The sequence below is a fragment of the Streptomyces sp. NPDC021225 genome (genome assembly GCF_044332865.1).
Taxonomy (GTDB): domain Bacteria; phylum Actinomycetota; class Actinomycetes; order Streptomycetales; family Streptomycetaceae; genus Streptomyces.
This window is the reverse complement of the sequence record NZ_JBIRPV010000014.1, coordinates 1-115,343: the sequence shown is the minus strand read 5'-3', so window position 1 is coordinate 115,343 and position 115,343 is coordinate 1. Positions and strand designations below refer to the sequence as shown.

Annotated in this window: 96 protein-coding genes, 3 tRNA genes, 1 other RNA gene and 2 pseudogenes (1 of these 102 running past the window's edge); 42 read left to right on the top strand and 60 right to left on the bottom strand. The window is 70.1% G+C overall.

Annotation, left to right across the window (positions count from 1 at the left end):
- The 4 genes in view from ACH4S9_RS39650 to ACH4S9_RS39635 are tightly spaced (each overlapping or abutting the next) and all read left to right on the top strand, a layout consistent with a single transcriptional unit that may run on beyond the window.
- On the top strand, positions 1-170 hold the 3' end of the coding sequence (locus ACH4S9_RS39650) for a hypothetical protein (protein ID WP_398376592.1). Its footprint begins 274 nt before the window's first position; only the last 170 of its 444 coding nucleotides appear in the window; its start codon lies beyond the left edge, outside the window; the stop codon is at positions 168-170.
- The gene (locus ACH4S9_RS39645) at positions 154-774 is read left to right on the top strand and encodes a hypothetical protein (RefSeq protein ID WP_398376591.1); all 621 of its coding nucleotides are present in this window, start codon (positions 154-156) and stop codon (positions 772-774) included. Before ACH4S9_RS39650 ends, ACH4S9_RS39645 begins: the two co-directional genes overlap by 17 nt.
- Entirely contained in the window at positions 771-3,407 is a 2,637-nt protein-coding gene (locus ACH4S9_RS39640; RefSeq protein ID WP_398376589.1) for an Hsp70 family protein, read from the top strand. The genes ACH4S9_RS39645 and ACH4S9_RS39640 overlap by 4 nt, the downstream gene beginning before the upstream one ends.
- Positions 3,404-3,862 (top strand): tetratricopeptide repeat protein, encoded by a 459-nt coding sequence (locus ACH4S9_RS39635; protein WP_398376587.1) that lies wholly within the window; start codon positions 3,404-3,406, stop codon positions 3,860-3,862. The genes ACH4S9_RS39640 and ACH4S9_RS39635 overlap by 4 nt, the downstream gene beginning before the upstream one ends.
- Here the strand turns inward: ACH4S9_RS39635 and ACH4S9_RS39630 are convergent.
- The 13 genes from ACH4S9_RS39630 to bldG all read right to left on the bottom strand — a co-directional run bounded on the left by ACH4S9_RS39630 (position 3,834) and on the right by bldG (position 23,155).
- Positions 3,834-5,894, bottom strand: a complete 2,061-nt coding sequence (locus ACH4S9_RS39630) for a CHAT domain-containing protein (protein WP_398376585.1) — start codon at positions 5,892-5,894, stop codon at positions 3,834-3,836. The two genes, ACH4S9_RS39635 and ACH4S9_RS39630, sit on opposite strands and share 29 nt — an antisense overlap.
- Positions 5,895-5,904: 10 nt before the next feature.
- A complete protein-coding gene (locus tag ACH4S9_RS39625; RefSeq protein WP_398376583.1) occupies positions 5,905-6,324 on the bottom strand; it encodes a hypothetical protein in 420 nt (139 codons plus the stop codon).
- Positions 6,325-6,831: 507 nt separating this feature from the next.
- A tRNA-Thr gene (locus ACH4S9_RS39620) sits at positions 6,832-6,905 on the bottom strand.
- 118 nt (positions 6,906-7,023) lie between these two features.
- Entirely contained in the window at positions 7,024-8,568 is a 1,545-nt protein-coding gene (locus ACH4S9_RS39615) for an alpha/beta hydrolase (protein WP_385345682.1), read from the bottom strand.
- A gap of 118 nt (positions 8,569-8,686) precedes the next feature.
- Positions 8,687-9,925, bottom strand: a complete 1,239-nt coding sequence (locus tag ACH4S9_RS39610; RefSeq protein ID WP_398376582.1) for a DNA polymerase III subunit delta' — start codon at positions 9,923-9,925, stop codon at positions 8,687-8,689.
- A 104-nt stretch (positions 9,926-10,029) separates the two neighbouring features.
- Entirely contained in the window at positions 10,030-13,308 is a 3,279-nt protein-coding gene (tmk, locus tag ACH4S9_RS39605; RefSeq protein WP_398376581.1) for a dTMP kinase, read from the bottom strand.
- A 164-nt stretch (positions 13,309-13,472) separates the two neighbouring features.
- The gene (topA, locus tag ACH4S9_RS39600; RefSeq protein WP_361186835.1) at positions 13,473-16,352 is read right to left on the bottom strand and encodes a type I DNA topoisomerase; all 2,880 of its coding nucleotides are present in this window, start codon (positions 16,350-16,352) and stop codon (positions 13,473-13,475) included.
- A gap of 211 nt (positions 16,353-16,563) precedes the next feature.
- Positions 16,564-16,761 (bottom strand): hypothetical protein, encoded by a 198-nt coding sequence (locus ACH4S9_RS39595; RefSeq protein ID WP_311727079.1) that lies wholly within the window; start codon positions 16,759-16,761, stop codon positions 16,564-16,566.
- A 152-nt stretch (positions 16,762-16,913) separates the two neighbouring features.
- Positions 16,914-18,512 carry a methyltransferase gene (locus tag ACH4S9_RS39590; protein WP_311727078.1) on the bottom strand — a complete coding sequence of 533 codons (1,599 nt, stop codon included), beginning with the start codon at positions 18,510-18,512 and terminating at the stop codon, positions 16,914-16,916.
- 78 nt (positions 18,513-18,590) lie between these two features.
- Positions 18,591-19,163, bottom strand: coding sequence for a small secreted protein (locus ACH4S9_RS39585; protein WP_398376578.1), 573 nt, complete (start codon positions 19,161-19,163; stop codon positions 18,591-18,593).
- Between the two features lie 269 nt (positions 19,164-19,432).
- Positions 19,433-21,877 carry a sodium-translocating pyrophosphatase gene (locus ACH4S9_RS39580; RefSeq protein WP_385345673.1) on the bottom strand — a complete coding sequence of 815 codons (2,445 nt, stop codon included), beginning with the start codon at positions 21,875-21,877 and terminating at the stop codon, positions 19,433-19,435.
- A 415-nt stretch (positions 21,878-22,292) separates the two neighbouring features.
- A complete protein-coding gene (locus ACH4S9_RS39575) occupies positions 22,293-22,727 on the bottom strand; it encodes an ATP-binding protein (protein ID WP_311727075.1) in 435 nt (144 codons plus the stop codon).
- An 86-nt stretch (positions 22,728-22,813) separates the two neighbouring features.
- Positions 22,814-23,155, bottom strand: coding sequence for an anti-sigma factor antagonist BldG (gene bldG / locus ACH4S9_RS39570; RefSeq protein ID WP_144382955.1), 342 nt, complete (start codon positions 23,153-23,155; stop codon positions 22,814-22,816).
- Positions 23,156-23,209: 54 nt separating this feature from the next.
- On the opposite strand from bldG, the gene ACH4S9_RS39565 reads away from it, so the two are divergent.
- The gene (locus tag ACH4S9_RS39565) at positions 23,210-25,678 is read left to right on the top strand and encodes a DEAD/DEAH box helicase (RefSeq protein WP_398376575.1); all 2,469 of its coding nucleotides are present in this window, start codon (positions 23,210-23,212) and stop codon (positions 25,676-25,678) included.
- Between the two features lie 77 nt (positions 25,679-25,755).
- On the opposite strand, the gene ACH4S9_RS39560 is transcribed toward ACH4S9_RS39565, so the two are convergent.
- From ACH4S9_RS39560 to ssd, 7 genes are all read right to left on the bottom strand, one after another.
- Positions 25,756-26,118, bottom strand: a complete 363-nt coding sequence (locus ACH4S9_RS39560) for an Rv3654c family TadE-like protein (RefSeq protein ID WP_311727073.1) — start codon at positions 26,116-26,118, stop codon at positions 25,756-25,758.
- Positions 26,115-26,573, bottom strand: a complete 459-nt coding sequence (locus ACH4S9_RS39555; protein WP_311727072.1) for a TadE family type IV pilus minor pilin — start codon at positions 26,571-26,573, stop codon at positions 26,115-26,117. Before ACH4S9_RS39555 ends, ACH4S9_RS39560 begins: the two co-directional genes overlap by 4 nt.
- Positions 26,560-26,757, bottom strand: coding sequence for a DUF4244 domain-containing protein (locus ACH4S9_RS39550; protein WP_311727071.1), 198 nt, complete (start codon positions 26,755-26,757; stop codon positions 26,560-26,562). The genes ACH4S9_RS39555 and ACH4S9_RS39550 overlap by 14 nt, the downstream gene beginning before the upstream one ends.
- Positions 26,758-26,899: 142 nt before the next feature.
- Positions 26,900-27,709: a type II secretion system F family protein gene (locus ACH4S9_RS39545; protein ID WP_311727070.1), complete on the bottom strand. Its 810-nt coding sequence runs from the start codon at positions 27,707-27,709 to the stop codon at positions 26,900-26,902.
- Entirely contained in the window at positions 27,699-28,628 is a 930-nt protein-coding gene (locus ACH4S9_RS39540) for a type II secretion system F family protein (RefSeq protein ID WP_398376571.1), read from the bottom strand. The genes ACH4S9_RS39545 and ACH4S9_RS39540 overlap by 11 nt, the downstream gene beginning before the upstream one ends.
- Positions 28,625-29,821 (bottom strand): TadA family conjugal transfer-associated ATPase, encoded by a 1,197-nt coding sequence (locus ACH4S9_RS39535; RefSeq protein ID WP_311727068.1) that lies wholly within the window; start codon positions 29,819-29,821, stop codon positions 28,625-28,627. The genes ACH4S9_RS39540 and ACH4S9_RS39535 overlap by 4 nt, the downstream gene beginning before the upstream one ends.
- On the bottom strand, positions 29,818-30,930 hold the full coding sequence (gene ssd, locus ACH4S9_RS39530; RefSeq protein WP_385345665.1) for a septum site-determining protein Ssd: 1,113 nt from the start codon (positions 30,928-30,930) through the stop codon (positions 29,818-29,820). The genes ACH4S9_RS39535 and ssd overlap by 4 nt, the downstream gene beginning before the upstream one ends.
- 455 nt (positions 30,931-31,385) lie before the next feature.
- On the opposite strand from ssd, the gene ACH4S9_RS39525 reads away from it, so the two are divergent.
- Positions 31,386-32,222, top strand: coding sequence for an HAD family hydrolase (locus ACH4S9_RS39525; protein WP_311727223.1), 837 nt, complete (start codon positions 31,386-31,388; stop codon positions 32,220-32,222).
- A gap of 346 nt (positions 32,223-32,568) precedes the next feature.
- Here the strand turns inward: ACH4S9_RS39525 and ACH4S9_RS39520 are convergent, their stop codons facing one another.
- Positions 32,569-33,390: an oxidoreductase gene (locus tag ACH4S9_RS39520; RefSeq protein WP_311727066.1), complete on the bottom strand. Its 822-nt coding sequence runs from the start codon at positions 33,388-33,390 to the stop codon at positions 32,569-32,571.
- A 110-nt stretch (positions 33,391-33,500) separates the two neighbouring features.
- Between ACH4S9_RS39520 and ACH4S9_RS39515 the strand changes: the two genes are divergently transcribed.
- Positions 33,501-34,505, top strand: coding sequence for an ATP-binding protein (locus tag ACH4S9_RS39515; protein WP_361186851.1), 1,005 nt, complete (start codon positions 33,501-33,503; stop codon positions 34,503-34,505).
- Here ACH4S9_RS39515 and ACH4S9_RS39510 read toward each other — a convergent pair.
- Positions 34,486-35,739, bottom strand: coding sequence for a hypothetical protein (locus ACH4S9_RS39510; protein WP_385345712.1), 1,254 nt, complete (start codon positions 35,737-35,739; stop codon positions 34,486-34,488). The two genes, ACH4S9_RS39515 and ACH4S9_RS39510, sit on opposite strands and share 20 nt — an antisense overlap.
- 406 nt (positions 35,740-36,145) lie before the next feature.
- Between ACH4S9_RS39510 and ACH4S9_RS39505 the strand changes: the two genes are divergently transcribed.
- The 6 genes from ACH4S9_RS39505 to ACH4S9_RS39480 all read left to right on the top strand — a co-directional run bounded on the left by ACH4S9_RS39505 (position 36,146) and on the right by ACH4S9_RS39480 (position 44,169).
- Positions 36,146-38,680 (top strand): bifunctional SulP family inorganic anion transporter/carbonic anhydrase, encoded by a 2,535-nt coding sequence (locus tag ACH4S9_RS39505; RefSeq protein ID WP_398376567.1) that lies wholly within the window; start codon positions 36,146-36,148, stop codon positions 38,678-38,680.
- Between the two features lie 105 nt (positions 38,681-38,785).
- Entirely contained in the window at positions 38,786-40,747 is a 1,962-nt protein-coding gene (acs, locus tag ACH4S9_RS39500; RefSeq protein WP_398376565.1) for an acetate--CoA ligase, read from the top strand.
- A gap of 190 nt (positions 40,748-40,937) precedes the next feature.
- Entirely contained in the window at positions 40,938-42,329 is a 1,392-nt protein-coding gene (gene nhaA, locus ACH4S9_RS39495; protein WP_311727062.1) for a Na+/H+ antiporter NhaA, read from the top strand.
- A gap of 120 nt (positions 42,330-42,449) precedes the next feature.
- Positions 42,450-42,911, top strand: coding sequence for a phage holin family protein (locus ACH4S9_RS39490; protein WP_311727061.1), 462 nt, complete (start codon positions 42,450-42,452; stop codon positions 42,909-42,911).
- On the top strand, positions 42,908-43,834 hold the full coding sequence (locus ACH4S9_RS39485; RefSeq protein ID WP_358843901.1) for an alpha/beta hydrolase: 927 nt from the start codon (positions 42,908-42,910) through the stop codon (positions 43,832-43,834). Before ACH4S9_RS39490 ends, ACH4S9_RS39485 begins: the two co-directional genes overlap by 4 nt.
- 128 nt (positions 43,835-43,962) lie before the next feature.
- On the top strand, positions 43,963-44,169 hold the full coding sequence (locus ACH4S9_RS39480; RefSeq protein WP_311727059.1) for a hypothetical protein: 207 nt from the start codon (positions 43,963-43,965) through the stop codon (positions 44,167-44,169).
- A gap of 66 nt (positions 44,170-44,235) precedes the next feature.
- Here the strand turns inward: ACH4S9_RS39480 and ACH4S9_RS39475 are convergent, their stop codons facing one another.
- The 3 genes from ACH4S9_RS39475 to nth are packed head-to-tail and all read right to left on the bottom strand — an operon-like array spanning position 44,236 to position 47,087.
- The gene (locus ACH4S9_RS39475; RefSeq protein WP_311727058.1) at positions 44,236-45,435 is read right to left on the bottom strand and encodes a MarP family serine protease; all 1,200 of its coding nucleotides are present in this window, start codon (positions 45,433-45,435) and stop codon (positions 44,236-44,238) included.
- 12 nt (positions 45,436-45,447) lie between these two features.
- A complete protein-coding gene (locus tag ACH4S9_RS39470; RefSeq protein ID WP_311727221.1) occupies positions 45,448-46,074 on the bottom strand; it encodes a CoA pyrophosphatase in 627 nt (208 codons plus the stop codon).
- A gap of 56 nt (positions 46,075-46,130) precedes the next feature.
- Positions 46,131-47,087, bottom strand: a complete 957-nt coding sequence (nth, locus tag ACH4S9_RS39465; RefSeq protein ID WP_398376562.1) for an endonuclease III — start codon at positions 47,085-47,087, stop codon at positions 46,131-46,133.
- Between the two features lie 248 nt (positions 47,088-47,335).
- Here nth and ACH4S9_RS39460 point away from each other — a divergent pair, with 248 nt between their 5' ends.
- Positions 47,336-48,010, top strand: a complete 675-nt coding sequence (locus ACH4S9_RS39460; RefSeq protein WP_003981529.1) for a Crp/Fnr family transcriptional regulator — start codon at positions 47,336-47,338, stop codon at positions 48,008-48,010.
- A gap of 108 nt (positions 48,011-48,118) precedes the next feature.
- Here the strand turns inward: ACH4S9_RS39460 and ACH4S9_RS39455 are convergent, their stop codons facing one another.
- From ACH4S9_RS39455 to ACH4S9_RS39445, 3 genes are read right to left on the bottom strand one after another with little or no spacing between them, the layout of a single operon-like run.
- Positions 48,119-48,949, bottom strand: coding sequence for an MBL fold metallo-hydrolase (locus tag ACH4S9_RS39455; protein ID WP_311727055.1), 831 nt, complete (start codon positions 48,947-48,949; stop codon positions 48,119-48,121).
- Entirely contained in the window at positions 48,946-49,836 is an 891-nt protein-coding gene (locus ACH4S9_RS39450; RefSeq protein ID WP_385345656.1) for an NUDIX hydrolase, read from the bottom strand. Before ACH4S9_RS39450 ends, ACH4S9_RS39455 begins: the two co-directional genes overlap by 4 nt.
- A gap of 60 nt (positions 49,837-49,896) precedes the next feature.
- A complete protein-coding gene (locus tag ACH4S9_RS39445) occupies positions 49,897-51,255 on the bottom strand; it encodes an RICIN domain-containing protein (protein WP_398376559.1) in 1,359 nt (452 codons plus the stop codon).
- Positions 51,256-51,533: 278 nt separating this feature from the next.
- On the opposite strand from ACH4S9_RS39445, the gene ACH4S9_RS39440 reads away from it, so the two are divergent.
- Positions 51,534-52,328: a VOC family protein gene (locus ACH4S9_RS39440; RefSeq protein ID WP_358843905.1), complete on the top strand. Its 795-nt coding sequence runs from the start codon at positions 51,534-51,536 to the stop codon at positions 52,326-52,328.
- 130 nt (positions 52,329-52,458) lie between these two features.
- On the opposite strand, the gene ACH4S9_RS39435 is transcribed toward ACH4S9_RS39440, so the two are convergent.
- Both ACH4S9_RS39435 and ACH4S9_RS39430 read right to left on the bottom strand, forming a co-directional pair.
- Positions 52,459-52,923: a RidA family protein gene (locus tag ACH4S9_RS39435; protein ID WP_311727050.1), complete on the bottom strand. Its 465-nt coding sequence runs from the start codon at positions 52,921-52,923 to the stop codon at positions 52,459-52,461.
- Positions 52,920-53,081, bottom strand: a complete 162-nt coding sequence (locus ACH4S9_RS39430; protein ID WP_014178397.1) for a DUF4177 domain-containing protein — start codon at positions 53,079-53,081, stop codon at positions 52,920-52,922. The genes ACH4S9_RS39435 and ACH4S9_RS39430 overlap by 4 nt, the downstream gene beginning before the upstream one ends.
- 71 nt (positions 53,082-53,152) lie before the next feature.
- On the opposite strand from ACH4S9_RS39430, the gene ACH4S9_RS39425 reads away from it, so the two are divergent.
- Both ACH4S9_RS39425 and ACH4S9_RS39420 read left to right on the top strand, forming a co-directional pair.
- Positions 53,153-54,130, top strand: a complete 978-nt coding sequence (locus ACH4S9_RS39425) for an ArsA-related P-loop ATPase (RefSeq protein ID WP_385345647.1) — start codon at positions 53,153-53,155, stop codon at positions 54,128-54,130.
- Positions 54,131-54,290: 160 nt separating this feature from the next.
- Positions 54,291-55,745: an ArsA family ATPase gene (locus ACH4S9_RS39420; protein WP_398376556.1), complete on the top strand. Its 1,455-nt coding sequence runs from the start codon at positions 54,291-54,293 to the stop codon at positions 55,743-55,745.
- A 164-nt stretch (positions 55,746-55,909) separates the two neighbouring features.
- Here ACH4S9_RS39420 and ACH4S9_RS39415 read toward each other — a convergent pair whose 3' ends face one another.
- Entirely contained in the window at positions 55,910-56,245 is a 336-nt protein-coding gene (locus tag ACH4S9_RS39415; protein ID WP_043487364.1) for a WhiB family transcriptional regulator, read from the bottom strand.
- A 385-nt stretch (positions 56,246-56,630) separates the two neighbouring features.
- Between ACH4S9_RS39415 and ACH4S9_RS39410 the strand changes: the two genes are divergently transcribed.
- A complete protein-coding gene (locus ACH4S9_RS39410; protein ID WP_398376553.1) occupies positions 56,631-58,901 on the top strand; it encodes a transglycosylase domain-containing protein in 2,271 nt (756 codons plus the stop codon).
- Positions 58,902-58,990: 89 nt separating this feature from the next.
- On the opposite strand, the gene ACH4S9_RS39405 is transcribed toward ACH4S9_RS39410, so the two are convergent.
- Complete coding sequence (locus ACH4S9_RS39405) at positions 58,991-59,461, bottom strand: GatB/YqeY domain-containing protein (RefSeq protein WP_352131842.1); 471 nt, start codon at positions 59,459-59,461, stop codon at positions 58,991-58,993.
- Between the two features lie 77 nt (positions 59,462-59,538).
- Between ACH4S9_RS39405 and ACH4S9_RS39400 the strand changes: the two genes are divergently transcribed.
- Together ACH4S9_RS39400 and ACH4S9_RS39395 are read left to right on the top strand one after the other, a co-directional pair.
- Positions 59,539-60,468 carry a metallophosphoesterase gene (locus tag ACH4S9_RS39400; RefSeq protein WP_311727044.1) on the top strand — a complete coding sequence of 310 codons (930 nt, stop codon included), beginning with the start codon at positions 59,539-59,541 and terminating at the stop codon, positions 60,466-60,468.
- Positions 60,469-60,586: 118 nt separating this feature from the next.
- Positions 60,587-60,660 (top strand) — tRNA-Pro (locus tag ACH4S9_RS39395).
- A gap of 75 nt (positions 60,661-60,735) precedes the next feature.
- On the opposite strand, the gene ACH4S9_RS39390 is transcribed toward ACH4S9_RS39395, so the two are convergent.
- The 7 genes from ACH4S9_RS39390 to ACH4S9_RS39360 all read right to left on the bottom strand — a co-directional run bounded on the left by ACH4S9_RS39390 (position 60,736) and on the right by ACH4S9_RS39360 (position 66,511).
- Entirely contained in the window at positions 60,736-61,998 is a 1,263-nt protein-coding gene (locus tag ACH4S9_RS39390) for a tyrosine-type recombinase/integrase (protein ID WP_398376550.1), read from the bottom strand.
- Positions 61,995-62,204 carry an excisionase family DNA-binding protein gene (locus ACH4S9_RS39385; protein ID WP_398376548.1) on the bottom strand — a complete coding sequence of 70 codons (210 nt, stop codon included), beginning with the start codon at positions 62,202-62,204 and terminating at the stop codon, positions 61,995-61,997. The genes ACH4S9_RS39390 and ACH4S9_RS39385 overlap by 4 nt, the downstream gene beginning before the upstream one ends.
- 70 nt (positions 62,205-62,274) lie before the next feature.
- Positions 62,275-63,723, bottom strand: a complete 1,449-nt coding sequence (locus ACH4S9_RS39380) for a replication initiator (protein WP_398376545.1) — start codon at positions 63,721-63,723, stop codon at positions 62,275-62,277.
- Positions 63,724-63,860: 137 nt separating this feature from the next.
- Complete coding sequence (locus ACH4S9_RS39375; RefSeq protein WP_398376543.1) at positions 63,861-64,547, bottom strand: DUF2637 domain-containing protein; 687 nt, start codon at positions 64,545-64,547, stop codon at positions 63,861-63,863.
- A gap of 46 nt (positions 64,548-64,593) precedes the next feature.
- Positions 64,594-65,976 (bottom strand): cell division protein FtsK, encoded by a 1,383-nt coding sequence (locus ACH4S9_RS39370; protein WP_398376541.1) that lies wholly within the window; start codon positions 65,974-65,976, stop codon positions 64,594-64,596.
- A gap of 2 nt (positions 65,977-65,978) precedes the next feature.
- A complete protein-coding gene (locus tag ACH4S9_RS39365; RefSeq protein WP_398376539.1) occupies positions 65,979-66,176 on the bottom strand; it encodes a hypothetical protein in 198 nt (65 codons plus the stop codon).
- On the bottom strand, positions 66,173-66,511 hold the full coding sequence (locus tag ACH4S9_RS39360; RefSeq protein ID WP_398376537.1) for a hypothetical protein: 339 nt from the start codon (positions 66,509-66,511) through the stop codon (positions 66,173-66,175). The genes ACH4S9_RS39365 and ACH4S9_RS39360 overlap by 4 nt, the downstream gene beginning before the upstream one ends.
- A 169-nt stretch (positions 66,512-66,680) precedes the next feature.
- Between ACH4S9_RS39360 and ACH4S9_RS39355 the strand changes: the two genes are divergently transcribed.
- Positions 66,681-67,172, top strand: coding sequence for a GntR family transcriptional regulator (locus ACH4S9_RS39355; protein WP_398376535.1), 492 nt, complete (start codon positions 66,681-66,683; stop codon positions 67,170-67,172).
- A 1,548-nt stretch (positions 67,173-68,720) separates the two neighbouring features.
- On the opposite strand, the gene ACH4S9_RS39350 is transcribed toward ACH4S9_RS39355, so the two are convergent.
- Positions 68,721-69,146, bottom strand: coding sequence for a DUF6415 family natural product biosynthesis protein (locus ACH4S9_RS39350; protein ID WP_398376533.1), 426 nt, complete (start codon positions 69,144-69,146; stop codon positions 68,721-68,723).
- A gap of 659 nt (positions 69,147-69,805) precedes the next feature.
- Between ACH4S9_RS39350 and ACH4S9_RS39345 the strand changes: the two genes are divergently transcribed.
- A complete protein-coding gene (locus ACH4S9_RS39345; protein WP_398376531.1) occupies positions 69,806-70,630 on the top strand; it encodes a transcriptional regulator in 825 nt (274 codons plus the stop codon).
- On the opposite strand, the gene ACH4S9_RS39340 is transcribed toward ACH4S9_RS39345, so the two are convergent.
- Positions 70,611-71,270, bottom strand: coding sequence for an HAD family hydrolase (locus ACH4S9_RS39340; protein ID WP_398376529.1), 660 nt, complete (start codon positions 71,268-71,270; stop codon positions 70,611-70,613). The two genes, ACH4S9_RS39345 and ACH4S9_RS39340, sit on opposite strands and share 20 nt — an antisense overlap.
- A 1,069-nt stretch (positions 71,271-72,339) precedes the next feature.
- Between ACH4S9_RS39340 and ACH4S9_RS39335 the strand changes: the two genes are divergently transcribed.
- The 5 genes from ACH4S9_RS39335 (at position 72,340) to ACH4S9_RS39315 (ending at position 78,829) form a co-directional block, all read left to right on the top strand.
- Positions 72,340-72,828, top strand: coding sequence for a hypothetical protein (locus ACH4S9_RS39335; RefSeq protein ID WP_398376527.1), 489 nt, complete (start codon positions 72,340-72,342; stop codon positions 72,826-72,828).
- A gap of 799 nt (positions 72,829-73,627) precedes the next feature.
- On the top strand, positions 73,628-74,011 hold the full coding sequence (locus tag ACH4S9_RS39330; RefSeq protein WP_398376525.1) for a hypothetical protein: 384 nt from the start codon (positions 73,628-73,630) through the stop codon (positions 74,009-74,011).
- A 318-nt stretch (positions 74,012-74,329) separates the two neighbouring features.
- Positions 74,330-76,492: a PrsW family intramembrane metalloprotease gene (locus tag ACH4S9_RS39325; RefSeq protein ID WP_398376523.1), complete on the top strand. Its 2,163-nt coding sequence runs from the start codon at positions 74,330-74,332 to the stop codon at positions 76,490-76,492.
- An 8-nt stretch (positions 76,493-76,500) separates the two neighbouring features.
- Positions 76,501-77,001, top strand: a complete 501-nt coding sequence (locus ACH4S9_RS39320) for a hypothetical protein (protein ID WP_398376521.1) — start codon at positions 76,501-76,503, stop codon at positions 76,999-77,001.
- A 178-nt stretch (positions 77,002-77,179) separates the two neighbouring features.
- A complete protein-coding gene (locus tag ACH4S9_RS39315; RefSeq protein ID WP_398376519.1) occupies positions 77,180-78,829 on the top strand; it encodes a PE-PGRS family protein in 1,650 nt (549 codons plus the stop codon).
- Here the strand turns inward: ACH4S9_RS39315 and ACH4S9_RS39310 are convergent.
- Positions 78,759-79,601: a PE-PGRS family protein gene (locus tag ACH4S9_RS39310; protein ID WP_398376517.1), complete on the bottom strand. Its 843-nt coding sequence runs from the start codon at positions 79,599-79,601 to the stop codon at positions 78,759-78,761. The genes ACH4S9_RS39315 and ACH4S9_RS39310 overlap by 71 nt on opposite strands.
- A 149-nt stretch (positions 79,602-79,750) precedes the next feature.
- Positions 79,751-80,296: pseudogene (locus ACH4S9_RS39305) on the bottom strand (LacI family transcriptional regulator); the annotation flags it as partial.
- 72 nt (positions 80,297-80,368) lie between these two features.
- On the opposite strand from ACH4S9_RS39305, the gene ACH4S9_RS39300 reads away from it, so the two are divergent.
- On the top strand, positions 80,369-82,072 hold the full coding sequence (locus ACH4S9_RS39300) for a relaxase/mobilization nuclease domain-containing protein (RefSeq protein WP_398376514.1): 1,704 nt from the start codon (positions 80,369-80,371) through the stop codon (positions 82,070-82,072).
- A 49-nt stretch (positions 82,073-82,121) separates the two neighbouring features.
- On the opposite strand, the gene ACH4S9_RS39295 is transcribed toward ACH4S9_RS39300, so the two are convergent.
- Together ACH4S9_RS39295 and ACH4S9_RS39290 are read right to left on the bottom strand one after the other, a co-directional pair.
- Positions 82,122-83,318, bottom strand: coding sequence for a helix-turn-helix domain-containing protein (locus tag ACH4S9_RS39295; protein ID WP_398376512.1), 1,197 nt, complete (start codon positions 83,316-83,318; stop codon positions 82,122-82,124).
- A gap of 6 nt (positions 83,319-83,324) precedes the next feature.
- Complete coding sequence (locus tag ACH4S9_RS39290) at positions 83,325-83,792, bottom strand: NUDIX domain-containing protein (protein WP_398376510.1); 468 nt, start codon at positions 83,790-83,792, stop codon at positions 83,325-83,327.
- A 167-nt stretch (positions 83,793-83,959) separates the two neighbouring features.
- Between ACH4S9_RS39290 and ACH4S9_RS39285 the strand changes: the two genes are divergently transcribed.
- The 7 genes from ACH4S9_RS39285 (at position 83,960) to ACH4S9_RS39255 (ending at position 92,015) form a co-directional block, all read left to right on the top strand.
- The gene (locus ACH4S9_RS39285) at positions 83,960-84,766 is read left to right on the top strand and encodes a TauD/TfdA family dioxygenase (RefSeq protein ID WP_398376507.1); all 807 of its coding nucleotides are present in this window, start codon (positions 83,960-83,962) and stop codon (positions 84,764-84,766) included.
- Positions 84,763-84,981, top strand: coding sequence for a hypothetical protein (locus ACH4S9_RS39280; RefSeq protein ID WP_398376505.1), 219 nt, complete (start codon positions 84,763-84,765; stop codon positions 84,979-84,981). Before ACH4S9_RS39285 ends, ACH4S9_RS39280 begins: the two co-directional genes overlap by 4 nt.
- Positions 84,982-85,307: 326 nt before the next feature.
- Positions 85,308-86,510 carry a methyltransferase, FxLD system gene (gene fxlM, locus ACH4S9_RS39275; RefSeq protein ID WP_398376503.1) on the top strand — a complete coding sequence of 401 codons (1,203 nt, stop codon included), beginning with the start codon at positions 85,308-85,310 and terminating at the stop codon, positions 86,508-86,510.
- 61 nt (positions 86,511-86,571) lie between these two features.
- Entirely contained in the window at positions 86,572-86,760 is a 189-nt protein-coding gene (locus ACH4S9_RS39270) for an FxLD family lanthipeptide (RefSeq protein WP_398376500.1), read from the top strand.
- Between the two features lie 70 nt (positions 86,761-86,830).
- Positions 86,831-89,869, top strand: a complete 3,039-nt coding sequence (locus tag ACH4S9_RS39265; RefSeq protein WP_398376498.1) for a lantibiotic dehydratase — start codon at positions 86,831-86,833, stop codon at positions 89,867-89,869.
- Entirely contained in the window at positions 89,866-91,005 is a 1,140-nt protein-coding gene (locus tag ACH4S9_RS39260; RefSeq protein ID WP_398376496.1) for a lanthionine synthetase C family protein, read from the top strand. The genes ACH4S9_RS39265 and ACH4S9_RS39260 overlap by 4 nt, the downstream gene beginning before the upstream one ends.
- Before the next feature lie 32 nt (positions 91,006-91,037).
- Positions 91,038-92,015 carry a thiopeptide-type bacteriocin biosynthesis protein gene (locus ACH4S9_RS39255; RefSeq protein ID WP_398376494.1) on the top strand — a complete coding sequence of 326 codons (978 nt, stop codon included), beginning with the start codon at positions 91,038-91,040 and terminating at the stop codon, positions 92,013-92,015.
- A 2,371-nt stretch (positions 92,016-94,386) separates the two neighbouring features.
- On the opposite strand, the gene ACH4S9_RS39250 is transcribed toward ACH4S9_RS39255, so the two are convergent.
- The gene (locus ACH4S9_RS39250; RefSeq protein ID WP_398376492.1) at positions 94,387-95,064 is read right to left on the bottom strand and encodes a hypothetical protein; all 678 of its coding nucleotides are present in this window, start codon (positions 95,062-95,064) and stop codon (positions 94,387-94,389) included.
- 753 nt (positions 95,065-95,817) lie between these two features.
- Between ACH4S9_RS39250 and ACH4S9_RS39245 the strand changes: the two genes are divergently transcribed.
- The 4 genes from ACH4S9_RS39245 to ACH4S9_RS39230 all read left to right on the top strand — a co-directional run bounded on the left by ACH4S9_RS39245 (position 95,818) and on the right by ACH4S9_RS39230 (position 98,472).
- A complete protein-coding gene (locus ACH4S9_RS39245; protein WP_398376490.1) occupies positions 95,818-96,534 on the top strand; it encodes a hypothetical protein in 717 nt (238 codons plus the stop codon).
- 90 nt (positions 96,535-96,624) lie between these two features.
- A complete protein-coding gene (locus ACH4S9_RS39240; protein ID WP_398376488.1) occupies positions 96,625-96,834 on the top strand; it encodes a hypothetical protein in 210 nt (69 codons plus the stop codon).
- A 677-nt stretch (positions 96,835-97,511) separates the two neighbouring features.
- On the top strand, positions 97,512-98,237 hold the full coding sequence (locus ACH4S9_RS39235; protein ID WP_398376486.1) for an SAM-dependent methyltransferase: 726 nt from the start codon (positions 97,512-97,514) through the stop codon (positions 98,235-98,237).
- Between the two features lie 28 nt (positions 98,238-98,265).
- Positions 98,266-98,472, top strand: a complete 207-nt coding sequence (locus ACH4S9_RS39230; protein ID WP_398376485.1) for a dehydrogenase — start codon at positions 98,266-98,268, stop codon at positions 98,470-98,472.
- Between the two features lie 76 nt (positions 98,473-98,548).
- Here ACH4S9_RS39230 and ACH4S9_RS39225 read toward each other — a convergent pair whose 3' ends face one another.
- Both ACH4S9_RS39225 and ACH4S9_RS39220 read right to left on the bottom strand, forming a co-directional pair.
- Positions 98,549-99,331 carry a VOC family protein gene (locus ACH4S9_RS39225; RefSeq protein ID WP_311727220.1) on the bottom strand — a complete coding sequence of 261 codons (783 nt, stop codon included), beginning with the start codon at positions 99,329-99,331 and terminating at the stop codon, positions 98,549-98,551.
- Between the two features lie 190 nt (positions 99,332-99,521).
- Entirely contained in the window at positions 99,522-99,752 is a 231-nt protein-coding gene (locus ACH4S9_RS39220; protein WP_311727232.1) for a hypothetical protein, read from the bottom strand.
- Between ACH4S9_RS39220 and ACH4S9_RS39215 the strand changes: the two genes are divergently transcribed.
- Entirely contained in the window at positions 99,667-100,953 is a 1,287-nt protein-coding gene (locus ACH4S9_RS39215; RefSeq protein WP_311727039.1) for a cytochrome P450, read from the top strand. The genes ACH4S9_RS39220 and ACH4S9_RS39215 overlap by 86 nt on opposite strands.
- A 79-nt stretch (positions 100,954-101,032) precedes the next feature.
- Here the strand turns inward: ACH4S9_RS39215 and ACH4S9_RS39210 are convergent, their stop codons facing one another.
- A complete protein-coding gene (locus ACH4S9_RS39210; protein WP_385345635.1) occupies positions 101,033-102,556 on the bottom strand; it encodes a hypothetical protein in 1,524 nt (507 codons plus the stop codon).
- Between the two features lie 70 nt (positions 102,557-102,626).
- On the opposite strand from ACH4S9_RS39210, the gene ACH4S9_RS39205 reads away from it, so the two are divergent.
- Entirely contained in the window at positions 102,627-104,507 is a 1,881-nt protein-coding gene (locus tag ACH4S9_RS39205; protein ID WP_398376671.1) for a S9 family peptidase, read from the top strand.
- Between the two features lie 85 nt (positions 104,508-104,592).
- Here the strand turns inward: ACH4S9_RS39205 and ACH4S9_RS39200 are convergent.
- The 10 genes and pseudogenes from ACH4S9_RS39200 to ffs all read right to left on the bottom strand — a co-directional run.
- Positions 104,593-105,219: pseudogene (locus ACH4S9_RS39200) on the bottom strand (SURF1 family protein); the annotation flags it as partial.
- A 114-nt stretch (positions 105,220-105,333) separates the two neighbouring features.
- On the bottom strand, positions 105,334-106,557 hold the full coding sequence (locus tag ACH4S9_RS39195; RefSeq protein WP_398376482.1) for a hypothetical protein: 1,224 nt from the start codon (positions 106,555-106,557) through the stop codon (positions 105,334-105,336).
- Complete coding sequence (locus ACH4S9_RS39190) at positions 106,554-107,129, bottom strand: SigE family RNA polymerase sigma factor (protein WP_311727035.1); 576 nt, start codon at positions 107,127-107,129, stop codon at positions 106,554-106,556. Before ACH4S9_RS39190 ends, ACH4S9_RS39195 begins: the two co-directional genes overlap by 4 nt.
- A 425-nt stretch (positions 107,130-107,554) precedes the next feature.
- Positions 107,555-108,628, bottom strand: a complete 1,074-nt coding sequence (locus ACH4S9_RS39185) for an aspartate-semialdehyde dehydrogenase (RefSeq protein ID WP_361186900.1) — start codon at positions 108,626-108,628, stop codon at positions 107,555-107,557.
- Positions 108,625-109,896 carry an aspartate kinase gene (locus ACH4S9_RS39180; protein WP_311727032.1) on the bottom strand — a complete coding sequence of 424 codons (1,272 nt, stop codon included), beginning with the start codon at positions 109,894-109,896 and terminating at the stop codon, positions 108,625-108,627. The genes ACH4S9_RS39185 and ACH4S9_RS39180 overlap by 4 nt, the downstream gene beginning before the upstream one ends.
- Positions 109,897-110,131: 235 nt before the next feature.
- Entirely contained in the window at positions 110,132-110,797 is a 666-nt protein-coding gene (locus tag ACH4S9_RS39175; RefSeq protein ID WP_311727031.1) for a DUF5063 domain-containing protein, read from the bottom strand.
- Complete coding sequence (recR, locus tag ACH4S9_RS39170) at positions 110,790-111,389, bottom strand: recombination mediator RecR (protein ID WP_311727030.1); 600 nt, start codon at positions 111,387-111,389, stop codon at positions 110,790-110,792. Before recR ends, ACH4S9_RS39175 begins: the two co-directional genes overlap by 8 nt.
- Positions 111,390-111,507: 118 nt before the next feature.
- On the bottom strand, positions 111,508-111,843 hold the full coding sequence (locus tag ACH4S9_RS39165; protein WP_014177713.1) for a YbaB/EbfC family nucleoid-associated protein: 336 nt from the start codon (positions 111,841-111,843) through the stop codon (positions 111,508-111,510).
- A 212-nt stretch (positions 111,844-112,055) separates the two neighbouring features.
- Positions 112,056-114,512 carry a DNA polymerase III subunit gamma and tau gene (locus ACH4S9_RS39160; protein ID WP_398376479.1) on the bottom strand — a complete coding sequence of 819 codons (2,457 nt, stop codon included), beginning with the start codon at positions 114,510-114,512 and terminating at the stop codon, positions 112,056-112,058.
- Between the two features lie 47 nt (positions 114,513-114,559).
- An RNA gene (ffs, locus tag ACH4S9_RS39155) (signal recognition particle sRNA small type) lies at positions 114,560-114,656 on the bottom strand.
- 73 nt (positions 114,657-114,729) lie between these two features.
- On the opposite strand from ffs, the gene ACH4S9_RS39150 reads away from it, so the two are divergent.
- Positions 114,730-114,814, top strand: a tRNA-Ser gene (locus tag ACH4S9_RS39150).
- A gap of 79 nt (positions 114,815-114,893) precedes the next feature.
- Here the strand turns inward: ACH4S9_RS39150 and ACH4S9_RS39145 are convergent.
- Positions 114,894-115,343: DNA-directed RNA polymerase subunit alpha C-terminal domain-containing protein (locus tag ACH4S9_RS39145; protein WP_385345622.1), on the bottom strand; the 450-nt coding region annotated here is incomplete at its 5' end.

Genomic DNA, 115,343 nt, shown 5'->3' with positions numbered 1-115,343 from the left:
CGGAGGCGCCACGGGCGGCGGACTTCGACCTCGCCGCCGTGGCCCGGCTGTTGCTGGACGAGATGCTGACCCCGCCGACCGTCGACATCCGCCCCGCTCTGGACAACGCGCCGGTGCCGCTGCGCCTGGAACTGCCGCCGCTGGAGGTACGCGATGTCCTCTTCGGCTGAGATGCCCTCTCCGGCTGACTCCTCGCCGGCTGGTTCCTCTCCGGCCGACGCCGAGGCCCACCCCACCGGGAACGTGATCGACTGGGACGAGTTCGAGGAGCGCCCGGTGCCGGAAGGGCTGGGCGGACCTGAGCAGCCGGACCTCGTCAGCCCGGGCCGCGCGATGGCCGCCCTGCTCCAGCGGTACTGGTCCGACCTCCAGAACGAGAGCAACAGGGCGCACAAGGAGACCGCGGCGGCGCGCCAGGTACTCATCGAACTCGCCGTCCATGTGGCGCGGTTGGACGGTCTGCTGAGGGAGGCGGCCGGTCCGCTGGAGGCGGCAGGCGCCGAGTCGCTGGGTCGCCGTCTGCACGTGGCCAGAAAACAGGTGCTCGAACCGCTGCACGCGCTGGACATCACCACGCAGGACCCCAACGGAAAGCCCTACGAATCGGTCGCGGATGTCGTCGACATCGCTGGGTGGCGTTATGGGCCCGAATTCACCGCCGAGGTGGTGGCGGAGACCGTGGAGCCGATCGTGCTCGACTGCGGCACGGTCGTACGGCTGGGGCAAGTGATTATGGGCGCGCCGCTGAGCGCCGGAACGGAGAACGGCGCATGACGCAGTACGTGAGCAAGGCCGTCGGAATCGACCTGGGGACCACCAACAGCGCGGTGGCGGTGATGAACCCGACCGACACCGACCTCGTGATCCACCAGGACGGCATGAACGCCCGCACGACACCGAGCTGCGTATGGCGCAACCCCCGAAACGGCGAACTCGTCGTCGGGCGCAAGGCGTTCGCGAGGGTGGGCAGCGAGCCGGAGCCGGTCACCTCCGTCAAACGCCTCATGGGATCACGTAAGACGGTGACCCTGGCGGGCGAGGAGCACACCCCCGTCGACGTCTCCGCCGAGATCCTGCGGGAGATGAAGCGGCAGATCGAGCAGGACGTGGCAGAGTTCGACACCGGGGACGTGCGCTGGGTGGTCGACCGCGCGGTCGTCACCGTACCCGCGTACTTCGACCAGCCGCAGATCGACGCGACCCGCAAGGCGGCGGAGAGCGCCGGTCTGCGAGTGGTGGACCTGCTGCACGAGCCGACGGCCGCCGCGAGCTACTACTGCTGGCGGACCGGCACCCGGGACGGCACCTTCCTGGTCTACGACCTCGGCGGCGGCACCTTCGACGTGAGCGTGGTGCGCTGCAAGGCCGCCGACTTCAAAGTGCTCGGTATCAGCGGCAACACCATGCTCGGTGGGGACGACATCGACACCGCGCTCGCCCGCCACCTCCAGCAGCTGCTCCAGGAGGACGACTGGGCGATGGACCTGGACCTGGAGAACGACGCGGAGGACCGGCTGCGCTTCCGGCGCCTCAAGTCCCTCGCCGAGTCCGTGAAGAAGGGGCTTTCGGACCGTACGGAGTTCATGCTCCGCGACTCCGGCGGGCTGACCGACAAGGACGGGCAGCGGGTCGTCATCGACACCGTGATGGAACGCGCGCAGCTGGAGAAGATCGCCCGGCCGCTTCTGGAGCGCACCTTCCAGTACTGCGACGAGGCGCTCGACCAGGCGGCCGAGGAGGCCGGGGTCACCCTGGCCGACGTGGACCAGATCATCCTGGCCGGAGGCTCCACCCATCTGCCGCTGGTCCAGGAGATGGTGAAGAGCCGGTTCTGTGCGCCCGACCTCGGCTCCCCCGACCCCGGCTCGCCGCGCGCCAAGTGCACCGACCCGGTGTACGAGCAGGTGGACACGGTCGTCGCACTGGGCGCCGCCGTGCGAGCCTCGGCGGTGGGCGGCCTGGACATCTTCAACGAAGAGCGGACGGTCCGGGTGGGCTTCCGCGGCACCGTGGTCACGGCCTCGGACCGCACCGTGGTCGGCGGGACGGTCGAGGCGCTCGACCCCGATCTCGATCTCGGCGGCGGCTCGGTGCGGCTCAGCACCGAGGAGTATGAGGACGAGGCGCAGCTCAGGCCGGGCGGCAGCTTCGCGTTCACCCGCATTCCCGTACAGCCGGACGCGCAGAGTCTGCTCACCGTCGACGTGTTCGACGCCGATGGGGAGTTGCTGGCGACCGTCGGACGCACGGTCGTCCACGACCGCGCCGCCGCGCAGAAGCCGGGGCGCAGTACGACCAGCGCGTCCATCAACGCCAAGCCGATCCTGCTGGAGGTGAACCGCGAGGGGCGAACGCAGCGCGACGTGCTGATCCCCGCGCTGCGGCCGCTGCCGTTCAAGGAGCGCTACGACTTCAGCCACCCCGGTGACACCGACACTGTGGAGTTCCGGCTTTACCAGCAGGCCCGCCAGATCCAGGTCATCACGGTTCCGGTGCCGTCCTCGACCCCCAGGGGCACGGTGATCGACCTGGACGTGGAGATGGACGTGCATGCGCTCATCACGGTGCGTGGCTCCATCGGAGACCATCCGTTCGAGGCACTGGTCGAGGTGCCGCCGGAGGCCGAACTGCCGGGAGAGGACCAGGTGGCCGAGCTGGTGCGCGGCTTCGAGCAGGGCGTCGAGTTCCTGCCGGCGGGCGAGCGGAACGTGAAGAGGACCAGGATGGAGATGGCTCGGAAGGCCTTCGCCGACGCTCTCGAACTCGGCGAAAGGACAGTAGCGAGCCATGAGTTCGAGCAGATGCAGGCGATCGCCGACTCCGTCGGCAAGCCCGACGCGGAGGATCTTCAGCCGCCCAGGCCGGACTTCGAGAAGCTCGTCAAGGACTGTACCGAGCTCAACCGGTACGTGGCCACGTTCAGCGCCGAGGCCGAGGCCCCGCACGACGAACGGGAGCTCGCCCAGGCCATCGAAGTCCAGCGGGATCAGGGCGAGCGGGCACTGAGCGCCGGTGACCAGCGGTCGTACTCGGAGGTCATCACCCAGCTGCAACACATCTTCGAACACCTCCGGATGCTGGCGTACCGGCAGCATCAGAAGGACCGCGGGCCGGTCGCCGACACCGAAGTGGCCGAATCTCGGCTCCAGAGTGCCCTGGAGATCCTGAACCTGGTACGTACGCAGGTCCAGGCGTCCCGTACTGCCACGGCCGAACACCGTCAGGAGGTGGAGGACATCGGGAAGCGGCTCGCCGGGTTGCAGGCTCTCATCGCCCAGGATCCGCACCGGGTCCAGCAGGAAGCCGGCCAGGAGCGTCAGCGCCTGATCCGGCTGAAGAACATCGTCATGGGTTCGCCCGACGACCCGGACGGCCCCGGCGCCGGCATCCCGGTGGCCATCTCATGACGGCCACGACGAGGCACGTCCGCTGCCCGGTGGCCCTGTGCCGCAAGGAGAACACGTACGGGACGGAGGTCTGCGCGGGCTGCGGCACGCCCCTGTCCGGCTATGCGCGGCTGCACACCTACCCCGCACACCTGTTCAATCGGGGGCTGGCCGCGGCACGCGAGGGCCGCCTCACCACCGCACGGGACTGCTTCGCCGCGGTGGTGCTCTGGTGCCCCGGCGACACCGAGGCGCGCAACGCGCTGGCCTTGGCCGGCCTCCGGCTCGATGACCCCGACGAGGCACACCGGCAGTGGGCGGAGGTGCTGGACCGCAGACCGGGCGACCCGAAGGCGACCCGGGGCCTCGCGCGGCTCGCGGAACTCGCGGCGCTCGCCGAACCGGGCGGGACCAGCGGGACCAGCGGGACCAGCGGAGTCAGCGGAGTCAGCGAGCCCGGCCCAGGGCCTGGATAAGCAGTTCGGGGTCGACCCCGAGCTTGCGCATCAGCTCACGCCCCGATGACTCCTCGTCCGCAAGCAGGGCGAGCAGGATCGCGGTCTCGCCGACGCGACCGGACGAAGTGCGCCCGGCGGCGCCGCGCCGGCGGGCCTGGTCAAGTACGTCGTGGACGCGGGGGGACAGGTCACGGCGCCGGGGGGTGAGCATCTCGGAGAGCCGTCGGAAGGCGCGCTCCCCGGCCGCCCCCTGCTCGTGCATGCCGCGGCGCAGCGCTTCGCTTCCCATCGCGCCGAAGGCGAGCAGCAGCGTATAGGTGCCGATGACCTCGCCGCGCGTCTCGGCCAGCAGATTGGCGAGCCGCACTATGCCCACGGCGCTCCGGCTCAAGTCGTCCATCGGCAGCCGCTCGTCACCGTTGAGCGCCGCCGTGCCCGGGGCCAAGGTGTGCTGGCCGGAGGTGTTCTGATCCAGAGTGCTCTTGTCCAGGCTGTTCCGGCCCGGAGTTTTCGTCGCGCCGTCCGGCAGCAGCCTGGCGAGCGGGACCCCGCACAGTTTCAGCAGCCGGGAAGAGACGCCGCCGCCCACGGCGACGAAGGCCGCTGTGATGTCGGCCGTGGTAATGGTGCTCCTGCCATCAGCGGCAACGTGGGTGGCCGCTTCCATGAACACGCGGTTGACGGTGTCGGACAGGAGGCCACCACGCCCCGTACGAGTATCGGAACCGCCGACCGTGCCGGAGCTGCGGCTGAGGACCTGGTGGATCACCTGGTCGAGGGCCTCCATGGCGTCCGGCCCGATACTGTCCTCGATCCGCCGCCGTACGTCCGCCTCGCCGAGCAGCCCTTGCAGCAGGTCGACAGAGGCGATCCCGCCCCGGCCGACCGCGGACGCGCGCACCCGCCGCATCAGCATCTGCGCGTCAGGGGCGAGAGGGAACGTCAGGTCGTCGTCGGACGGTTCAAGCGCCTGAGGGTTCCCCGTCGTCGCGTCCGTCACGTCCTTGGTGAGGCCCGCGGCCGGGTCGCCGTACAGGATGAAGGATGCCCAGGCGGCGTCCGGCCGTTCGCGGAGCGCGGCCCGGGCCGCCCGGACGGCGGCACCGGCCGACTCACCGGCGAGCAGCCGTCCGTAGAACCCGGCGGCGAACTGCCAGGCGCCCTCGTCGGCCACATCGGTACGGGTGCCGACGACGGTCTTCGCGCCCAGGGCCATGAAGGACATGCACATGCTGGCCACTTCGCCCCCACCGGCGGAGGCGCAGCCATTGATGAAGGTCACCGGCGGCGCGCCACACGCGGAGAGAGTCTGGAGGACGACCTCGCCGAGCAGTTGCCGGTCGTGCATCATCAGGCCGGTCGTGCCGGAGCCGGTCGCCACGTGACCGCAGAAGTGGAAGAGATCGTACGGCGTCTCCTCGGAGGCCAGTTCCGTGACGACGTCGAGCAGGGTGGCCTCCTGACCCAGCAGCACCTTGCACTCGATACCACGGCCGACCAGCCACGCCGCGACCTTGGCAACCTCCTTGCGGGCGGAGGCAAGGTCGCCGAGCGTGTCGCCCACGATGAGCGCGCGGCCGACCCGGCTGATGCTGCGCCCGCCGACGACGGGGCGCTTGCCCATCAACCGACGCCCGAGATCATGCTTGAGGCAGACGAAGTCCGCACCGTCGTGCAGCAGTTCCCACGGGACATCCTGCTCGTTCGTACGCACCAGGACGGGTCCGGTCGACGCGTGCAGCCGGGTGACCAGCTCGGCCGCGTTGCCCTGTACCCGCGGGAACAGATGCCCGTAGAGCAGCTTGCCCCACTTGGCCAACTCCTTGACCAGGCCTGGTTCCGGGTCCGGTTCCCCGGCCGCTGCCTTCGTCAGGGCCTCGTCGATCCGGGCGCGGCAGCCCTTCACCAGTCCTGGGTCGACCTCGACCGTGTACTCCATTTCGAGCGGAGGACTGTCGCCAACAGTGCTGCCGACCCGCAGGTCGTACTCGTAGCGAACGGTCATGCCTTGTCCGGTGACCCGAACGTTCAGCGTGGCCGGTTCGCTCATGACGGCCCGCTCATGACGGACTGTGCCGCCGGACGAATGCCTCGACGAGCCGCTCCTCGGCGGCGGTGGAGGGCTGGATGATCTCCACCTTGTCGTCCCCCATGATCACCGTGATCGAGGTGACGCCACCGGTCCTGTCCGCCGTGCCCGGCCCATTCCCCGAAGGGGCGTTACGCTCCCTGGTCAGCCAGCCCCGGATCGTATCGATGATCGAGACCAGGGTTCCGGCCGAGGTCACCACGAGGGTGGCCACCTCGACGACACCGCCCGAGCGTCGTCCGGGCGCCGGTCGTGTCGCGTAGACCGGTACGACCCGCGCGGCCCCGCTCTCGAACAGTTCCCGCCCCAGAGCAGCAGGTGCATCCGCTCGTACATCCCCGTTGAGGACCAGTTCGCACGCGAACCCTCCGTCGGGCTTCCGCTCCACCACGTACGACCTCCATCTTCTGCCCATAACCCTAAGACGCACCGCCGTTGCAGGGGACCCCTTCGGCCACATGCGCACAACGCCCCCGGAGCCGTAACGCAGTAGCCGGATTCGGCGGGTTCGGCTCAGTGCGCTGTCAGGAGCGGACATGCTCGCCCGCTTGCTGCGCCTGTCTCAGGCGTCGGCCTGCCCAACCAGCAAGCACAGGTTGTAGCGGCCGCGGCTGAGGTGGTAGCGCAGGTCCGGCTTCGGCCTGACGCGCCCGGCGATGGTCACAGGGTCGGATTCCTGGGCGGGGCGGGCTCGCGGGGGAGGGGAGAAAGCTCACGGAGGTAGTAGCGCACGTTTCCGCGTGCGGAGCCGTGCCGTGTGCATGCCCCAGCCGAACCCCGCAACTGAGACCAGAAATGAGACCACCGGCAGCCGCGCGGCCCGCGCACGGCGCCGCCGCCGTATCCGTTGCAACAAAGAACCCCATCTCAGACACTGTCCGAGCTGGGGTTCTGTCGGAGCCGCCTAAGGGAATCGAACCCTTGACCTACGCATTACGAGTGCGTCGCTCTGGCCGACTGAGCTAAGGCGGCATGCTGCCTGGCCAGGCTGGCATCAGCAGCGTCGCCAAGTCTACACAGTTTCGGGGGGTGCTCCGTACGGGGTTGATCACTGCCCGGGTGCGCAGCATTGGCGCAGGTCAGGTGCAGGTCAGGTGCAGCGTTTGCCGGAGGGGGGCGGGGTGCCGGTCAGGAGGTAGGTGTCGATGGCGGTGTCGATGCAGGTGCTGCCGCGGCCGTAGGCGGTGTGGCCGTCGCCGTCGTAGGTGAGGAGGGTGGCGGAGGCGAGCTGGGAGGCCAGGGAGCGGGCCCAGGTGTAGGGGGTGGCGGGGTCGCGGGTGGTGCCGACGACGACGATGGGGGCGGCACCCTTGGCGCGGAGGGGGTGGGCGGTGCCGGTGGGGCGCACCGGCCAGTAGGCGCAGTTCAGGGCGGCCCAGGCCAGGGCCTTGCCGAAGACGGGGGACGCCTTCTGGAAGGCGGCGAGGGATTTGCTGACGTCGGCGGGGGTGCGGAAGGCGGGTGGGAGATCCAGGCAGTTGACGGCGGGGTTGGCGTACATGAGGTTGGCGTACGAGCCGTCGGCGCCGCGCTCGTAGTAGAGGTCGGCGAGGGTGAGCAGGCCGCTGCCGTCGCCGCGGGTGGCCGAGCGGAGGGCGGTGCGCAACTGGGGCCAGGCGCCCTCGTCGTACAGGGCGGCGAGCACACCGGTGGTGGCCAGGGACTCACCGAGGCGGCGGGACTCGCCGGCGGGCACGGGGTGGGCGTCCAGGCGGGCGAAGAGGGCGGACAGGCGCCGGCGGGCCTGGGCGACGTCGCGCGTGCCCAGGGGGCAGCTCGCGCGGCGCACACAGTCCTTGGCGAAGGCGGTGAAGGCGGTCTCGAAGCCGGCGGTCTGGTCGCGGTTGATCCGCTCGGAGGAGAGCGCCGGGTCGAGCGCGCCGTCGAGGACCAGGCGGCCGACGCGGCGCGGGAAGAGGTCGGCGTAGGTCGCGCCGAGGAAGGTGCCGTACGAGGCGCCGACGTAATTGAGCTTCCGGTCGCCCAGGACCGCCCGCAGCAGGTCCATGTCGCGCGCCGCCTCCACGGTCGAGACATGGCCGAGGAGCCGGCCGGAGCGGGCCGCGCAGCCGCGGGCGAACTTCTGGTAAGAGGCGACGAGGCGGCGGGTCTCGGCCGGGGCGTCGGGGGTCTGGTCGGTCTGAGTGAAGGCGTCCATCTGCTTGTCACTCAGACAGGTGATGGGCTCACTGGCGGCCACGCCACGCGGGTCCATGGCCACCATGTCGTAGCGCGCGCGGATCCGGGCCGGGTAGCCGATGCCCGCGTAGCTCTGGAGATAGTCGATCGCGGAGCCGCCCGGGCCGCCGGGGTTGACCATCAGGGAGCCGAGCCGCTTGCCGGAGCCCGTGGCCTTCTTGCGGGAGACCGCGAGCTTCACCTCACCGCCGCCATCGGGCCGGGCATAGTCCAGCGGGGCCTTCAGCGTGGCGCATTCGAAGCCCGCGCCGCCTCTGCATTCGCGCCAGCTGAGCTTCTGCCGGTAGTACGGCGCGAGGGCGGCGGCCCGAACCGACGCCTTCGTCGACGGCGGCTTGCGCGGCGAGGAGGCGCCGGAGGTGCAGCCGCCGAGGAGCAGGGCGACGCCGGTGAAGGCGGCGCCGAAGGCGCGGAGCGTGCGGCGGCTGATGTCCATCGGCAGTCCTCGGTCGATTCGGATATGCGGAGCGTAGTCGCATCGACGCGTTCCGTGCTCGCCTGTGGATAACCCTGTGGCCGCGAAACTCGTACAGGTGATCGAGAGCGCCGCGGGCTCAGCCCGCGCGCAGCGCCATGGTCATCGCCTCGACCGCCAGCAGCGGCGCCACATTGCGGTCCAGCGCCTCACGGCAGGCCTTGACCGCCTCTATCCGGCGCAGCGTCCGCTCCGGCTTGGAGCCGGCCGCGATCCGCTCCAGCGCGTCCTGGACGTCGGTGTTGGCGATGGCCGTACGCGAGCCGAACTGGATCGCGAGCACGTCCCGGTAGAAGCCCGCCAGGTCGGTGAGTGCCAGGTCGAGGCTGTCGCGCTGGGTGCGGGTCGCGCGGCGCTTCTGGCGGTCCTGGAGCTCCTTCATGGCGCCTGCGGTGCCGCGCGGCAGCCGTCCGCCCGGCCCGGCGGCAGCACCCAGCGCGGCGCGCATCTCCTCGGTCTCCTTGGCGTCCGTCTCCTCCGCGACCTGCTTGGCGTCCTCGGCCGCCGCGTCGACCAGCTCCTGGGCCGCCTTCAGACAGCCGCCCACGTCATCGACGCGGAGCGGGAGCTTCAGCACCGACGCGCGGCGGGCCCGCGCCCGCTCGTCGGTGGCCAGGCGGCGGGCCCGGTCGATGTGGCCCTGGGTGGCGCGGGCGGCGGATGCGGCGAGCTCGGGCTCGATACCGTCCCGGCGGACGAGGAGGTCCGCGACGGCGTCCACCGGCGGCGTGCGGAGGGTCAGCAGCCGGCAGCGGGAGCGGATCGTGGGCAGCACATCCTCCAGGGAGGGCGTGCACAGCAGCCACACCGTGCGTGGCGCGGGCTCCTCGACGGCCTTGAGCAGGACGTTTCCCGCGCCTTCGGTCAGGCGGTCGGAGTCCTCCAGGATGATCACCTGCCAGCGGCCGCCGGCCGGCGAGAGCTGGGCCCGGCGGACGAGGTCGCGGGTCTCCTTCACGCCGATGCTCAGCAGGTCCGTACGCACCACCTCAACGTCGGCGTGCGTCCCGACCAGGGTGGTGTGGCAGCCGTCGCAGAAGCCGCAGCCGGGGGCGCCGCCGAGCGCCCGGTCGGGGCTGACGCACTGGAGCGCGGCGGCGAAGGCGCGGGCGGCCGAGGCGCGGCCGGAGCCGGGCGGGCCGGTGAACAGCCAGGCGTGGGTCATCTTGGACGCGGCGGGGGCTCCGTCGGGCGAGGCGGTCGGCCGGCCCCCGGCAGCGGCCGCCGCTGCCGTGACCAGCGCGTCCGCGTCGCGCGCGGCAGCGGTCAGCTGGCTCGCCACCCGGTCCTGTCCGACCAGGTCGTCCCACACCGCCATGACCGCCTCCGCCGCTCGTCCTTACGGCATCCCATTGTGGGCCACTCCACCGACAAGCACCGACAGCGCCTGACAGCGCCGACCGCGCGGGCGGCCCACCGGGGTCAGCGGCGGCGCCGGCCGCCGTCCTCGTCGTCACGCGGGCCGAGCAGCTCGTCGGCCAGCGTCGGCAGGTCGTCCAGCGGGGTCTCCTCCGCCCACTCCGGGCGGCGCCGCTGCCGGGGGCGGCTCGACGGCTCGGACTCGGCCTGCCGGGGCGGCTGCCCCTCGCCGAACTGCGGGATCTCGCGGGTGCGCTCGTTCCCCTGTCCGCGTCCGCCTTCCTGGGCGCTGCCCTGCTGAGCGCCTTGCTGCTCCTCCGGCCGGAACAGCCACGGCGGCACCCGGTCGGCCGGGTCGCCGGACCGGGAGTCGCCGGACCGGGAGTCGGCGGGCCGGGAGTCGGCGGGCCGGTCGTCCCGTACGGGCGGCAGCACGGCCGTCTCGTCGGCCGCGCCCGCGGGCGGAGTCGACGGAGCCGGCGGGGAGGGCGGCTTGGGCAGGACGGCCGTCTCCTCGACGTCCGAGCCCCCCTGGGGCCGCACGGGCGGCAGCACGGCGGTCTCGTCGGCGTCGGCGGCCCCGCCGCCGGGGCGGGCGGTCCGGGGGTCGACGCGCGGCGTCTGGACGGTCACCGTCGAGTCGGCCGTGTCCGCGTCCTTGGACGGCGCGGGGGCCGGGGTCTCGACCGTCGGGGCGTCAGCGCTCGCGGAGGGAGAACCCGCCGGGGGCGCGGCCGGAGCGGCCTTGGGCTCGGGCGCGGGCGACGGGCCCGCCTCCGAGGCCAGCCGCGCCTCCTCGGCCCGCAGCAGCGCCTCCTCCGCCTTGCGCTGCTTCTCCAGGCGGCGCGCCTCCGCCTCGGCCCGCAGCCGGGCCTCCTCCTCGGCCTGGCGGCGGCGCCGCTCCTCCTCGACGGCGCGGGCCCGGTCCTCGGCCTCGATGCGCTTGCGCTCCTCCTCGGCGCGCCGACGGGCGTCCTCGGCCCGCTTGCGGGCCTCCTCCGCCTGGCGCTCGGCCTCGCGCCGCCGAGCCTCCTCCAGCTCGAGGCGCTTGCGCTCCTCCTCCTCGGCGCGCGCCTTGGCGAGGGCCTCCTGCCGCTCGCGCTCCAGCCGCTCCTCCTCCGCCTTGCGGCGGGCCTCCTCCTCGGCCTTGCGGCGCGCCTCTTCCTCGGCCTTGCGCCGGGCCTCCTCCTGCGCCTTCACCTCCGCCTCGGACAGCGGCAGCATCCGGTCCAGGCGGTGGCGTACGACGGCCGTGACGGCCTCGGGCAGCTGGCCGGCGTCGACGACGAGGTAGCGGGCCGGGTCGGCCGCGGCGAGGGTCAGGAAGCCGTTCCGTACCCGCTGGTGGAACTCGGCGGGCTCGGACTCGAGCCGGTCCGGGGCCTCGGTGAAGCGCTCGCGCGCGGTCTCCGGCGCGACGTCGAGCAGCACCGTCAGGTGCGGCACCAGGCCGTTCGTCGCCCAGCGCGAGATGCGGGCGATCTCGGTCGGGGCCAGGTCACGGCCGGCGCCCTGGTAGGCGACGGACGAGTCGATGTAGCGGTCCGAGATGACGACCGCGCCGCGCTCCAGCGCCGGGCGGACCACGGAGTCGACGTGCTCGGCACGGTCGGCCGCGTACAGCAGCGCCTCCGCCCGGTGGGAGATCCCGGCCGAGGAGACGTCGAGCAGGATCGAGCGGAGCCGCTTGCCGATGGCGGTCGCGCCCGGCTCGCGGGTCACCACGACCTCGTGGCCCTTGGCCCTGATCCACTCGGCGACCGCCTCGACCTGGGTGGTCTTGCCCGCTCCGTCGCCGCCCTCCACGACGACGAAGAAGCCGGTCGCGGCAGGCGCCTCCACGGCCTCCGCGCCGCGCAGCGCCTCGCGCAGGTCGTGCCGCAGCGGCACGCCCTGGCGGTCGTCGGTCTTGCCGAGGACGAGCGCGGCGACGGGCAGCAGCAGCGCACCGACGAGCATGAGGGTGAAGGCCGCGCCGCCGTGGGCGAAGACGAAGTCGCCGCTGCCCAGCCGGTGCGGTCCGATCACGGCGGCCAGCAGCGGGGCGGCCACCGCTCCGAGCCCGACGAAGACGCGGACGACGGCGTGCAGATGCTCGGTCGTACGGGCCCGGCGGGACTCCTCGGCCTCCTGGTCGAGCAGGACGTGGCCGGTGTTGGCGGCGATGCCCGCCGAGACCCCGGCGACCACGGTGATCAGCACGACGGTCGTGGTGTCGTGGACCAGGCCCGCGACCAGCAGCGCCAGCCCGGTCAGCGCGATCGCCAGCGCCAGCAGGCGGCGCCGGGACAGGCCCGGCAGCACCTTGGGGGCCCAGCGGACGCCGACGGCCGGGCCGCCGCCGAGGGCCAGCACGAGCAGCGAGAAGCCGACCGGCCCGCCGCCGAGGTCGACCGCCTGGAGCGCGGCCACGCCGACGGCTGCGGCGACCGCGGCCGCGACGGCGGCGCAGGCGAGGACGAGCAGCGGAACGGCGCCGGTGCGGCCCTTGTCGGGGCCGGAGCCCGACGCGGCGCGCGGGCGGCGCAGCCCCTCCAGGGGGGAGCGGGCGCGGGGGGCCTCCGCGCCGGAGAGCTCGACGAAGTACAGGATCGACAGGGAGGCGGAGAAGAGCCCGGCGCCGACGTACGAGCCCAGCGCCGCCTGGTGGGTGTCGAACCACACGAGGCCGGTGGCGAGCAGCCGTCCGACGAGCGTGGCGGCGAGCAGCGCGGCGGCGGCGATGGGCAGCGCCACGAAGTTGGTACGGAGCCACAGCCGGCGCAGCGCGTCGAGGTGGTCGGGCAGCGGGCGGACGGCCGCGCCCTCGAGGGGCGGGGCCGGGAGCAGCCCGGGTGCCGCGCTGTCCTTGGCCACGGTCCACAGCCGCTCGGCGACGCCGATGAGGAAGGTGGTGATGAGCAGCCAGGCGACGGCGTCGTCGGGGGTCCAGTCGATCCACAGGGGGGCGACGATCAGCAGCGCCAGCCGCAGCGCGTCCGCGCCGATCATGGTCCAGCGGCGGTCCAGCGGCCCCGACGGTCCGACCAGCGCGGACAGCGGGCCGAGCAGCACCGCCCCGAACAGCACGGTCGCGAGGGACCGCGCGCCCAGGACCGCCGCGACGGCCAGGGCCGCGCCGCGGTATCCGTCGCCGAAGGCACCCGTGGCGACGGACGCCTGGAGCGACAGCAGGACGAGCACCAGCACGGCCAGCGCGTCCGCGGTGCCGCTGACGAGCTGGGCGCTCCACAGGCGGCGCAGCGGCGGATGGCGCAGCAGGGCTCGTACGGCACGCTCGCGGGAATCCGCGGCAAGGGCGCCGGATGTGGTGGTCACGTCCGTAGGCTGCTCTCGCGTCATCCCGCCAGCCTATCCGGATCGCGTTAATACCCGGGTACCCGCCCGAACAAACGGGCGGGCATCCGCGCGATCCGCCGGTTTCCGTCGGCTTTGGCCGCCGCTTCAGGCCTTGGCCGCCGCCTCGGGCCCGGTCGGGGGCGCCGCCCCGGACCGGGCCGCCGGCCTCAGTCGGCCTGAGCCGACGGCTTCGTGGCCGCCTTGGCAGCCGTCGCCGTCTTCTTCGCCGCGGTCTTCTTGGCCGTGGTCGTCTTCTTGGCCGCGGTCTTCTTGGCGGTGGTGGTCTTCTTGGCCGCCGTCTTCTTGGCCGTGGTCGTCTTCTTCGCCGCGGTCTTCTTGGCGGTCTTCTTGGCCGGGCCCTTGGCGCGCTTCTCGGCGAGCAGCTCGAAGCCGCGCTCCGGAGTGATCGTCTCGACGTCGTCGTCGCGGCGCAGCGTCGCGTTGGTCTCGCCGTCGGTCACGTACGGGCCGAACCGGCCGTCCTTGACCACGACCGGCCGCTCGCTGACCGGGTCGGTGCCCAGCTCCTTCAGCGGCGGCTTGGCCGCGGCCCGGCCGCGCTGCTTGGGCTGCGCGTAGATCGCGAGCGCCTCGTCGAGGGTGATCGTGAAGAGCTGCTCCTCGCCTTCGAGCGACCGCGAGTCCGTGCCCTTCTTCAGGTACGGGCCGTAGCGGCCGTTCTGCGCGGTGATCTCGACACCCTCGGCGTCGGCCCCGACCACGCGCGGCAGCGACATCAGCCGCAGCGCGTCCGCCAGGGTGACCGTGTCCAGGCTCATCGACTTGAAGAGCGAGGCGGTGCGCGGCTTGACCGCGTTCTTTCCGGTCTTCGGGGTGTCCTCGGGGAGCACCTCGGTGACGTACGGGCCGTAGCGGCCGTCCTTGGCGACGATCTTGCGGCCGGTCTCCGGGTCCGTCCCGAGCTCGAAGTCGCCGCTCGGCTTGGCGAGCAGCTCCTCCGCGTACTCGACGGTCAGCTCGTCCGGCGGCAGGTCGTCGGGGACGTCGGCGCGCTGGCCGGTCTCGCCCTCGGCCTCGGTCGGCCGCTCGACGTACGGGCCGTAGCGGCCGACCCGCAGCACGATGCCGTCGCCCACGGGGAAGGAGGAGATCTCGCGGGCGTCGATCGCGCCGAGGTCGGTGACCAGGTCCTTGAGGCCGCCGAGGTGGTCGCCGTCGCCGTTTCCGGCCGCGGCGGCATCGCTCTCGGCCCCGGGCGCGGTCGCCCCGCCCCCGGGCACGGTGGTGCTCTCGCCGAAGTAGAAGCGCTTGAGCCACGGCACGGCCTGGGCCTCACCGCGCGCGATGCGGTCGAGGTCGTCCTCCATCCTGGCGGTGAAGTCGTAGTCGACCAGCCGGCCGAAGTGCTTCTCCAGCAGGTTGACCACGGCGAAGCTCAGGAAGGACGGGACCAGCGCGGTGCCCTTCTTGAAGACATAGCCGCGGTCCAGGATGGTGCCGATGATCGAGGCATAGGTCGAGGGGCGGCCGATCTCGCGCTCTTCGAGCTCCTTGACCAGCGAGGCCTCGGTGTAGCGGGCCGGGGGCTTGGTGGCGTGGCCGTCGGCGGTGATCTCCTCGGCGGCCAGCCGGTCGCCCTCGGCGACCTGCGGCAGGCGCCGCTCGCGGTCGTCGAGCTCGGCGTTCGGGTCGTCCGCGCCCTCCACATAGGCCTTCATGAAGCCGTGGAAGGTGATCGTCTTGCCGGAGGCGGAGAACTCGGCGTCGCGGCCGTCGCTCGCCCGGCCGCCGATCTTGACGGTGACGGAGTTGCCGACCGCGTCCTTCATCTGGGAGGCGACGGTCCGCTTCCAGATCAGCTCGTACAGCCGGAACTGGTCGCCGGTGAGACGGGTCTCCGCCGGGGTCCGGAAGCGGTCCCCCGAGGGGCGGATCGCCTCGTGCGCCTCCTGGGCGTTCTTGACCTTGCCCGCGTAGGTGCGCGGCTTGTCCGGCAGATAGTCGGCCCCGTACAGCTGGGTGACCTGCGCCCGGGCCGCCGCCACCGCCGTCTCGGACAGGGTGGTGGAGTCCGTACGCATATACGTGATGAAGCCGTTCTCGTACAGCTTCTGCGCCACCTGCATGGTCGCCTTGGCGCCGAAGCCGAGCTTGCGGCTGGCCTCCTGCTGGAGGGTCGTGGTGCGGAACGGGGCGTACGGCGAGCGGCGGTACGGCTTGGACTCGACGGAGCGCACCGTGAAGGCGGCGCCCGCGAGGCCCGCGGCCAGCCCGCGCGCACCCGCCTCGTCCAGGTGCAGGACCTGGGCACCGCCCTTGAGCTGCCCGGTCGAGGTGAAGTCGCGGCCCTGGGCGACACGGCGGCCGTCGACGGCGGTCAGCCGGGCGCCGAAGGTGCCGGGGTCGCTGGTGTCCCCGGCCCGGCCGGTCGCGAAGACGCCGGTCAGGTCCCAGTACTCGGCGGAGCGGAAGGCGATGCGCTCGCGCTCGCGCTCGACGACCAGGCGGGTGGCCACCGACTGGACGCGGCCCGCGGACAGGCCGCGCATGACCTTCTTCCACAGGACCGGCGACACCTCGTAGCCGTAGAGGCGGTCCAGGATGCGGCGGGTCTCCTGGGCGTCGACCAGCCGCTGGTTCAGCTCGCGCGGATTGGCGACGGCCGCGCGGATCGCGTCCTTGGTGATCTCGTGGAAGACCATCCGTCGGACCGGGACCTTGGGCTTGAGCACCTGCTGGAGGTGCCAGGCGATGGCCTCGCCCTCGCGGTCCTCATCGGTGGCCAGGAAGAGCTCATCCGAGTCGGCGAGCAACTCCTTGAGCTTCCTGACCTGGCTCTTCTTGTCGGCGTTGACGACATAGACAGGCTGGAAGTCGTGTTCGACGTCCACACCGAGGCGGCGGACCTCCCCGGTGTACTGGTCGGGCACCTCGGCCGCACCGTTCGGCAGGTCCCGGATGTGCCCGACACTCGCTTCGACCACGTAGCCCGGGCCGAGATAGCCCTTGATCGTCTTCGCCTTGGCAGGCGACTCGACGATGACAAGTCGGCGGCCGCCCTGTGCGGTCTCGCTGGTCGGGGACAACTTCGCTCTTCTCTCCGGTCGACGCTCGGTGAACGGGCACTACTGCACGGGTTACGTGCACACGCACACCACTACGGTGACGCTGCGGAGTGTGACGGTACCTCCCGGCCCCGTGTCAAACGGAAAAAGCCCGCAACGCCACTCGAACGGTAACCCGACAAGCGTCCTGTCTGCCGCCCGGACCGGCACTCGGCGTCGCGCGAGGGCCCTGTCAGGCGTAAACCAGGCACCAGATCCCGCCGCCCAGCGCGGCGGTGCCGAAGAGAACGGAGAGGACCGCCGAAGCGACAGGGCTCACACCGTGCGCGACCGGCGCGCGCCGCCGCGTTCGCGCTGCTGTCCACAGCAGCAGCGCCGCGCCGAACACGACGAACGCCGTACCGGCGAAGATCGCGGGTCCCCTCTCCATGGGCAGAGCGTGGCACCCGCGGAAGGCGCATGCGCGAACCGCGGGTGAACAGCGCACGACCCGCTCTTCCGGCCATGATCACGCCTCTGAGTGGCAACTTCTTGCCATCCGGGCGGAGCGCGGAGTGTCGCGCGCGCTCCGGCGCACTACCTCTACTCCCCCCGTCCGTCCACCGACCCGGTCGCCCCGGCCCCCGGTTCGTCACCCCATCCGTCCACCGGCTCGTCCACCGGACGCAGGAACCCCTGCTCCACCAGGAGCCTGATCGAGTCGGGGGTGCGGTCGCGCAGCACCACCGGATCCTCCCCGAGCAGCTGGGCGATCGCGTCCAGGATGCGGCCCGCGCTGAGCGTGCCGTCACACACCCCCGCGAAGCCCGCGCCGACCGTGTCCACCTTCGTCGCCCGCCGCATGCCACGGTTCTGACGCAGCACCACATGCTCGGGGTCCTCCGCGCCGGGCAGCCCCACCTGCTCCTGGACGACCTCGTCGGCCAGCCGGAAGCGGGCGGCCAGCAGCGCCGCGTCGTCGTGTGTGCGCAGGAAGTCCTGCCGCTCGAAGTGGGCCACGACCGCCTCCCCCAGCGGCTGCTCCACCGGGTGCGGCCACTCCTCCGCGATCACGGACGGGCGGTCGGCCCCGGACTTGCGCAGGGTGATCCAGCCGAACCCCACGGCCCTGGTCTTGCGGGCCTCGAACTCCTCCAGCCAGGCGTCGTACCGCGCGGCGTACTCGGCGGGCCCGGCGAGGTGGGCCCCGGCGTCCCGCAGCCACAGCTCGGCGTACTGCGTGATGTCCTGCACCTCGCGCTGCACGATCCAGGCGTCACAGCCGCTGGGCACCCAGGAGGCGATCCGCTCGCGCCAGTCCTCCCCCTCCACGTGCTGCCAGTTGGCCAGCAGCTGGCACCAGCCGCCGTCGGTGAGATGGCCGGCGGAGCGCTGGACCAGGGTGCGGCACAGGTCGTCACCGGACATCCCGCCGTCCCGGTAGACCAGCCGGTCCCGCTCGGAGGAGGGCGGCGAGATCACAAAGGGCGGGTTGGAGACGATCAGGTCGTACGCCTCGCCGGCGACCGGCTCGAAGAGCGAGCCCTCCCGCAGATCGGGCTCCGCCGCGCCGGACAGGGCGAGGGTGAGCCGGGCGATGCGCAGGGCGCGCGGGTTGGTGTCCGTGGCGGTGACGGAGGCCGCGTGGCGGGCGGCGTGCAGCGCCTGGATGCCGGAGCCGGTGCCGAGGTCGAGGGCCCGGCCCACCGGGGCGCGGACCGTGAGCCCGGCGAGCGTGGTGGACGCCCCGCCGACCCCGAGGACGAGCCCCGAGCGGTCCACGCCGCCGGGCCCGCCGATGCCTCCCGCGCCGCCGACCGCGCAGCCCAGGTCGGAGACGATCCACCAGTCCTCGCCCTGCGGGCCGCCGTACGGGCGCACATCCACGGTGGCCCGCACCTCGTCGCCGTCGCGCACCAGCCAGCCGTCGGCCAGGCAGTCCTCGACGGGCAGGGCAGCGGCCGCCCGCCCGTACGCGACCGGGCGCTGCAGCAGGAACAGCCGCACCAGCGTCTCCAGCGGGCCGTCGCCCCGCGTGGCGCGCAGGGCGGGGACGGTCTCGCTGCGCGCCAGGGCCGCGTAGGCGGGGGCGCCGAGCAGGTCCAGCAGGCCGTCGGCGGTGAAGGCGGCGGCCAGCAGCGCATCGCGCAGATGGGCGATGCGCTCGGGGCCGGCGGGGCTGGGGAGGCGATGCGTACTCACGCCCCCATTGTCAGGGGAACCACTGACAGTCGGGGGAACCGCTGGCAGTGAGGGCCACCGACGATGGGGGCCGAGCGGCTACGAGGGAGACGCGGTGCTGGTGCCCTTGGGCTTCTGGCAGCCGGGCTGCTTGGCCATCGCCTTGCCGACCTCGCCCTCCTGAAGCTTCTGAAGCGCCTTGTCACCCGAATTGCTGAGCTTGTTGAGCTCGTCGGCGATGCCCTTGAGGCCCGCCGCAAACTTCGCCTTGTCCGAGGTGTCGAGCTTGTCGACGGTCGTCTGGAGGTCCTTGTACGCCTTGGAGGTGGAGTTGAGCTCCTTGACCGCCTGCTTCTGGGTCTGCTCGCCGCCCTTGACGGGCGGGGCGCCCGCGTCCTGCACCGCCTTGGCGAGGGCCGCGTACGCCTCGGAGATGTCCCCGAAGGCCTCGGAGTCGGTCTGCTGAAGCTTCTTGGAGTCCTGCTCGTCGGACGCGGCCTGGATCGAGGCGTTGGCGGCCTGGATCTTCTTCAGCTGGGGCTGTACTTCGTCACAGACCGTTTTGGCCCAGTCGTTGACCTTCTTGTTGCTTTCGCCCCCACCGCCGCAGCCGGTCAGCGCCACGACAAGTGCCGCACCGCCGGACAGTGCCGCCACAAGCTTCTTGTTCACCGGATTGGTCCCTTCCATGGCTCTTCTCGGCCCCGGAACATACACGGCCGAACGGCCGGGTCCCTGGGTTGAGCGTCCCCTATAGGGCCTTATGAAGCCATTTGAACCAAGCCAGGTGTGCTGTCCGCCTCATTGAAGGGAGCTCAGAAGGGAGCGTTGAAGAGAGCCCCGGCGGACGGACGCGGAAGCGGGCGGACAGCGTGCGACGCACCCTGTCCGCCCGCCCGTTGCGGGGCTCGCCCCGCCGGCTCGCGGCCGCTCCGCCCGCGTCAGGACACCACCGCGGCGTCGGCTGACTTACTGACCCGCTCGGAGTTGCCCTCGTCGCCCACCGCGATGCCGCGCCGCTTGGACGCGTATACGGCGGCGATGATGATCACCAGGGCCAGCGACGCGATCCCGGCCCGCAGGCCCGGGCTGGCGTCGTTGCCGTAGGAGAACTTCACGACCGCCGGGGCGATCAGCAGCGCCACCAGGTTCATGACCTTCAGCAGCGGGTTGATCGCGGGGCCCGCCGTGTCCTTGAACGGGTCGCCGACCGTGTCGCCGATCACCGTCGCGGCATGCGCCTCGCTGCCCTTGCCACCGTGATGGCCGTCCTCCACCAGCTTCTTCGCGTTGTCCCAGGCCCCGCCGGAGTTCGCCAGGAACACCGCCATCAGCGTCCCGGTGCCGATCGCGCCGGCCAGGAACGAGCCGAGCGCGCCGACCCCGAAGGTGAAGCCGACCGCGATCGGCGCCAGCACGGCCAGCAGGCCGGGCGTGGTGAGCTCGCGCAGCGCGTCCTTGGTGCAGATGTCCACGACCCGCCCGTACTCGGGCGTCTCGCTGTAGTCCATGATCCCGGGCTTCTCGCGGAACTGCCGCCGCACCTCGAAGACCACCGCGCCCGCGGAACGCGACACCGCGTTGATCGCCAGTCCCGAGAACAGGAAGACGACGGCGGCGCCGAGGACGAGCCCGACCAGGTTGTTCGGCTGCGAGATGTCCAGGCTCAGGTTCATGTTCCCGGCCACGGTCGTATGCACCTCGGAGACCGCCTCGGCGATGGCGTCGCGGTACGAGCCGAAGAGCGCCGAGGCGGCGAGCACCGCCGTCGCGATGGCGATGCCCTTGGTGATCGCCTTGGTGGTGTTGCCGACCGCGTCGAGGTCCGTGAGCACCTGCGCGCCCGCGCCCTTGACATCGCCGGACATCTCGGCGATGCCCTGGGCGTTGTCGGAGACCGGGCCGAAGGTGTCCATCGCGACGATCACGCCCACGGTGGTGAGCAGGCCCGTGCCGGCCAGCGCGACCGCGAACAGCGCCAGCATGATCGAGGTGCCGCCGAGCAGGAACGCGCCGTAGACGCTGAGGCCGATCAGCGTCGCCGAGTACACCGCGGACTCCAGCCCGAGCGAGATCCCGGCGAGCACGACGGTGGCCGGACCGGTCAGGGATGTCTTGCCGATGTCCCGCACCGGACGTCGGGTGGTCTCGGTGAAGTAGCCGGTGAGCTGCTGGATGAGCGCGGCCAGCACAATGCCGATGGCGACGGCGACGAGGGCGAGCACGCGCGGATCCCCGCCGTGACCGAGGATCGCGCGGTCGGTGACGCCGTCCAGGTCGGCGTAGCTGGACGGCAGATAAACGAAGACCGCGACCGCCACCAGCGCCAGCGAGATCACCGCGGAGATGAAGAAGCCGCGGTTGATGGCGGTCATGCCGCTGCGGTCGGCGCGCCGCGGGGCCACGGCGAAGATGCCGATCATGGCGGTGACCACGCCGATGGCCGGGACCATCAGCGGGAACGCCAGGCCCGCGTCGCCGAAGGCGGCCTTGCCGAGGATGAGCGCGGCGACCAGGGTCACGGCGTAGGACTCGAACAGGTCCGCCGCCATGCCCGCGCAGTCCCCGACGTTGTCGCCGACGTTGTCCGCGATGGTCGCGGCGTTGCGCGGGTCGTCCTCGGGGATGCCCTTCTCGACCTTGCCGACGAGGTCGGCGCCGACGTCGGCGGCCTTGGTGAAGATGCCGCCGCCGACCCGCATGAACATGGCGATCAGGGCGGCACCCAGGCCGAAGCCCTCGAGCACCTTGGGCGCGTCGGCCGCGTAAACCAGCACCACGCATGACGCGCCGAGCAGGCCGAGGCCGACGGTGAACATGCCGACCACGCCACCCGTGCGGAAAGCGATCTTCATGGCCTTGTGCGAGACGGCCGTCAGATCGACATCCGATTCGCCCGGGGTCGATGAGGGGGAACTCCCATTGACGGGAGTGGACCCGGACGGCTTGTCCGGCGTCGCCTCACGGGCGGCGGCCGCGACGCGCACATTGCTGCGCACGGCGAGCCACATCCCGATATAGCCAGTGGCCGCCGAGAATCCGGCGCCGATCAGAAAGAACACCGATCGCCCGATGCGCTGCTTCCAGTCGTCCGCCGGCAACAGCATGAGCAGGAAGAACACCACGGCGGCGAATACGCCGAGAGTGCGCAGCTGCCGAGCCAGATAGGCATTCGCGCCTTCCTGGATCGCCGCTGCGATCTTCTTCATGGTGTCGGTGCCCTCGTCGGCCGCGAGCACTTGTCGTACCAGCGTCACCGCGACCGCGAGTGCCGCCACCGCGACCGCGGCGATCACCAGCACGATCACTCTGTTGTCGTGGGTCAGTTCTGCGGCGGCCAGGGTTGGGGGAAGGTCCAGTGGATGAGGGGTGAGTTGCCCCGCCATTCGTCCTCCTTGACGTTTGGCACATGGGCGCGCAGCAGTTCTGCGACCGCAGAAGAGCCGCCACGCTCAGGCGTCCTGAGCTCAAGATGTGGACGGATTGTAGGGAGCGGCACCAGATCAAAACAGGGCGCCGGAATAGGAATTCGCCTGCACCAGGGAAGATCAATAGGTTTCGGCCGCGGGAATTCCCCCGGATGAAGGAAGGTATCTAATTCGCTGACGCATGGATAATGATCTCTATAAACGATCTCAGCGTCATATAAAAAGCCCTGCTCAGCGCAGGGCCGGAGCAGGGCGGAGCACCCGGCGCCGACGTCCGTCGGGGACGTCGGCGCGAGCGGTCGGGGTTTTGGCGGAAGACGCGCGGCTGGAGGCCGCGCGGCAGCAGAGCTGTGCCGGGCTACGGGCCGTCGGGCTACGGCAGCACGGACTGAGGGGCGGTCGGCCAGCTCATCCGGATCCGGCCGCCGGTCTCGCTCGTCGACACCTCGACGTCGTCGACCAGCCCGCTGATGACCGCGAGCCCCATTTCGTCCTCGCCCTCGGCCGCCGGCTCCTCGTCCACATCGGGATGGGAGCCGGGAGCGAGCCCGGCGGAGGTCGGCGACTCGTCGCCGACCTCGATGGAGAACTTCTTCTCCTCGTCGGTCAGCACCACCCGCACCGGGGCCTCCACCCCGTTGCTCAGGTGCAGCCCGACCGCGCGCGTGCACGCCTCACCGACGGCGAGCCTCACCTCGTCGAGCACGGCCTCGTCCACACCGGCCCGGCGCGCCACGGCCGCCGCCACCAGGCGTGCGGTTCTGACGTGCTCGGGCAGCGCGCTGAAGCGGAGTTCGACGGTGGCCATGCCATCCCCCTCGGGCGTGTGGGCGTGCATCTCAGGGGGCCGGGCGCATCCGCCCGGTGCCCCCTCGTTCTTCCGGTGGTGACTGATCAGTCAGTCGCCGCAACAGCGTCCTCGACCGAGGTGTGAATCGGGAACACCTTGGTCAGGCCGGTGATTCGGAAGATCTTGAGAATGCGCTCCTGGTTGCAGACCAGGCGCAGCGAGCCCTCGTGGGCTCGCACTCGCTTGAGCCCGCCGACGAGCACGCCGAGCCCGGTGGAGTCGAGAAAGTCGACGCCCTCCATGTCGACGACCAGGTGGTAGTTGCCGTCGTTGACAAGCTCGACCAGCTGCTCGCGCAGCTTGGGCGCGGTGTATACATCAATCTCGCCACCGACCTCGACGACCGTGCGGTCGCCAACGGTCCGGGTCGACAGGGACAGGTCCACGGATCCTCCAGCACCTTGCATCGAGCGGTCGCCCCCCATGGATCGGCAGCCGCGATGGCATTCAATCACTTACCAGCAGGCGCGCACGACGCCTTGAGCCCATTGTCCGTCAGACCAGTGACAGACTCGGTGTCGATGGCCCACAACCAACTCCCGCGGAACGCGGGCATACGCACCTCACCCCGGACCGTCCTAGGGCGGCTCACCACTGGGGCGGGCCGGGCTGCGCGCATCACTCATACGGAGCACTTGCCCCCGCGTATCGGGACCCATGCCGATTGGCCTCGCCAGATCCGGCCGGAAGTCGTCGCCGCTGTCCGGGCCGCGGGCATCGAGCGCCCCTGGGCCCACCAGGCGCGTACGGCCGAACACGCGCTGCGAGGCGAATCGGTGGTCGTCGCCACCGGCACCGCGTCGGGAAAGTCCCTGGCCTATCTGGCCCCCGTCCTCAGCACCCTCCTGGACGGCTCCGAGGAGCCCAACGGCAGAGGCGCGACCGCCCTGTATCTGGCGCCCACCAAGGCCCTGGCCGCCGACCAGCGGCGCGCCGTGGCCGATCTCGCCGCGCCGCTGGGCACCGGCGTCCGCGCGGCGGTGTACGACGGGGACACCCCGGTCGAGGAGCGCGAGTGGGTCCGCCAGTACGCGAACTATGTGCTCACCAACCCCGACATGCTGCACCGCGGCATCCTGCCCGGGCACCCCAGGTGGTCCTCCTTCCTGCGCGCGCTGCGCTATGTCGTCATCGACGAGTGCCACACCTACCGGGGCGTATTCGGCTCCCATGTGGCCCAGGTGCTGCGCAGACTGCGCCGGGTCTGCGCCCGCTACGGCTCCTCGCCCGTCTTCCTCCTCGCCTCCGCGACCGCCGCCGAACCGGCCGTCGCGGCGACCCGGCTGACCGGGCTGCCCGTGATGGAGATCACTGACGATTCCTCGCCCCGGGGCGAGGTGGTCTTCGCCCTGTGGGAGCCGCCGCTGACCGAACTGCACGGCGAGCAGGGCGCCCCGGTCCGCCGCACCGCCACGGCGGAGTCCGCCGACCTGCTCACCGACCTGGCCGTCCAGGGCGTCCGTACGGTCGCCTTCGTACGCTCCCGGCGCGGAGCCGAGCTCATCGCCCTGATCGCCCAGGAGCGGCTCGCCGAGGTCGACCGGTCGCTGGCGGGCAGGGTCGCCGCCTACCGGGGCGGCTATCTCCCCGAGGAGCGCCGCGCCCTGGAGCGCGCCCTGCACTCCGGGGACCTCCTCGGGCTCGCCGCCACCACCGCCCTGGAGCTGGGGATGGACGTGGCCGGGCTGGACGCCGTCGTTCTCGCCGGCTACCCGGGCACCCGCGCCTCGCTGTGGCAGCAGGCGGGGCGGGCCGGGCGCAGCGGGCAGGGCGCGCTGGCCATCCTGGTCGCCCGGGACGATCCGCTGGACACCTATCTCGCCCACCACCCGGAAGCCCTCTTCCGGCAGCCGGTCGAGTCCACCGTGCTGGACCCGGACAACCCTTACGTCCTCGCGCCCCACCTCTGCGCGGCCGCCGCCGAGCTGCCGCTCACCGAAGCGGACCTGGAACTCTTCGGCCCCGCCACCGAGGAGCTGATGCCGCAGTTGGAGCAGCGCAGGCTGCTCCGCCGCCGGGCCACCGCCTGGCACTGGACCCGCCGTGAGCGCGCCGCCGACCTCACCGACATCCGCGGCGAGGGCGGGCGGCCGGTGCAGATCGTGGAGGCGGCGACGGGACGGCTGCTGGGCACCGTGGACGCCTCAGCCGCCCACACCACCGTCCACGAGGGCGCCGTCCACCTCCACCAGGGCCGGAGCTATCTCGTCGGACAGCTCGACCTCGAGGACTCGGTCGCGCTCGTGGAGGAGGCCAGCCCGCCGTATTCGACCACCGCCCGCGACACCACGGCGATCTCCATCCTGGAGACCACCACCGAGGTCCCCTGGGGCGACGCGCGGCTGTGTTTCGGCTCGGTCGAGGTCACCAACCAGGTCGTCTCCTTTCTGCGCCGCAAGCTGATCACCGGTGAGGTGCTGGGCGAGTCCCGGCTCGACCTCCCGCCCCGCACGCTGCGCACCCGGGCCGTGTGGTGGACGGTCACCGACGACCAGCTCGAGGACGCCCGCGTCGCCCCCGAGGCCCTCGGCGGCGCCCTGCACGCGGCCGAGCACGCCTCCATCGGCATGCTGCCGCTGTTCGCGACCTGCGACCGCTGGGACATCGGCGGGGTCTCCGTCCCGCTCCACCCCGACACCCTCCTTCCGACCGTGTTCGTCTACGACGGGCACCCCGGCGGCGCGGGCTTCGCCGAGCGCGCCTTCCACACCGCGGCCCGCTGGCTCACGGCCACCCGCGAGGCGATCGCCGCCTGCGAGTGCGATTCCGGCTGCCCGTCCTGCATCCAGTCCCCCAAGTGCGGCAACGGCAACGACCCGCTCGACAAGAAGGCCGCCATCCGCCTCCTGAGCACCCTGCTCGCCAAGGCACCGCCCCAGCCGGCCGACCCCGACGACGCTCCCGTCTGACGACGCGCAGGGCCTGCTGCCGGCCCGCTCCGGCCCCCGTACGCGCAGCCGCCACTGGGCGCCTGTGGGGGCGTATGTCACCGGGCCTGGGGCCGCCCGGCAGGGTCGGCGGGTCCGGCGCGGGACCGCACCTCGGGGGCGAACGGCCCGGCGCGCGCCTCCACCCTGAGATCAGCGATCGCACCGATCAGGGCGCACCTCACCACGCGGGCGCCCTGTGCGGCGGCCACCCGCCGGGCGAGACGGCACGCCATCTCGGGCCCCTCCAGCCCATGGTCCGCCGCCGCGAGCGCCGCCAGGTCCGCTGCCGCGCCCGCCCGGTGGCGGGCCACCATGACCTGCCCGGCCGTGAGTACGGCCGCGAACACGGCACACAGCGCCGTGGCGGCCAGGGCGGTCCACACCGTCGCCGACCCGCGGTCTCCCCCAGCCCGTCTCATGGCCCCGCCTCCCCCACGCCGGCGGACGCCCCGCCTCCGCCGGGCGGCGTCTCACTCCGGCCCACCGATTCCTCGACGAGGGCGACCGCCTCGCCGCGCAGGCGCACCGCCAGCGGGCCGGGGCCGGGCGCGCGGGCCTCGACCCGCACCCGCACCAGGTCGCCCTCCCGCCGCAGCTCGACCCGGGCCCCGCGCGGGGCGGCCGACCGGGCGGCGGCCAGCGCGGCCGCCTGCGGCTCGGACCGCGCGGCGGCGCGTGCCCCCGCCCTCGCCGCGTCCACGCACCGCATCTGCCCGGACGCGGCCATCAGACCCCAGATCAGCATCAGGGCGAACAACCCGAGCACCGGCAGCACGACAGCCGTCTCCGCCGTGACAAACCCCCGGTCGCCCGGTCCGACCGGGCCGCGCCGCCCGCTCGGACCGGACCGGCCGGTGGCCTCAGAACTGCGCATCGAGCGCCTTCCCGATCACCGACCGCAGCGCGTCGTCGACCGCCCCACCGGTCACCACCTTGTACAGAACCGCGGCGAAGGCGCACGCCACGATCGTCCCCATCGCGTACTCGGCGGTCGCCATCCCCGCATCCGCCCGTGCCTTGGCCGCCGCGTACCGCCGCAGACACCACCGCATCACCATTTCGGCCTCCCCGACCTGTGCTGAGTCCCGTGCTTCCGGCCATCGCGTTCCCGACGACCGTGCTTCCGTGTCCGTGCTTGCGTTGCCGCGCTCGCGTTTCCGTGTGTGCCTCGCTTTCGTGCTCGCACCCCTCTCGTCCGCCTCATCCACCGACCACCAGGGCGCCCGCGAGCCCGAGCATCACCGGCGCCACCCCGATCAGCAGGAACGCGGGCAGAAAGCAGGCCCCCAGCGGGGCGGTGGCCAGGATGCTCGCGTGCTGCACCCGTTTGTCCGCCTGTCTCCCTTGCTCGGCCCGGCAGTCGGCGGCGAGCCGGGACATCGGCTCCACCGCCGGGGCGCCCGTCGTTCCGGCGTGCTCCAGGGCGCGCGCCAGACCGCGCGCCCCGGGCAGAGCTCCCATGCGCCCCCAGGCGGCGGCCGGTTCGCCCCCGAGCCGGAGCTCTGCCGCGGCCTGGGAGAGCCGCTCGCCGATCGGGCCGCCGAGCGACCGCCCCACCGCCTCCGCCGCCTTGCGCGGCCCCGCTCCGGCCGCCAGACAGGCGGTGAGCAGATCGGCTGCCAGCGGCAGCTGACGCACCACGCCTTCCCCGGCCCGCTTGCCCGACCGCCCGCCATCTCCGGCCCGGCGGTGCCGCTGCCATCGCCTCGCCCCGTAGCCCGCGGCGAGCCCCAGCGCACAGCCCAGCACGCCCCCGACCAGGACGAGGCAGACGAACAGGGCACCGGCGGCCGAGGCCCAGCCCCGTACCGTGTCGGACGAGCCGTACGCCCGCCATCTCTCCCGCAGCCCTGGACGCCGCGCCGCCTCTTGAGGGGCTGGCAGCAGCGCCGCGAGCCGCCGCCGAGAGGTCCGCACCCGGCGGGCCTCGGCCACCGCTCCCACCGCCGAGACGGTGGCGGCCGCGAAGGCCGTCGCGATCCACAGGCTGTGGACGACGTCAGCCCCCATGACCCCGGCGTCCTCCCTGGCCGGCCGCCGTCCGAATCACCCGCGCCGTCCAGGCGAACCCGGCCCACTCCAGCAGCCCGCCCACCAGCAGGCAGGCGAGCCCGGCCGGGGTGTGCAGCAGCACATGCAGCGGATCCGCTCCCAGCGCGGCGCCCATCCCCAGCCCGAAGACGGGCAGCAGCATCAGGAGGACGGCCGTCGCCCTGGGACCAGCCAGCTTGGCGCGCAGATGCTGCCGATGGTCCCGCTCGGCCCGCAGGGCCGCCGCAACCCGGTCGAGGCCCGCCGCGAGGCCTGCCCCCTCGTCGACCGCGACCTGCCAGCAGGCCGCGACTCCGGTGAGCCCCTCCGCACCCGGCGCCCGGGCCGCCCTGCGCAGCGCCTCGGGCACATCGCCGCCGAACCGCGCCGCCGCCGAGACCAGGCCCCAATGCTCCCCGATGGGCCCCGGGGGCGCGGCCAACAGCGCCTCGACCGGCTGCCGCCCGGCGCGCAGCTCGCCCGCCACCGCCCCGCACAGCTCGATCACCGCGGCGGCCCGCCGCTCCCGCTCCCGATCGTGCGTGCGCGCCCGCCGCCACCGGCCGACGACCGGCACGGCCGCGGCCCCGGCCAGCAGCGGCAGCACCGAAGCGCCCGCCAGCGCCAGCACGCATCCCGCGGGCAGGCACAGCAGCTCGCGCCCCATCCGCCCGCCGCAGGCGGTCCGCCATCGCTCCCGGAGCCCGGCCACCGTCTCGGCCAGCCGACGCCGCGGAGCCTGCCTTGCGGGGCCGACGGTTCCGCTGCCCGCGAACAGCAGCCTGGCCCGCCGCAGATCTTGGTCCCGCCCGGAAATCAGCCAGGCCGCCGCGCCCGCGCACAGCACGGCCGCGTACAGCGGCAACGTCGTCTCCGGGGGCGCCCCACCGCCGCTCATACCGCACCCCCGCCGCGTACGCACAGCCGCTCGAGCCGCTCCCAGCCCGCCGCCTTCCCGAAGCCCTCGGGGGTCCACACCGCGGCCGGGACGGTCGTGACATAGCCCGCCCGATCCCGGCCGAGGACATGCAGCTCGGCGACCCTGCGCCGCCCGCCGCGGTCCCGCACCAGATGGACCACGACCGATACCGCGGCCGCCAACTGGCTGTGCAGCGCGGCCCGGTCGAGACCGGCCGTCGACCCCAGCGCCTCCAGCCGGGCCGGGACATCCGCCGCGGTGTTGGCGTGCAAAGTGCCGCACCCGCCCTCGTGCCCGGTGTTGAGGGCGCCGAGGAGGTCGGTGACCTCGGGGCCGCGCACCTCTCCGACCACCAGCCGGTCCGGACGCATCCGCAGCGCCTGGCGCACCAGATCCCGCAGCGTGACCTGGCCTCTGCCCTCCTGATTCGCAGGCCGGGTCTCCAGCCGGACCACATGCGGATGGTCCGGCCTGAGCTCCGCGGAGTCCTCGGCGAGGACGATCCGCTCGTCCCGCCCGACGAGCCCCAGCAGTGTGCTCAGGAGCGTCGTCTTGCCCGAGCCCGTACCGCCGCTGATCAGGAACGACAGCCTGGCGTCCAGCATCGCCCGCAGCAGCTGCCGGCCGCCTGGCGGCACCGTCCCCGCCGCCACCAGCTCCTCCAGCGAGAACGCCCGGGGCCGCACCACGCGCAGCGACAGACAGGTGGATCCGACGGCCACCGGTGGCAGCACCGCGTGCAGCCGTGTGCCGTCCGGCAGCCGGGCGTCCACCCACGGCCTGGCATCGTCCAGCCGGCGACCCGCCACGGCGGCCAGGCGCTGGGCGAGCCTGCGCACCGCGGCCGCGTCGGTGAACGCGACATCCGTCCGTTCCAGTCCGGCTCCGCGGTCCACCCACACCTCATCGGGGGCGGTGACCAGCACATCCGTGACATCGGGGGCGGCGAGCAGCGGCTCCAGCGGTCCGGTGCCGACCAGTTCGGAGCGCAGGGCCGCGACGACGCCCAGGACCTCCGTGTCGCCGAGCAGCCGCCCCTCCTCGCGCAGGGCCGCAGCCACCCGCGCGGGCGTCGGCTCCGCCCCGCTGCGCGCCAGCCGCAGCCGCACCGCGTCCAGCAGCTCCGGCGACTCGACGCCCATGCCGCCGCGCTCACTCCAACCGGCGCTCATGCCCCGCCTCCTCGCTGTTCCGCGCCGGCCAGGACCCGCGCCCAGAACTCGGCGCAGAACCGGGCGAGCGGCCCGCGGGGGCTGCCGCCCGGTGGCTCCCCGCCGTCCAGCGCTTCCGGCAGCCCGGGCTCCGGCGGCAGCTCACCGGCCAGCGGCAGATCCAGCAGCCGGGCGATCTCCTCGTCGTCGAGCCCCGGGCCGCACGGTCCGCGCACCACCGCGCGCAGATCCCGCAGCACCATGCCCACCGTCGACGCCACGCGGTGGGCGGCGGCCACGGCCCGCAGCTCGGCGGGCACCACCAGCAGGCCCAGATCCAGCTGAGCGAGGGCCTCGGCCACCGTGTCGTCCACCCGCCGCGGCAGATCCACCACCACGACCCCGCCGCGCCGCCGTGCGGCCGAGAGCACGGCTCGCATCGCGGACGGTGCGATGCCCACCGATTGGCCGCGGTCCCAGCTGAGCACCCGCAGGGAGTGCAGCTCGGGGAGCGATTCCTCCAGCGCGCCCCCGGCGACCCGGCCACGCGATTCGGAGAAGGCAGGCCATCTCAGCCCCTCCGCACCCTCGCCGCCCAACAGCACGTCCAGGCCGCCGCCCAGCGGGTCTGCGTCGATGAGCATGGTGCGCCGCCCCGCGCGGGCGGCGCAGACCGCCAGGGCGCAGGCGAGGGTGCTGGCGCCCGCGCCGCCGCGCCCGCCGACGACCCCGATCGTGAAGGCCTGGCGGCCGACGCCCTCGGCCACATCGGCGATGCGGTCCACCAGCCAGGTCTCGGCGTCGGGCAGAAACGCCACGTTGTCCGCACCGAGGTCGACCGCCCGCCGCCAGATGTCGTGGTCGTCGAGGTCCCGCCCGATGAGCAGCACCCCTTCCCTGCGGGTGGTGCCGCGCAGCCTGGCCGCGGCGTCGTCACCGACAAGAATCAGCGGGGCGCTTTCCCAACTGCCCCGGCGCGTGGGCGCGCCATGCACCACCTCGGGCTCGGCCCCCGCCGCCGCGCAGAGCCGCAACAAGTCGTCGAGAAGCTCCTCGTCCTCCGTGACGATCAGCGGTCTGCGCTGTCGTCCATCCGCCGCCGGTTGTTTCGCTGTGATGGATCCAGCCACGATCCCCTCCCCCATCTCGTTACGCGCTCTCACTCCCGCGAACGATGAGCGCGAACACCGCGGAGAATCAGCGTCCGGCGATCCAGAAAATCTTGGGGATCTTGGTCCAAAACTGGGGACAACTCATCAGTTGTGAATATCCCAGTCACCTAAACCAGTGACTTCCGGAGAGCAGTCTTGCGATTACGGACAGTCACGGATCAGGCTGGTGACACGAAGGCCGCGGGCAGAGGCCCGAGAGGGGGAAATGATCAGATGAGAAGACGGAAAATGCGTCCGGACATGCGACGACCCCCGCCGGGGGGGAGAGCGGGGGTCGTCCCCACGGCCGACTCGGGGGGGGAGGAGTCGGACCGGGTTAGCACGGTCGCGAACGATCCGTGACTTCCATGGTGTACCCGAGAGCCTTCTCAGGCAAACCCACGCGCCTCAGCTTACGCCGAATGGTGGGCCCTATGCTCGGCGTCGTGGAAAACCACTCGTTGCCTCGGACAGCCGCCTTCTTTGACCTGGACAAGACGGTCATTGCGAAGTCGAGCGCGCTCACCTTCAGCAAGTCCTTCTACCAAGGTGGGCTGATCAACCGCCGCGCCGTACTGCGTACCGCATATGCGCAGTTCGTCTTCCTCGCCGGCGGCGCCGATCACGAGCAGATGGAACGGATGCGGGAGTATCTCTCGGCGCTGTGTCGGGGATGGAACGTCCAGCAGGTGCGGGAGATCGTCGCCGAGACCCTGCATGACCTCATCGACCCGATCATCTATGACGAGGCCGCCTCGCTCATCGAGGAACACCACGCCGCAGGCCGCGATGTGGTGATTGTCAGCACATCGGGGGCCGAGGTCGTCGAGCCGATCGGCGAGCTGCTGGGCGCGGATCGCGTCGTGGCCACCCGTCTGGTCGTGGAGAACGGGGTGTTCACCGGCGAGGTGGAGTACTACGCATACGGGCCGACGAAGGCGGAGGCGATCGCGGAGCTGGCCGAGTCCGAGGGCTATGACCTCTCCCGCTGCTATGCCTACAGCGACTCGGCCACCGACCTGCCGATGCTGGAGTCCGTCGGCCATCCACACGCGGTCAATCCGGACCGCGCCCTGCGGCGCGAGGCCGCGGCCCGCGGCTGGCCGGTTCTCTCCTTCAACAGGCCGGTGCGGCTGAAGCAGCGGGTGCCCTCCCTCTCCATGCCGCCGCGTCCGGTGCTGGCGCTGGCGGCCGCGGTGGGCGCGGCAGCGGCTACCGCGGGGCTGGTGTGGTACGCGAGTCGACGCCGCGCACCGTATGCCCGCGTTTGAAGCCAATCGCAAAGAACTGCGATGAAAGCTTCCGCTTGGCCGGGCACAGGAGTAGAAAGGAATCGAAGGCCCGCGAGACCAGGGGCATCCGGAGGATTCCCCCCAGAAGCACCAAGGCCCACGGACCAAGCATGAATACCGGGCACCCACGCGACGCCGACCCGTCGATTACGGGCCAGCCGCACCAGGTGACGGGCGAAGATCCCGACCTGATGGGCAAATTATCGTGCACGCATGGTAACCCGGTGGACGTGCCAGCGGCGGTACCGAACTCGGTGCCGCCGCAACCATGTCCGGGCCCGTTCACGGCGGCCCGGCCGCGCCCGAGTGGGTCGAGTGACCGGACTCAGGCGGCGCCACGCTGCAAGGCCTCGCAGACCGCCGTGCTCTCACGGGCCCCCAACTCCACCGCCCGCCCGCAGTGCGCGATCCACGCGGCCATACCCTCCGGCGTCCCTGAGGCATAGCCGTCCAGCGCTGCGGCATACGCCGCGCCCCCCAGCTCCGCATGTCCGACCTCCGCCGGACAGATGGACTTCGGGTCAAGTCCGCTTCCCACCAACACGATCCGCTCCGCCGCGCGGGCCACCAGACCGTTGTGGGTACCAAAGGGCCGCAGGGCCAGCAGTTCGCCGTGCACCACCGCCGCCGTCACCAGCGCCGGGGCACCGCTCCCCGCGATGAGCAGCTGCGCCAACCCGTCCAGCCGCCCCGCCATCTCACCGGCATCCGGCAGCGCCAGCTCGATCAGCGGCTCCTCGACCGGCTCACCGGCCAGCCGTGGCCGCCCCACCGAATCGGCCACCTCTGTTCCCCCGGCCGCCACCAGATGCAGCCGGGCCAGCACCCGCAGCGGCGACTGCCGCCACACACTCAACAGCTGTCCCGCCTCGGCGGTCAGCCGCAGCGCCGCCCCCACCGTGCGCGGCTCGCCCTCCGATCCGAAGTCGCTGCGGCGCCGCACCTCCTCCAGCGCCCAATCGGCCCCGGCCAGGGCGGCGGAGCCACGCGCTCCGCGCAGGGCCGCCTCGGACGTGACCTCATTGCTGCGGCGGCGCATCACCCGGTGGCCGTAGATCCGGTCCACCGCCTTGCGTACGGCTTCCACAGAGTCGGCGACGCCGGGAAGCGAGACCAGAGCGGCGAGCGGATCTGCTGTCGTACTCATGGGTACGACCCTACGCACCCATCGGCTCCTACGGCCGCCGCCCCTCGTTGGAGTGGTCTTCTTCACCGTAACCGCCATCCAGGACGATCACTCACCTACGCTAGGTGAACATGAAGATCGCTTTCGTGGGCAAGGGCGGCAGCGGCAAGACCACGCTGTCCTCGCTGTTCATCCGCCATCTCGCCGCCACCGGCGCCCCCGTCATGGCCGTCGACGCGGACATCAACCAGCATCTCGGCGCGGCCCTCGGCCTGGACGAGCCGGAGGCGACCGAGCTGCCCGCCATGGGCGCCCACCTCCCCTTGATCAAGGACTATCTGCGCGGCACGAACCCCCGCATCTCCGGGGCCGACACGATGATCAAGACGACTCCGCCGGGCGAGGGTTCGCGGCTCCTGCGGATCGACGAGGACAACCCGGTGTACGAGGCCTGCGCCCGGACGGTCGGGCTCGACAGCGGGCAGGTGCGTCTGATGGTGACCGGCCCCTTCACCGAGTCCGATCTCGGTGTCGCCTGTTACCACTCCAAGGTCGGCGCGATCGAGCTGTGCCTGAACCATCTGGTCGACGGCCGGGACGAGTTCGTCGTCGTCGACATGACCGCCGGCAGCGACTCCTTCGCCTCGGGCCTCTTCACTCGCTTCGACATGACGTTCCTGGTCGCCGAGCCCACCCGCAAGGGCATCGCCGTCTACCGCCAGTACAAGGAGTACGCCGCCGACTTCGACGTGGCGCTGCGCGTGGTCGGCAACAAGGTGCAGGGCCCGGACGACCTGGCCTTCCTGCGCGCGGAGGTGGGCGAGGACCTGCTGGCCACGGTCGGCCACTCGGACTGGGTGCGGGCCATGGAAAAGGGCCGCCCGGCGCGCTTCGACGAGTTGGAGGAGGTCAACCGCCGCGCGCTGCGGACGCTGCACGAGGCGGTGGACGCGACCTACGAGCGGCGGGACTGGCAGCGGTACACCCGCCAGATGGTGCACTTCCATCTGAAGAACGCCCAGAGCTGGGGCAACGAGAAGACGGGCGCCGACCTGGCCGCCCAGGTCGACCCCGCCTTCGTCCTGGACGAATCCGTCCGGGCCGAGCGGCCGGCGGCTACTCCCGCTCCCGCTTAGCGGGCATGGCCGAGTGGGTGGAGGCCGGCTCGGCGGTGAAGAACTTCGCCCAGCCGCCCTTCGGCCGCTCCCCGACGTCCAGTCCGCGCAGCCGGCGCAGCACCCCGGGGCCCTGCGCGTCCAGCCAGTCGGCCAGTTGCTTGAAGGGAACACAGCGCACGCCCTTGCGCGGGCAGATCCTTTTGATGGTGTCCTCGACGGCGCGCATATACGTTCCGCCGTTCCAGGACTCGAAGTGGTTGCCGATGAACAGCGGTGCACGGTTGCCGTCGTACGCCCGGTCGAAGGCGGCGAGCAGCCCGTCTCGCATCTGCCTGCCCCACGCCGCGCGCTTGGAGGGGTCGCCCTTGGTCGTGCCGGACTGGTTGGCGAGGAAGTTGTAGTCCATCGACAGGGTCTCGTAGGAGCGGCCGGGCACGGGGATCTCCTGTAGCGGGAAGTCCCAGATCCCGTGGATCTTCTTCGGCCAGACCTGACGGCCGCCCACGGAGCTGGCGTCGTAGCGGAATCCCAACTTCTTGGCCGCCTTGATCAGGTTCTTCTGTCCCTCCAGGCAGGGGGCGCGGCCGCCCACGAGCTCCTTGCCGTAGTCGAAGGGCAGCGGTTCGCCGCCCCGCAGGCCGGTGTTGGTCTTCCAGTGCTGGACGAACGACACGGCCTGCCGGGTCTCGTCGATCCACTCGCTGGGGCTCCAGGTGCCCACCCCGTCGTCCGGGCCGCAGAAGTGCCCGTTGAAGTGGGTGCCGATCTCATTGCCCTCCCGCCAGGCGGCGCCGAGTTGCTCGACGGTGTCCTTGACGCCCTTGACGTCGTTGAAGCCGATCGACGAGGCGCCGCGCGAGTGTCTCGGCGGGTCGTACTTGTCGCGCTTCTCGGCGGGCAGCATGTAGACGCCGCTGAGGAAGTACGTCATCTTCGCGTCGTACTTCTTGCCGACCGCGCGAAAGCGGGAGAAGAGCTTCTGGCCGTCCTGGCCCGCGCCGTCCCAGGAGAAGACGACGAACTGCGGTGGCTTCTCGCCCGGTTTGAGCCGCCGGGGTCTGAGCTGCCCTGGCTGCGGTCCGGTGTCGGACATCGATCCGTCCCCGATGAGTTTCCCCGCCCGCTTGGGGTGGTTCGGCGCCGCCGGTCCGTTCCGCTGCGCGTCGCGGTCCGAACCAGGCCCGCCCGGGCTGCCTGGTCGCTGTGGGTCCGATCCTCCTGTGCAGTTGGCCACCGCGGCCAGCGCGGCCATCACGGCGAACCATGCAGTGACGTTTCTTCTGGCCCTCACACCGCCACCTCGTCTCTCTCGTCGCCCCGCGTCGCGGGAGCTCGAACCCAGAGCCAAGCTCGCACGGAACGAAGAAAAGACAGAGGATGACAAGCCATTTTAAATGACTATTCACCCGTTAGATGGAATATCGAGCAGGTTCGCCCGAAAAAGCTTCTCGTGGACTTTACTCGGCATTACGATTCATTTACCAATGCTTGGTAGTCCTTGCCGGGCTTGGCATCTCGACCGCAGGCGCACAGACCAGGCACTCAGATCGCAGGCGCTCAGACCGCAGGCACTCAGACCGCAGGCAGTCAAACCGCAGTACGCCGTGACCCACGGCCGTGTATTCGTACGCGGCCGCGAAGCCCCGGAGGAGACGGGAATGTCGCAACTCTTGAACCGGATCGGCGGGGTCTCCTGCCGACGGGACCTTTCCGCCTCGATCGTGGTCTTCCTGATCGCGATCCCGCTCTCCCTCGGGATCGCGCTGGCCACGGGCGCCCCGTTGCAGGCCGGGCTGGTCTCCGCCGTCGTGGGCGGGATCGTGGCCGGGCTGCTCGGGGGCGCCCCGCTCCAGGTCAGCGGGGCCGCGACCGGCCTGGTCGTGGTCACCGCCGATCTCGTGCAGCGCTACGGCTGGCGCACCACCTGCGCGATCACCGTGCTCGCCGGCGCGGCGCAACTGGCCCTCGGCGCTCTGCGGGTGGCCCGGGCGACACTCGCGATCAGCCCGGCCATCGTGCACGGGATGCTCGCGGGCATCGGCGTCGTGATCGCGGTCGGCCAGCTGCATGTGGTGCTCGGCGACAGCCCCGACAGCTCGGTGATCGACAATATCGCCGCGCTGCCCACGGAATTGAGCCATCCGCACCCGGCCGCCCTGCTGGTGGGCGCGATCACCGTCGGGGTGCTCGCGGTGTGGCCGTGGCTGCCGGGGAGAGCTGGGCGGATCGCGCGGGCCGTACCGGCGGCGCTCGTCGCCGTCGTGGCGGCCACCACGGTGAGCGCCGGCATGTCCCTGCCGCGTGTCGACCTGCCGTCCTGGGAGCTCCCGGCACTGCCCGGCCTCCCGGAGGGGCCGGTGCTCGGTCTGGTCGCCGCAGTACTGACGGTCACTCTGGTCGCCAGCATGGAATCGTTGCTGTCCGCCGTCGCCGTCGACCGGCTCCAGACCGCGAGCCCCGGCCAGCGGCCGGCAAACCGGCGGGCGGAAGATCGGCGACGGGAAGATGGGCGGGCGGAAAACCCGTCGGCGGAGGAGCAGGGAGCGGTGCCGGACAAACGGCCCGTTCGGCTGGACCGCGAGCTGTTCGGGCAGGGCGCCGCCAATCTGGTCTCCGGGCTGCTGGGCGGGTTGCCGATCGCCGGAGGCGCGATCCGGGGCTCGGCGAATGTCCGGGCCGGTGCCGTGACCCGGCGGTCCACGGTGCTGCACGGCGCATGGGTGGCGCTGTGCGCCGGGCTGCTCGCCGGGGTGCTGGAGCTGATTCCGCTCGCCGCGCTCGCCGCGCTGGTCATGGTCGTCGGCGTGAAGATGGTCAGCTTCGCGCACATCAAGAACGTCCAGCGGAACCGGGAGTTCCCGGTGTACGCGGCCACGCTGGGCGGCGTCGTTCTGCTGGGCGTGTTGCAGGGGGTGGCGGTCGGGATCGTCGTCGCGGTCTTCACCGCGCTGCGCCGACTGACCCATACCCGGATCACCGTGGTCGAGGAGGCCGGGCTGCACCGAGTGCGGGTGAGCGGGCAGCTGACGTTCCTGGCGGTGCCCCGGCTCAGCCGGGCCCTGGCGCAGCTGCCCGCCGGGGCGAGCGTGGTGGTGGAGCTGGGCGGCTGGTTCATGGACCACGCCGCGTATGACGCGTTGCAGTCCTGGGCCGAGGGGCACCGGGCGCGCGGCGGCTGGGTCAGGCTCGGCGGCCGGTCGGGGCGGCCGATCGCCGAACCGGCCAGCGCCCATGCCTGCCGCCCGTGGACTCCCTGGCGCAACCATCACTGCACCCGCCCCGCCCCGGCGGCCGTGCGGAGCGGCGGGGAGCAGTTGCCCGGCGGGGAGCAGCTGCTCGGCGGGGTGAGCGCCTTCCAGCGGAACACCGCGCCGCTGGTGCGGGAGGAGCTGGCACGGCTCGCGCGGGAGGGGCAGCGGCCCACTCAGCTCTTCCTGACCTGTGCCGACTCCCGGCTGGTGACCAGCATGATCACCTCCAGCGGGCCGGGTGATCTGTTCACCGTGCGCAATGTGGGCAATCTGGTGCCGCCACCCGGCGGCGGACCGGCCTGTGACTCGGTGGGCGCGGCGATCGAGTACGCGGTGGAGGTGCTGAAGGTCGGCAGCATCACGGTGTGCGGCCACTCGGGGTGCGGGGCAATGCAGGCGCTGCTCGGCTCGGCGGTGCCCGCGCCGTCGGCCGGAGAGGCACCGTCCGGTGGAGAAACGCCGTCCGGTGGAGAGACGCCGTCCGCGACGCAGACGCCGCTCGCGCGGTGGCTGCGTCATGGCCGACCGAGCCTGGCTCGTATGGAGCGGATCGGGCGGCTGGGGCGCGGCGAGGTGGCGCTGGGCAACAGGCCGGTGGCCGACGAGCTGGAGCGGCTGGCGCTGGTCAATGTGGTGCAGCAGCTCGACCATCTGATGTCCCACGGCTGTGTGGCGCGTCGGGTGGCGGAGGGCGCGCTGGTGCTCCACGGCATGTACTTCCATGTGGGGGAGGCTCAGGCGTATGTGCTGGAGTCGGGGGGATCGGGCAGGTTTTCGGCTGTGCGGCCGGACCACGGCGCGACGGCGGCCGCCGCCTGTGCGAGCAGCGGAGCCTCTGCCGACACGGGCGGCGCGGGCGGCATGTTCCGGTCCCGCGCGGAGGACGGGCTCCGATCCGGGGCAGGAGGCGGCTCCCGGTCCGGGGCCTTGGGCCTTATGTGATTACAGGTCTAAACCAATTTTTGCCAACCACCCTTGTCAGGGTGCACCGCGGGCTGATGAGCTATGGCCTGGGACACAACGGTCACCCTGGGAATGGGAGATGTCGTGAGCAACGAAAGCCTGGCCAACCTTCTTCGGGAGGAGCGTCGCTTCGCTCCCCCCGCCGATCTGGCCGCGAACGCCAACGTGACAGCGGAGGCGTACGAGCGGGCGAAGGCTGACCGCCTGGGCTTCTGGGCCGAGCAGGCCCGTCGGTTGACCTGGGAAGCCGAACCGAGCGAGACGCTGGACTGGTCGAACCCGCCGTTCGCGAAGTGGTTCGCCGACGGCAAGCTCAACGTGGCGTACAACTGCGTCGACCGCCACGTGGAGAACGGGCTGGGCGATCGGGTGGCCATCCACTTCGAGGGCGAGCCCGGCGACACCCGAGCCCTCACCTACGCCGAGTTGCAGCGCGAGGTCTCCCGGGCGGCGCACGCCCTGACCGAGCTCGGGGTCCAGACCGGTGACCGGGTCGCCATCTATCTGCCGATGATCCCGGAGACCGTGGTCGCGATGCTGGCCTGCGCCCGTATCGGCGCCCCGCACTCCGTGGTCTTCGGCGGCTTCTCGGCCGACGCTCTCGCCACCCGCATCCAGGACGCCGACGCGCGCGTGGTGATCACCGCGGACGGCGGCTACCGCCGCGGCAAGCCCTCCGCGCTCAAGCCCGCCGTCGACGAGGCCCTGACCCGCCCCGGCACCGACAAGGTGCGCAATGTGCTGGTGGTCCGCCGCACCGGCCAGGAGGTGGCCTGGACCGAGGACCGCGATGTGTGGTGGCACGAGCTGGTCGACCGCCAGCCGGACCAGCACACCCCCGAGGCGTTCGACGCCGAGCACCCGCTCTTCATCCTCTACACCTCGGGCACGACCGGTAAGCCGAAGGGCATCCTGCACACCACCGGCGGCTATCTCACCCAGATCTCCTACACCCACCACGCCGTCTTCGACCTCAAGCCGGAGTCGGACGTGTACTGGTGCACAGCGGACGTCGGCTGGGTCACCGGCCACTCGTACATCGTCTACGGACCGCTGTCCAACGGCGCGACCGAGGTGCTCTACGAGGGCACACCGGACACCCCGCACCAGGGCCGCTGGTGGGAGATCATCCAGAAGTACGGCGTCACGATCTTCTACACCGCCCCGACCGCGATCCGCGCCTGCATGAAGTGGGGCGACGACATCCCGGCCAAGTTCGATCTGTCCTCGCTGCGCGTCCTCGGCTCGGTCGGCGAGCCGATCAACCCCGAGGCATGGATCTGGTATCGCAAGCACATCGGGGCGGACCGCACGCCCGTGGTCGACACCTGGTGGCAGACCGAGACCGGTGGGATGATGATCAGCCCGCTGCCGGGCGTCACCGAGACCAAGCCCGGTTCGGCCCAGATCCCGCTCCCCGGCATCTCCGCCACCGTCGTCGACGACGATGCCAACGAGGTGCCGGACGGCTCCGGCGGCTACCTCGTCCTCACCGAGCCCTGGCCGTCCATGCTCCGCACCATCTGGGGCGACGACCAGCGCTATCTGGACACCTACTGGTCCCGCTTCGCCAACCGCTACTTCGCGGGCGACGGCGCCAAGAAGGACGACGACGGCGACATCTGGCTGCTCGGCCGGGTCGACGATGTGATGCTGGTCTCCGGCCACAACATCTCGACCACCGAGGTGGAGTCGGCGCTGGTCTCGCACCCCAAGGTCGCCGAGGCCGCGGTCGTCGGGGCGACCGACCCCCAGACCACCCAGGCCATCTGTGCCTTCGTCATACTGCGCGGCGGCGCGGCGGAGGACGACGACCTGGTCGAGGAGTTGCGGGCGCATGTCGCCAAGCAGCTCGGCCCGATCGCCAAGCCCAAGCGGATCCTGCCGGTGGCCGAGCTGCCCAAGACCCGCTCCGGCAAGATCATGCGGCGGCTGCTGCGCGATGTCGCCGAGAACCGCGCCCTGGGCGATGTCACCACGCTCACCGACTCCTCCGTCATGGATCTCATCCAGGCCAAGCTGCCGACCGCCGCCAGCGAGGACTGACCGGGTACACGAGCGGAGGGCGCCCGGTTCGGCCGGGCGCCCTCCGCGCATTCCGGATAGGGTGGGAAGCCGTCGCGTAAAGAGCGCGACAAGAACAAGGTTTCAGGGGCGCGCCGGGAAGTCTGGTCGGCACACAGCACACGTGTGTCCGCATGGGGATACACCCGACCGACTCAGGAGGCCTCCGCCCGTGGCCGCGCCCTTCCGCCGCAAGTTCCTCGGACGTCTGTCGCTGCCCGAGCGGACCTTCGTCATCGACGCCCTGCGCACCGAAACCGTCGGCGGCGTCATCCTGCTGGTCGCCGCCCTGGCCGCGCTGCTCCTCGTCAACACCCCGCTCAGCGGGTTCTATCAACACGTCAGGGACTTCTCCTTCGGCCCCGACGCGTTGCATCTGCACCTTTCGGTCGCCTCCTGGGCCGCGGACGGCCTGCTCACCGTCTTCTTCTTCGTGGCCGGCATCGAGCTCAAGCGCGAGCTGATCGCGGGCGAGCTGCGCGATCCCCGGGCGGCCGCGCTCCCGGTCGTGGCCGCGATATGCGGCATGGCCATGCCCGCCCTCGTCTATGTGACCGTGGGAGCGGTCGGCGGCGGGAACCTCAGGGGCTGGGCGGTGCCCACCGCCACCGATATCGCCTTCGCCCTCGCCGTGCTCGCCGTCATCGGCACCGCGCTGCCCGCCGCCCTGCGCGCGTTCCTGCTCACGCTCGCGGTGGTCGACGACCTCGGCGCGATTCTGATCATCGCGATCTTCTACACGACGCATATCAATTTCCTCGCCCTCGGCCTCGCCTTCGCCGGTCTCGTCGTGTTCTGGACCCTGCACCACAAGGGCGTCCGCGGCGCCTATGTCTATGTCCCGCTCGCCTTCGTCATCTGGGCGCTGATGCACGCGAGCGGGGTGCACGCCACGGTCGCGGGCGTGGCCATGGGCCTGATGCTGCGCTGCACCGTGCGCGAGGGCGAGGAGCGCTCCCCCGCCGAGCGCGTCGAACACCGGATGCGCCCGCTGTCGGCCGGTCTCGCCGTCCCGCTGTTCGCCTTCTTCGCCGCCGGGGTCCCGGTCTCCGGTGGCGCCGTCGGACAGGTCTTCTCCCGCCCGGAGACGCTGGGCGTCGTCCTCGGCCTTGTCGTGGGCAAGGCCGTCGGCGTCTTCGGCGGCTCCTGGCTCGCCGCCCGCTTCACCAAGGCGACCCTGAACGAGGACCTGGCCTGGGCCGATGTGTTCGCGGTCGCCTCGCTCGCCGGAATCGGCTTCACGGTCTCGCTGCTCATCGGTGAGCTGGCCTTCCCCGGCGACCCCGCGCTCGCCGCCGAGGTGAAGGCGGCGGTGCTCATCGGCTCGCTGATCGCCGCGGTCCTGTCGGGCATCCTGCTGAAGATGCGCAACAACACCTACCGCAGGCTGTGCGAGGAAGAAGAGCGGGACGAGGACCATGACGGCATCCCCGACGTCTATGAACTGGACAGTCCCGAGTACCACCTGCGGATGGCCGCCATCCACGAGGCCAAGGCCGCCGAGCACCGCCGACTTGCCGAAGTGGCCGCTGCGGCCGACTCCGGTGACGATCGTCCGGCATGATCTGAGAGGCTTGACGACCGCGGAGTAACACAGCAGATGTGGACGACGCATCAGCAGGACATGGCGAACGCGTATGACATACGGGACGCGTAAGACGTGCGAGAGCAGAGGGAGATGGCGATGAGCGCAGCCGACGACGGCGGCAACCGCAGCCTCGGCCAGCTGGTGGCCACGGCGACCACCGAACTGTCCGCGCTGGTGCACGACGAGATCGCGCTGGCCAAGGCCGAATTCAGGGACAGCGCCCGGCGCACCCTGTTCGGCAGCGGCGCGGCAATCGTGGCCGGGGTGTTGCTGCTGTTCTCGCTGCCGGTGCTGAGCTTCGCCCTCGCCTACGGCCTGCGCGCCTGGACCGGCCTCGGCCTCGCCTGGTGCTTTCTGATCGTGGGCGGCATCTACTGGCTGCTCGCCGCGATCCTCGGCGCACTCGCGCTCGCCAAGTTCAAGCGGGTCAAGGCGCCGAAGAAGTCCGTGGCCTCGGCCAAGGAGACGGCTGCCGTCCTGGGGAGCGTCAAGCCGCACCCGCGTGCCGCGTCCAATGGCGGTCGCCCGGCACGGGATGTGACACGCTCGTCGGCATGACGGCCCCTGACACCTCCGCCTCGGTCGTACGGCTCGACGGACCCTGGACCCATCGGGACGTCGCGGCCAACGGTGCGCGCTTCCACATCGCCGAGCTGGGTGACGGCCCGCTGGTCCTGCTGCTGCACGGCTTCCCGCAGTTCTGGTGGGCCTGGCGGCACCAGCTGACCGCCCTGGCCGACGCCGGGTTCCGCGCGGTGGCGATGGATCTGCGCGGGGTGGGCGGCAGCGACCGTACGCCCCGGGGCTACGACCCGGCCAATCTCGCCCTCGACATCACCGGGGTGGTCCGCTCGCTCGGCGAGCCCGACGCCGCGCTCGTCGGCCATGACCTGGGCGGATATCTCGCGTGGACGGCCGCGGTGATGCGGCCGAAGCTGGTCAGGCGGCTCGCGGTGGCCTCGATGCCGCATCCGCGGCGCTGGCGCTCGGCCATGCTCAGGGACGTCAAGCAGAGCGCGGCGAGCAGCTATATCTGGGGCTTCCAGCGGCCCTGGCTGCCCGAGCGGCAGCTGACCGCGGACGGCGGAGCGCTGGTGGGGCGGCTGCTCCGGGACTGGTCGGGGCCGCGGCTGCCCGAGGACGAGGCCGTGGAGACCTACCGGCGGGCGATGACCATCCCGTCGACGGCGCACTGCTCGATCGAGCCGTACCGCTGGATGGTGCGATCGCTGGCGCGCCCGGACGGTTTCCAGTTCAACCGGCGGATGCGGCGGCCGGTGCGGGTGCCCACGCTGCATCTGCACGGGTCACTCGACCCGGTGATGCGTACGCGCAGCGCGGCGGGGTCCGGGGAGTATGTGGAGGCGCCCTATCGGTGGAGGCTCTTCGACGGCCTCGGGCACTTCCCGCACGAGGAGGACCCGGTCGCCTTCTCCACCGAGCTGATCAACTGGCTCAAGGACCCCGAGCCCGATCGCTGAGGGCGCAACGCGGACGGGCCACGACCGTACGAACATATGTTTTTCGAACGGCCACTTGCCTGGAGCATAGGCCAATTGCCGCAGCCACGGGCGATTACGGACCATGGGCCCCGGGCAGAGACCCATGTATGGGCTGGACGCACGACTACCGTGACGCACCAAGCGACCGCGGCTCCGAAGCCGCCGCTGCTGCCAATACCGCGCTGAGCGTTTCCGAGCGGGGCGGTCCCGGGCCTTCCGCAGGCCATGACCCCGATATGGGGATCCCGCGCATCATCCGCCGCAGGGCCCGCTGGGTCTCGGCCCGGCTGCGCCATCCACGCGGTCGCCAGTAGCTACCGTCATGCACTGTGGCCGCGAGGTCACTCGCGGCCACACCGCTGACGCATCGGGGTCGGCTCCTACAGCGCACATCCCTTGGTGTCCACCGGGGTCTGGGCCGTGCGCCCCTTCACGACGTCCTCGTGCACCTCGTCCGCGGTCAGCGCGTACCCGGTGTGGGCGTCGTCGAGGGACTTGGCGAAGACCACGCCGTACACCCTGCCCTGCGGGGTGAGCAGCGGGCCGCCGGAGTTGCCCTGCCGCACGGTCGCGTACAGGGAGTACACATCGCGCTGCACGGTGCCGTTCTGGTAGATGTCCGGGCCGCTGGCGTCGATACGGGCGCGGACGCGGGCCGCGCGCACATCGAACGCACCGTTCTCCGGGAATCCGGCGACGATCGCGCCGTCTCCGGTGCGCGCGTCGCCCTCGGCGAACTTCAGCACGGGCGCGTCCAGCGAGGGCACATCCAGAACGGCGATGTCGCGCTTCCAGTCGTAGAGCACGACCTTCGCCTTGTAGAGCCGGCCCTCTCCGCCTATCTGCACGGTCGGATCGTCGACCCCGCCGACGACGTGCGCGTTGGTCATCACCCGGTGCTGCGCGAAGACAAAGCCGGAGCCCTCCAGGATCTTGCCGCAGCTGGGGGCGGTGCCGACCACCTTCACGATGCTCTGCTTGGCGGCGGTGGCCACCGGGCTCGCGGCGAGCGCGGGGTCCGGCGCGGGCACGGAGGTGATGGGCTCGTTCGCGAAGGGCGAGAAGACCTGCGGGAAGCCGTTCTGCGCGAGCACCGAGCGGAAGTCGGAGAACCAGGTCGTCGCCTCGGCCGGGAGCACCCGGGAGACCCCGAGCAGCACCTTGGAGTCACGGACTTCCTTGCTCACGGTGGGCAGCGAGGCGCCCGCCAGGTTGTAACCGAGCAGCCAGGCGACCAGCAGCATCGCCACCACATTGACCAGCGCACCGCCGGTCGCGTCCAGGGCGCGCGCCGGTGACCAGGTGATATGCCGGCGCAGCTTGTTGCCCAGGTGGGTGGTGGCGGCCTGGCCGACCGAGGCGAACACGATCACCAGCACGACCGCCATGACCGCGCTGAAGGTGCCCGGCGACGCCCGGTCGGTGGCGCCGTCCCAGATCACGGGCACCAGATAGATCGCGACGAGGCCACCGCCGATGAACCCGAGCACGGACAGAACACCGACGATGAAGCCCTGGCGGTATCCGATGACCGCGAACCACACGGCGGCGAGCAGCAGCAGGATGTCCAGCACATTCACCCGGACACCGTCTCATGCACGCCAGTCGAGCGGGACGCGCTTGTCATGGTTCCAAGGTCTTTCCCAGCCCGCGAAGTGCAAGATCCGGTCGATCACCCCGGCCGTGAATCCCCAGACCAGCGCCCCTTCCACGAGGAAGGAGGGGCCGGTGTGGCCGCTGGGGTGGACGGTGGTGGCCCGATGCGCGGGATCCGTGAGATCCGCCACGGGCACGGTGAAGACCCGGGCCGTCTCGGCGGGGTCCACGGGCCGGATGGGGCTTGGCTCGCGCCACCAGCCGAGCACCGGGGTCACCACAAAGCCGCTGACCGGGATGTACAGCCGCGGCAGCACCGAGAAGACCTGCACCCCCGCCGGGTCCAGGCCCGTCTCCTCCTCGGCCTCGCGCAGCGCCGCGCGCACCGGACCCGCGCCGTCCGGATCGCCGTCCTCCGGGTCGAGCGCGCCCCCGGGGAAGGAGGCCTGGCCCGCGTGCGAGCGCAGCGAGCCGGCCCGCTTCAGGAGCAGCAGCTCGGGCCCGCGGTCGCCCTCCCCGAACAGCACCAGCACGGCGGAGGGGCGGCCGCCGCCCCGGGCGGGCGGCAGAAACCGGCTGAGCTGCCGGGCCTCCACCGTCTCGGCGGCGCGGGCCACGGGCATCAGCCACTCGGGCAGGCCGTCGCTGGTCACGCCGGCCACGCCGCCGTATGTGCTCGTCACTCGGCTGCTCCCAGCGGGGCGGTGGCATCCACCGGGGCGGTGGCGTCCGCCGGAGCCGTGGCCCCCAGCGGGGCGGCGGCCCGGCCCGGATAGCCGGCCGGCGGCCGCAGCCGCTGCCCGGGCTGGCCGCCCATCTCGTACTTCAGCAGCTTCTTCGCCTTGTCGGGATCCGTCTCGCCCTCCCCGTACGACGGGCACACCGGGGCGATCGGGCAGGCGCCGCAGGCGGGCTTGCGCGCATGGCAGACGCGGCGGCCGTGGAAGATGATCCGGTGCGAGAGCATCGTCCACTCGCTCTTGGGGAAGAGCGCGGCGATCTCCGCCTCGACCTTCTCCGGATCCTCCTGGGCGGTCCACTTCCAGCGCCGCACCAGCCGCCCGAAGTGGGTGTCCACGGTCAGGCCGGGCACCCCGAAGGCGTTTCCGAGCACGACATTGGCTGTTTTTCGCCCCACGCCCGGCAGCGTCACCAGGTCGTCCAGGCGGCCCGGCACCTCGCCGCCGAAGCGGTCCCGCAGCGCGGCGGACAGGCCCAGCAGGGACTTCGCCTTGGCCCGGAAGAAGCCCGTCGGCCGGATCAGCTGCTCCAGCGCCTCGGGGTCGGCCGCGGCCATGTCCTCGGGCGTCGGGTAGGCGGCGAACAGGGCGGGGGTGGTCTGGTTGACCCGCAGGTCGGTGGTCTGAGCGGACAGGACCGTGGCGACCAGCAGCTGGAACGGGTTCTCGAAGTCCAGCTCGGGGTGTGCGTACGGATACAGCTCGGCGAGCTCTCGGTTGATCCGGCGGGCCCGGCGGACGAGCGCGAGCCGGGATTCGGGACGGGCGCCGGAGGCTTTGCGCGGTCTGGGGGCAGCGGTGGCAGCGGCACCCGCGGCATTGGCCGCTTTTGTCCGCTTGATTGTTTTGTGCGGATTTGCCGTTTCCGTCGCCTCGGCGGACCCTTGTTCGCCCACAGCGGAATTACGAGGTGCGCTCACCCGTACGGCCCCCTTGCCCCGTGCTGTCACCGGCCTATTGGACACCCAGCCAGCCTAAGCCCCGGCACTGACATACGCTCCGACCACCCGAAAGAGCCGCTCAATCGGACCCCTGCCGTACAGTGCCGCAGGCAGGTGCGTCAAACTTGTGATTGATCGCACTGTTTTACCGTCCGGCATCATGGGGACGTCGGTCCCCTGTGCATGTCGACAAGGAGAGTCTCGTGGACGACGTTCTGCGGCGCGCCCCGCTTTTCGCGGCGCTCGATGACGAGCAGGCCGCTGAGCTGCGCGCCTCCATGGGAGAGGTCACCCTCGCGCGCGGTGACGCCCTCTTCCACGAAGGGGACCCCGGCGACCGCCTGTACGTGGTCACCGAGGGCAAGGTGAAGCTCCACCGCACCTCTCCCGACGGCCGCGAGAACATGCTGGCCGTGCTCGGCCCCGGCGAGCTGATCGGCGAGCTGTCGCTCTTCGACCCCGGCCCGCGTACCGCCACCGCCACCGCCCTCACCGAGGTCAAGCTGCTCGGCCTGGGCCACGGCGACCTCCAGCCGTGGCTGAACGCCCGGCCCGAGGTCGCCACGGCGCTGCTGCGCGCGGTCGCCCGGCGCCTGCGCAAGACCAACGACCAGATGTCCGACCTGGTCTTCTCCGATGTCCCCGGACGCGTGGCCCGCGCCCTGCTGGACCTCTCGCGCCGCTTCGGTGTGCAGTCGGAGGAAGGCATCCACGTCGTCCACGACCTCACCCAGGAGGAGCTGGCCCAGCTGGTCGGTGCCTCCCGTGAGACGGTCAACAAGGCGCTCGCCGACTTCGCGGGCCGCGGATGGCTCCGGCTCGAGGCGCGCGCGGTGATCCTGCTGGACGTCGAGCGGCTGGCCAAGCGGTCCCGCTGAGGCACCCGCCGTACGTCGTACGCCGCATATGAGGAGGGCCCTCGCGAGGGCCCTCCTCGTACGTCCGCGTGCCGGACCTCAGGGCCCTGGCACCCCTGGCACCCGGCGTCAGATCAGCCCGTGCTCGCCCAGGTAGTCCAGCTGGGCACGGACCGACAGCTCGGCCGCCGGCCACAGAGACCGGTCCACGTCCGCGTACACGTGTGCCACGACCTCCGCGGGCGTGCGGTAGCCGCTCTCCACGGCCGTCTCCACCTGCGCCAGCCGGTTGGCCCGGTGCGCGAGGTAGTACTCCACCGCGCCGCGCGCGTCGTTCAGCACCGGCCCGTGCCCCGGCAGCACGGTGCTCACCCCGTCATCCACCGTCAGCGAGCGCAGCCGCCGCAGCGAGTCCAGATAGTCGCCGAGCCGACCGTCCGGGTGCGCCACCACCGTCGTGCCGCGCCCCAGCACCGTGTCGCCGGTGAGGACCGCGGCGTCGGCCGGGAGGTGGAAGGACAGCGAGTCGGCCGTGTGGCCGGGCGTGGGCACCACCCGCAGCTCCAGCCCGCCGGTGGTTATGACGTCGCCCGCGCCCAGCCCCTCATCCCCCAGCCGCAGCGCCGGGTCCAGGGCCCGTACGCGCGTACGCGTCAGCTCGGCGAAGCGCGCCGCGCCCTCGGCGTGGTCGGGGTGGCCGTGGGTGAGCAGCGTCAGCGCGACCCGCTTGCCCGCCCGCTCCGCCGTGGCGACGACCTCCTTGAGGTGCGCGTCGTCGAGCGGGCCGGGGTCGATGACGACGGCCAGGTCGGAGTCCGGCTCGGAGACGAGCCAGGTGTTGGTGCCGTCGAGCGTCATGGGGGACGGGTTCGGCGCGAGGACGCACAGCGCCCGCTCGGTGGCCCGGCCGCCGATCCCGCCCCCTCGCGGCTGGCCGGGCAGGGCCGCTGCGTACGTCATCCGGTCGCTCCTCCCGTGGGGCCGGTGGGAATGTGCTTGGTGAACTCGTCATGGCCCGGCCAGCTCAGCACGACCCCGCCGCCCTCCAGCCGCGCCCGCGCCAGTACGGGCGTGAGATCCCGGCCCGGGGCCGCCGCCAGTACGTCCGCGACCGTGCCGTACGGCTCCAGGTCGCGCAGGGTCGCGATGGTCGGCGGCATCATCAGCAGCTCGCCCCGGTCGTACCCCGCGGCCGCCTCGGCGGGCCGGATCCAGACCGTGTGGTCCGCCTCCGTCGAGACGTTGCGGGTGCGCTGACCGCTCGGCAGGGCGGCCACGAAGAACCAGGTGTCGTAGCGGCGCGGCTCGAACTCCGGGGTGATCCAGCGCGCCCAGCCCCCGAGCAGGTCCGAACGGAGCACGAGCCCGCGGCGGTCCAGGAATTCGGCGAAGGACAGCTCCCGGGCGACCAGCGCCGCGCGGTCCGCGTCCCACTCCTCGCCGGTCGTGTCCGCGACAACGGTGTCCGGGGTCGGGCCCGCGAGCAGCACGCCCGCCTCCTCGAACGTCTCCCGGACCGCCGCGCACACGATGGCCTGGGCCGCCGTCCCGTCGCCCTCCGCGAGGCCCAGCCGCAGCGCCCACTCCCGGCGCGAAGGCCCGGCCCAGGCCACCTCGCGCTCGTCACGCGGGTCCACCGAGCCGCCCGGATAGGCGTAGGCCCCGGCGGCGAAGGCCATGGACGTCCGTCGGCGCAGCATGTGCACGGCGGGGCCCTCCGCCCCGTCGCGCAGCAGCAGCACGGTCGCCGCCCGGCGCGGGGGCACCGGGGTGAGTTCGCCGTTCGCCAGCCGCCGGATGCGCTCCGGCCAGTCGGGCGGATACCACTGACCATTCGTAGTGGACATGGCCGGATGCTATGCGCTGGCGCGCGGATGTTCGAGGGGCCCGGGGGGTGACGCGCCGCCTCAGGGCGCGGTGAAACGGAATGCCTGGTCCGCCGCGCCGGTACAGGCGGTCTGAATCGCCTCGGCGCCCTCCGTACGGGGCGACTGGATCCCGACGCACAGCCCGCTGTGGACGGGGCGCAGCCGGAATCCGCCGTGGGACGGCTCCAGCCGGAAGTTCCTGTTGTCGGCGTTTGAACAGTCGTCCGGGTAGAGCAGGGCGCCCTGGTCCGTCGCGCCCCCGTCGACGGTCAGGCAGCCGAGGCCCTTGTCCGGGTCGGGGTGGTCCCACTGGATGCGGTAGACGCCGTCGCCGACCGCGTCCAGCGACACGCGGGGCAGTGGGACGTCGGCGCACGGCCTCTGGACGGCGATCTCATCCCTCCTGGTTTTCTTGCGGTCCCAGCCCTCAGTGAGGCAGAGGCCGGGGGCCGAGACGGGATGGATCCGCGTCGGACCCGCGGCGGGCAGACGAGGCTTGGAGCCGGTGGCCCTGGCCGTCGGGCCGGGCTTCGACGGGGAGGCGTCGCGGGTCGGGGACGCGGGCGCGGTGTCGTCGTCGGCGATGGGCTCCTCGGTGCCCGGCGTCTTCGAGGTGTCGGAGGTGTCGGAGCTGTCGGAGGGGGCCGGGGTCTTCGAAGGCGGGTCGGCGTCCGTGGACGGGCCGGCTCCGGCCCCGGACCGGGCGTCGGGGCCGGAGCCGTCGGAGCCCGAGAACGGCCCGTAGGCCAGCAGCAGCACCCCGACGGCGGCGGACAGCCCGACCGCGAGCGTGGGCAGATACCGTCTTCGCCACGCCGAGCCGGATGTGGGCTCTTCAGGTGCCGACCCGGGCTCCTTGCCGGAGGCGAGCACCTCGGCCCCTTCGGCCGGACGGCCGATCTCGTGGCTCCGCTCGCCCGGGTCGGCCGACGGTGGGCCATGGGACGGTGTGACGGCCGGTGTGGCGGCTTCGGAGGCCCGGGGCCCGGCTGCGCCGGCAGCGGCATGGGCATCGGGCTCCGGGGTCGCCTCGGACGCGGCTACGGAGACTGCGGCAGGCCCCGCGGCCGGAGCGGCCCCTGACGCGGCTTCTGACTCGGCGGGAGACTCGGACCCGGACGTGGCTATGGACAGCCGCCGACGGGCCGTCAGCCAGGAGGCCACGGCCTCCTCGTCCCCGCCGCACGCCCGTACGAACGCGGCGAGAAGCTGCTCCCTGGGCAGGTCGTCCCGGCTGAGCGCCCCCGAGATGGTGGCGCGCGGCAGCACGTCCCCGGCGTCCTCCGCCTTCCGTTCCAGCTGGCGATAGCTCAGGTCGGACCAACTGCGCAGCTGCCGCATCGCGACGACGAACTCGGCCGCGGTACGCGCCGCCTTCGGGTCAGGCCCCGTCTCCATGACCGCTCCTATGCGTTCGGGCTGTCCAAGCAGCCTAATCCGAACGCGAGTTGGCCAGGGCACGTCTATGGGCATGTTCATGCGGGATCGGTCCCCCTCGTCTCACAATGGCCTCGCGGCGGGCCATGAAGGAGCCTTTTCGGTGCCGTGCCGTCCGGCAACATCTCCCGGCGTCCCGGACAGTCCGGGATTGTCCGGTTGTCCCCGCCACAGGCGTCGGAGAGCGAATGTCAGTGGCGGGTGTCACCCTGGATGCACCGGTCGGGAAGGGAGGCGCCATGATCACCACGGACTATGTGCCCGGCTCGCCGTGCTGGATCGATCTCGGCGCGCCCGATGTCGCCGCCGCGGCCCGCTTCTACGGCTCGGTCTTCGGCTGGGAGCTCGAACCACCGGAGCCGGAGGCGGACGGATACGCCATCTTCCGGCTGGGCGGGAAGAGCGTCGGCGGCCTGGGCCCGCTCACCCAGGCGGGGGCCCGCTCGGCCTGGATGATCTACTTCCTGACGCCCGACGCCGAGGCCACGGCAGCGGCGGTGGAGCGGTCCGGCGGCTCGGTAAGGGTCGCTCCGCTCGACGCGGACGGCGAGGGCTGGATGGCGCAGCTCACGGACCCGCAGGGCGGCCAGTTCGCCGTCTGGCAGCCGGCGACGGTACGCGGCCTGGAGGTGGTGGACGCGCCGGGCTCCCTCTGCTGGACCGAGCTGTACACGACGGACGCGGCCGCCGCGAAGGAGTTCTACGGCTCCCTCTTCGGCTGGCAGACCCAGGACACCCCGCTGCCGGGCGACGGGGGGACGTACACGCTGGTCGCCCCGGCCGGCTTGGGCCCTGACCGCGCGCAGGGCGGCATCATGGGGCTGCCCGCGGATCACCTGGCGCTGGCCGGCGGCCGGCCTTACTGGCACCCGGTGTTCGCGGTCGCCGACTGCGACGCCACGGTCGCCAAGGTCACCGAGGGCGGCGGCAGCGTGCAGATGGGCCCGGTGGACATGCCGGACGTGGGGCGGCTGGCCGTCTGCCTCGACCCGTCCGGCGCGGACTTCGTGGCGCTTGCCCCAACGGCCGGCTGAGCCCAACCGCCGGCTGAGCCCGACGGCCGGCTGTGCCCGACGGAGCGCGCCCAGGAATCCCGCCCACGAAGGCGAGTCGGGCAGGCCCTGGGCCCGGTGGTCCCGTGGCCCTGTCCTGACCTGGTCGGGCCTAGTCCGCGACCTCGACCTGGATCTCGACCTCGACCGGCGCGTCCAGCGGCAGCACCGCCACGCCCACGGCGCTGCGGGCGTGCACCCCCGCCTCGCCCAGCGCCTCGCCGAGCAGCTCGCTCGCGCCGTTGATCACGCCCGGCTGCCCGGTGAAGTCCGGCGCCGAGGCCACGAAGCCCACGACCTTCACGACCCGCACGACCTTGTCCAGGTCGCCGATGGCCGACTTGACGGCGGCCAGGGCGTTCAGCGCGCAGACGCGCGCCAGCTCCTTGGCCTCCTCCGGCGTCACCTCGGCGCCGACCTTGCCGGTCACGCCGAGCTTGCCGTCGACCATGGGCAGCTGGCCCGAGGTGTAGACGTACGAGCCGGAACGGACCGAGGGCACGTACGCGGCCAGGGGCGCCACGACCTCCGGCAGGGTCAGGCCCAGCCCGGCGAGCTTGTCCTCGACCGCGCTCATGCGGCCTTCTCCCGCTTGAGGTAGGCCACCAGCTGCTCGGGGTTGTTCGGCCCGGGCACGACCTGGACGAGCTCCCAGCCGTCCTCGCCCCAGGTGTCCAGAATCTGCTTGGTGGCGTGTACGAGCAGCGGTACGGTCGCGTATTCCCACTTGGTCATAGGCCGACTGTAGTGCCTGTCTGCCGGGGCCTGGTGCGTAGCCCGGACGACGACTGGTTAGGCTCCCCACTGTGAGCAGGCTCCATGTCGTCAGTGGCAAGGGCGGAACCGGCAAGACCACGGTCGCCGCGGCACTCGCGCTGGCCCTCGCGACCGACGGCAGGCGAACCCTGTTGGTCGAGGTCGAAGGCCGCCAGGGCATCGCGCAGCTCTTCGAGACCGAGGCGCTGCCCTATGAGGAGCGGAAGATCGCCCGCGCGCCGGGCGGTGGCGAGGTGCACGCGCTCGCCATCGACCCCGAGTTCGCGCTCCTCGACTACCTCCATATGTTCTACAAGATGGGTTCGGCCGGCCGGGCGCTGAAGAAGCTCGGCGCGATCGACTTCGCGACCACCATCGCCCCCGGACTGCGCGACGTGCTGCTGACCGGCAAGGCGTGCGAGGCGGTGCGCCGCAAGGGCAAGGACGGCCGCTTCGTCTACGACTCCGTCGTCATGGACGCGCCGCCGACCGGCCGGATCACCCGCTTCCTGAACGTCAACCACGAGGTGGCGGGGCTCGCCAGGACCGGCCCCATACACAATCAGGCGCAGGCCGTGATGCGCGTCCTGAAGTCCCCAGAGACGGCGGTCCACATGGTCACGCTGCTGGAGGAGATGCCGGTCCAGGAGACCGCGGACGGCATCGGGGAGCTGCGTACCGACGGGCTGCCGACCGGCGGGGTCATCATCAACATGGTGCGGCCCGCGGTCCTCGACCACGCGACCGTCGACACCGCCGCCAACGGTCAGCGCGCCGCCGTCGCCAAGGCCCTGTCCCAGGCGGGGCTGGGCGGGGCGCGGCGCGGCGGGCTCGCCGAGCGCCTGGTCGACCCGCTGCTGGCGCAGGCCCGCGAGCACGCGGAGCGCGTCGCCCTGGAGCGGACACAGCGGGCTGAGCTGACGGACCTCGGGCTGCCCCTGTACGAGCTGGAGCTGCTCACCGACGGCATCGACCTGGCCGGCCTGTACCGGCTCGCGGCGGATCTGCGCAAGCAGTGGCCGATGTGACCCGCACGGCGACCCGTACGGCTGCCGAACGGGCCGTGCGGGTGCCGCGGCAGACACAGGCGGCACAATCAGCACGAACAGTACGAAGAGCAGGGACTGCACAAACTGCACGGGCCGCAAGAGTGAGCGGTACGAGCCGTACGCAGGAGGCGGCATAAGCATGGACATGGCACCGCGGCTGGACACCGACGCACTGCTGGCCGACCCCGAGACCCGCATCGTGGTGTGCTGCGGCTCCGGCGGCGTCGGCAAGACCACGACGGCCGCCGCCCTCGGCGTACGGGCCGCGGAACAGGGCCGCAAGGCCGTCGTCCTCACCATCGACCCGGCCCGCCGGCTCGCACAGTCGATGGGCATCGACGCGCTGGACAACGTGCCGCGCCGGGTCGAGGGCATCGACGGCGCGGCGGGCGGCGAGCTGCACGCCATGATGCTCGACATGAAGCGGACCTTCGACGAGTTCGTCGAGGCGCACGCCGACCCCGAGCGCGCCCGCGCGATCCTCGCGAACCCCTTCTACCAATCACTTTCGGCCGGTTTCGCGGGCACGCAGGAATACATGGCCATGGAGAAGCTCGGCCAGCTGCGGGCCCGCGACGAGTGGGACCTGATCATCGTCGACACGCCGCCGAGCCGGTCGGCGCTGGACTTCCTGGACGCCCCGAAGCGCCTCGGCTCCTTCCTGGACGGAAAGTTCATCAAGATCCTGATGGCCCCGGCGAAGGTCGGCGGCAGGGCCGGGATGAAGTTCCTGAACGTGGGCGTGTCGATGATGACGGGCACGGTCAGCAAGGTGCTGGGCGGGCAGCTGATGCGCGATGTACAGACCTTCGCCGCGGCCATGGACACCATGTTCGGCGGCTTCCGCACCCGTGCGGAAGCCACCTACCGGCTGCTCCAGGCCCCGGGTACGGCCTTCCTGGTGGTGGCGGCCCCGGAGCGGGACGCGCTGCGCGAGGCGGCCTACTTCGTGGAGCGGCTGGCCGCGGACAAGATGCCGCTGGCGGGGCTGGTACTGAACAGGGTGCACGGGAGCGGCGCCGTGCAGCTCTCGGCGGAGCGGGCGCTGGCGGCCGCGGAGACGCTGGCCCTGGGCCTGGCCGAGACACCGGGCACACCGGCCCCGGCGAACTCGGCGGAGCAGACGGACGAGGCCGACCCGGTGGACGTGGCGTACGCGACCGTCCCGGCCGACCCGGCCGACCCGGCCGACCCGGCCGACCCGGCCGACCCGGCGGACGACCCCGAAGCCATGGCCGTCACCATCAACAGCCCAGAAAATCTTGGCAAGGGCGGCATTGTCGACCCCGGTTCAGGGAATGCTCAAGGGCAGAACGCCTCAGCGGCGGACGACTCCTCGGCATCTGACCCCGACGGCTCCCCCACGTCGGCAGAGCGGCTCGCCGTGGGGCTGCTCCGGTTGCACGCGGAGCGTATGCAGGTGCTCGCCCGCGAGCAGCGCACACACCACCGCTTCACGGCACTGCACCCCGAGGTTCCCGTGGCGGAAGTGGCCGCGCTCCCCGGCGATGTACACGACCTCGCGGGGCTGCGGGCGATCGGCGAGCGCCTCGCGGACCAGACGGAGCGGCAGCCGGGGCACGCGGCGGGCTGACGGGCCGGGCCGGTCGACCGGGCGAGCCGACAAGCCGGACGCGGGCGCGCGACAGCGCGGGGCGGCGCACCACGGCGCGGGAACGGCACAGGGCGCGCGAGAGCGCCACAGCACCCCACACCCGCGCTCAGGCGCTGGGCCCCACGAGAACTCTTGGCCGACGGCTAACCGACGGCGGCGAAGCGCTCGTACTCCTCGTCGTCGAGCGGCAGGATCCCCGCACCGCGCTCGTACTCGAGGCGTGCGGTCTCCAGCAGTCGGCGCCAGGAGGTGACCGTGGGACGGCGGCGCAGCAGCGCCCTCCGCTCACGCTCGGTCATTCCACCCCACACGCCGAACTCGACGCGGTTGTCCAGCGCGTCGGCAAGGCACTCGGTGCGCACCGGGCATCCGGTGCAGACCGCTTTGGCCCTGTTCTGTGCCGCGCCTTGGACAAACAGTTCATCTGGATCAGTCGTGCGACAGGCGGCCTGCGCACTCCAGTCGGTTACCCAGCCCATGCTGGCGCCGTCCTCTCCCGATTCGGAGCTCCCCCACGGCGACAAACGGCATATTCACCGTCGCCAGTTGAGGACGTTACGGAAGGCGGACAGGGTGCAACACCCCCAGCGGGCCCAATCTTGGATGGCCCGAACGGACTATGGGTACGCGGCAGATCACCCAACGGAGTGAGCTGACGACATCCGTGACTTCCCGTACGAATGGGGGCAGTTCACCCACGCCAGAAGGGGCACGACGGGACGCAAGATCACAAATGGGACAGGACTCATCACTCACTCGAGTGATGAGGAGGATGGTGCTCGACCGCACCTGGGTGACTGGCGTGAAACAGCGTATGCGAACAGGTGGTCCCCTGTCCGGCGATTCGACACGTAGGCTGCCCCCATGGGTAACAAGCGTTCGGGCGGAGGGCTGTCCTCCGCTCAGCAGGCCGCGAAGTTTCTCGGTGTCAGCGTGCTCGCGGGAGCGGTGCTGGCCGGGCTCGCGCTGCCCGCCGTCGGCGCGCTCGGGCTCGCGGCCAAGGGAACGGTCGAGGGATTCGACGAAATTCCGGCCAATCTCAAAACGCCGCCGCTCAGCGAGCGGACCACCATCCTGGACGCCAAGGGCGGCGAGATCGCGAAGGTCTACTCCCGCGACCGCACCATCGTGGAGCTCAAGGACGTCGCCCCGTACATGCAGAAGGCGATCGTCGCGATCGAGGACGCGCGCTTCTACGAGCACGGGGCGGTCGACCTCAAGGGCGTGCTGCGCGCGCTCAACAAGAACGCTCAGGAAGGCGGCGTCTCCCAGGGCGCCTCCACGCTGACCCAGCAGTATGTGAAGAACGTCTTCGTGGAGGAGGCGGGCAACGACGCGGAGCGGGTCGCCGAGGCCCAGAAGCAGTCGATAGGGCGCAAGATCAAGGAGCTGAAGTACGCGATACAGGTGGAGAAGGAGCTGGGCAAGAAACGGATCCTCCAGAACTACCTGAACATCACGTTCTTCGGGCAGCAGGCCTACGGCATCGAGGCCGCCTCCCAGCGCTACTTCAGCAAGCACGCCAAGGACCTGAAGCTGGAGGAGGCAGCGCTGCTGGCCGGCCTCGTCCAGTCGCCCAGCCGCTACGACCCGGTCAACAACGCGGAGGTGGCCAAGGCCCGCCGCGACACCGTGCTCCAGCGCATGGCCGAGGTGAAGGACATCACCCACGCCCAGGCCGACGCGGCGAAGAAGAAGCCCCTCGGCCTCAAGGTCAGCTCGCCCAAGAACGGCTGCATAACGGCCGTCGACGGCGCCGGGTTCTTCTGTGACTACGTCCGCCAGGTCTTCCTCAACGACCCGGTCTTCGGCAAGACGCGCGAGGCGCGCTCCCAGCGCTGGGACCGCGGCGGTATGACGATCCGTACGACGCTGGACCCGCAGGCCCAGAAGTCGGTCCAGAGCTCGATCAAGACCCATGTCTACAAGGACGACCCGGTCGCCACCGCCGTCACGCTCGTCCAGCCCGGCACCGGCAAGGTGGTCGCCATGGGCCAGTCCAGGCCGTACGGCTTCGGGCCCAACGACCTGACGATCAACCTGTCCGCGGACAAGGCCATGGGCGGCTCGAACTACGGCTTCCAGGTCGGTTCGACGTTCAAGCCGATCACCGCGGCGGCCGCCCTCGAGCAGGGCAAGAAGCCGTACCAGCGCTATTCGTCCCCGTACAAGATGGACTACCCGAGCCCGGTGTCCACGTGCAACGGCACCTGGTCCAACGGCAGGGAGGGCGCGACCGTCGAGAACGAGGACATCAGCGAAAAGGGCCCGTATGGCATGCAGGAGGCGCTCGCCAAGTCGATCAACACCTACTTCGTGCAGATGATCAGCGACATCGGCGTCTGCCCGGTCACCGAGATGGCCGAGAAGATGGGTGTGAAGCGCGCCGACGGCGAGAAGCTCAACCAGGTGCCCTCCCTCACGCTCGGCACCGAAGGCTTCTCTCCGCTGACGATGGCCAACGCGTACGCGACCTTCGCCAACCGCGGCGTCTACTGCACGCCGGTCTTCATCGAGTCGATCACCGGCCCGGGCGGCAAGGACCTCGAGGTCCCCAAGTCCTCCTGCACGCGCGCCATGTCGCAGAAGACCGCCGACACCATGAACACCCTGCTGCGCGGCGTCGTCGAGGACGGCACCGGCAAGAAGGCGGGCCTGGACAACCGGCCGAGCGCCGGTAAGACGGGTACGACGGACGAGCGCAAGGCCGCCTGGTTCGTCGGCTACACCCCGAACCTCGCCGGCGCGGTCTGGGTCGGCGGCTCCGGCTCCAAGGGCGTCAAGATGGAGAACATCCGGATCGGCGGCATCCTCCACGACAAGGTCTACGGCGGCGACACCCCCGGCCCCATCTGGAAGGACGCCATGAACGGCGCCCTGGAGGGCAAGACGGTGGAGCAGTTCGTCACCGTGCCGATCAAGGACCCGAGCGACCGGAAGCGCGACCGCGACGACAACGGCGACAAGCCGGGCCGCGACAACGGCGGGAACAACGGCGGCCAGGACAAGCCGTGGCCGGACGTCACCATCCCGCCGGACCTGATCGGCGGAGGCGACGGCTGGTCCGGCGGCAACCGGGGCGGCAACGGAAACGGCGGCAACGGGAACAACAACGGCGGCTGGAACTTCCCGTAGCGGAGGCCGGACGAGCGAGCGGCAGCAAAGCGGGCCCGGACGATGTCCGGGCCCGCTTTGCCGTAGCTTCTCTCGCCCGCCGCGGCGGGTCAGCCCTCGGCGAGCCGCTTCTTGACCGCGGCGGCGACCCGGCCGCCCTCGGCCCGGCCCGCCACCTTCGGGTTCACGATCTTCATTACCGCACCCATCGCACGCGGCCCCTGCGCCCCGCCGGCCACGGCCTCCTGCACGGCCTCCGCCACCAGCGCGGCCAGCTCCTCGTCCGAGAGCTGCTTGGGCAGATACTCGGCGAGCACCTCGCCCTCGGCCCGCTCCCGCTCGGCCTGCTCCACCCGACCGCCCTGCGCGAACGCCTCGGCCGCCTCGCGGCGCTTCTTGGCCTCGCGCGTGATGATCTTCTCCACCTCGGCGTCGGACAGCTGCCGGGCGGTCTCGCCCGCGACCTCTTCCTTCTGGATCGCGGTGAGGGTCAGCCGGAGCGTGGAGGAGCGCAGCTCGTCGCGCGCCTTGATCGCCGCGGTGAGATCGTCGTGCAGCCTGGACTTGAGCGTGGTGGTCATGGCGTCGAGTCTGCCAGCCCTGGCCGGGAATCACCCGAAGATTTCTCGCCCGTCCACGGTCTGCGACCATGGTGACCATGCGCGCGCGATACGGAGTACCCCTGGGAATCACGGCGGTCGGCGCCGCCGGCCTCATCTACGCCGCCGGCTTCGAAGTCCGGTCCTTCCGCCTCCGACGGGTGACCGTCCCCGTACTGCCGCGCGGCATGCGGCCCCTGCGCGTCCTCCAGGTTTCCGACATCCACATGGTCAGCGGCCAGCGCAAGAAGCAGCGCTGGCTCCAGTCCCTGGCCGGGCTCCGCCCCGATTTCGTCATCAACACGGGCGACAACCTCTCCGACCCCGAAGGCGTCCCCGAGACGCTGGACGCGCTCGGCCCGCTCATGGAGTTCCCCGGCGCGTATGTCTTCGGCTCGAACGACTACTACGGCCCCACGCCGCGCAACCCCGCCCGGTACCTGAAGGAGAAGGCCAGCGGCAAGCACGGCCTGAACGGCAATCCCCCCGTCGTCGGCGCGGTCCACAACCCCTGGGAAGAGCTGCGCGACGCCTTCGACGCGGCCGGCTGGGTCGGCCTGTCGAACACCCGCGGCCGGCTCAAGCTGGACGGCGTGGAGATCGCCCTGACCGGCCTCGACGACCCGCACATCAAGCGCGACCGCTACGGCGAGGTGGCCGGCGGCCCCGAATCCGACGCCGACCTCTCCCTGGCCGTCGTCCACGCCCCCTACCTGCGCGTCCTCGACGCCTTCACCGCGGACCGCTACCCGCTGATCCTCGCCGGTCACACCCACGGCGGCCAGCTGTGCATCCCCTTCTACGGCGCCCTCGTCACCAACTGCGACCTGGACGCCCGCCGCGTCAAGGGCCTCTCCACCCACCACGCCGCCGGCCACACCTCCTACCTCCACGTCTCCGCCGGCTGCGGCACCAACCGCTACACCCCGGTCCGCTTCGCCTGCCCGCCCGAGGCCACCCTCCTCACCCTCACCCCGCCCAGCCCCTGACCCCCCGGGGTGGGCCGACCGCCGCCCGACGGCCGGCCCACCCCGCCCCGACCTGCGAGGCCCCGAAAACCGGATTTCGTCTCTGGCCACGGGTCCGCTAAAGTAGAGCTCGTTGCTTCGGGGTGTAGCGCAGCTTGGCAGCGCGCTTCGTTCGGGACGAAGAGGTCGTGGGTTCAAATCCCGCCACCCCGACACAGGTCAGAGGGCCACCTACTAATTTAGTAGGTGGCCCTCTGCGCTACGTACAGCAGCGGAGTACAGCAACCTCTACGGCTCTTGCCGATCTTTCTTCTTCGGCTTCCGCTTGCTGGCGCCGTCCAGCGCCTTACCCAGCTTGCGCAGCGCACGGCGGGTCCCGTCGGACGGAACGTGGGTGTAGACCTCCATCGTCACCGCGATCTCCGAGTGACGGAGGATCTGCATCGCGATCCGGGGATGCACGTCCATCGCGGCGAGCAGCGACGCACAGGTGTGACGTGTGTCATGCACCCGGATCGTCCGCACCCCGGCCCGGTCGCAGCGCCGGTTGAACTCCCGGTTGAAGTTCCTCGGCTCAATGGGCGTACCGAAGCGGGTGGTGAAGACGAAATCCGAATCGGTCCACGACTCCCCCGCCGCAGCCTTCGAGGATGCCTGCTCCTTCTGCCGGAGGCGGAGAGCCGCCAGGCAGATATCGGGCAGCGGAAGCACCGCCTCAGACGCCTCGGTCTTGGCGGTGTCCGAGTGGAGCAGCTGCCGCCGTACGCGCTGGAGCTGATGCTGAATGCGCAGCTCGCCCGCGTCGAGGTTCACGTCCGACCAGGTGAGCCCCAGCACCTCCCCCTTGCGGAGGCCGAGCACCAGGACCAAGGCGTACGCCCCATAGAGGTAGTCCCGCATCGCGCGGGCGTTCTCCAGGAATGAGCAGGCTTCCTCCACCGACCACGGATCCGGCCGCTTCCGCCGCGCCCGCTGGACCTTGATCAGCTGTGCCACGTTCTTCGAAATCAGCTCTTCGACCACCGCGTTGCCCAGCGCGCTCCGCAGCACGGTGCGGGCATCGTTCACCGAACGCTTCGAGAGGGTCTGGTGGCAGCACTGACCCCGAGCGCAGCAGCGCCGCTTGTTCTCCGGCCGGGCCGCATCCTTGCCTTGGGCACAGCACTGGCATGTGTCGGCAAGCTTGTTCATCCACGTCCGCATGTCCCGCACTGTCAGCCGATCGAGCCGTTTCGCCCCGAGGAGCGGCACGATGTAGCGGCGGACGTTGGTCTCGTACGTGGCGGCGGTCAACGGCCGGAGGTTCGGCTCCACGACTTCCCGCAGCCAGTACGTCAGGTACTGCTCCAGCGTCGGCACTTTGGTGGCGACAGGGCCCTTCTTCGCTTCCGCGTGAAGCTTGATCCACTTATCGTGAACCTCGGTCCGCGTCTTGCCGTAGACGTACTTGCGCTTCTTCTTGCCCTCCGGGGTGGTGACCCAGGCGTAGGCGGCGAAGCCGTTCTTGTAGGGGTAGATGGACCCTTCGCCGTTGCCGCGCTTGCCGCTCATGCGGACCACCTCTCGGTCTCGTCGTGGGCGCAGCGGTCGACGTACTCATCCACCCAGGCCGGGAGGATGCGCCGGTTACGGCCGACCTTGACCGAGCGGATTTCGCCGGTGAGGACGAGCATCTTGGTCTTGGACAGGCCGAAGCCGAGCATCTGGGCAACCTCGGCCGTGGTGTGCCACTTGCGCGTTATCGCGGTCGTGGTCATCCGGTGGTTTCTCCTTCCGTTCCGGGGGCGGGTGCGGTCACGGCCTCGGGGATAGTTGGCAGGCCAGTACTCAAAGCCAGGGGGCTCCTTCTGTCTTGAGGCGTTCGGCTTGGGCGAGGTCGTGGCGTACTTGGGCGGCGATGAGTTCTTCGCCGGGGCTGTAGCCGGAGGCGAGGTATTGCCAGTGGGAGAGGACGAGGGTGGTTTCCTCACTCGTCTCGGGAACTCCCGCGGGGCGTGCTTGCTCGGCGCGCCAGGCGCGGCGTACGTCGCGGAGTGCGCCGAGGGTGGTGGAGTAGCGGCGGGATTTGCTAGAGAAGTGGCCCCGGAAGCCGAGCATGTGAGCCCACTTCCAGAGCTTGAGGTCGGCGAATTCGGGGAGGTGGCCGAGGTCCCACGCGGTGCGGATCATCTGGCGGACGTGGCTGTGCACGGGCAGGTCCGCGATGGGTTCGGACTGGCCGGTGCCCTCACACTGTCCGCACAGGTCCCGGAAGCCGTCGGGCCCGTGCCGGTAGCCGCTTCCAGCGCAGTGGGCGCAGCGCAAGGAGCGGTCCACCGTGCCGGAGTCCTCCGCGCTCTTGGTCGCGTACTTGGCGACGTAGGCGGCGACCTTCTGATCGGTCAGCTCACCGTCCCCGAGGGCGGCGATCTCCCGGATATCGAGCTGATCACCCCACCCGAGTTGGCGTTCGCCGATCGCGTCGGAGGCAACAGTGAGCACGGCTCGCCCAGCGGCCTCTTTGATCGCGTGGGTGAGTGCGTCGCTGGTGGCCCAGGCGGGCGGGGCCTGGTTGCTGCCTTCCGGGCCGTCAAGCCGGATGACGGCGTGGAAGTGGACCAGGCCGCGCCGCTGGTACTCCGCGACTTTGGCGAAGGAGACCCGCAGCGAAGCGTTCAGCGCCTTCTGTGTCATGCCGAGGTGCGCGGCCAACTCGCGACGCAGGTAAGTGGTGAAGCGAGCCCAGAGCGCTCCAGCGTGCGCGTTCCACAGCACGGCCCCCGCGTAGTCGTAGGTGGCAGGGGACAGCGGAGTGCCGAGGGCGGGGTCATCGGCCGGGTGGCGGATGCCGCAGCGGCAGGCCAGGTTCTGGCCCGCGTCGGTGGTGCGGCGGTTGTGCACCGGCCCAAACGACGGAGCGGTCAGGGTGACGAAGACCCGGGGGTGTGTGCGGACGGCCTCAGGCACTGTCTTGCCGCCGGAGAGTCCGGCTTTGATCAGGTGGTAGGTGTCTGCGGCGTAGAGGCGGGAGCACGCCGGGCAGCGGGAGGAGCGGCGGTTACCGCACGCGGTCAGGAGGCGGCCGGTCGGTTCATCGGCGGTGCTGTACGACCGCAGCACGGTGTTCGTCGTGGCGTCGAGGGTCTGAGTGGTGCCGACGAGCTGAACAGGGCGGGAGCAGCCCCGGACGCGGCTGATCTGGTCGTGGACGCGGTCGAAGTCGGGGAGGTGGGCGAGTTCGATGAGGTCCCGCAGGGCCAGGCTCGCCACGTGGCGCAGGTCCAGGGGGCGTTTCACGGGTGGCTTCCTTTCTGGGAGGAGGGGCCCCGAGCAGGGCAGGCCAAGGCGTGCGGGTGCTGCTCGGGGCATGGCGAACCGAGCCCGGTAGGACAGGAGGGCCAGGAGGAGGGTTTGCCGGAACGGCCGGCACGGGGTCAGAGCTGGGCGTGCGCGGCAGTGGCCAGGGGGAGAGCGACGCCGAGGCGGGTCCGGAGCTGGGCCGGGGTGATAGGTGCGCCATGCTCGGCCCTGTAGGTGTCAGCGATCGTGCGGGCCGCGTTCAGCAACGGCACAGGCACGGTGACCGCCGGAGGCGTCACGGATTCCGGAGCCGGAGCCGGAGCCGGAGCCGAGGCCGGGGCAGGCTCAGCGATCGGCGCGGGAGCTGTCTCGGCTGGAGCCGGGTCCGGGGCGGCAGCTTCCGGGGCCGGAGCGGTGTGGATGACGGCGTGGAAGTGGCGCAGGAGTTGCGGGCCCACGGCTCCCCAGCCCAGGAGGAGGAGCGGGGCGACGGCGTCCACGGCGGCGCGGCCGTAGTGCTTGGCGACGAGGGGTTCGGCGACGTTGAGGGCCAGGGTCAGCAGCCCGGACAGGTGCATCAGGCGTGTGGCGCCCTTGATCTGCTCGGCGGCGATGCCGCGCAGAGACAGGTAGCGCAGGGCCACCAAGAGGCCGACAACGGACAGGTCGACCATGGGGGCGATCAGCGGGGCGATCGGGCGCGGGACGCCCAGGCGCAGGGCAAGGGCCCAGACGTTGCCGAAGGAGAAGACGAAGGCCAGGCCCGCGATGACGACCATGACCACGGTCACCGTGCGCTGAGTGATCCGATCCTCAGACATAAGAGTTCACCTCCTTCCGGTGTCTGGCTGGTCAGGGTGCAGAGGGTCACTTGGCCAGGAGGACCGGCGCACTGGTGGGACCGGTCAGTTGTTCATCGAGGAGTTCGGCCGGGTCGCGGGTCAGATGGGCGGTGTCAGCAGCAATACGGGCCGCGTCCTCATCAGCCACGTACGGGGTGCGGATGCGGGTGAAGCCGGGGCGGCCCTGATGAGCCATGGAAGCCACGCCGACATAGACCGGATCCTGAAGAGCCGTCGGATTGGCGTCCGGCCAGTTCCGGATGTCCTCCCCCAGTGCGACCACGGCCGCCTCTGCCGTCTTCTGCGCGAAGGACAGGCCGACCGGGCACACGTCCCGGATGAAGGTGGGGATGGCATCCCCTGTTGCCTTCTGCGTCGCGATGATCACCAGGATGCCGACGCTCCGGCCCTTCTTCACCAGGTCCTCAACCAGCCGGGCGTTGTCAGCGGCCAGCGCGGCAAGCTTCTTGGTCTGCGCGTCGGATCCCTTGTAGTCGCGGAAGTAGGTGTGTGCCTCATCCACGATCAGCACCGTCAGTGGCCAGGTGGCGGAGGGGCCGAGGTGCCACATGTTCTTGACGCCGAGCACGGCTCGGATGGACGCCGAGCGGTCCCGCCGCAGCTTGACCAGCCGCTTGAACAACGCGTTCGCTTCTTCGAGGTCATCGCCGACGAACGCGAACATGCGTTGCGCCAGGTCGGCGTAGTCGCCCTCATGGGAGGAGGTGACCTTGCCGTCCGCTACGGCGTACTGGATCGCCGCAGAGGGTGCGGTGTCGCAGATGAACTTGTTGACCAGCGAGGTCTTGCCGAAGCCGGGCAGCCCGGCCACCGTGACCCCGGGCACGTCCGACAGGCTCACGTCGATCGGCTGGGCGTACTCGTCCAACCCCAGCCCCCACACGGCCAGTTCCTCAGGGACCTCCCCCGTGGGTATGTGCTCGGTTGGGACGATCAGCGGGTCAACCCGTACGCCACGGATCACCAGCTGCCCCGGCTTGTCGGGGAGGACCGAGACCCGCGTACACCGCCACGCGTCCGCCAAGTAGGGGGCCGCCCGCTGGAACTCCGCCAGGCTCACCTTCGGCAGACACACCGCCCGCACCACCACCCCGTACCGGTCGGCCCTGACCTTGATCTTCGGGATGAGGACCCGGGGCTTGGGCACCTTCCCGTCCGGCGCCACGATCACCGCAGCCGGAGGTGTCTTGTCGGTCACCGACAGGCCCGCCATCGGAGCCAGCCGACGCCAACCACGCCGCACCCGGACCGCTTGCCGGATGCTCGCCCGCGTCATCTTGTCGGCACGCACATAGCGCACCACCCACCACACGGCCCATATGGTGCTCAGGGCCAGGGCCGCCCCGGCCAGAGCCGGAGCCAACCCGATGACTTCACCCACCGTCACAGTCAGTCCTTGTTCTTGTAGAGAAATGCGTACAGGGACATCCGGAGTTCCAGCAGGTCACGGCCAGCTGCGATCTTCGGGTAGCCGTGCGACTCGATCACCTCGACCACATCCAGGAGCAGGCCGTTCGTGAAGCGCGAGTCGTCATCCCCGCTCTCCGGCTCGACCGGATAGACCGGCTCAGGCTTGGCGGTCGTCACTTGACCAGCTCCAGCGCCGCCGCCCGGTAAGCGATCCCGTCGGACAGCTGCCCGTTGAAGATGCGCGCCCACGGCGTAGCGAACAGCTCCACCACCCGCACCGGGACACCCGGCTGAAGGCCGTCCGGCAGGCCGCTTGCCGGAACGGTCAGCTTCATCTGCTCCGCCCGGCCCTCCTCCATGAGGAAGACGGTCAGGGTGTGCAGGGTCTCCCCGGTGTCCCGGTCGGTGGCCAGCTCGCCCGTCTCCGGGTTCTTCACCTTCGGGATCGGCGCCGTGCCAGCGATGAACATCGTCGAGGGCAGCAGCCCCACGCGGATACGGGTCATAGCCATGCCTTGCTTCCTTTCGGTAGGTGCTCCGCCCGGTGGCGGGGCGTGATCATTACAACCTCGCTCACCTAGCAATGTCAAGCGAACGAAGTCTGCTAGGCACCGAGGGATATACGGGTGTGTTTGTCAGAGGGATGTGCTAGGGCTGCTAGGTCTCGCTACCCTGATAGGTATGACATCTGCCAGCTCCGCGAAGCCTGACCGTCGGCCGCCCTACCAGCACGCAGCCGACGAGCTTCGGCGCGAGATCAAGGCAGGTCGCTACAAGCCGGGTGACCAGCTCCCGCCCTACCGGGAACTGCAAGAGCGTTTCGGCGTGGCCAACATGACCGCCCGTTCCGCCTTGAACGTCCTGCGCGAGGAAGGACTCATCTACACGATCCAGGGCCGGGGCAGCTTCGTTGCCGACTACGAGGGCAACGGCATCGACTACACCGCGCCTGCCTGGTACCTCCGGAACTCGGCCGGGGCCCCTTCCGAGAAGCTTCCCGTCAGCGACTCCGGTGAGGGGGAGACTGGAAGTCCCGAGGCCGCCGAACCCTCCCTCACCGAAGTTCTTACCGCATTGCGTGACGAGATCCGAGCGCTCAGCGCCGAGCATCAGGAACTGCGCCGGGAAGTCGAGGAGTTGAAGAAGGCCCAGCAGCAGGACCCGCGTTCCTGAGTTGCGCGACCTCCTGTCGCATTTCCCTCGCTTCACGGGCGAGCCTTGCCACCGCGGCCCTCATTTCGCGGACCAGTGCGGCCACCTCCTCCGCCTCCCGGTTGTGAATGCTGACCAACTCGCTTCCTGAGTCGCGTATCTGCTCGGTCATGTTTCCCCCGTTCACTGCCGTGCCGTTGTTGCGTACTGCGTTCACCCAACCGCCGGGGGCTTGCCCAAAGGCTTGCCCAGCGGTTATCCACCGCCGAATCGGGGCTTGCCCGTACGCCCGGCAAGCCGTAGTCGCGGCTGTCGAGCCAGGCCAACCAGTCCGATCGGCCAGGGCGAGGCGCGGCCCCAGCGCAGCGGAGCTGTTCAAAGTTTCTTTACTGGATCAAGAAGCGGCCCGCTTGCGCGGGCCGCGCGCGCTGGCGGCCCGTGGCCGCCGCCCGCTCCTGTCTCCGCCCCGCTCAGCGGCGCCCCCGACCCACTCAGCGCGCCACCCCACACCAGCAACCCACCAGAGCCAGTCAGCACCTGGAACACTCGCCCGCGGTGCTCCCGCCGACCGCAGCGGAGACGCCGACGCAGCAGCACGACCAGGACCACGCGCCCAACCGGCCAGCCGTCGAAGGGCGGCTACGCAGAGCGGCTTACATGACCAGCCGTCCGCCGACTGCGGCCATCGCCGTTGTGCGCGCAAAGAGGCCAGCAGGGAGAGGGGGCGCCCGGCCGGGGGCATGTCGATCGTCGGCCCTTGCCCGATGTGGCCGGCCGCCGTACTGCCACCGTCACGGATGCGGGAGCGTGAGCAGACCGCGCCGCCCGGTCGTGGCGGGCGGGGGGCAGCTGCTGCCGCGAAGTGGCTCAGGCCGCCGTGGTCGCTGCGCGTCGGCGCGGGCATCGTCGTGGCCGGACAGCGTGTCGTAGACGCTCTGGTGACCGCCACCACCGAGCCCACGGCGCCGTTTCTGCCTCGCACTCGTCCCCACCCCTTTTGCTTCGCCTGAACTCATCTGGGAATGGGCGGTGTCGAAGCGAGCACGACAACCACCCCGGTACCATCGGGCACCAGGGTCCTGAACAGGGACTCTCCGCCGGACCACCCCGGATGCTTGCAGGCGCAGGGGTGGTCCGGTCTTGTCTATGTGGTTGTTGTGCGCGGTCCGGCTCCCCACCCGCCCGAGCGGGTATGAAGTCGCGGAGAGCCGGACCGCAGACGGCGAAGGGTCCAGGTCCGCCGTCGCCCCTTGGGCGCAGTGGGCGTGACATCTGCGAGACGGGCGAATGGACGGGGGCGCATGCCCGCCTCACAGCCACAACGCCCAAGGGAGCAGGAGGGCGGGAGCTACCGGGTCCTTCCCGGGGACGGCAGCCCCCGCCCCGTCTTTGGGCGGCGAACTGCGGCCGAGCGGAGTGGGATGCCCTCGATGTTCAGCAATCGGTACAGCGCGTAGTACGAGATGCCGAACTTCTCGCGTATCTCTTTCACTTCCAGGCCATCGCGGTATGCCTCCAGGATCTGTTTCTTCAACGGCCCCCACTTCGCCGGTACACGGCGAGCCGTCGTCATCCCTTGCGTTCCGTTTGCAGGCCGGAGTTTTCGAGGAGGAAGCGGCAGGAGTAACCCAATCCCTGTACGTGCGCCTTGGCCGACAGCAGACCGGAGCCGAGCCCCGTGCCCACCTCGTAGGGGATCGAGCTGAGTTTGCTCACCTTCCCGTACCACTCCACCGTGCCGTGGTTCAGGCAGTCGATCCGCTTCGCCGCCAAGGGCGTCAACGCCTCAATGTGACCCACCAAGGCGTCACGCAGCTCGCACAGATCCTCGTACCGAGGAATAGCCGAACTCTCCACCAGCGCCCGGCCGATCAACACTTTGATCTGTTCCACGTCCACCTTGCCAGCGCTCACGGCAACCTCGATCGCGCCCACAGGTGGGTTGTGCGGGGGCTCTTCTTGCTGCCCACCCGCACGCTTCACCGCCTCGCCCATGCCTTCACCCCGCATGCTTGCTCTGTGTCTGGCTTAGACATGGTGGAGTTAGAGGACGTCCCATTGAAGGCCCCTCAGAGGACGGGAAGAGGACGTCTTGAGGACCTATCAGGTTGGTCGCACAGGTGGGGGTCCCCAAATCGGCCTTCCAAAGCTACGGTGAACCGAGTTGCCCCCGTCGAAAGCCGTGAGGAAGTCCAGTGCCCAGGCCAGTAGGAAACGCGCGGCTCAAGGCCGCTCGGCAGGCAGCCGGATACGCGTCTCAGGAAGCGTTCGCCGAGGCGATCCGTAACACCGCGCCTCAGCTTGGCATACGGTCGTTGCAGATCAGCGTGCGCCAGGTCCGCCGCTGGGAGTCGGCGAATCCACCATGGCCGCAGCCGGACGTTCAGCGTGTACTGACGCACCTACTGGGCCAACCCATCGAGGACCTGGGGTTCACCGCGCCATGGGGCCGGACGAGTTCGACGCAGGAGGGCGCCAGTCGTCGGCCCGTCGCAGCATCCGGCGCGCCCGCGATCGGCGCCGCCCCCGGACCACTGCCCATAGCGAGCAATGCCACGCAACCAGCCACCGCAGGCAACGATTTCGCAGCGATCACCGCCGCTCACCGACGCCTGTACTGGTCCGTCCAGCCCTCCCAACTCCACGCCAGCGTCATGGAACACACACGCCTCGGCACGGCGCTCATGGGAGAGACAGCCGGACGCTGCCGCACCATTCTTGCCGCCGCTCTCGCCGAGTCCTACCTGTTGGCCGGGCGTATCGACTTCTTCGACCTCCAGCAGCCCCAAGCCGCAGGAAACGCGTTCGTGCGCGGCCTCCAGGCCGCCGGGGAAGCCGATGACGCACTACTCGGAGCGGCGATCCTGGCTCACACCGCGTTCATCCCAGGATGGGCAGGCCAGAGGGAAGACGCCGAAGAGCGGATGTCTGCCGCCCGCGCCTACGCCCGCAGGGGCAACGCGCCCGCGATGATGCTCGCCTGGCTTGACGCCGTCGAGGCCGAGTGCATGACGCGGTGCAGTGACACCCGCACGGCACTGCGCCTGATAGCCCACGCCGAAGACGTGTTGGCCGAAGGTGACGCGGAGGAGCCGTGCCCGGTGTGGATGGACTGGTTCACTCCTGTCCGCCTGGCCGCCTTCAAGGGCAACACACAGCTGATCGCCGGACATACAGCGCAGGCCCGGACCACGCTGCTTGGAGTGCTCGACGCCTTGCCCGCCGACGACGGCAAACAGCGGACGATCATCCTCGGCGATCTGGCGGCCGTGGAGGCTGCGGCCGGTCAGCCGGAGGAAGCCTGCCGATGGGCCAATGAAGCACTCGATCAGCTGAGTATCACGTGGTACGCCGCAGGCATGGACCGGATCCGCGATGTCCGCAAGCGGCTCCATGCCTGGCGCAACGAACGGTGGGTTCGCGATCTGGATGACCGCATGTACGGCTGGGGAACGACCGTCAGCGCCCTTCAGTGCTGAGCTTGGCGACCAGCTCCGGCAACTCGTCGAGGCTGTGCACGCGGAAGGTCGGCATCTCGACGGCGTCCGGATCATCCCATTGGATGGTGGCCCATGGCCCGCGCCGGATCAGCGCCGTCTTCATGCCCACCTTGGCCGCCGGGCGGATGTCGTTGTCCATCCGGTCGCCCACGTAAAGGATCTCCTCGGCCTGGCAGGGGGCCGCGTTCGCCACATGGGAGAAGAACGCCGGGTCGGGCTTGGACACGCCCCAGTCGTCGGACGTGCAGATGAAGTCCGCCGGAAGGCCAAGGAAACGCAGAATGCCCCCGGCCCGTACGGTCTGGTTGCCCGCGATGCCCACCCACAGACCGGCATCCCGCAGCGCCGCCAACGTGGGACGGACATCCGAGTACAGATCACTGTCATCGAAGTGCTCGGGCTGGCCGGCCTGAGCCCGCTTCTCCCGCTCTTCGGACAGATCAAACCCGGGGCGGAAGACCTGGAACGTTTCGCGGTAGTCCCGACCCTGAGCGATCACGGCGCCGAACGCCGCCGCGAACGTGTGCCGGGGCACCCCCAGCCAATCCGCCCACGTGCCATACTCGCGCGTCTCGTCTACCAGGCACTCACCGACATCGAACACCACAGCTCGGATCATGTGAGCAGGGTAGGACAATCGGAGCGCGCCTTGCGGACGCTGTCCAGAGGCTCGCTCCGACCACGGAGAAAGAGGGCCGTCAGGGGTGTGCCAGTCGCTTGCTGGAACAAGGACACGACAGCGTTGCGCGGCCTGTCGGTGTGAGCCTTGCTCTGGCTAGTTCTTGATCGCTGTGATCAGAACGGCGAGGGACCAGAGCAGGGTTGCCGTCGGCGGAAACCAGGCCAGCACACGTGAACTCTGCGCTGGGCTAGGGGTGGCCTGACAACCGGTGACATGCGCACAGCTCTGGCTGTGATCACCGTTTCCTTCTAACTGCGGCTGGTTCATATTGCCTCCACCTGTCGAACGGTCATGGTCTGGACCAGTGAGGCGGCCTCTGAGTGATGGGAGTCATGTGCGAGGCGCCGTCCTTACTGGACCAGTGATACCAGGCATCGTCTTTTCGGCCGTGGCTGCACGGACGTGTTCGGACGCCTCGATTAGCCCTCTGACCAGCAATTATTCACTGCGCGTGCAATGAATTACGGGTGGTCTAGACCGAGGTGAACTGCTCGAATGACGTGTGGCGGAGTCGCTACCTGGCAGAACGTGGCCCGACAGGGCGAGTGTTCGAGTTTGTAAATTGGCCGAAAATCTCCGTTCTGCCGGAGTGGCAGCCTGGGACGGGCGCTATCGCTCGGGTGACCTACGGATGGACGTCTTCTGACGGCAACGCTGACGGCAACGAGGGCACGTGTCGCCCACCAGCGGCCCGCATCGAGCACCAAGCCGGGCAGCCGCCAGAGCCCGCACCAGGCCCCCGCCCGAACCTACGGATCAAGAGGTCCTGAGTCGGGACCGTGGCCGCTCAGCTGATGGCCTGACGGCAGTCGTTGACGGCAACAGGGGTGCACATCGCCGTACCGCGAGACTCGTCCGCACACCGGGCAGGCCAGGGCGAGGCATAGACGGGCTGATCACTGCATTGGGGTGGCGAACTCCATAGGCTGGTGCCAGGCGGGAGTGCAGGTTGGCTTCCGTGAGGAACGGCTGCGCGAAGAAGAACCGGCCGGGCACAATGGCACGCGTGGGGGATCTTCAACTCGCGCTGATCGCCGCTGGCTCAGCTCTGGCTGGCAGTGGGCTTACCGGATGGTTCACCATCCTCGCTGGCCGTCGTCAGGCAGGCGCCGCGCAGTACGCAGGAGACAAGCAAGCCGAAGCCGTCCTGAGGACGGTACAACAGACCCTTGATGAGCAGCGCTTGGCGCGCCTCCAGGACGCCAGACGTGCCGCCTATGCCGCCTTTCTGACCGCTGCTGAGCAGAAGGCAGAAGAGCTGAGCCCGGGTGGACGAATTGTGAGCACGGCACGCAGGTCGGACGCGACAATCGATCTCTATGTGGCGTTGAATCTCGTCGAACTCGAGGGACCGCCATCGGTGCTCGAACAGGCTGTGAGGGTGCGCAGTCTGCTGAATAGGCCAGCTTCAGACCGTTCGATGAACCACGAGATGTACCGAAGGGCGCGGGCGCAGTTCATCACCGCCTCACAGGAGGCATTGAAGAACGGCTGACCAGCCGCAAGGTGGGTGGTGTCCGCACCCCGCCAGTTCTCCTCGTCAACCAAGGCGGCTGGGAAGAACGAGACATCAGCGACCTCGAAGCCTGCCAGCGACTTGTCTAGGGCCCAGCCGTGACGGCAGTCATCGACGGCAACATCTGTGTACTTGGCCGCATCGCTGAACGCCTCCACTGCCCTTCCTCGACACAATCGCAAGCTGCGGGCGTGCTCGCACCGATGCCTGACCGAACTCCTAAGGCGGTGGTCAGCGAGTGCTGTACAGCAGCGAAGTACAGCAACCACCTCAACCACAGTCGACCGACACCGCCCCCAGCCGACCGGCTGACCAGCCCAGCAGACCTCAGCGACCACCCCGCCCGTAGTTCGGGACGAAGAGGTCGTGGGTTCAAATCCCGCCACCCCGACTGAAGGAACACCAGGTCAGGGGCCTGATCCGCGAAAGCGGATCGGGCCCCTGACTCGTTTCCGGGACCCCTTGGGAGCCGTTTGGGAGCCGACCCAGAAATCCGGCTCCCAGACCGCTCCCATTCCTCCCCCACGGGGGCGGCACCTGGCGCATCACGGGGAAGCCTCCAAGCGCACGCGCAAGTGAGGTGCGCCACGACGCGAGGTGGCTGCCGACACAAGCGGCCAGCGCATGCGTCTCTCCATTCCCGATGTGCCACCATCCCTGGGACCAGGTTCCGAGCGGTGCTCCCGGATACAGCTGACACCGACCGTGAACGATGCTGGCGTTGCCGACGCTTCTCTCCACGGCCGATCCTGGGCACCAGGCAGGCAAGGAGGGCAGGATGGGGCTCGTACTCTTCCCCGGAGACGGCAACGTGACCAGCCCGGACGTCTCCTGGTCCTATGCCGGCTTCAACGTGTTCAGGGAGTGGCTGGCCCAGGCCGAGGGATTCACTCTCGCCGAGATGTACGGCTTCGGCGGAGACCGCCCGTGGAACAGCGTTTCCACGACTCTGGCACCACTACTCGACCATCCAGACGACGATGCCCCCGACCTCACGCCCGCTCAATGCGCGGCCATGCTGCCCCGGTTGGAAGCAATCATCGACCAGCGGCAACACGATGGCAGCGATCCCGTTCTCCAACGGCACACCGATGACGCCCACCAGCTGGTCGCCGTCATGAGGTTCTGCCTGAACAAGGACGTCGCGCTCATCTTCGGGTGACCACCGGACCGCAGCGCGTCCTCTGCACCCCGAGCATGGTCGGATCGACGCCACGGCACCGCTAGCCCTGGCTGCGACTCGGCTTGGTCGGCCATCCACCGCGTGCGGACCCGCCTCCGCCAACCCGCGCAGAATGCGGCCAGGGACTGCGGGCTAAGGTCTCCCGCCCCAGATTGCGATTCTTCGCCCAGGACCCTGGTTCGCCCGCACGCCCCGTGAACGCCGCGGGCTGACTTCGCGGCGCAAGAGGGCCCTTGTACGCCGTCCAACAGGCCCTTAAGCTCGCGCCCTTGAGCCGACGGCTTTGGGGGGCTGGGCGTGGCGGTATTGATGGTGGCCGCGACGGTGTACGGCGTGGTGCAGCTGCTGGTGTTGTCATCGCCGACGCGTTCGGTGCGGGTCTCCACCGTTCTGCTGGCGATCGCAGTGGGCGTCTACGGCTGCGGCATCGTCACCGCGTTGCTGGAGTACGCGTACACGCGCACCGTCTCCGACCAACCCCATGGTGGGGCGCTGCTCAACACGGTGAAGACGGCCAGTTACACCGTCGACCCGGTTATTGAAGAGCTGGTCAAGATCACGCCTCTACTGCTGGCGGCGTGGAACGTCAAGATCCGCCGCCAGTGGGGCCTGACCGACTACGTGGTCACCGGTGCGGCGCTGGGTGCGGGGTTCGGGCTACTGGAGGCGGTGGCCAGGTTCGGGCTGGACGCGGCCCGGGCCATCAGTCACCCGGCCGGTGGCTGGGTGATCCCCGACAGCCTGCAAGCGCCTTGGATCCCTGGCCCCGATCAGGTCTTCGCTGCCTGTTTCCCCGCCCCCTTCACCACCCTGGACTTCGGCGGTGCCCACCCGGCCGCTGAGACCAGTCCCCATCTCGTCTACACCGCCGCCGCGGCCCTGGGGGTTGGCATCCTCATCCGTGGTCGCCGCTGGCTGCGGGCCCTGGGGCTAGTGCCCATCGCCGCTGCCTGTGCTCACCACATGCTTACCAACTACGCGGCCGCACAACCCGGCGCCCGGGACACCCATTCACTGGTCGAAGACCTCAACGGCATCCTGTGGACCATCCCGCTGGCCGTGCTGGCCATCGCGATGGGCGCCGACATGTGGCAGATCCGCCGTGCCAAGCGGACAGTCCCAGGTGTACTGCTCCGCGAGGAGCGAGCCGGACGCACCGGCCTTACGGCCTTGACCGGATACGGGCTGTGGCGAGTCCCCTGGTCGACGCTGATCGCACTGCGCTTCGCCCGCATGCGTCGAGCCCTCTTCTACGCGGCAGCCGGCACGCCGTACACCGACAGCGATCCTCTGCACCGCACTGTCGCCTGGACCGCTGCACAGATCGACGCCACCGACCACCAACACGCCTGGCATGGCGTCGGGCTGCGGACCGTCCGCCAGGCCGCCCGCACACTGCGGGACCGGCGAAGATGGTGGTTCATCCTCATCTCCGTGGTCCTGGCGCTCCCGGCCTTGGTCTTCCTCGGCGCGGGATCCTTCCCCGCCGCCGCCGAACTCCAGGAACGCTTCACCACCAGCGACGGGCCCGCTGTCCTGATGGCCTTCGGTATCGCCGCGCTGCTGTGGACCGCCTGGAACCTCACCAGACTCCTGCGTACCTGGCAGGCAACGAGCACGCTCCCCCTCGCCGACGCCCACGCCATCGTCCGCTTCCGCATCTGGACCGCGCTCGGCAGTCTCATCACAGGCACCGTGCTCCTGCTTCGCATGCAACAGGAAGGGCTCAGCGCCGGCGACAAACTCTTCCGTAACTTCCACCTGTTGGAAGCGCTCAACAACTTCCTCGCCTACCTCGGCTTCGCGCTCATCCTCCTGGCCCTCCTCGCCCTCTTCCCACCGGGCGGTGGACTCGCCTTCGCGGGCGCCGGCATCGCAGCAGGCACGATCACCGTCGAAGCCGCGATCCACGCCACCGCGCTGGGAACGCTCGGCATCGTCCTCATGACTGCCGCGGGTGGTGGCGCACCGACCGACGGACCGCCCGAGGGACAGGCGGATGCCGGGAGCCAGAGTGGCTCACGCCCCAAGTCGGAAGAGCCGAACCCCGTCACCGAGGAGCAACAGCAATCCTTCAGCCAGAGCCAGCAGCATCTGAACGGCCTCAGCAAGCGGAAACAGGCAGACGAGGTCGGCAGAGGCTTCGAAAAAGACGGTCAGAAATACAAGCCTGAAGCGCCACTGCTCAAGACCGGCAAGCACGGCGTTGACTGGTCCGAAGGAACGGCTCGCGCGATAAGAGACGGTCGACCCCAGGGGCAGTTCGGCAGCGCAGCGGACGTCAAGTACGCAGCGGAACGCGGAGCCGAACTAGGGCCGAATAAGACAGGGTTCTTCAGGCTACCCGAAGGGCACAACTGCATAGAGTATCTTCCAGATGGCACGACGCGCACACCGAACAGCATTTTCGTCAAGGTGTATCCCAACGGCAAGGTCCACGCCTACCCGCTTACTCGATAGGAACAAGCATGAGCTTCCGGCTGCAAACAGGGAACCCTGAGACCCTGAAGGTTGGGCCAGCCGACGACATGGCGGACGCGGCAGGGCAGATGTATCCCATGGAGACCGAAGATGCCATCCTGTTCTGGAACCGGGTCCCCGTGCGACTCGAATACCGTTACGACATTCCCGTCTTGCTTGATGACCTCATCCCGTTGCTCGAAGAAGTCCAGAATCCGAGATTCTCTCGAACACAGGTCCACTGGGGATCCGACACATTCTCCACCGAGTGGAACATTGTTCGCGACGGAGATTCCCTCAGGATCGATTCGCACTGGGACAGCACCCATGGAAGCTACGAGTTTCTTCTCAACGACCGAAGCCAGTTGACCGTAGGAATCGCTGCCTTCGTAGCCGAGTGGCTGAAATTGCTACGCCGGATCACATCCGACCTCATCATCTGCCATGTGCGCCTGGAAGATGATGACATCGCGATCCGGGCGAAAGCGTTGTTGTCGAAGTCGAGCTGATGTCCGAGAGGGTGGACGCACAGGCCCCCTGGATACAAGGCCAAGGACCCGGCAGGGATGAGTACGTGCCCACCTCTCTCGGCGACCGGCTGTGCGCGCGTGGGCGGCGGCCATCCCCAACGGGCGTGGTCGGCGAACCTGATGTGCGAGCGATACACCCCTTACGGGTTGTGCTGACATGACCACAGACGGTACGACAGTCGCCATGCACCCTTGGTCTCCGTTAAACGACCGCCAGCTCGCCCTGCTCACCCGTATCGGGGACGGGTCCGATCCTGTCACCTCAGACAGTCCCGAACTCGCCGCTACTGCCCGCGCGCTCAAAGAGCGAGGGCTGATCACCAGGCCGAAGCAGGGTGGGAGGTGGCAGGCGGAGATCACCGACGCCGGACGCTTCTACCTGGAGCACGGCCATCATCCGGACCGGCCGGAACCAGCTTCGCGCAAGCAGCGTTCCGTGGATCCCAAGGCAACGACACAAGCCACAGCCGCATCCACGACGAGGCCCGCGCCACAGCGCGCCATGAAACGCTCACGGTCGTCGCCAGCGGAAGTCGGAGCCGCTTTGATCGCGGAGGTACAGCAGGCTGGGCGGTTCCTTCGCATCCCGAACCCCAGTGAGGGAGAGCGAGCTCGATACCGCAGGGCGTTCGACGCGGCGCGGCAGTGTGCGCCTGAGGGGTACCACCTGAAGTACAGCGGGCGGGCGAAGGGGGATTTCTTCCTCGGCCTGCTCAGGGTGTCCGGCGAGGACGACACCGAGTGGAACCGTATCCGGCTGGCGCGCAGCCGGGTGATCACCGATGTTGAGGACGTGGTCGCAGCAGTCACGGCGGACCACAGCGCCTTCGAGATCTCAGAGGCGGTCCTGCCCCGAGTCCTCTCACTGCTCCGGCTCCTCGCCGAGCAGGCCCTTGCCCGCCACGGCGAGATCTCGGTGTCCAAGAAGCGAAAGCAGCCGAGGCCATTGCTCACTGTCCACGGCAGGACATACGAGGTCAGCTTCCGCGAACGGCAGAAGCAAGTCCGGTACGTGCCCAAGCAGCCAGGTCGACGTACGTACGACTGGCAGCGGGTCACCCCGGCACACAGGTTCGAGCCGTCCGGCGAACTGGAACTGTTGATCGGCCAGCACCCGGTCTATGGCTATGGCCACAGCTACGGCTGGAAGAAGGAATGCGCCGACTCCGCCAAGAAGCGGTTGGAGGATCAGATCGGATCAGTCTTCCGGGCGTTGAAGGCGCGCGCGGAGGAGCAGGAGCGGGCTCGGCTGGACCGTGAGGCGGAGCAGCAGCGTCTGCGTGACGAGCGGGAGCGGCAAGAGGCAGAGCGTCGGCGCTTGGAAGCCGACCGGGAGGAACGCGAGCGGCGAGAGTGGGAGGCTGCCGTCAGCGTCGCTTCGATCAAGGCAGTGCACGCCTTACGGTCCGAGCGCTTCGGCACGGCCCTTGAGCGGTGGCGGGTCGCAGGGGAGATCCGAGCCTTCTGCGTCGCGCTGGACGAAGCCGCTGCCACATCGGACAACGCCCTCGAAGCCGAGAGGCTGCGAGAGTGGTCGGCTTGGGGCAAGACGGAGGCCGACCGACTCGACCCCACCATGAACGGCAAGGGCCTGGCTTCTCTGAACTTCCACGCGGAGCCGACGGGAGATCAGCTACGTCCGTTCCTTGACGGCTGGCACCCGCACCGGCCGGAGAAGGAGAAGCCTCCGGAACAGCCCACGCCGCCCAAGCCGGACCCCGACCCTTGGCGCGGCTTCATCGATGCACATCAGGATCAAGGCTGGCGATATAGACGCCAAGGTCGCGCTCAATGGTGGAGGCAATGACACCGTGCCCACGGTCGCGTAGAGCCTTGACCGCCTTCTCGACCAACTGGCCGAGCCTGACGACCTCGGCGCGTAATGCCACCAGCTCGTCGTAGCGATCAGCCTTGTCCTCGCCGCACCACGCCCGGGCGGTCCGCAGGACGGCCGCCTCCGCGTCCAACTTGCGGTCGTCCCGAGCGCGGTATGAGTACCAGGAAGACTGTGCGCGCTCCTGCTCGATGTCCTGCTGCTTGCGGTCCACCTCCGGAAGGATCTCGTCGGCGAGGCGGCCCGCTACCTGGCGGGCGATGCGCTCGGTGACCGGCCATCCGGCCAGGCACGTGCCGGCGCGGTTCTCGTACACCATCGGGTCGCTGCGGAGCTCGACGGCGTCCATGCCGATAAGCGACGCAGTCTCGTCGAGTCGGCTCAGTTCCAGGACTCCCGCGTCCGCCACCCCTCGGCGGAGGCGCAGCCTGCTCTTCGGCCGGACGAAACCGAGGATCAAGCGCGCCGCCTCGAAATCCGTACTACCGCGTACGTGGCGTGACGCCTCGGCCAGTGTGGACTCTGCCGCGTCATCCGCGCGGAACTTATCGACATCTGACCACGGTGCTACGAGAGAGCCGGGACTCACCCATTCCTGCAGACCGGCGTCGTCCCCCTCCAGAAACCGCACGTGGATCCAACCAGACCTGCCCGGGCCGCCCACTCGAACGATCTCCACTTGCCTGACCGCGCTGCCCAGATCCTTCGGCCTCGCGCGGTATGCCCAGTGCTCGCCAATCTCCATGTGCCTATTGAGCCAGGTCACTTGCCCCCATCACCCGGCGATTTCCTTAACTGCCGCGGTGAGCTGGCCACGCGCGGTTGACGCGGCCCAAGCAAGGCACCGGGAGATGGAGTGTGTCCCGGACGGTGACCATCAGGGGCCAGCGGCGTTCATTGGTGAGGCTCCGCAGTCAGACGTGACCGGCTTCGTGTCCGCAGGAGATCGCCCAGTACGCGTACCGGTGACGTAGGACTGATCGCCAAACGTGCGCCGAGTGCCGCCTCCCACTGCTCGGTCAGTCCGACCATGAGGCGTTTGCGCATGCCGGGGGTGACATGGGCGTAGCGGGCGGAAATGGAGCTGTCGATGTGGCCCATGCGTTCGTCCATGAGGACCTTCTCCGTGCCGAGGTCCTCCATCACGGTCCGGTGGGTATGGCGAAGGCCATGGGGGGTGAGGCCCTTGGCGATCGGGAGCCAGCAAGCGTCGGCCCGCTCGCTGGCGCCGCGTCCTCGGGCTGGCACGCCGGGCCACGGCTCGCCAAGCAGGGGCACGGGTCGTGGCTCCTGCGGCGCCTTCTTCGGATACCAGCCGGAGACCGCTGGGGTGAACAGCCAGGTTGCAAAACCGTTCCTGCGCCAATGGGCGGCGTGCTCCGGCGCTGCGCCGCCTCGCACGAAGCCGAGGTTCACGATGGCCTGCTCCACCTTCGCGCGCGCCGTCCGCGCCGCCATCGCCGACATCGACGCGGCCTCCGATCAGGCTACGACCACGAAGGCGGCTGCTCGGTGATCGCCAAGATCACCAGTGGCAGGAACACCGGCAAGCTGATCAGCTACCTCTATGGTCCTGGCCGGGCGAACGAGCACACCGACCCGCACCTGGTCGCCTCCTGGTACGGCTTCGCCCTCGACCCCGGCCGCACCGACGACTTCAACGAAACCAAGAACCAGCTCGTCAAGGCCCTCGACCTGCGGGTGAAACAGGCCGGCGACCGCGCACCCGAACAGCACGTGTGGCACTGCTCCATCCGGGCCGCACCCGAGGACCGCACCCTCAGCGACGACGAGTGGGCGGACATCGCCCGCCGCGTCGTCGCCGCCACCGGCATCGCGCCCGACGGTGACCCGGACGGATGCCGCTGGGTCGCCGTACGGCATGCCGACGACCACATCCACATCGCCGCCACCAAGGTCCGAGGCGACCTCCGCCCCGCCCGCCACTGGAACGACTACCTCACCGCCGACAGGGAACTCGCCGCCATCGAAAAGGAATACGGCCTCCACGAAGTCATCCGGGGCGACCGCACCGCCGCGCAGCGCCCCACCCGCGCCGAGCAGGAGAAAGCCCACCGCACCGGCCACCAGCGGACCGCCCGCGAGCGCCTGCGCTCCACCGTCCGCACCGCGGTCTCCGCCACCAGCACTCCCGAGGAGTTCCTCCGCATCCTCGCCAGCACCGGCAGCGTGCGCGTCGAGATCCAGCGGTTTCCCTCCGGCGCCATACGCGGCTACAAGGTCGCCCTCGAAGGCGACACCAACTCGGCAGGCGAACCGATCTGGTTCTCCGGCTCCAAGCTCGCCCCCGACCTGTCCTTCCCCAAGATCCAACAGCGCCTGGCCGGAACCCAACCACAGCCCGTCAGCCACCTGCCGCGTCACCACAAGCCCAACCCGTGGCACCGAGCCACCGCCGCCATGGAACGCATCCCCCACCACCTCGACAAGGCGGACGACGAAGCCGCCCAGGCCCACCTCGCCGCATTCGGCGAAGCCCTTGATGCCCTCCCTCTGATCTCACCCCAGGACATCCGCCCCCGGCTGCGCGAGGCCGCCACGGCGTTCGAGCGCGCCACCCGCTCCCGCATCCGCGCCGAACACCACCACGCCCGTACCCTGCGCGGCGCCATCCGGAGCATGCTTCGCGAATCCGCGCCCAAGGACGGAGCGGCCCTCGCGATGTTCCTCGACGCGGCCCTCCTCGTCGTCATCGCCGCCGCCCGCTGGCACCAGCTCCGCCACCACGACCAGCAGGTAGCCGCCGCGCACCGGACCCTGCTCAACCTGCGCACTGCGTACGAGCAGGCCGCAGCGGCACCCCTTGCCGCTCTCGCCCGGCGCAAACCGCCAGCAGAGACTGTCGACCGGCTCGCTCGCCAGCTATGGGAGACCGTGCCCTCCCATGCTCAGCAGATCCTGGACGCCCGTGCCTGGGATGCTCTGGCCACCGCCCTCGCCGAAGCCGAGAGCGTCGGACAGAACTCGGCCATCGTGCTCCAGCAAGCCATCCATCAGCGGCCGCTGGACGATGCACGCCGCCCCGCCGAAGTGTTGACCTGGCGCATCCGTCGTCTCGGCAAGCGCCGTGCCCCCAGCGCCCGGTCCGTGGCCGCCCAGGCCCGGCCTGCCGTGGACCGTTCTGTCCAACCGACGCGTACATCTCCTGCCGGTGCCGTGCCGGAGGCGCCTGCTCCCCGTAGGCCACGGCGGTAAAACGACAGAAAGACGCCCGCAGAATTGGCGGCGGGATGGCGAAAGTCGGCTAAGCAGCCATCTCGTTGCGTATCTGGTCAAGAGACTGGGAGGCGGCGGCGTACTGGGCGGGCAGGCGGGACCCCGCCGTGCGCACGATGCGCTGGAGTTGGTGGGGCAGGCGTTGCATGGCCGCCTCTTGGATCGCGATGTCCAGCGACTGGGCAGCGCCGCTGCGGTCGTCGGCGAGCAGTTGGACGTGCGCGACGGTGATCAGCTCGATGACGCGCCACTGTGGGGCCACGACCGTCGTGGGCAGCGGGTTGTGCTCCACCAGCCGCATGGCCACAGCTGCTCGGCCGGTCGAGACAAGACCGCGGAGCCGGATCTCGTGGAGCGAGAAGGGGTTGAACAAGCTGGTGTGGTCGACGCGGAAGAGCAGAGCGTCGGTCTCCCGCATCACCCGGTCGAATAGTTCGCCGTTGCCCAGTGCGCCGGCTGCCCTGGCGAGCAGTGGCAGGGCAGCGGCTCGGGCGTTGTCGTCCGGTGCTGTAGCCGCGGCGCGGCACAGCCGCTGGACGGCCGCGCCCCTCAGGTTCGCCTTGCGCAGCTCGTTTCCATGCATGCGCAGCACGTACGAGGTCATGCCCCGGTCCTGAAAGTACTCGGCGATATCGAGGCTTTTGGCAGTCCAGTGGGCGGCCGTGGCCAGTCGCTCCTCGGGGAGCACGTTGCCCAGAGCGACGCCGAGGCCTACGCGAGCTCGGGCGAGCAGGTGCAGCACATCGCGCTCGGTGTGGCCGTCTTCGATGCGGGCTTCTAGCCGGGCGACAAGCGGCCACAGCTCGGAGACGGCTTCAGAGGCGTGGCCGGACTGCCGGGCAATCTCGGCGAGCCGGACAGTGGACTCGCCGAACTGCAGCATCGCCCGGTGATCCGTGTCAGCGGGATCGGTGATCCCCAGAACGTGCGGCGGCAGTTCCAAGCAGTCGCAGACCCGGCGGCGGGAGCTGACGTCGTCGAGGGCGCGCTTCCCTAGTTCGAGGGCGGAGATGTAGGTCTTGTCGTAGCCGAGGAGCGCGCCGAGCTCGGTCTGGTTCATGCCATGGACCCGGCGGTAGAACCGCAGGATGCTCGACAGGTCTCCGGAGCCGAGAATGAGCTGGGCCTGCGGGGTCGCCCAGTGCCACTGGGCATGCCGGGCCGAAGGCCGCGGACTGGGGAACCGGTCCGTTTCCACTCGCTGCGCGATCTCGCCCCTGCTCACGGTCGGCTACATCCGCTCGTAGTCGTCCAGCTCCACGTCCCTGCGGCCGTACCAAGCAGCGATGGCCTGCTTGTAGCCGTCGGGCATGTTCAGCCCGGGCACCTCGTCGGCGGTGAACACGCCCAGCTGCTTGTGCTCATGGCTGACGACCGGAGGCCGGTCGGGGGTCAGTACGGTGCAGCCGTAGGTGACGATCAGCACCCTCCGCCCGGGGATGGGCTGGTAGATCCATACAGCGCCGTCGATGAGGGGGCCGGCCTTGACCTCCCAGCCGGTCTCCTCCTGGATCTCCCGTTCCAGCGCGGCTTCGGGACTGGCATCCGGCAGCACGGCTCCGTCCGGGCTGCCGATCTCCAGACGACCGCCGGGCAACTCCCACTCGTCGCGCTCGTTCTTCAGCAGGACCACGCGGTCCTGGGCGTCCAGTGCGACGCCTTTCACGGAGACGGGCCAGAGCGGCGGCGTGTACGTCATGACGATCCTCGTCCTGCGGTGTGCGACCGGGCTCTCGGAACGTAGCACGCCCCGCTCGACCCGCATCCGCACTGGGCGATTTGCCCGAGTCGACAATCAGTCGCTTTACCCCGCACGACGCGACTGCCCACCCTGTCCACACCGACCTCGATCAAAGGAGTACGGCGATGCGCCACGCCGCAGCCGACCCCGTGGCCCTGTTCTCGGGCCACTACGTCAACGTCCGTGCCCCGCGTGCCAGCGACTTGATCGCCGCGCAGCTCCGTGAAAGTGGCCTCGTCACCGTCGACGGGCTGCACAGTCGCCAGGACATGCTGGACTTGGCTTCACAGCTGATGGCCATCACACCGCACCCGCACAGCGCGCCGGACGGCCTGACGCTGATCCGCGACACCGGCAGCCACGCCCACCGCGCGGGCTTCGCCGGGCTCGGCAGCGGCGATCTGCAAGCGCACACCGAGCGATCCGGCGTCCCCAGGCCGCCGCGCCTGATGCTCCTGGTGTGCCTGCGGCCCGCGCCGATGGGAGGCGACGTCCTCCTCGCCGACGGCCGCGATGTCCACGCCCGGCTCGTGCGCAGCTGCCGCGAAGCAGCCGTCACCTTCGCCCAGCCACGGACCGCCTACTTCGGATCCGGGGCCGGCCACGCCACCCAGGTCATCACCGCCCACGCCGATGGACGCATCTCCATACGGCTACGCCAGGACGGCCTGGCCCGGTGGAACCCGATCGCCCAGCCGTACCTCCCCCGGCTGCGGAGCGCCATTACCGACAGCCAGCGCCGCATCACCCTCCAGGCCGGGCAGGGCTATCTGCTCGACAACCACCGCTGGCTGCACGCCCGCACCCGCTTCTCCGGAGACCGACAGCTCCTCCGCGCGCTCGGCGAGCCCCACTTCTCTCTCCCCGAGGGTTTCGCTCCGCACCCCTCGGCAGCGCCGCTGGCCACGATGGCAAGGAGGTGCCGGACGTGACCGACACACGCCAACTATCCCCAGGGACCTTGATGGTCGATGAGCGGACGGACGACATCGGCCGGGTCATGGGGAGCGTAGGACCGTACCTCCAGCTTCGGCCGCCTCAGGACGGCAAGGAGTGGGACGTACCGCCGGATGCCCTGCGCAGGCCAACGGCCATGGAAACCCTGCGTGCCAAGGTCAGTGTGGCGAACGGACGGTGGGGCCGGTGAAGGCAGTGCGCCGGAACTCTATCCAGGCCGGGTATGCCAGGTGGAAGCCGTGAACAGCCGCACCATGAGTCGGCTTGCCCGCTACACAGGCCCACTGCTCATCGTTCTCATCTCCGCATCCTGCGGATTCGTGATCGGGCTCGCGGTCTCCACGGCTCCGCCCTCCCCCTGACTTCCTTTCTGCCGACGGCCGAACCGCTCAACGGGTTCCCAAGCCAGCGCGCCCAGCAATAGGGCATGCCGCAAGCCCCCGAGTCCCCGGCCCTCACCCGTCGAGAAAGAGCAAGCCCGTGAAAAACGTGACCAACGAAGAAGGAAAAACTCCGATGAGCGCACAGCAGTTGCGTGACGAGATGGTCAGGCAGCTCATTGAAATGGGGGCCCTGCGGAGCAGCCATGCCGTGGCCGCGTTCCGGAAAGTGCCACGTCACCTCGCCACCCCCGAGGAGGACCTGGCCACGGCCTATCTCGCGGAACACGCCGTGATCACCAAGACTGACTCCGACGGCGTCCAGCTCAGCTCCGTCTCCGCGCCCCGCATCCAGGCCATGCAGATCGAGCAGGCCGACATCGTCCCCGGGATGCGCGTGCTGGAGATCGGTTCCGGCGGCGTCAACGCCGCGTACCTCGCGGAGATCGTCGGGAAGGACGGCTTGGTCGTCACCGCCGACATCGACCCTGAGGTGACGGAACGCGCGGAGAAGTTTCTGCCCGAGACCGGCTACGACGACCGGGTCCGCATCGTCACCGGGGACGGCGAGCACGGAGTACCGGAGCACGCCCCGTACGACCGGATCATCGTCACGGTCCAGGCCGCCGACATCCCTCCGGCCTGGATCGACCAGCTCGTGGACGGTGGCCGACTGGTCGTTCCGCTGCGGATGCGTGGCATGACCCGCACAGTGGCGTTCGTACGCGACGGGGAACGGCTGGTCAGCGACGGCTTCGAGCTGTGCGGGTTCGTACCGATGCAGGGCGCCGGTGAGCACCGTGTCCGCCTGGTCGTGCTGCATGACGTCGAGGAGGAAGAAGTCGGTCTACGTCTGGACGACCATCCGGAACCCGACACCGAGGCCCTGCGCGCGGCCTTGCGCACACCGCCCGTAGCAGTGTGGTCCGGGGTGACGCTCGCGGGCGACGAGTCGAAAGAACACCTCGACCTGTGGCTGACGACCGTCTTCGACAACCTGCCGCTGCTCATCGCGAAGCCGGCCGCCCGCACCTGCGGGCTGGTCGCCTCGATCTCTCCGCTCGGCATTCCCACGCTGGTCGAGGGCGGCAGCTTCGCCTACCGCACAGTGCGGCCCACCGAGGACCCCGACCGGTTTGAACTCGGCGTCATCGGCCACGGCCCCGGCGCCCAGGAGATGGCCGACCGGATGGTCGAACAAATCCAGGCCTGGGACCGAGAGCACCGCAGCCACCACGCGCACATCGAGGTCTATCCGGCGGGCACACCGGACGGCCGACTTCCCGCGGGTCGCGTCATCAACCGGCGGCACACGCGGATCGCGATCACCTGGCCGTAGCGCCGAAAGCGCCGCGACCCAGGCAGCAGGAGCACATCCCACCGCAACAGGAGGTCATGAGATGTCAGCACAGCAGACCAGCCCCATGCCCAAGACCGGGACGAACTACACGACCGACGCCACCTCGGACTTCGACCTCAACATCGAGATCCTCTCCAACGCCCCGGTCGTAGCGGGACTGCTGAACGACACCGGTGACGGCTGCACCGCCACCTGCCAGTCCGCCTGCTCCAACAGCACCTGCGGCTGACCAACCAGTGCGTGCCGGCGGTCAGGGGCCGTCGGCACGCACCACCCGAGACGACGAAGGAGGCACAGCGATGTACGACGTCATTGACGCGGTTCTGATCAGGACCGCAGTTCGTCCACTGGCGGCCACACTGCCTCCCTGGCCGGACCTGAACGGCACCACCGCCGATGACGTCGACCGCTGGCGGAAGTGGATCGAACAGGTCTGGGCGAACGACACCACGGCTACGGCCATCGAGTTCGCCAGTCCGCTCCTGGCCGATGCCGTGTGTGGCATCCTCAGCTGCCACACCCAGCGCCCCCGCCCGGTGCGGCGCACCGTGGTTTCCCTGGTCCGCTACCTGCTACGAATGCAGCACCGCGCCACGCCGTTCGGCCTTTTCGCCGGCCCCGCGCCCGTACGGCTTGGTGACACAGCAGAAGCCCGCTGGGGAACCAAGCACCACGTGGCCGCCCGTGCGGACGACGAGTGGCTGACTGCAATTATCACCACTCTGGAGACAGCACCCGACCTGCTGCGGCGCCTACCCGTCATGGCCGACCCCACCTGCGTCATCCGGGGCACCAAGATCGTCGTACCGCACCAGCCGGGGAAGGACGGCCCCGTCGAGGTGACGATGCGGCGCACCCCCGCCGTCGAGACGGTGCTCCGCCTCGCCCAGTCGCCCATCACCGTCGGGGACATCGTGGCGAAGCTGAGCACCGACTACCCGGACTCCCCCAGCTCGGTGATCGAGGACATGGTGCGCGGTCTCGTGGCGAACCGGGTTCTTCTGACCAGCTTGCGGGCGCCCATGACGGCCGACGACTCCCTCGGCCATCTCGTGGCCCAGCTCGACGCCATCAGCGCGGACGCTGTCTCCGAGACAGCAGCCACTCTCCGACAGGTCCACCAGCTCCTCATCCGGCACGACACCGCCACACCCGACGGGCAACGGACCGTCCGCACCGAGGCGACCCGACGGATGACGGCCCTGAGCAGCACCCCTGACCGCCCCCTCGTGGCGAACCTGCGGCCCGACTGCGACGTCACTCTGCCCTCCGTTGTCGCCGAGGAGGCAGAGCGCGCTCTTGCAGTCATCGCCCGCATCTCGCCGTACCCTGCCGGGTATCCGGCCTGGCAGGACTACCACGCCCGCTTCCTGGAGCGGTACAGCATGGGCGCGCTCGTCCCGGTCTGCGATCTCGCCGACCCTGACGTCGGGCTCGGCTTCCCGGCCGGCTACCGGGGCTCGGTCCTGAAACGCCCTGTCGTGGCCACGACCCGCCGCGACGAATGCCTCCTCGCTCTCGCCCAGGAAGCCGCGGTGAACCGTGTGCGCGAGATCGTGCTCACGGAGGAAGACTGCGCTGCCCTCACTGCTGGCGACGTCGCCCAGGTGCCCGCTCACGTCGAAATGTGCTTCACGGTGTTGGCGGACTCTCTGGACGCCTTGCAGAGCGGCCGGTTCGCATTGAACCTCGCGGGCCTGTCACTGGGTGCAGGCAGGACAATGGGCCGATTCCTGGCCATGCTGAAGCAGCCTGACCGGGACCGCATGAGGGCCGCCTACGCCGCCATGCCCACCCTCGAGACCGACGCGTCCATCGCTCAGGTCTCCAGCCCGCCGCTACGGCTGCGCACCCAAAACGTCAGCCGCGCACCCGCCATCGCCCCGCACCTGCTCTCCCTGAGCGAGCACAACCCGACTGCCACGCTCGACCTGCACGATCTCGCCGTCAGCGCGGACACTCAGCGCTTCTACCTGGTGTCGTTGTCCACCGGGCAGCACATCGAGCCGACGGTGATGAACGCCGTGGAACTCACCAACGCCACCCATCCTCTGGTCCGCTTCCTGACCGAAGTACACCGCTCACACGTCGCCGCCCTCACCTCATTCGCATGGGGTGCAGCCACCCGACTGCCGTTCCTCCCCGAGGTACGCATCGGCCGCACCATCCTCTCCCCTGCCTGCTGGCGACTCAGGCAGCGCGACATCGGCAGCGAGAGCGAGCCCGGCTGGATGCACCGCTTCACGGACTGGCGCTGCCGCTACGGCGTGACCCGAACCGTTTACCTCGGCTCCAATGACCAGCGCCTGCGCCTCGACCTGGACAACCCCACTCATCTGCAACTGCTGCGAGCAGAGTTGGTGCACACGGACGCGGTGACCATGCACGAAGCACCCGACGAGGACGCGCTCGGCTGGCTGGGCCACGCCCACGAGATCACCATGCCGTTCGCCTCAAACCTGCCGCCCTCACCGTCCACGGCCGGCACAAGAGCAGTCGTCAGCCGCAACTCCGGACGCATCCCCGGCACCACCCGGTGGACGTACCTGAAGGTCTACTCTCACGCCGACCGCGCCCCGGAGATCCTGACCAGGCACCTGCCCGCCCTCTTCCAGGAGTGGGGAGACGAGTCACCACTGTGGTGGTTCACGCGCTACAACGACCCCGGCGCCCATCTGCGCCTACGGCTCCGACTGCCCAGCCCGCACGCATTCGGCGATGCCGCACAGCGCGTAGGGACCTGGGCAGCAGCTCTCCGGAATGACGGGCTGATCAGCCGCATCCAGTGGGACACCGACGAGCCCGAGACCGGCCGCTACGGCACCGGACGTGCCCTCGACGCTGCCGAACACTACTTCGCCGCGGACTCCGAAGCAGCCGTCGCCCAGATGATGCTCAGCCTCCCGGCCGAGCTACGTCCGGCCGTCACTGCGGCCAGCTTCGTGGACATCGCCACCGCCCTCACCGGCAACCCGGCAACTGGCCGCTGCTGGCTGGTCGAGAACCTGCTGAAGGCGGAGGGGGAAGCACCTGCACGAGATCTTCAGGCCCAGACCATGCACATGAGCGCGCCCGACACCCATCTCGCCGCCCTGCGCGCCCTGCCCGGAGGTGAAGGCGTCGCAGCAGCCTGGGCCCACCGCCGAGGAGCCTTGGAGACGTACCGCGCTGCCCTCGCAGACGACGGTGCCGACCCGACCACCGTCCTGCCCTCCCTGCTGCACATGCACCACAACCGGGCGGCCGGCATAGACCCCGATGGTGAGGCCACCTGCCGCCGTCTGGCACGCGCCGCCGCGATCTCCTGGACCGCACGAGCCAAAGGAGCCCTCCGGTGACGACCGCTCCGCCCATCGTCGACAAGGAGGCCGCCACCCGGCAGTCCCTGGCTCATGGCCCTCTTGGCATCGCCCTGCTCCACATTGAGCGAGCCCACCGTGGTAACGGATCGTGGCAGTCCGTACATCGCCAGCTCGCCAGCATCGGCCCGCTGATCGACGGCGGCGAGGCGAACCTGTTCCTCGGCGCACCCGCGATGGCCTACACCCTGCACCTGGCCAGCGACCGGTACACCAACGCCCTGCACACCCTTGACGGGCTCGTGGCGGCACACACCCGCCGCCGACTCGACGCCGCACACGCACGCATCGACCAGGGCAAACTAACCAGCTTCGCCGAGTACGACTTGCTGCGCGGCCTGACCGGACTGGGCGTCCTCCTCCTGCGCCGCGCCCCCACCGGCGACGAAATGAAAGGAGTCCTGGAGTACCTGGTGCGTCTCACCGAGCCGATCCCCAGCCCGGGCAGGGACACGCTGCCCGGCTGGTGGGTATGGCACGCCCCCGTTCATCTCGGCGCACCTACTCCCGGCGGCCACGCCAACGCCGGTCTCGCGCACGGCATCACCGGTCCACTGGCACTCCTCGCCCTTGCCAAACGACACGGCATCACGGTCAACGGCCACGATGATGCGATGGCCCGGATCTGCCGCTGGCTCGACCGGATACGCCAGAGCGACCACCGAGGAACCCGCTGGCCGCGATGGATCACCAGAACCACCACAGTGCTCACCAATCCAGCGGCTCCGTCCTGGTGCTACGGCACCCCCGGCCTGGTCCGCGCCCAGCAACTCGCCGCCATCGCCCTGGACGATGTCCACCGCAAGCGCATGACCGAGCGCGCGCTGCTCTACTGCATGGCTGACCGGCTCCAACTCGACCAGCTCACCAACCGCGGACTGTGCCACGGCGTCGGCGGCCTGATGCGCGCCGTTCAGCGCGTTGCCCAGGACGCGGAGAATCCGGACCTGTTCACCGACCGCCTGCCGCAGCTCAGCGAGCGCTTCCTCAGCCTTGGCCCCCCGGCGGAAACCGGGTTCCTCGAAGGCACGGCCGGAGCGGCCCTCGCCTTCCAAAGCGCCGAGACAGACGCGACCCCCCTCAGCGACTGGGACGCCTGCCTGCTCCTCATCTGACCACTTTCCTCATCCCGTGGAGAGGCATAACGGTGGATCCGCACAACAGCAGCGCGACCGAGACAGCCATCCTGGCCGTCCTTGCCGGAGCCCCCATCGCGGACGCCGCCGCCCAAGTCCGCTGGTCACCGGGACGTCTCGCCGAAGCTGTCGAGCTATACCGCGCCGCCGGCCGCGCCTCACTCGACGCTCAGCCCAACCCCACCGGCTGGCACCAGGTGTACATCGAGTTCGCCGATTACCTAACCGCCGAGCACGCCTTCATCACCCACGTCCTGCCGTCCCTGCGCACGGCCACAGACACCGGAACAGTCGCAGCATGGTGGTTCCTCCGCAAGCAGCCCTGCTGGCGCCTTCGAGTCACCCCCGGCCCGAATACAACCGTCGAGGGCGTGGCGCATTACCTGGCCGAACCACTTGGCTGCACAGTCGCGATGGGCCTGACCAAGCGCTGGTGGCCGAGCCTGTACGAGCCGGAGACGGCCGCATTCGGTGGCCCGGACGGCATGACGACTGCCCACGACCTGTTCCACACAGACAGCGTCGGAGTTCTTGACTACCTACATGACGTGAAGACGGACTCCAGCGGACTCCTCGACGCCAAGGCCACCTCGTTCCTCGTCATCAGCGCATTCCTACGCGCCGCCAGACAGGAATGGAGCGAACAAGGCGACATATGGGCACGCGTCGAAGCGAAGAGGTCACTGCCCGACGACGTTCCCATGGAGCGGCTCACCGCCATGACGCGCAAGCTTCAGAAGCTCCTGGCCATCGACCCCAGCCCTGCGCTCACAGCAGGCGGCCCGCTCGCGCCTCTCACCAAGTGGATCAGCGGGCTACAACGCTCTGGGCGGGCCCTCGCAGAGGCTGGCCACGCAGAACGGCTCGGCCTTGGCACACGCGCCATCCTGACCAAGCACGTCCTCTTCCACTGGAACCGCATGGGATTCACCACGCGCCAGCAGGCGATGTGGGCCCGAGCGGCTCGTGAAGCGATCCTTGGCCGCTGATAAGGCAGCAGGCCCCATTCAGGTGGTGGCGGGGAACCCTAGAGCTCCGCCATTTGTCGTGACTGAATCTCCCACCGCAGCTAAGCAGCGCGCCAAAGAAAATCCTCACACTCAGAAGAACCGTATAAGCACCTTGCGTACCAAACGGCCTTAGCGAATGCTGGGCTCTAGCGATACTTGGTCACATATGCAGACAAAGAAGCAGGCGCAAAGTAACCATAAAGACCACGCAGGGTGAGCTCTGTACGTGACCTGTGCACCAAATACGCGCCCGTGCCTGCGCACGGTGCCTCTCGCGGAGAGCACGGGCATCCCAGACGGGAGGGCGTCGACGAACTCCGCGATGCCTCCGCCTCACGGGAGAGTCCCATAAATACAGACTCGAAAACCACGACAGGCGGGCACGCTGGCAGGCAACGGCTCGGCATACACGCCTGATTTATCCACCGAGGGGTCTGGACCATTTACCTAGAGCAGCAGTCTTCATCACCGCTGCCTCGACAACTTCGTGAGCCGGTCTCCATAGGCCGCGAAGGTTTAGGCGAATCTTATTTGAGAACGGTTGGCCGCCGCTGCTGAACCCGCGCCAAGTACCGTCCTCCCTGCGACCCCTTGGCCTCATGATGTTGATAAGTCGGTATGCCTCAAGGGCCTGCGTGGCGTCATACACGTCGCGCGACAGCCCGAAAAGGCCAGCCCGCTCCTTCCATGAAATGGATCGATACTCCTCTTCGGAGGCCAACTGGAGACACATCAAGAAGGCAGCGATCTCACTCTTCGTCAGCGCATGCACCCACCCCCTCGTGAAGAACTGAAAGGGAATCTTCAGCGTATCTTCGTCGCCACGAGGGACGCGATAATCGACTGCACCCGCCGATGAGCTACTGGCGTCCTCCGATAGAAGTCGGAACCCTTCGTACCTATTCACCGATCCGGGCTTTCCCAGGTCGACAACATGATTCCGGGCCAGTAGACCGAGAGCCGATCGGAACTGGCGGAGTTTATTCCGCGTATAGGCCGACGCCTGGGCGGAACTCCCACTGGATTTGGCAGACACGGCTACAAGGTCCAACCAATTCACCGAATCAGGGGTGCGCCTACTGAGGGGAATCTGATTGTCCCACGCCCTGCCCGGGCGAGATTGACAGTGTGCGACAAATAGTGCAGTTAAATGCAACTGAAGCGCCACTCCTTGCGACACAATAAGGCGCGCCATAGGGGGAAGTATGTGAGACGCAGGGCGCTTGCGTTCGTCTAGTTCGGGTCCGAATCTGAGCTGCGCAGGGACGGGAAACGGGACCCAAAGGTCCACGTCTGGAATATTAGGGTTGCGGACATAAAGGGTTCGAATGCGAATTTCGTTGGGTGCGTGGCCGTTGGACCACAGCTTCTCCGCCGCGGCGAGAACCTCCGAGAGCCCCCGCTCCCGGACGAGGACTCTGAGCGTCTCGGCTCGCTTCCTGGCCCTCTGCTGATTCTGCGTCGTCTCCGTCAAAGTGGCCCCCTACCGCAGACGATGACGTCTTGGTCCGACCTCTCCCTACTCCGCGTGCGCGCACGCGCGCGGATAAGTCGGACCAAGACGTCATCGCTCTCCATGCCTGTCCTCCGATGGCCCGCTCAGAATGGTTCCCAGCGAGCACCGCCCGGTGCTCGGAGGCGAGGACGGCAGCGCCGGCAAGCATCCACCGTCCTCGCACCCAACCACAGCGTTCTGGAGGAACACTGATGCCCACCCAGCCTACGCAACTCAGCGCTGACGCCACAGCGTTCATCGGCGTTCTCGCGGTCGGTGTAGTGCTCATCATGAGTCGTTCGGTCGATGCCGAGGGGATATCGGTTCTTGCGTCGGCTCTCGGCGGCTTGTACGCCGTCTGGACTGGCCGTTCACCCCGCAACCGCAAGTAATAGGAGGTCAGTCCTGCTCGTGCGACGACGGGCATACGAGAACGACCACCCTCATGTTGCCTTGGGGCGGTTGATGCAGGTGTGTCAGAGGTGTGCGGTCGGGGCACGGCCTCGCTGTCAGAACTCCTAGACGACTGCCCGAAGGGCTTGTTCGGTGCAGCAATGCGTGAGCGGATGCGCCGGTCTGACCCAGACGACGCGCCACCATGAACCACACCGAACAGGCAAACCGGACGGCGGCCCAGAGGCCGACACCGCCCGACGTGATCTTTCTGGGTTCCATTGATTGGAGGTTCGAGTCCCACACGGTCTACGGCGTGCAGGTCGGCGTGGATCCCGTCCGACCTGCCGCACGACGCCCGGTCCCACTCCGGTGAGTTCGGGCGTTGCTTCGTGTCCGAGGGCTTTGTGTGGAGGCCTCGGGACAGATCGGCGTCGACGGTGCCGCGGTCACCCATCGTCGTCACGCGTCGTTGATCGGCTTCTGTGCCCGTGCATCGTCATCCCAGCACCAACACTTCTTCGGATCGCCAAGCGCCATCGGGACATTGGTGTCTCCCCAACAGTCGACGTGATCTCGAAGGAAGTACTCGGCCGCGATCATGGCTTTCCATCGGACGGTATACGCCTCCTCCGCCTCGTGGCATGTTCCGTCGCCGCCGTGAGCTCTCCAGCTCCAAGCACCTCGGTCTGGAAGGTAAGTGATCTCGGCGACCCCGCCACACTTTTCCACCGTGATCTTCTCTGGTCGCCCAGAGCCGTCGTCGACCGCGCCGGGCCACTTCTTACGCGCTGCCTGCTTGGTGATCCCCCAGGAAGATCCCAGATCGCCGTAGGTAGCACCCATCCCTCCGCCCATCAGCGCAGCCTCAGCGGCAAGGACCTCGGCGGCTTCATGCAACTGCCGCAGAGCGTGCAGGTAGGCGAGCTGCCAGTCTGCGAACAGCTCCGCCCTAGCCGAGGGTTCGTGTCCGTTGGCCAGGCACTCCTGACCACGCGCCGAGGCCCATCCCGCGATGTTGCGGGCCAGATCCCTCAGCTGGTCTCGCATTCGGGCGTCTTCGGCTGAGCTAGGCGAACGCCATGGCGCCGCCATGGCGCCCGACTTGAACAAGAAATCGTGACCACTCACTGAACGCATGGAGACAACCGTAGTTGTCGCAGCACGCCTGGTGGGGACAACCCCGATTGTCGCAATATGCCTGCGTCAGACCGGACTTCAAAATTTGATGTGCTCGGCTGCTCGACTCGAAGCCGCAGAGGAGTGAAAGACACCGCAGGTCACGCCCGTATGACCTTGACTGCAGGAAGTGGCCAGAGTCGACAGCAACGGCAGAAAGCGGGCCGCAGTGACTTGCGGTGCTAAGCGGCAGGTGCTCGAAGGTAGGCGCGCTCGAATCACCGAGCCAGCCGCTTGCCTACGGCCGACGTGTGCCGTGAGCCCGAAGAATCGGAGAAGCCGTGCCCAGGCATCAGAACTCTCACGTTGTTCCTGACACTCAGGCCGCCTACCCATCGGATCCGCCCTCGCCCAGGCCGGCCTTCGAGCTCCGTTGCGGACCATTGCACGTGACCCTTGATCGCGCACCGGTCAAATTTCTGGCGTTCGCGAGCACGGTGACGCTCGGTGTCATGGGAGCAGCGAACTGGTTGCACTGAAAGGCGGTCAGGGTGTGCTCCGCAAGCGGAGCACACCCTCGTCCATGCGCGCCCTCAAGACGCTATGCTTCGGTCAGGCGACCACGCTCGCCGTTACGTCGGACCTGGGTTCCTCCCGCAGCTACCCAGGGCTGAGGGCGCAAAGTGCCGTCGGGCGCGCGTGATTGAAAACTGTTGTTCCTCCTATGGGGCGCAGTGGGCGGGAGCACTGAGGCACGCCCACCGGGAGCCGGACATGACGCTCGACAGGGATATCGCCACACTCGCACGCCGTATCCGACGCGAGTCCGGGGACGTCATCCCCTTCCAACAGGCACGGTTGACCGCCGCGCGCGAGTTGGGCGGGCTGCCCGTCCACACCATGGCGCCCGAGGAGCGGATCCCGCTCCGCGTCCAGTACACCGGGGAGAGCAAAGCCGCCGCCCGATCTGCGATCAGCAGCGACACCCGCAGACTGGGCCTGGACCACTGTTCGGACGACCAGCGCGCCTTCCGGGCCCTGCTAGCGCTCGCGCTTTTCAACGGCAACGTCCACACCGGTCCGACGGCGAGGTGGAACTACTCGGTTGTCGCCTCGTACGACCCGGTGATGTCGCCCCGCAGGGACCAGTTGGTGATGGTGGCGGAGCGCGCCCCGGAGAACGTGGCCACCCGGCTGCTGGCCACCGAGGGGGCCGACTCACGCGGCGTCCCCGGACTACGGCACGAGGTCAGCTACACGTGCCATGGGCGGCGCTCCGTCTGTCTGCGCCATCTGCCCACCGGTGCACTGCTGACCATCACCGGCGACCCGGCCGGATGCCGGCGCGGCAACAGGCGCAGCCGCGTGCCCCGGCGCCCCTATCTCACACTGGACAACGGCCTCACCGCGCACGAGCGCCGCACACTGGCAGCGGTCCCCCCGATCTCGGGGGAAGCGACCACTCTGCTGGCAGGTCTCGTTTCCCGCTAAAACCTGGTTGACCGGCGTGGCCACTGGGCGACCAGTCTGTCCTGGGACCCTCTGGAGCGCCCCGGAGTCGAACGCCGGAAGGAACCGGAAGTGATCCGGCACGGTGCCGTACATCGGCTCTGGGGCGCCGGCGACTCATGGGAGTTCCGCTGGACCGGCTATCCCGAACCCCGCGACCTGGCTCTGGCCCTGACTCACCGGGAGGCCGGGGTCAAGGGTGCGGGATTTACCCGCCACGGTGACACCTACCGGGTGGTGCTGGGCACCGCCTCGCTCGACCTGTGCGATGGGAAGGGCTGATCCATGCCGTTCCTCACCGACCACCCGGGGTCCGCACCCGTGCTGGTGGCTGCGCTTGTCCTCGGAGTCCTCCGCTTCACGTTGCCGAAGGATTCTCGCCATCGCCTGGAGCTGTGGAAGGCCGTCCTCAAACACCGACGTCAGCGCTGGCAGGTGACGGAGCGCCGCCGCAAGATTGGAAGGTCCGGCGAGACGGACCAACCGGATCTCCCTGCTGGAGCGGAGCGAGGCGGCGGTCACCGATCAGCTCGGCGAGGGCGAGCACGGGACTGAGGCCCGGGAATGAGGATGACGCCGCGCCCCTGTTGCACGAGTTGAGCTGAGTGCCGGTCTGCTGCCACCCCGCCGTCCGGTCGGCTGAGGTTTACGGCCGGAGAAGAGGGGCCGCCTACGGCGCATCACGTGGGAGCCATCTGGGAGCCGACCCGCTCCCTAAACCCTCCCGAGACCACGCGAGCCCCACTGAGCCCAACGCCCTGACCTGCGAAAATACCAAACATGCAGGTGCCGATCTTGACCGAACCTCGTTCGGGACGAAGAGGTCGTGGGTTCAAATCCCGCCACCCCGACACAGGTCAGAGGGCCACCTACCGGTTTCGGTAGGTGGCCCTCTGCGTTGTCGGCACGTGAGCGAAAACGAGGTGCGTGCGAACCCTGTCGGTTGACAGGCTGTGCCGGTGAACCGTGAAGAGATGTCCCGGATCGCCCATGCCGAGCACCCGATCAAGTCGCCGCTCGCCGACGACTCGGTCGGCCGGCTGCTGGAGCGGGGGCTTCCGAGGGGCGACGAGCGTGTGCTGGACCTCGGTTGCGGCGGAGGGGAATGGCTCCTGCGGGCCCTGGTCACCCGACCGCACCTGCGCGCCGAGGGCGTGGACATCTCCGCGGACGCCCTGGACCGGGCCGCCGCCGCCGCGAGCGACCTCGGCGTCCGGGAGCGCCTCGTCCTTCACCACCAGAGGGCCGAAGACTTCGTGTCCGCAGAGCCGTTCGACGTGGTGCTCAGCTTCGGGGCCACGCATGCCTTCGGTGGCCTGCTCCCCACCCTCGCCGCGGCCCGCAGGCACCTGGCCCCTGGCGGCCGTGTCCTTCTCGGTGAGGGATTCTGGGATCGCCCCGCGTCGCCGGAGGCGATCGAGATGCTCGGGAACTTCACCGACCTGGCGACCACCGTGGACCGTGTCGTCGCCGACGGATGGACTCCTGTTCATGGGCACGTCAGCACACGTCGCGAGTTGGACGACTACGAGTGGGCCTGCTGGGGTTCGCTGGCCGCATGGGCCCTGGACCACCCTGCCGACCCGGACGGCTCGCACGTGTTCGAGACAGCCGCGGTCCGTCGTGAGGAATGGCTGCGCGGCTACCGGGACAGCTGGGGCTTCGTCTCCCTGGTACTGCGCTGAAACAACGGAGCGCAGTACGGTACATGTCATGGCCACCGCACGAGTGCCCGTCTGCCCCGATTGCGACGGCACGCTGAAAGTCGGCGTGATGGCCCTTTGCCAGCGTGAGGACGACGGCAAGCTGACCTGCCGCATGGTCTGGGGCTGCGCCAATCAACACGTCTGGTGGCACTGGGCGGACCGCCCGGAAGGCCCGCTGGAGCCTTGCCCGTACCCGGATCTGCTCGACGACTGACGCGGCCACCACCGGGTTGGTGGAGGGGAGTTGGCGAAGGCGGCGTACAGGGTCCTCAGCGCCTCCCACATGGCGGTCAGTTGTGGGAGCGGCAGGGTGCGGGCTCGGAGGACTGCACCGCGCCCGTCGTCGCCGCGATGCTGAAGAGTCCGCCTTCGGGGTCGCGGAGGGCCGCGATGCGGCCGTAGGGGGTGTCGGAGGGGGCGGAGATGATGCCGCCGCCGAGGGTGGTGGCGTGGCTGGCCACGCGGTCGACGTCCTCGACGCAGAAGTAGATGTGCCAACGGGGGCGGACGTTGGGGTCGGGGGCGGCTTCGAGGGCGCCGCCGCGCAGGCCGGCGACGGCCTTGCCGTCGATGTGGAGGACGACCCGGTCGTGCTCGAAGCGGACGTCGCAGCGGTCCTGGCCCTGGGCGTCCCAGCTGAAGACGTGGCCGTAGAAAAGCGCGGCCTCGAAGGCGTCGCGGGTGCGCAGCTCGAGCCAGACCGGGGCGCCCGGGCGGCGCTCGCCCCACCAGGCGGAGGTGAGCTCGCCTTCCCAGATGCCGAAGACGGCGCCGTCCGGGTCGGCCGCCCAGGCCACCCGGCCGCTGCCGAACTCCAGCGGCCCGACCGCGACCGTGCCGCCGCGCTCGCGTGCGCGCCAGGCCACCTCGTCGGCGCTGTCGGCCGCGAAGTAGGTGGTCCAGGTGACGGGGAGGGTGGCGCCGGTCGCGGCCGGGACGCCCATGCCGACGGTGGGGGCGCCGTCCGGGGTGAACGCGATGGTGTAGCGGCCCTGGCCGTGGCGGCTGGGGCGGAAGTGCCAGCCGAAGAGGTCACCGTAGAAGTTCTGCGCCCGGTCCAGGTCGGCCGCCATGAGGCTGACCCAGCACGGCGCGCCTTGGACCGCGCGGAATCGCTCCCGCCTCTCCACGGCCGCTCACCTCACTCCGCCTCCGCGTGCGCGCGGCGGTTGCCATTCCGCCTCCGCGCGCGCGGAGGCGATTGGCTTCCGCGTGCGCGCAGCCGTCACCGTCCGCACATGATGCCCGATAGCTCTGCCTTGGTCAGAGTTTCTCCCGTTTTTTCGGGGCGCGCCACCCCGGCCGCTCCTCGGGCCGCGCGCCGGCGCGCGCCGTGTGGCGCATCACACCGAGGCGCGCCACCAGACGCATTACGGACACCCGACCGAAGCAGGGCAGTATTGCGCCCATGTCGAATCTCCGCTCAAACATCGTCGCCTGGCTCGGCCGCAAGTACTTTTCCAGGATCCAGAAGAACGGCTTCGACCTGTCCAAGTTGTCGTTTCTGTCGGATACGACGCTGACCCCGCTGCGACGGGACGGCCTGGACCCCGTGGCCGAATTGTCCCGCACTCGCGCAAAAGAGCCGATAAGTAAGCTTCCATTGCCTTTCGGGATGAAAGGATGGCTTGTCACGGGATACGACGAAACCAAGGCCGTCCTGGGCCGGACGAGCGGATTCAGCTCCGATTTCACCAATCTCTCGGAGAAGAACATCGGCATCGCCCCACAGCAGAATCCAGGAGGCCTCGGCTTCAGCGATCCACCGACACATACGAGACTGCGCCGCCTGCTGACGCCGGAGTTCACCATGCGCCGGCTCGGCAGGCTCACCCCGCGCATCCACTCCATCGTCGAGGAGCGGCTCGACGAGATGGCCGCGATGGGCGCGGCCGGGGACCCGGTCGACCTCGTGCAGACCTTCGCCCTCCCCATCCCCTCCCTGGTCATCTGCGAGCTGCTCGGCGTGCCGTACGAGGACCGGGCGGACTTCCAGCAGCTGAGCATGGCGCGATTCGATCTGTTCGACGGGGCCGACGCCTCGTTCGGCGCGATATCCGACTCGCTGTCGTATCTGCTCGACATCGTCAAGAAGCAGCGTGAGTCGCCAGGCGACGGGCTGCTCGGGATGCTGGTCAAGGAGCACGGCGACGAGATCGAGGACCAGGAGCTGGCCGGACTGGCCGACGGAGTGCTCACCGGCGGCTTCGAGACGACCGCGAGCATGCTGGCGCTCGGCACGCTGGTGCTGCTCCGCGACCCCGAGCGGTTCGCTGAGATCCGCGACAACGACGAGGTGATCGACCGGTACGTCGAGGAGCTGCTGCGCTACCTCACGGTCGTCCAGGTGGCCTTCCCCAGGTTCGCCAAAGAGGACATGGAGATCGCGGGCACGAAGATATCCACCGGCGATCTGGTGCTGTGCTCGCTGAGCGGGGCGAACCGCGAGGAGAAGCTCGGCCCGGACATGGAACGGTTCGATCCGCATCGGCAAACCCCGTCCCACCTGGCCTTCGGCCATGGCATCCACCGGTGCATCGGCGCCGAGCTGGCCAAGATGGAGCTGCGCGCGGCCTACCCCGCGCTGGTGCGGCGGTTCCCGGAGATGCGGCTGGCCGTCCCGCAGGAGAAGCTCGCGTTCCGGAAGCTGTCCATCGTGTACGGCGTCGAGGCGCTGCCCGTGACCCTGAGATAGCCCGCACATCCGTCCCCCGCCCGGTCGTCCCGCCAGGGCGCCCCGCGAGGGCGCCCGGCGGGGGCGGGCTGGACGCCGGTCAGCGGTACGGGTCCTCCCGGCCGGGGTCCGTACGCCCGCCGGAGTCTCTCCCAACGTCCGGCACGGGATCCTGCGTGAGCCTCCCTGGCCCGTCCACGATCTGGCGATGCACGACCGAGCTGCTCCCCCGCATGTCGAATTCCTGGGCCAGTCCGGTCCGGTGCAGCCGGCCAATCTCCTCGTCCGTGAAAGTAACCCCGGCTATCTCGGTCTCTTTTCCGGAATCCCAGTTGTAGCGGTCCCACACATTGAGCTGGTAGTCGAGGCCCACCTTGGGCTTTCCGTCGGCCCCCGGCGTCACCGTGACCACACCGCTCGTATTCGTGTTGACCGAGCCGACAGCCAGATACCAGTCCTCATTGCCCGACCGGCTGAAGCGATAGTCGCTGTTCATCGTCTCCACCGGGATGGCGACCGGCCGGCCGCCGTTCTTCCTGAATTCCGCCAACGCCTCCGCGCGCCATTTGTCCTCATTGTCCATGATGGCTTCGAGGGCCTTGTTACGGAGCGCCACGTCGCCTTTCATCATCTTGTCGACGGGCAGATCCAGAGTTGTGCCGGAATTATCCAGGTAGTGCGTCAGGTGCCGCGCCGCGTCGTCCATCCCCAGCAGCGAGGCACCCTCCGCCAGCGCCTTGACCTTCTCCAAGGTGACCCGCTCGCCGAGACCGGGGGACTCGACACCGTGCCGGCCCGACCCCGCGTCCGGGGAGATCTGCCTGATCCGCGGGGACAGGACCCCCGCCGCCACGAGGTCGTCCTTGTGGGCCGCCCAGAGCTCGCCGCGCGCCCGCGGGCTCAGGGACTCCCACAGCCGCCGCAGCCGGGCGCGCTCCTCCGGGCTCGCCTCGTCCCCCAGCGAGGCCAGCTCGACCGCGCGCGGGATCATGTCCTCGTCCAGCGAGGTGTAGACGGCGTGGCCCGCGTCATGGGGGTCCTGGCCGTGGCTCGCGCGCAGGGCGCGGGTGACGGCGGCGTCGATCTCCGCGGCGTAGGTGACCATCTCCGTGATGGACTCGGCGTACCAGGTGAGCAGGTCCTCGGTGCGCTGGCTGTCGCCGTCGACGTTGCACAGCGCCTCGGTCACCCGAACCGAGCCGTCGCCCGCGTCCTTGACCAAGAGCGAGGGCTTCTCCGCCACGGCGTCGGCGACCAGCTTTCTGACCCGCTTCTGAATGCCCCGCAGCTCCGTGTTCGCGTCGTCCAGAACGCTCCAGACGCTCTTCGCCTCGCGGTGCAGATCCCGGAACTCCTTCGCCGTCTTGCGGACGAAGTCCCGAGTCACCGTCGCATTGAGACCGGCCCATTTCGCGGCGTTCGACTTCCGCACCAGGCCCCGGTCGACATCCGTCCCGAGCTTTTCGAGATCGCTCACCACGGTCTTCCAGTCGGCGACCGCCGCACCGAGCTTGCCGAGGTCCATCTCGAGGAGATTCGTATAAGTGAACGCCACCGCGGTTTCCAGCCCCCGTATCGCTCCGTGCCCCACTCCGCGCATCGCCTCACGCGTGTGGATGCGCACGTTAGCAAGGATCACTGCGGTCGGCGCCGGTCCGATCGGGTTTGATGGAGGGATGAATGACGCACAGACCATGCCCGACTGGGAGAAACGATTCCGGGCCCCGCGCGTCTCCCTGCCCGACTGGGCCGAGGACGCACCGGACCGCGCGCTGTTCGTGTCCAATGCGACCGGGACCTACGAGCTGTACGCGTGGGACCGGGCGACCGGAGCGCAGCGCCAGGCGACCGACCGGCCGAACGGCACGACGGATGGGGTGCTCACCCCAAACGGCCGGTGGATCTGGTGGTTCTCGGACACCGACGGCGACGAGTTCGGGGTGTGGATGCGCCAGCCGTTCGCCCCGGACGCCGTCCCGAGCCAGGGAACAGCGGCGCAGGGCGGCGGACCGGACGAGCCCGCGGCGCCCGGCCTGGCCCCCTCCTACCCGGCCGGTCTGGCGCTCGGCCGCGACGGCACCGCGGTCGTCGGGCGGTCCACGGACGAGGACGGCTCCACCGTCCACGTCGTGCGGCCCGGGGCCGCGCCCCAGGAGATCTACCGCCACCGGGAGTCGGCCGGGGTGGGCGACCTGTCGTACGACGGGACGCTGATCGCGATCGAGCACACCGAGCACGGCGACGCCATGCACTCGGCGATCCGGATCGTACGGCTGGACGGCACGCCCGTCGCGGAGCTGGACGACACCAAGGGCGGCACCGAGGAGCTGGGCCTGTCCGTCATGGGGTTCGCGCCGGTCACCGGGGACAACCGGCTGCTCGTCGGGCACCAGCGGCGCGGCCGCTGGGAGCCGATGGTGTGGGACCCGGACACCGGCGTGGAGACGGCGCTGGCCATCGACCTGCCCGGGGACGTCGGCGCCGACTGGGTGCCGGACGGGACGGCGCTGCTGGTCGAGCACAGCTACCAGGCGCGCAGCGAGCTGTGGCGGTACGACCTCGCCTCCGGCGAGCTGACCCGCCTCGACACCCCGCCCGGCACCATCTCGGGGGCGACGGCGCGGCCGGACGGCACGGTCGAGTTCCTGTGGTCCTCGGCGGCCGAGGCGCCGCAGGTGCGCTCCACGAGCGGGCGCGTGGTACTCGACCCGCCCGGGCTCAGGGCTCCCGGGTCGGTGCCGGTCGACGACATCTGGGTGGACGGGCCCGGCGGGCGGGTGCACGCCCTGGTGCACAAGCCCGCGGGCGAGGGCCCCTTCCCGACCGTCTTCGACATCCACGGCGGGCCCACCTGGCACGACAGCGACGCCTTCGCGGCGGGCCCGGCGGCCTGGGTCGACCACGGCTTCGCGGTCGTACGCGTCAACTACCGCGGGTCCACCGGGTACGGACGGGCGTGGACGGACGCGCTGAAGCACCGCGTCGGGCTGATCGAGCTGGAGGACATCGCGGCCGTACGCCAGTGGGCGGTCGACTCGGGGCTCGCCGACCCCGAGCGGCTGGTGCTGGCCGGCGGCTCGTGGGGCGGCTATCTGACGCTGCTGGGGCTCGGGACCCAGCCCGAGGCGTGGGCGCTGGGGCTCGCGGCGGTGCCGGTCGCGGACTACGTCACGGCGTACCACGACGAGATGGAGGCCCTGAAGGCGATGGACCGCACGCTGCTGGGCGGCACGCCGGAAGAGGTCCCCGAGCGCTTCGAGGCCTCCTCACCGCTGACGTATGTGGACGCCGTGCGGGCGCCGGTCTACATCTCGGCGGGGGTCAACGACCCGCGCTGCCCGATCCGGCAGATCGACAACTACGTGGAGCGGCTGGCGCGGCGCGGCGCCCCGCACGAGGTGTACCGGTACGACGCGGGGCACGGCTCGCTGGTGGTCGAGGAGCGGATCAAGCAGTTGCGCTTGGAGATCGAGTTCGCTCAGCGTCACCTGGGTCAGCTGCCGGATCCGCGTGGTCCGCGTGACTCGCGTGACTCGCGTGATCTTCAGGCGCAGCCGGGGTCTCCGACGCGATGATCCCGAGCTCCAGGTCACGCGCCGTCTCCGCCTCGCGGCGGAACAGCCGGAACCACATGAACACGACGAAGCCCGCGAAGACGAACCACTCGCCGGTGTAGCCGAGGTTCTGGAACGCCTTGAGATCGAGCCCGGTGCCCTCCGCCACGGCCGGGGGCACCGGCTTCAGGGTCCCGGGGGCGGAGGCGGCGGTGATCCACGCGTCGTACACCCCGTACGGCACGAGGTTCACCAGCGAGGCGGCGCTGATCATGCCCAGCTGGCCGCGCGGCAGCCCGCCGCTCGCCCGCACCCCGTCGCTGCCCGAGTGCTCGGACGCCTGGAGCGCCCCGGTCACGGTCACCTCGCCCGCCGGGGGCGCGGGCACCTTGGCGACGTCCGCCTTGTCGTCGGCGTCGCCGGGCAGCCAGCCCCGCACGACCGGGACCGCCTTGCCCCCGTCGGTGCGCAGCAGCGTGAGCACGTAGAAGCCGTCGTGGTCGCCCAGCCGCCGGTCCGGGACGAGCAGTTGGTGCTCGGTGTCATAGCGCCCGGTCGCGGTGGCCGACCGCCCCGAGGTCCGGTCGGTGACCGGCAGCAGCGCCGTCAGCGGCTCGGCGCCCTCCTTGGCCTCGGAGGACTTGTCCTGCTGCTTGTTGTGGTTCTCGACGCGTGCCTCGAAGCGGCTCAGCTGCCAGCTGCCCATGAACAGACAGACCGGAATGGCCAGCACGGTGAAGACGTTGATCACCCACCAGCGGGGTGTCAGCAGAAACCGATACACACCACCACCGTACGGGCCCGCGACCGCCGGCCCGCCCTTGGGGTGGGCCGGGGCGCCCCCGGCCTACGCGCCCGCCAGCACCCCGGTGCGGTAGATCGTCCCCGCGCACGCGCCGCTGAGCGTCACGCTCGCCGCGGGCGGGTCACCGGCCTCGGGCGTGTAGCTGAGCGCGACGCTCCCCGCCGGCTGTTCGCCGCCGCCACCGCCGCCGCCACCGCTTCCGCTGCCGGAGCCGTCGCCCGGAGTGTCCGAGGGCTCGCCGTCCGCGGCGGCCGAGTCCGGCGTGGGGTCGGGGCTCGGCGTGGAGCTGGTGTTGGAGCAGCCTGAGGTGCCGCCGCCGGACTGCGGGATCCAGGCGAACCTCACCTCGTACGCCTGGCCGGGCTTCAGGATGAGCTGGCCCGGCGCGGTGGCGGGGTCGGGCAGGCCGCTCGCCGCGTCGCCGGAGGTGTGGTCCACGACGAAGACCCGGGAGGCGTCCGCGCCGCCCAGCGCGCTCGGGCTGATGCTGCCGCCGCCCACGACCGTGCAAGGCGTGCCGGAGATGTTCAGCACGTGAAACGAGCCGTAGACCCGGCCCTCGGCGTCCGCCGTCCCGGCCGTCCCGGTGGCGTTGCCGAGCTGGGAGCGGGCGCAGGTGGGCGAGGTGGCGTTCAGCGTGCTGGAGGGGTCGGGGGCCACGCCGCCCGAGTCGCCCTCCGGCTTCTTGGACGGGTCCTTCTCCTTGTCGTCCTTGCCCTTGTCCTCTTTGTCCTCGCTGCCCTGGTCGGCGGGTCGGCCGGTCTCCTTCCCGCCGCTGTCCTCGCCGCGCTTCTCCTCGTCGGTGCCGGGCGTGTTGTGGCTGCTGCCGGCGATGGCCGGGCGGTCGTCCGAGCCGCCGGTGGTGGCGACGTGGACCAGCGCGGGCAGCGCGGCCCCGCCGAGCACCACCGCCGCGGCGGCGCCGACCAGGGCCTGGCGGCGGCGCGTACGGCGGGCGGGCACGGCGCGGCGCAGGTGCTCCAGGGAGTCGGGTGACGGCTCCAGCTCGCCGACGGCGCCGTGCAGGAGACGGCGCAGCGAGTCCTCGTCCATGCCGTCGTCCATGCCGTCCGGGCTGGTCCTGTCGTCCCCGTCGTCCGGGCCGTTCATGTCGCCGCTGCCGTTCCTGCTGCCGGTCCCGCTGTCCGTACGATCCCCGCCGTCCGTGCCCGCGGCCTTGCCGAGCCGCGCCGTGCCGTCCGGCTCGTGAACGTCCCGCCGGTCGGGATCGTCCCCCGGCGCCGGCTTGAGTGTGTCGTCGTTCATACCGGAGCCTCCATTGCGACGCGAAGCGCCGCGATGCCACGCGATCCGTACGCCTTGACCGAGCCGAGCGATATGCCGAGCGTCTCGGCGACCTGGGCCTCGGTCATGTCCGCGAAGTAGCGCAGCACGAGAACCTCGCGCTGGCGGCGCTGGAGCCCTCTCATTGCCTTGATCAACTGGTCCCGCTCGAGCTGCTCGTACGCGCCCTCCTCGGCGCTCGCCATGTCGGGCATCGGCTTGGAGAGCAGCTTCAGCCCGAGGATGCGGCGGCGCAGCGCCGAGCGCGAGAGGTTGACGACCGTCTGCCGCAGGTAGGCGAGCGTCTTCTCCGGGTCACGGACCCGGCGCCGCGCGGAGTGCACGCGGATGAACGCCTCCTGCACGACGTCCTCGCAGGAGGCGGTGTCGTCCAGGAGCAGCGCGGCAAGACCGAGCAGCGACCGGTAGTGGGCGCGGTAGGTCTCGGTGAGGTGATCGACTGTGGTGCCGGCTGCCATCGCTTCGTCAGTGTCCTCGCGCCCCGTCGAAATCTGCGCGGGACGAGCGGTGGACCACGGCGCGATCACCGGCATGCCGCCAGGAGCGCGGGGACGTGGGGGCCGCACTGCCGTGCCGCCGCGCCCTGGGATCGTTGCGATGCCGAATACCTCTGCTGCCACGCCAGTTGGACACGCTGCCCCCTGTCAGGGTTGTACGCGTGAGGCATCGCGTTTGACGATGCGACGAATGCCCCCATGCAGACCAACCCATCCCCAATGCCCCGGTTTACTCAACGCCCACTACAGGGCGGCTGGAAAGACGCTCCCCGCCTGCTGCCGGTTGCAGCGGGCGGGGAGGGAATCTTCTTCACAGATCTTTGCCCTGGTTTACTCCCAGTTCAAGTGGTCCAGGCCATTGTCCAGGTCACAGAAACTTCACAGTTGGCTCTGGGCCCACGCCGGAGAGCCATCACCTTACGCGTCCCCGTGGAACGACAGGACGACAGACCGTCAGGCCTTCAGGCCGTGAACTCCGCCGCGACGAGCTCCGCGATCTGCGCGGTGTTGAGCGCCGCGCCCTTGCGGAGGTTGTCGCCGCACACGAACAGCTCGAGCGCCTTGGGGTCGTCCAGCGAGCGCCGCACCCGGCCCACCCAGGTCGGGTCGGTGCCCACGGCATCGGCCGGGGTGGGGAACTCGCCCTCCGCCGGGTTGTCGCAGAGCACCACCCCGGGCGCGACCGCCAGGATCTCGTGCACCTGGGCCACGGTCACCTCGTTCTCGAACCGCGCGTGCACGGCCAGCGAGTGGGTGGTGATCACGGGCACGCGGACACAGGTCGCGGTGACCCGCAGCTCCGGCAGCCCCAGGATCTTGCGGGACTCGTTGCGCACCTTGAGCTCCTCCGAGGACCAGCCGTCCTCCTTGAGCGAGCCCGCGAACGGCACCACGTTGAGCGCCATCGGCCCGGGGAACGGCCCGGTGTCGCCGACCGCCCGCCGTACGTCGCCGGGCTGCGTGCCCAGCTCCGTGCCGGCGACGAGGGCGAGCTGTGCGCGGAGGGTGTCGATGCCCTCCTTGCCCGCCCCGGAGACCGCCTGATACGAGGAGACGATCAGCTCCTGAAGCCCGAACTCGGCGTGCAGCGCGCCGATCGCGACGATCATCGAGAGCGTGGTGCAGTTGGGGTTGGCGATGATGCCGCGCGGGCGGACCCGGGCCGCGTGCGCGTTCACCTCGGGGACGACCAGCGGTACATACGGGTCCATCCGGAAGGCTCCGGAGTTGTCGACCACGACCGCGCCCTTGCTCACCGCGATCGGCGCCCACTGCGCGGAGACCTCGTCCGGCACGTCGAACATCGCGATGTCGACGCCGTCGAAGGCCTCCTCGGCCAGCGCCACCACCTCGACCTGCTCGCCCCGGACGGTCAGCTTCCGCCCCGCCGAGCGCGGCGAGGCGATCAGCCGGATCTCGCCCCAGACGTCCGCGCGCTCGGACAGGAGGGAGAGCATGACGGTGCCGACGGCTCCGGTCGCGCCGACGACGGCGAGCGTCGGCTTCCGGCCACCGGCACCGCCACGGCCGGTCATCGGCCGGTCCCTCCGTAGACGACGGCTTCCACGTTGTCGCTGTCCAGCCCGAAGGCGGTGTGCACGGCCCGGACCGCTTCCTTGACGTCGTCGGCGCGGGTGACGACCGAGATACGGATCTCGGAGGTCGAGATCAGCTCAATGTTGACCCCGGCGTTGGACAGCGCCTCGAAGAAGGACGCGGTGACGCCCGGGTTCGTCCGCATACCGGCGCCGACCAGCGAGATCTTGGCGATCTGGTCGTCGTAGCGCAGCGAGTCGAAGCCGATCGTCGGCTGCGCCTTGGTCAGCGCCTCCATGGCCTTGTGGCCGTCGGTCTTCGGGAGGGTGAAGGAGATGTCGGTCAGGCCGGTCGACGCGGCGGAGACGTTCTGCACCACCATGTCGATGTTGAGCTCGGAGTCCGAGATCGTGCGGAAGATGGCCGCGGCCTCACCCGGCTTGTCCGGCACGCCGACGACCGTGATCTTGGCCTCGGAGGTGTCGTGGGCAACACCCGAGATGATCGCCTGCTCCATCGGCTGGTCCCCTTGCGGCTCGTTGCTGACCCACGTGCCCTTGAGTCCGGAGAAGGACGAGCGGACGTGGATCGGGATGTTGTAACGGCGTGCGTACTCCACACAGCGGTGGAGCAGCACCTTGGAGCCGGAACTGGCCAGTTCCAGCATGTCCTCGAACGAGATCCAGTCGATCTTCCGGGCCTTCTTCACGACCCGCGGGTCGGCGGTGAACACACCGTCGACATCCGTGTAGATCTCACAGACCTCGCCCTCGAGGGCGGCCGCGAGAGCGACGGCGGTGGTGTCGGAGCCGCCGCGACCCAGGGTGGTGATGTCCTTCTTGTCCTGGGACACACCCTGGAAGCCCGCGACGATCGCGATGTTGCCCGCGTCGATCGACTCCCGGATGCGGCCGGGCGTGACGTCGATGATCCGCGCTTTGTTGTGGACCGAGTCGGTGATCACCCCGGCCTGGCTGCCGGTGAACGACTGCGCCTCGTGCCCGAGGTTTTTGATCGCCATCGCCAGCAGGGCCATGGAGATCCGCTCTCCGGCGGTCAGCAGCATGTCGAACTCACGCCCCGACGGAATCGGGGACACCTGCTCGGCGAGGTCGATCAGCTCGTCCGTCGTGTCGCCCATCGCCGAAACCACGACGACCACCTGGTGGCCGTTCTTCTTGGCTTCGACGATTCGCTTGGCGACCCGCTTGATGCCCTCGGCATCGGCAACGGAAGAGCCTCCGTACTTCTGCACGACAAGGCCCACGTGCGCTCCCTACGGCTCTCAGTATTGCGGTCGGCTCAGTCTAACGAGTGGCCGGAAATTACCCCGCCTATATCACATTGCGAGACACATGACTCACTTTGTGATCAGACGTCCACTTTCCCGTGCCACCCGCTCAGCGACCAACCCTGCCCGCTCGCGCCCGAAGCATACGAAAACGTAACCCAGGTCACATCCCGGAATTCCCGGAGGGGGCCTCGTTCGTCTCTCTCAGGTCTCAGGTCTGGACGGACCGGATGCCGAGCGGGGCCGCGATCTCCGCCGCCATGACGCGTCCCGCCTCCTCCGCGAGCTGCTCGTCCCCACCCGCGTTGCTGTCCGTGTCCAGGCCGTCCAGCTCGTCCAGGGGGCTGTCCAGGCGTACGTGGGCGACCAGCGACTGGAGCGCGCGCAGGGCGGCGGAGGCGGTCGTACCCCAGTTGGACAGATACGAGAACTGCCACCACCACAGCGCCTCGCTGATCCGGCCGTCACGGTAGTGGGCCATGCCGTGCCGCAGGTCGGTGATGATGTCGGCCAGGTCGTCGGAGATCCGGCAGGCCACGGGCCGGCTGCGCGGCACATACGGGTCGAAGACCTCGGAGTAGACGTCCACCGGGTCGAGCAGCCGGGCGAAGCGCTCACGCAGCTCGTCCACGTCCGGCTCGGGGCCGACGTCCGGCTCGTACCGCTCGTCGGGCACGAAGTCCTCATGGGCGCCCAGCCGGCCGCCCGCGAGGAGCAGCTGGGAGAGCTCGAGCAGCAGAAACGGCACGGCGCTGTCCGGCTCGTCGCCCTTCGCCACTTCTGTGACGGCGACGATGAAACTCTCGATCTGATCGGAGATCTGGACCGCGAAGTCGTCCGGATCCGGATGGGCGGCGTGCAGCGTTGCGTCAGACATCGAGAAGTCTTCTCCCTTCGAAGGCACGCCCCAGCGTGACCTCGTCGGCGTACTCCAGGTCTCCCCCGACCGGGAGACCGCTAGCCAGCCGGGTCACCTTCAAACCCATGGGCTTGACCATGCGCGCCAGGTAGGTGGCGGTGGCCTCGCCCTCCAGGTTCGGATCAGTGGCCAGGATCAGCTCCGTGACCGTACCGTCCGCGAGCCGCGTCAGCAGCTCCCTGATCCGAAGATCGTCCGGGCCCACACCCTCGATCGGGCTGATCGCGCCGCCGAGCACGTGGTAGCGGCCGCGGAACTCGCGGGTGCGCTCGATCGCCACGACGTCCTTGGGCTCCTCGACCACACAGAGGACGGCCGGGTCGCGGCGCGGGTCCTGGCACACCCGGCACTGCTCGGCCTCGGCGACGTTCCCGCACACCGCGCAGAACCGCACCTTCTCCTTGACCTCGGTCAGCGCGTGCGCGAGGCGGCGGACGTCGGTGGGCTCGGCCTGGAGGATGTGGAAGGCGATGCGCTGCGCGCTCTTGGGACCGACGCCGGGCAGCCTGCCCAATTCGTCGATGAGGTCCTGGACCACGCCCTCGTACACGCCCGCATCCAATCTCGCGCTGACACGCGGTGGCTTCTCTTCTTACAGACTTCGGTATAAGGCCCGGGTCAGGGCCTGGGCCAGACCGCGGAGAGCCGTTTCCGAACGGAAGGCCCGCTCAGAACGGAAGGCCCGGCATGCCGCCGAGACCCTGGGCGAGCGGACCGAGCTTCTGCTGCTGAAGCTGCTGAGCGGCGTTGTTCGCGTCGCGCACGGCGGCGACGACGAGGTCCGCGAGGGTCTCGGTGTCCTCCGGGTCCACCGCCTTCGGGTCGATCACCAGGCCCTGAAGCTCACCGGCGCCGGTCACGGTGGCCTTCACCAGGCCGCCGCCCGCCGAGCCTTCGACAGGGGTCCTGGCCAGTTCCTCCTGCGCCGCGGCGAGGTCCTGCTGCATCTTCTGGGCCTGCTGAAGCAGCTGCTGCATGTTGGGCTGGCCACCACCGGGGATCACGAGCTCACTCCTGCGCTGTCGACAGAGTTCTTCTTACCGATAGCCCGAGCCTACGTGCTCACGGAGCGCCTCGCTCTACGCCGTAGGGAGGAGGGAGGGGCGGCGCTGGAGGACACAACTCAGGGGCCGCGCAGGGCGGTACTAGTCCGGACCGCGCGCCCCCTCTTCACCCACACCCCTGTCTGTTCACGGCCCCTTCCCGTTCACGACCTCTACTCGTTCGCGATCTCTTCGACGACCGTGGCGCCGAGCTCGCGCACGATCAGGTCATGACCGCTGAGCGCGGTGTCGTCGAGATCCGGGTCGTCCTCGGCCGGCATGTCGTCCTCGGGCGCGATGGGCGGGGGCTCCGGCTCCCGGTACGCCGAAGGCTGCGCGGGCGGGCCCGCGGAGGCGGCGGGAGGACCGGCGGGGGACGCGCCGGGGGCGGCGGGCCCGGCGGCCGCCGCCTGGGCCTGGGGCCGGGGGGCGGGCTGGCGCGGCGGAGCCGCCGGGGCGGCACCACCCCCGAAGCCGCCGGAGCCCCCGGAGCCACTGAAGCCGCCGGAACCGCCGAAGCCACCGCCGCCCGCACCGCCGGGCCCGCCCTGCTGGCCGGCGCCGCCCGAGGGGTCGACGACCGCCTCGATCCGCCACTGCACACCGATCGCGTCGCTGAGCGCCTGGCGCAGCACGTCCTCGCTGCCGCCGCTGACGAAGCTGTCACGCGCGCCGGGGTTGGAGAAGCCGACCTGAAGGGTGGTGCCGTCGAAACCGGTGACCGCCGCGTTCTGGCTCAGCAGGATCCAGGTGAAGCGGCGGCGGTTCTTGACCGCCTCCAGAATGTCCGGCCACATCTGCCGCACCTGCATGGCGCCCTGCGCCATGCCCGGCGCGGACGCGGCGGGGGCAGCGGGGGCGGCGGGCGCCCCGGCGGGACCGGAGGGGCTGGAAGGGCCAGAGGGGCCGGAGCCGGCGGAAGTACTCGAAGCACCGGAGGATCCGGCAGGCCCTGTGGAACCGCCCGCCGCCCCGCCGCCCTGCCCAGGCGCGGCGGCAGACGGCCAGCTGCCGGGCTGCCGCCCCGAGCCCTGGGCGGAACCGGGGGCCGTGGCGGTCGGCCAGGCCCCGGGCCGCGACGCGGACGCGGACGCGGCAGGCGCCCCGCCACCTTCCGCACCGCCGGTCGAGTCGGCACCGCCCGCACCGGGGCGCTGCCCGCCGCCACCGCCGTGCCCCGCAGGCTGGGCGCCCCCGGGCCACGCTCCGGGCTGCTGCCCTCCGCCCCCGCCCCCGCTCCCGGCCTCGGCCTCGGCCGGGCCCGAGGGCGCACCGCTAGCCGCCGGAGCCGCGCCCTGGCCGGCCCCACCGCGGCCGGTCACCGCCGCGCGCGCGGCCGCCGGGCCGGACGGGCCCGCGGCCGGGGCGTGCGCGTCGGGCCCCGGTACGTACCCCATGGCGGGCCCATGGCCCTCCGGCCCTCCGACAATGCCTCCAGGGCCTCCTGGGCCTCCGCCCAGACCGCCCGCCAGGGCCCCCCGCTCCAGCTTCTCCAGCCGCGCCTGCACCGACCGCTCGTCCCCGAACGCCGCGGGCAGCAGCACCCGCGCGCAGATCAGCTCCAGCTGGAGCCGCGGCGACGTGGCGCCGCGCATCTCGGTCAGGCCCTCGTTGACCAGGTCGGCGGCGCGGCTCAGCTCGGCGGCGCCGAAGACGGACGCCTGGGCCTGCATCCGCTCGATGACATCGACCGGGGCGTCGATGAGCCCCTTCTCCGCCGCATCCGGCACAGCCGCGAGAATCACCAGGTCACGCAGCCGCTCCAGCAGGTCGGCGACAAAGCGGCGGGGGTCGTTGCCCCCCTCGATCACACGGTTGACCACCTCGAACGCGGCAGCGCCGTCGCTCGCCGCGAAGGCGTCCACGATCGCGTCGAGCAGCGAGCCGTCCGTATAGCCGAGCAGCGACGTCGCCATGGCGTACGTCACACCGTCCGCGCCCGCGCCCGCGAGCAGCTGGTCCATGACCGACATCGAGTCCCGCACCGACCCGGCCCCGGCCCGCACCACCAGCGGCAGCACCCCGTCCTCGACGGGGATCGCCTCGCGCTCGCAGACCTCCGCCAGATAGTCGCGCAGCGTCCCCGGGGGGACCAGCCGGAACGGGTAGTGGTGCGTACGCGACCGGATGGTGCCGATGACCTTCTCGGGCTCCGTGGTCGCGAAGATGAACTTCAGATGCTCCGGAGGCTCCTCGACCACCTTCAGCAGGGCGTTGAACCCCGCCGAGGTGACCATGTGCGCCTCGTCGATGATGTAGATCTTGTACCGGCTCGACGCGGGCCCGAAGAACGCCTTCTCCCGCAGCTCACGCGCGTCGTCCACGCCTCCGTGGGAAGCGGCGTCGATCTCGATGACATCGATCGAACCCGGTCCGTTCCGCGCGAGGTCCAGACAGGACTGGCACTCCCCGCACGGCGCCGGGGTCGGCCCCTTCTCGCAGTTCAGACAGCGGGCCAGGATGCGCGCGCTCGTCGTCTTGCCACAGCCGCGCGGACCGCTGAAGAGGTACGCGTGGTTGACCCGGTTGTTGCGCAGCGCCTGCTGCAACGGGCCGGTGACATGCTCCTGGCCGATGACCTCGGCGTAGGTCTCGGGGCGGTAGCGGCGGTACAGCGCGAGGGACGACACGCTTACGACGATATCGGTGCCCACCGACATCCGGAGCCGCCCCACAACGCAAGGGCCCCCCACGTACCCGCCAGAGCCCACTTACCCTTGCTGCCTTCCGGCCCTGGGGGAGTTCGGTGAGATAGCGCCACGTGAGGGGCTGGCCCCCACCCTAGCGGATGGACCGGGGTGGGAACGAGTTCGCATCCACTGCTTCTGGTCTTGTATTGTTCCTCGCGGAGGATTCGCCTAGAGGCCTAGGGCGCACGCTTGGAAAGCGTGTTGGGGGCAACCCCTCACGAGTTCGAATCTCGTATCCTCCGCACCCGCCCAGCAGGGCAGACGAGGGCCCCGACCGGTTCACCGGTCGGGGCCCTCGTCATGTACCGGCCTGGAACGGCCTCAGTACTGGTCGGTCTCCATGAAACCCGTGCTCCCGTTGTCGTCCGCGTCGAAGGCGGCGGCGGTCGGGTCGAACCCGGGCGGGCTGTCCTTGAGGGCCAGGCCCAGTCCGGCCAGCTTCGCCTTGACCTCGTCGATCGACTTGGCGCCGAAGTTACGGATGTCGAGCAGGTCCGCCTCGGAGCGCGCCAGGAGCTCACCCACCGAGTGGACGCCCTCACGCTTGAGGCAGTTGTACGAGCGGACGGTGAGCTCGAGCTCCTCGATCGGCAGCGCCAGGTCGGCGGCCAGGGCGGCGTCCGTCGGGGACGGGCCCATGTCGATGCCCTCGGCGTCCACGTTCAGCTCGCGGGCCAGACCGAACAGCTCGACCAGGGTCTTGCCGGCCGACGCCATGGCGTCACGCGGACGCATGGCCTGCTTGGTCTCGACGTCGACGATCAGCTTGTC

Bases quoted from the DNA above. Each gene is read 5' to 3' on its own strand.
- ACH4S9_RS39645 (WP_398376591.1), top strand. From the start codon at position 154: ATGTCCTCTTCGGCTGAGATGCCCTCTCCGGCTGACTCCTCGCCGGCT.
- ACH4S9_RS39640 (WP_398376589.1), top strand. From the start codon at position 771: ATGACGCAGTACGTGAGCAAGGCCGTCGGAATCGACCTGGGGACCACC.
- ACH4S9_RS39635 (WP_398376587.1), top strand. From the start codon at position 3,404: ATGACGGCCACGACGAGGCACGTCCGCTGCCCGGTGGCCCTGTGCCGC.
- ACH4S9_RS39630 (WP_398376585.1), bottom strand. From the start codon at position 5,894: ATGAGCGAACCGGCCACGCTGAACGTTCGGGTCACCGGACAAGGCATG.
- ACH4S9_RS39615 (WP_385345682.1), bottom strand. From the start codon at position 8,568: ATGGACATCAGCCGCCGCACGCTCCGCGCCTTCGGCGCCGCCTTCACC.
- ACH4S9_RS39610 (WP_398376582.1), bottom strand. From the start codon at position 9,925: ATGGCGGTGTGGGACGACCTGGTCGGACAGGACCGGGTGGCGAGCCAG.
- tmk (WP_398376581.1), bottom strand. From the start codon at position 13,308: ATGACGCGAGAGCAGCCTACGGACGTGACCACCACATCCGGCGCCCTT.
- ACH4S9_RS39595 (WP_311727079.1), bottom strand. From the start codon at position 16,761: ATGGAGAGGGGACCCGCGATCTTCGCCGGTACGGCGTTCGTCGTGTTC.
- ACH4S9_RS39580 (WP_385345673.1), bottom strand. From the start codon at position 21,877: ATGGCGGGGCAACTCACCCCTCATCCACTGGACCTTCCCCCAACCCTG.
- ACH4S9_RS39575 (WP_311727075.1), bottom strand. From the start codon at position 22,727: ATGGCCACCGTCGAACTCCGCTTCAGCGCGCTGCCCGAGCACGTCAGA.
- ACH4S9_RS39565 (WP_398376575.1), top strand. From the start codon at position 23,210: ATGGCATTCAATCACTTACCAGCAGGCGCGCACGACGCCTTGAGCCCA.
- ACH4S9_RS39560 (WP_311727073.1), bottom strand. From the start codon at position 26,118: ATGAGACGGGCTGGGGGAGACCGCGGGTCGGCGACGGTGTGGACCGCC.
- ACH4S9_RS39555 (WP_311727072.1), bottom strand. From the start codon at position 26,573: ATGCGCAGTTCTGAGGCCACCGGCCGGTCCGGTCCGAGCGGGCGGCGC.
- ACH4S9_RS39550 (WP_311727071.1), bottom strand. From the start codon at position 26,757: ATGGTGATGCGGTGGTGTCTGCGGCGGTACGCGGCGGCCAAGGCACGG.
- ACH4S9_RS39545 (WP_311727070.1), bottom strand. From the start codon at position 27,709: ATGGGGGCTGACGTCGTCCACAGCCTGTGGATCGCGACGGCCTTCGCG.
- ACH4S9_RS39540 (WP_398376571.1), bottom strand. From the start codon at position 28,628: ATGAGCGGCGGTGGGGCGCCCCCGGAGACGACGTTGCCGCTGTACGCG.
- ACH4S9_RS39535 (WP_311727068.1), bottom strand. From the start codon at position 29,821: ATGAGCGCCGGTTGGAGTGAGCGCGGCGGCATGGGCGTCGAGTCGCCG.
- ACH4S9_RS39525 (WP_311727223.1), top strand. From the start codon at position 31,386: ATGCTCGGCGTCGTGGAAAACCACTCGTTGCCTCGGACAGCCGCCTTC.
- ACH4S9_RS39520 (WP_311727066.1), bottom strand. From the start codon at position 33,390: ATGAGTACGACAGCAGATCCGCTCGCCGCTCTGGTCTCGCTTCCCGGC.
- ACH4S9_RS39515 (WP_361186851.1), top strand. From the start codon at position 33,501: ATGAAGATCGCTTTCGTGGGCAAGGGCGGCAGCGGCAAGACCACGCTG.
- ACH4S9_RS39510 (WP_385345712.1), bottom strand. From the start codon at position 35,739: ATGGCCGCGCTGGCCGCGGTGGCCAACTGCACAGGAGGATCGGACCCA.
- ACH4S9_RS39505 (WP_398376567.1), top strand. From the start codon at position 36,146: ATGTCGCAACTCTTGAACCGGATCGGCGGGGTCTCCTGCCGACGGGAC.
- ACH4S9_RS39490 (WP_311727061.1), top strand. From the start codon at position 42,450: ATGAGCGCAGCCGACGACGGCGGCAACCGCAGCCTCGGCCAGCTGGTG.
- ACH4S9_RS39485 (WP_358843901.1), top strand. From the start codon at position 42,908: ATGACGGCCCCTGACACCTCCGCCTCGGTCGTACGGCTCGACGGACCC.
- ACH4S9_RS39480 (WP_311727059.1), top strand. From the start codon at position 43,963: ATGGGCTGGACGCACGACTACCGTGACGCACCAAGCGACCGCGGCTCC.
- ACH4S9_RS39470 (WP_311727221.1), bottom strand. From the start codon at position 46,074: ATGCCCGTGGCCCGCGCCGCCGAGACGGTGGAGGCCCGGCAGCTCAGC.
- ACH4S9_RS39455 (WP_311727055.1), bottom strand. From the start codon at position 48,949: ATGACGTACGCAGCGGCCCTGCCCGGCCAGCCGCGAGGGGGCGGGATC.
- ACH4S9_RS39450 (WP_385345656.1), bottom strand. From the start codon at position 49,836: ATGTCCACTACGAATGGTCAGTGGTATCCGCCCGACTGGCCGGAGCGC.
- ACH4S9_RS39445 (WP_398376559.1), bottom strand. From the start codon at position 51,255: ATGGAGACGGGGCCTGACCCGAAGGCGGCGCGTACCGCGGCCGAGTTC.
- ACH4S9_RS39440 (WP_358843905.1), top strand. From the start codon at position 51,534: ATGATCACCACGGACTATGTGCCCGGCTCGCCGTGCTGGATCGATCTC.
- ACH4S9_RS39435 (WP_311727050.1), bottom strand. From the start codon at position 52,923: ATGAGCGCGGTCGAGGACAAGCTCGCCGGGCTGGGCCTGACCCTGCCG.
- ACH4S9_RS39430 (WP_014178397.1), bottom strand. From the start codon at position 53,081: ATGACCAAGTGGGAATACGCGACCGTACCGCTGCTCGTACACGCCACC.
- ACH4S9_RS39420 (WP_398376556.1), top strand. From the start codon at position 54,291: ATGGACATGGCACCGCGGCTGGACACCGACGCACTGCTGGCCGACCCC.
- ACH4S9_RS39415 (WP_043487364.1), bottom strand. From the start codon at position 56,245: ATGGGCTGGGTAACCGACTGGAGTGCGCAGGCCGCCTGTCGCACGACT.
- ACH4S9_RS39410 (WP_398376553.1), top strand. From the start codon at position 56,631: ATGGGTAACAAGCGTTCGGGCGGAGGGCTGTCCTCCGCTCAGCAGGCC.
- ACH4S9_RS39405 (WP_352131842.1), bottom strand. From the start codon at position 59,461: ATGACCACCACGCTCAAGTCCAGGCTGCACGACGATCTCACCGCGGCG.
- ACH4S9_RS39400 (WP_311727044.1), top strand. From the start codon at position 59,539: ATGCGCGCGCGATACGGAGTACCCCTGGGAATCACGGCGGTCGGCGCC.
- ACH4S9_RS39390 (WP_398376550.1), bottom strand. From the start codon at position 61,998: ATGAGCGGCAAGCGCGGCAACGGCGAAGGGTCCATCTACCCCTACAAG.
- ACH4S9_RS39385 (WP_398376548.1), bottom strand. From the start codon at position 62,204: ATGACCACGACCGCGATAACGCGCAAGTGGCACACCACGGCCGAGGTT.
- ACH4S9_RS39375 (WP_398376543.1), bottom strand. From the start codon at position 64,547: ATGTCTGAGGATCGGATCACTCAGCGCACGGTGACCGTGGTCATGGTC.
- ACH4S9_RS39360 (WP_398376537.1), bottom strand. From the start codon at position 66,511: ATGGCTATGACCCGTATCCGCGTGGGGCTGCTGCCCTCGACGATGTTC.
- ACH4S9_RS39355 (WP_398376535.1), top strand. From the start codon at position 66,681: ATGACATCTGCCAGCTCCGCGAAGCCTGACCGTCGGCCGCCCTACCAG.
- ACH4S9_RS39350 (WP_398376533.1), bottom strand. From the start codon at position 69,146: ATGGGCGAGGCGGTGAAGCGTGCGGGTGGGCAGCAAGAAGAGCCCCCG.
- ACH4S9_RS39345 (WP_398376531.1), top strand. From the start codon at position 69,806: ATGGAACACACACGCCTCGGCACGGCGCTCATGGGAGAGACAGCCGGA.
- ACH4S9_RS39340 (WP_398376529.1), bottom strand. From the start codon at position 71,270: ATGATCCGAGCTGTGGTGTTCGATGTCGGTGAGTGCCTGGTAGACGAG.
- ACH4S9_RS39330 (WP_398376525.1), top strand. From the start codon at position 73,628: ATGGGGCTCGTACTCTTCCCCGGAGACGGCAACGTGACCAGCCCGGAC.
- ACH4S9_RS39320 (WP_398376521.1), top strand. From the start codon at position 76,501: ATGAGCTTCCGGCTGCAAACAGGGAACCCTGAGACCCTGAAGGTTGGG.
- ACH4S9_RS39315 (WP_398376519.1), top strand. From the start codon at position 77,180: ATGACCACAGACGGTACGACAGTCGCCATGCACCCTTGGTCTCCGTTA.
- ACH4S9_RS39310 (WP_398376517.1), bottom strand. From the start codon at position 79,601: ATGGAGATTGGCGAGCACTGGGCATACCGCGCGAGGCCGAAGGATCTG.
- ACH4S9_RS39290 (WP_398376510.1), bottom strand. From the start codon at position 83,792: ATGACGTACACGCCGCCGCTCTGGCCCGTCTCCGTGAAAGGCGTCGCA.
- ACH4S9_RS39285 (WP_398376507.1), top strand. From the start codon at position 83,960: ATGCGCCACGCCGCAGCCGACCCCGTGGCCCTGTTCTCGGGCCACTAC.
- fxlM (WP_398376503.1), top strand. From the start codon at position 85,308: ATGAGCGCACAGCAGTTGCGTGACGAGATGGTCAGGCAGCTCATTGAA.
- ACH4S9_RS39270 (WP_398376500.1), top strand. From the start codon at position 86,572: ATGTCAGCACAGCAGACCAGCCCCATGCCCAAGACCGGGACGAACTAC.
- ACH4S9_RS39265 (WP_398376498.1), top strand. From the start codon at position 86,831: ATGTACGACGTCATTGACGCGGTTCTGATCAGGACCGCAGTTCGTCCA.
- ACH4S9_RS39250 (WP_398376492.1), bottom strand. From the start codon at position 95,064: ATGCGTTCAGTGAGTGGTCACGATTTCTTGTTCAAGTCGGGCGCCATG.
- ACH4S9_RS39245 (WP_398376490.1), top strand. From the start codon at position 95,818: ATGACGCTCGACAGGGATATCGCCACACTCGCACGCCGTATCCGACGC.
- ACH4S9_RS39230 (WP_398376485.1), top strand. From the start codon at position 98,266: ATGGCCACCGCACGAGTGCCCGTCTGCCCCGATTGCGACGGCACGCTG.
- ACH4S9_RS39225 (WP_311727220.1), bottom strand. From the start codon at position 99,331: ATGGCGGCCGACCTGGACCGGGCGCAGAACTTCTACGGTGACCTCTTC.
- ACH4S9_RS39215 (WP_311727039.1), top strand. From the start codon at position 99,667: ATGTCGAATCTCCGCTCAAACATCGTCGCCTGGCTCGGCCGCAAGTAC.
- ACH4S9_RS39205 (WP_398376671.1), top strand. From the start codon at position 102,627: ATGCCCGACTGGGAGAAACGATTCCGGGCCCCGCGCGTCTCCCTGCCC.
- ACH4S9_RS39195 (WP_398376482.1), bottom strand. From the start codon at position 106,557: ATGAACGACGACACACTCAAGCCGGCGCCGGGGGACGATCCCGACCGG.
- ACH4S9_RS39190 (WP_311727035.1), bottom strand. From the start codon at position 107,129: ATGCCGGTGATCGCGCCGTGGTCCACCGCTCGTCCCGCGCAGATTTCG.
- ACH4S9_RS39185 (WP_361186900.1), bottom strand. From the start codon at position 108,628: ATGACCGGCCGTGGCGGTGCCGGTGGCCGGAAGCCGACGCTCGCCGTC.
- ACH4S9_RS39175 (WP_311727031.1), bottom strand. From the start codon at position 110,797: ATGTCTGACGCAACGCTGCACGCCGCCCATCCGGATCCGGACGACTTC.